Origin of the sequence: Streptomyces caniscabiei (genome assembly GCF_014930365.1) — a bacterium.
GTDB lineage: Bacteria > Actinomycetota > Actinomycetes > Streptomycetales > Streptomycetaceae > Streptomyces > Streptomyces caniscabiei.
The window spans coordinates 287,219-402,561 of the sequence record NZ_JABXWI010000002.1 but is presented as its reverse complement, the minus strand read 5'-3'; the positions used below and the strand labels follow the sequence as shown (position 1 = coordinate 402,561).

At 71.0% G+C, this 115,343-nt stretch carries 99 protein-coding genes, 2 tRNA genes and 3 pseudogenes (2 of these 104 running past the window's edge); 63 read left to right on the top strand and 41 right to left on the bottom strand.

Going from position 1 to position 115,343, the window contains the following annotated elements:
* The 3 genes and pseudogenes from HW837_RS06305 to HW837_RS06295 all read left to right on the top strand — a co-directional run.
* On the top strand, positions 1-365 hold the 3' end of the coding sequence (locus HW837_RS06305; RefSeq protein WP_093788678.1) for an intradiol ring-cleavage dioxygenase. The gene continues 568 nt to the left of window position 1, outside the view; the window shows 365 of its 933 coding nt (coding positions 569-933); its start codon lies beyond the left edge, outside the window; it ends in the stop codon at positions 363-365.
* Positions 366-1,586, top strand: coding sequence for an FAD-dependent monooxygenase (locus HW837_RS06300; protein WP_093788676.1), 1,221 nt, complete (start codon positions 366-368; stop codon positions 1,584-1,586).
* A 140-nt stretch (positions 1,587-1,726) separates the two neighbouring features.
* A pseudogene (locus HW837_RS06295) lies at positions 1,727-2,459 on the top strand (SpoIIE family protein phosphatase); the annotation flags it as partial.
* A 29-nt stretch (positions 2,460-2,488) separates the two neighbouring features.
* Here HW837_RS06295 and HW837_RS06290 read toward each other — a convergent pair.
* From HW837_RS06290 to HW837_RS06280, 3 genes are all read right to left on the bottom strand, one after another.
* The gene (locus HW837_RS06290) at positions 2,489-3,445 is read right to left on the bottom strand and encodes a PDR/VanB family oxidoreductase (protein ID WP_093788674.1); all 957 of its coding nucleotides are present in this window, start codon (positions 3,443-3,445) and stop codon (positions 2,489-2,491) included.
* Positions 3,442-4,533, bottom strand: a complete 1,092-nt coding sequence (locus HW837_RS06285; protein WP_193379960.1) for an aromatic ring-hydroxylating dioxygenase subunit alpha — start codon at positions 4,531-4,533, stop codon at positions 3,442-3,444. Before HW837_RS06285 ends, HW837_RS06290 begins: the two co-directional genes overlap by 4 nt.
* Before the next feature lie 137 nt (positions 4,534-4,670).
* Complete coding sequence (locus HW837_RS06280; protein ID WP_193379961.1) at positions 4,671-5,615, bottom strand: LysR family transcriptional regulator; 945 nt, start codon at positions 5,613-5,615, stop codon at positions 4,671-4,673.
* A gap of 188 nt (positions 5,616-5,803) precedes the next feature.
* On the opposite strand from HW837_RS06280, the gene HW837_RS06275 reads away from it, so the two are divergent.
* Positions 5,804-6,421, top strand: a complete 618-nt coding sequence (locus HW837_RS06275) for a nuclear transport factor 2 family protein (protein WP_193379962.1) — start codon at positions 5,804-5,806, stop codon at positions 6,419-6,421.
* Positions 6,422-6,438: 17 nt separating this feature from the next.
* On the opposite strand, the gene HW837_RS06270 is transcribed toward HW837_RS06275, so the two are convergent.
* Positions 6,439-7,554 carry an alcohol dehydrogenase catalytic domain-containing protein gene (locus HW837_RS06270; protein WP_193382328.1) on the bottom strand — a complete coding sequence of 372 codons (1,116 nt, stop codon included), beginning with the start codon at positions 7,552-7,554 and terminating at the stop codon, positions 6,439-6,441.
* On the bottom strand, positions 7,539-8,447 hold the full coding sequence (locus HW837_RS06265; RefSeq protein WP_193382327.1) for a fumarylacetoacetate hydrolase family protein: 909 nt from the start codon (positions 8,445-8,447) through the stop codon (positions 7,539-7,541). Before HW837_RS06265 ends, HW837_RS06270 begins: the two co-directional genes overlap by 16 nt.
* 496 nt (positions 8,448-8,943) lie before the next feature.
* Here HW837_RS06265 and HW837_RS48465 point away from each other — a divergent pair, with 496 nt between their 5' ends.
* On the top strand, positions 8,944-9,417 hold the full coding sequence (locus HW837_RS48465) for a VOC family protein (protein WP_237270024.1): 474 nt from the start codon (positions 8,944-8,946) through the stop codon (positions 9,415-9,417).
* Positions 9,411-9,863, top strand: a complete 453-nt coding sequence (locus tag HW837_RS48460; RefSeq protein ID WP_237270023.1) for a VOC family protein — start codon at positions 9,411-9,413, stop codon at positions 9,861-9,863. Before HW837_RS48465 ends, HW837_RS48460 begins: the two co-directional genes overlap by 7 nt.
* Positions 9,864-10,893: 1,030 nt before the next feature.
* On the opposite strand, the gene HW837_RS06255 is transcribed toward HW837_RS48460, so the two are convergent.
* Positions 10,894-11,166 carry a hypothetical protein gene (locus HW837_RS06255; RefSeq protein WP_193381395.1) on the bottom strand — a complete coding sequence of 91 codons (273 nt, stop codon included), beginning with the start codon at positions 11,164-11,166 and terminating at the stop codon, positions 10,894-10,896.
* Positions 11,167-11,295: 129 nt separating this feature from the next.
* Between HW837_RS06255 and HW837_RS06250 the strand changes: the two genes are divergently transcribed.
* From HW837_RS06250 to HW837_RS06240, 3 genes are all read left to right on the top strand, one after another.
* Entirely contained in the window at positions 11,296-12,174 is an 879-nt protein-coding gene (locus tag HW837_RS06250) for a helix-turn-helix transcriptional regulator (RefSeq protein WP_093788658.1), read from the top strand.
* A gap of 289 nt (positions 12,175-12,463) precedes the next feature.
* Positions 12,464-13,726: an MFS transporter gene (locus HW837_RS06245; RefSeq protein WP_313895611.1), complete on the top strand. Its 1,263-nt coding sequence runs from the start codon at positions 12,464-12,466 to the stop codon at positions 13,724-13,726.
* Positions 13,727-13,925: 199 nt separating this feature from the next.
* Entirely contained in the window at positions 13,926-14,936 is a 1,011-nt protein-coding gene (locus HW837_RS06240; protein WP_193381396.1) for an SMP-30/gluconolactonase/LRE family protein, read from the top strand.
* A gap of 315 nt (positions 14,937-15,251) precedes the next feature.
* Here HW837_RS06240 and HW837_RS06235 read toward each other — a convergent pair whose 3' ends face one another.
* The gene (locus HW837_RS06235) at positions 15,252-15,563 is read right to left on the bottom strand and encodes a hypothetical protein (RefSeq protein WP_045556932.1); all 312 of its coding nucleotides are present in this window, start codon (positions 15,561-15,563) and stop codon (positions 15,252-15,254) included.
* Positions 15,564-15,885: 322 nt separating this feature from the next.
* Here HW837_RS06235 and HW837_RS06230 point away from each other — a divergent pair, with 322 nt between their 5' ends.
* The 11 genes from HW837_RS06230 to HW837_RS06180 all read left to right on the top strand — a co-directional run bounded on the left by HW837_RS06230 (position 15,886) and on the right by HW837_RS06180 (position 29,880).
* Positions 15,886-17,751 (top strand): glycoside hydrolase family 15 protein, encoded by a 1,866-nt coding sequence (locus tag HW837_RS06230; protein WP_045556866.1) that lies wholly within the window; start codon positions 15,886-15,888, stop codon positions 17,749-17,751.
* Between the two features lie 391 nt (positions 17,752-18,142).
* Positions 18,143-19,057, top strand: coding sequence for a glutathione S-transferase C-terminal domain-containing protein (locus tag HW837_RS06225; protein WP_193381397.1), 915 nt, complete (start codon positions 18,143-18,145; stop codon positions 19,055-19,057).
* Positions 19,058-19,534: 477 nt separating this feature from the next.
* Positions 19,535-20,521, top strand: a complete 987-nt coding sequence (locus tag HW837_RS06220) for an amino acid ABC transporter permease (protein WP_193381398.1) — start codon at positions 19,535-19,537, stop codon at positions 20,519-20,521.
* Entirely contained in the window at positions 20,518-21,303 is a 786-nt protein-coding gene (locus HW837_RS06215) for an amino acid ABC transporter ATP-binding protein (RefSeq protein WP_045556869.1), read from the top strand. The genes HW837_RS06220 and HW837_RS06215 overlap by 4 nt, the downstream gene beginning before the upstream one ends.
* Positions 21,304-21,425: 122 nt before the next feature.
* The gene (locus tag HW837_RS06210; protein WP_093788650.1) at positions 21,426-22,454 is read left to right on the top strand and encodes an ABC transporter substrate-binding protein; all 1,029 of its coding nucleotides are present in this window, start codon (positions 21,426-21,428) and stop codon (positions 22,452-22,454) included.
* 58 nt (positions 22,455-22,512) lie between these two features.
* Entirely contained in the window at positions 22,513-23,256 is a 744-nt protein-coding gene (locus HW837_RS06205) for a GNAT family N-acetyltransferase (RefSeq protein ID WP_193381399.1), read from the top strand.
* 23 nt (positions 23,257-23,279) lie between these two features.
* Positions 23,280-24,527: an LLM class flavin-dependent oxidoreductase gene (locus HW837_RS06200; RefSeq protein WP_313895612.1), complete on the top strand. Its 1,248-nt coding sequence runs from the start codon at positions 23,280-23,282 to the stop codon at positions 24,525-24,527.
* 23 nt (positions 24,528-24,550) lie between these two features.
* Entirely contained in the window at positions 24,551-25,936 is a 1,386-nt protein-coding gene (locus HW837_RS06195) for an NtaA/DmoA family FMN-dependent monooxygenase (protein WP_093788644.1), read from the top strand.
* A gap of 600 nt (positions 25,937-26,536) precedes the next feature.
* Positions 26,537-27,505, top strand: coding sequence for a thiamine pyrophosphate-dependent dehydrogenase E1 component subunit alpha (locus tag HW837_RS06190; RefSeq protein WP_193381461.1), 969 nt, complete (start codon positions 26,537-26,539; stop codon positions 27,503-27,505).
* Entirely contained in the window at positions 27,493-28,473 is a 981-nt protein-coding gene (locus tag HW837_RS06185) for an alpha-ketoacid dehydrogenase subunit beta (RefSeq protein ID WP_045561654.1), read from the top strand. The genes HW837_RS06190 and HW837_RS06185 overlap by 13 nt, the downstream gene beginning before the upstream one ends.
* Positions 28,474-28,518: 45 nt before the next feature.
* Positions 28,519-29,880 (top strand): amidohydrolase family protein, encoded by a 1,362-nt coding sequence (locus tag HW837_RS06180; protein WP_093788642.1) that lies wholly within the window; start codon positions 28,519-28,521, stop codon positions 29,878-29,880.
* A gap of 147 nt (positions 29,881-30,027) precedes the next feature.
* On the opposite strand, the gene HW837_RS06175 is transcribed toward HW837_RS06180, so the two are convergent.
* From HW837_RS06175 to HW837_RS06165, 3 genes are read right to left on the bottom strand one after another with little or no spacing between them, the layout of a single operon-like run.
* Positions 30,028-30,510, bottom strand: a complete 483-nt coding sequence (locus HW837_RS06175; RefSeq protein ID WP_045561652.1) for a Dps family protein — start codon at positions 30,508-30,510, stop codon at positions 30,028-30,030.
* A gap of 14 nt (positions 30,511-30,524) precedes the next feature.
* Positions 30,525-30,800 (bottom strand): WhiB family transcriptional regulator, encoded by a 276-nt coding sequence (locus HW837_RS06170; protein WP_045561651.1) that lies wholly within the window; start codon positions 30,798-30,800, stop codon positions 30,525-30,527.
* 41 nt (positions 30,801-30,841) lie between these two features.
* Positions 30,842-31,651, bottom strand: a complete 810-nt coding sequence (locus HW837_RS06165; RefSeq protein ID WP_093788640.1) for an alpha/beta hydrolase — start codon at positions 31,649-31,651, stop codon at positions 30,842-30,844.
* Positions 31,652-31,873: 222 nt separating this feature from the next.
* Between HW837_RS06165 and HW837_RS06160 the strand changes: the two genes are divergently transcribed.
* Positions 31,874-32,647: a sulfite exporter TauE/SafE family protein gene (locus HW837_RS06160; RefSeq protein WP_045561649.1), complete on the top strand. Its 774-nt coding sequence runs from the start codon at positions 31,874-31,876 to the stop codon at positions 32,645-32,647.
* A 45-nt stretch (positions 32,648-32,692) separates the two neighbouring features.
* Here HW837_RS06160 and HW837_RS06155 read toward each other — a convergent pair whose 3' ends face one another.
* A complete protein-coding gene (locus tag HW837_RS06155) occupies positions 32,693-33,223 on the bottom strand; it encodes a DUF309 domain-containing protein (RefSeq protein ID WP_093788638.1) in 531 nt (176 codons plus the stop codon).
* Between the two features lie 99 nt (positions 33,224-33,322).
* Between HW837_RS06155 and HW837_RS06150 the strand changes: the two genes are divergently transcribed.
* Together HW837_RS06150 and HW837_RS06145 are read left to right on the top strand one after the other, a co-directional pair.
* Positions 33,323-33,396: transfer RNA gene (locus tag HW837_RS06150), tRNA-Pro, on the top strand.
* A 258-nt stretch (positions 33,397-33,654) separates the two neighbouring features.
* Complete coding sequence (locus tag HW837_RS06145) at positions 33,655-35,022, top strand: DUF5685 family protein (protein WP_193381401.1); 1,368 nt, start codon at positions 33,655-33,657, stop codon at positions 35,020-35,022.
* 53 nt (positions 35,023-35,075) lie between these two features.
* Here HW837_RS06145 and HW837_RS06140 read toward each other — a convergent pair whose 3' ends face one another.
* Both HW837_RS06140 and HW837_RS06135 read right to left on the bottom strand, forming a co-directional pair.
* Positions 35,076-35,909, bottom strand: coding sequence for a YhjD/YihY/BrkB family envelope integrity protein (locus HW837_RS06140; protein WP_052683094.1), 834 nt, complete (start codon positions 35,907-35,909; stop codon positions 35,076-35,078).
* A 7-nt stretch (positions 35,910-35,916) separates the two neighbouring features.
* Complete coding sequence (locus HW837_RS06135) at positions 35,917-36,783, bottom strand: oxygenase MpaB family protein (protein WP_045561646.1); 867 nt, start codon at positions 36,781-36,783, stop codon at positions 35,917-35,919.
* Between the two features lie 322 nt (positions 36,784-37,105).
* Here HW837_RS06135 and HW837_RS06130 point away from each other — a divergent pair, with 322 nt between their 5' ends.
* From HW837_RS06130 to HW837_RS06120, 3 genes are all read left to right on the top strand, one after another.
* Positions 37,106-37,768 carry a class I SAM-dependent methyltransferase gene (locus tag HW837_RS06130; RefSeq protein ID WP_045561645.1) on the top strand — a complete coding sequence of 221 codons (663 nt, stop codon included), beginning with the start codon at positions 37,106-37,108 and terminating at the stop codon, positions 37,766-37,768.
* 240 nt (positions 37,769-38,008) lie between these two features.
* Positions 38,009-39,025 (top strand): hypothetical protein, encoded by a 1,017-nt coding sequence (locus HW837_RS06125; RefSeq protein ID WP_237270065.1) that lies wholly within the window; start codon positions 38,009-38,011, stop codon positions 39,023-39,025.
* A gap of 2 nt (positions 39,026-39,027) precedes the next feature.
* Positions 39,028-40,137: a hypothetical protein gene (locus tag HW837_RS06120; RefSeq protein ID WP_193381403.1), complete on the top strand. Its 1,110-nt coding sequence runs from the start codon at positions 39,028-39,030 to the stop codon at positions 40,135-40,137.
* 29 nt (positions 40,138-40,166) lie between these two features.
* Here the strand turns inward: HW837_RS06120 and HW837_RS06115 are convergent, their stop codons facing one another.
* Together HW837_RS06115 and HW837_RS06110 are read right to left on the bottom strand one after the other, a co-directional pair.
* A complete protein-coding gene (locus HW837_RS06115; protein WP_045561643.1) occupies positions 40,167-41,018 on the bottom strand; it encodes a class II glutamine amidotransferase in 852 nt (283 codons plus the stop codon).
* A gap of 99 nt (positions 41,019-41,117) precedes the next feature.
* Positions 41,118-42,968, bottom strand: coding sequence for a helix-turn-helix domain-containing protein (locus HW837_RS06110; protein ID WP_193381404.1), 1,851 nt, complete (start codon positions 42,966-42,968; stop codon positions 41,118-41,120).
* Between the two features lie 153 nt (positions 42,969-43,121).
* Here HW837_RS06110 and HW837_RS06105 point away from each other — a divergent pair, with 153 nt between their 5' ends.
* The 10 genes from HW837_RS06105 (at position 43,122) to HW837_RS06060 (ending at position 60,402) form a co-directional block, all read left to right on the top strand.
* Complete coding sequence (locus HW837_RS06105) at positions 43,122-44,888, top strand: FAD-dependent oxidoreductase (protein WP_313895614.1); 1,767 nt, start codon at positions 43,122-43,124, stop codon at positions 44,886-44,888.
* A 355-nt stretch (positions 44,889-45,243) separates the two neighbouring features.
* Positions 45,244-46,140, top strand: a complete 897-nt coding sequence (locus HW837_RS06100) for an intradiol ring-cleavage dioxygenase (protein WP_045561684.1) — start codon at positions 45,244-45,246, stop codon at positions 46,138-46,140.
* 5 nt (positions 46,141-46,145) lie between these two features.
* Entirely contained in the window at positions 46,146-47,213 is a 1,068-nt protein-coding gene (locus tag HW837_RS06095) for a maleylacetate reductase (protein WP_193381462.1), read from the top strand.
* Between the two features lie 44 nt (positions 47,214-47,257).
* Positions 47,258-48,169 carry a YceI family protein gene (locus HW837_RS06090; protein WP_045561640.1) on the top strand — a complete coding sequence of 304 codons (912 nt, stop codon included), beginning with the start codon at positions 47,258-47,260 and terminating at the stop codon, positions 48,167-48,169.
* Between the two features lie 116 nt (positions 48,170-48,285).
* Positions 48,286-48,591, top strand: a complete 306-nt coding sequence (fxsA, locus tag HW837_RS49930; protein WP_319687004.1) for an FxSxx-COOH cyclophane-containing RiPP peptide — start codon at positions 48,286-48,288, stop codon at positions 48,589-48,591.
* A gap of 645 nt (positions 48,592-49,236) precedes the next feature.
* Positions 49,237-53,253, top strand: a complete 4,017-nt coding sequence (fxsT, locus tag HW837_RS06080; protein ID WP_193381406.1) for an FxSxx-COOH system tetratricopeptide repeat protein — start codon at positions 49,237-49,239, stop codon at positions 53,251-53,253.
* A 158-nt stretch (positions 53,254-53,411) separates the two neighbouring features.
* The gene (locus tag HW837_RS06075) at positions 53,412-54,620 is read left to right on the top strand and encodes a TIR-like protein FxsC (RefSeq protein WP_143671899.1); all 1,209 of its coding nucleotides are present in this window, start codon (positions 53,412-53,414) and stop codon (positions 54,618-54,620) included.
* A gap of 31 nt (positions 54,621-54,651) precedes the next feature.
* Entirely contained in the window at positions 54,652-58,617 is a 3,966-nt protein-coding gene (fxsT, locus tag HW837_RS06070; protein ID WP_093788628.1) for an FxSxx-COOH system tetratricopeptide repeat protein, read from the top strand.
* A gap of 383 nt (positions 58,618-59,000) precedes the next feature.
* Positions 59,001-60,281: an FxsB family cyclophane-forming radical SAM/SPASM peptide maturase gene (locus HW837_RS06065; RefSeq protein WP_045561637.1), complete on the top strand. Its 1,281-nt coding sequence runs from the start codon at positions 59,001-59,003 to the stop codon at positions 60,279-60,281.
* Positions 60,282-60,328: 47 nt separating this feature from the next.
* Positions 60,329-60,402, top strand: a tRNA-Pro gene (locus tag HW837_RS06060).
* A gap of 56 nt (positions 60,403-60,458) precedes the next feature.
* Here the strand turns inward: HW837_RS06060 and HW837_RS49925 are convergent.
* Positions 60,459-61,658 carry a helix-turn-helix domain-containing protein gene (locus tag HW837_RS49925; protein ID WP_045561636.1) on the bottom strand — a complete coding sequence of 400 codons (1,200 nt, stop codon included), beginning with the start codon at positions 61,656-61,658 and terminating at the stop codon, positions 60,459-60,461.
* Between the two features lie 269 nt (positions 61,659-61,927).
* Here HW837_RS49925 and HW837_RS06050 point away from each other — a divergent pair, with 269 nt between their 5' ends.
* Entirely contained in the window at positions 61,928-62,470 is a 543-nt protein-coding gene (locus tag HW837_RS06050) for a peptidoglycan-binding domain-containing protein (protein WP_045561635.1), read from the top strand.
* A gap of 110 nt (positions 62,471-62,580) precedes the next feature.
* Here HW837_RS06050 and HW837_RS06045 read toward each other — a convergent pair whose 3' ends face one another.
* A complete protein-coding gene (locus tag HW837_RS06045) occupies positions 62,581-63,567 on the bottom strand; it encodes a glycoside hydrolase family 43 protein (protein ID WP_078853820.1) in 987 nt (328 codons plus the stop codon).
* A 151-nt stretch (positions 63,568-63,718) separates the two neighbouring features.
* A complete protein-coding gene (locus HW837_RS06040) occupies positions 63,719-64,138 on the bottom strand; it encodes a MarR family winged helix-turn-helix transcriptional regulator (RefSeq protein WP_193381463.1) in 420 nt (139 codons plus the stop codon).
* Positions 64,139-64,412: 274 nt separating this feature from the next.
* Between HW837_RS06040 and HW837_RS06035 the strand changes: the two genes are divergently transcribed.
* Positions 64,413-65,381: an alpha/beta hydrolase gene (locus HW837_RS06035; protein WP_193381407.1), complete on the top strand. Its 969-nt coding sequence runs from the start codon at positions 64,413-64,415 to the stop codon at positions 65,379-65,381.
* A gap of 79 nt (positions 65,382-65,460) precedes the next feature.
* Here the strand turns inward: HW837_RS06035 and HW837_RS06030 are convergent, their stop codons facing one another.
* The 3 genes from HW837_RS06030 to HW837_RS06020 all read right to left on the bottom strand — a co-directional run bounded on the left by HW837_RS06030 (position 65,461) and on the right by HW837_RS06020 (position 70,216).
* Positions 65,461-67,680, bottom strand: coding sequence for an NADP-dependent isocitrate dehydrogenase (locus HW837_RS06030; protein ID WP_045561632.1), 2,220 nt, complete (start codon positions 67,678-67,680; stop codon positions 65,461-65,463).
* 267 nt (positions 67,681-67,947) lie between these two features.
* Positions 67,948-69,030 carry a mechanosensitive ion channel family protein gene (locus tag HW837_RS06025; RefSeq protein ID WP_045561631.1) on the bottom strand — a complete coding sequence of 361 codons (1,083 nt, stop codon included), beginning with the start codon at positions 69,028-69,030 and terminating at the stop codon, positions 67,948-67,950.
* Positions 69,031-69,298: 268 nt separating this feature from the next.
* On the bottom strand, positions 69,299-70,216 hold the full coding sequence (locus tag HW837_RS06020; RefSeq protein WP_234442746.1) for a lysylphosphatidylglycerol synthase transmembrane domain-containing protein: 918 nt from the start codon (positions 70,214-70,216) through the stop codon (positions 69,299-69,301).
* Between the two features lie 194 nt (positions 70,217-70,410).
* Between HW837_RS06020 and HW837_RS06015 the strand changes: the two genes are divergently transcribed.
* Complete coding sequence (locus HW837_RS06015) at positions 70,411-72,309, top strand: ABC transporter ATP-binding protein (protein WP_093788622.1); 1,899 nt, start codon at positions 70,411-70,413, stop codon at positions 72,307-72,309.
* Between the two features lie 24 nt (positions 72,310-72,333).
* Here the strand turns inward: HW837_RS06015 and HW837_RS06010 are convergent.
* The 6 genes and pseudogenes from HW837_RS06010 to HW837_RS49560 all read right to left on the bottom strand — a co-directional run.
* Positions 72,334-72,717: pseudogene (locus HW837_RS06010) on the bottom strand (DUF6766 family protein); the annotation flags it as partial.
* Positions 72,718-72,925: 208 nt separating this feature from the next.
* On the bottom strand, positions 72,926-73,693 hold the full coding sequence (locus tag HW837_RS06005; protein ID WP_045561626.1) for a metallophosphoesterase family protein: 768 nt from the start codon (positions 73,691-73,693) through the stop codon (positions 72,926-72,928).
* Positions 73,690-73,995, bottom strand: a complete 306-nt coding sequence (locus HW837_RS06000) for a hypothetical protein (protein WP_234442745.1) — start codon at positions 73,993-73,995, stop codon at positions 73,690-73,692. The genes HW837_RS06005 and HW837_RS06000 overlap by 4 nt, the downstream gene beginning before the upstream one ends.
* Positions 73,979-74,596 (bottom strand): nucleotidyltransferase family protein, encoded by a 618-nt coding sequence (locus HW837_RS05995; RefSeq protein ID WP_052683092.1) that lies wholly within the window; start codon positions 74,594-74,596, stop codon positions 73,979-73,981. The genes HW837_RS06000 and HW837_RS05995 overlap by 17 nt, the downstream gene beginning before the upstream one ends.
* Before the next feature lie 252 nt (positions 74,597-74,848).
* Positions 74,849-75,178, bottom strand: a complete 330-nt coding sequence (locus HW837_RS50285) for an MMPL family transporter (protein ID WP_371271395.1) — start codon at positions 75,176-75,178, stop codon at positions 74,849-74,851.
* A gap of 76 nt (positions 75,179-75,254) precedes the next feature.
* Positions 75,255-75,380, bottom strand: a complete 126-nt coding sequence (locus tag HW837_RS49560) for a hypothetical protein (protein WP_256254830.1) — start codon at positions 75,378-75,380, stop codon at positions 75,255-75,257.
* 199 nt (positions 75,381-75,579) lie between these two features.
* On the opposite strand from HW837_RS49560, the gene HW837_RS05980 reads away from it, so the two are divergent.
* From HW837_RS05980 to HW837_RS05970, 3 genes are all read left to right on the top strand, one after another.
* A complete protein-coding gene (locus HW837_RS05980) occupies positions 75,580-76,062 on the top strand; it encodes a hypothetical protein (RefSeq protein WP_193381408.1) in 483 nt (160 codons plus the stop codon).
* A 132-nt stretch (positions 76,063-76,194) separates the two neighbouring features.
* On the top strand, positions 76,195-76,614 hold the full coding sequence (gene panD, locus HW837_RS05975) for an aspartate 1-decarboxylase (protein ID WP_045561599.1): 420 nt from the start codon (positions 76,195-76,197) through the stop codon (positions 76,612-76,614).
* A gap of 48 nt (positions 76,615-76,662) precedes the next feature.
* Complete coding sequence (locus HW837_RS05970) at positions 76,663-77,007, top strand: GNAT family N-acetyltransferase (RefSeq protein WP_045561598.1); 345 nt, start codon at positions 76,663-76,665, stop codon at positions 77,005-77,007.
* A gap of 462 nt (positions 77,008-77,469) precedes the next feature.
* Here the strand turns inward: HW837_RS05970 and gndA are convergent, their stop codons facing one another.
* Complete coding sequence (gene gndA, locus HW837_RS05965) at positions 77,470-78,909, bottom strand: NADP-dependent phosphogluconate dehydrogenase (RefSeq protein ID WP_045561597.1); 1,440 nt, start codon at positions 78,907-78,909, stop codon at positions 77,470-77,472.
* A 336-nt stretch (positions 78,910-79,245) separates the two neighbouring features.
* Here gndA and HW837_RS05960 point away from each other — a divergent pair, with 336 nt between their 5' ends.
* The gene (locus HW837_RS05960) at positions 79,246-80,388 is read left to right on the top strand and encodes a transglycosylase family protein (RefSeq protein WP_045561596.1); all 1,143 of its coding nucleotides are present in this window, start codon (positions 79,246-79,248) and stop codon (positions 80,386-80,388) included.
* Positions 80,389-80,421: 33 nt separating this feature from the next.
* On the opposite strand, the gene HW837_RS05955 is transcribed toward HW837_RS05960, so the two are convergent.
* Positions 80,422-81,621: a DMT family transporter gene (locus tag HW837_RS05955; protein ID WP_193381409.1), complete on the bottom strand. Its 1,200-nt coding sequence runs from the start codon at positions 81,619-81,621 to the stop codon at positions 80,422-80,424.
* A gap of 229 nt (positions 81,622-81,850) precedes the next feature.
* Here HW837_RS05955 and HW837_RS05950 point away from each other — a divergent pair, with 229 nt between their 5' ends.
* The 5 genes from HW837_RS05950 (at position 81,851) to HW837_RS05930 (ending at position 88,375) form a co-directional block, all read left to right on the top strand.
* Positions 81,851-82,591, top strand: coding sequence for a (2Fe-2S)-binding protein (locus tag HW837_RS05950; RefSeq protein ID WP_193381464.1), 741 nt, complete (start codon positions 81,851-81,853; stop codon positions 82,589-82,591).
* A 96-nt stretch (positions 82,592-82,687) separates the two neighbouring features.
* Positions 82,688-83,839 (top strand): glycogen synthase, encoded by a 1,152-nt coding sequence (glgA, locus tag HW837_RS05945; protein ID WP_193381410.1) that lies wholly within the window; start codon positions 82,688-82,690, stop codon positions 83,837-83,839.
* Between the two features lie 57 nt (positions 83,840-83,896).
* Positions 83,897-85,117, top strand: coding sequence for a glucose-1-phosphate adenylyltransferase (gene glgC / locus HW837_RS05940; protein ID WP_045561593.1), 1,221 nt, complete (start codon positions 83,897-83,899; stop codon positions 85,115-85,117).
* 173 nt (positions 85,118-85,290) lie between these two features.
* The gene (locus tag HW837_RS05935) at positions 85,291-86,637 is read left to right on the top strand and encodes a wax ester/triacylglycerol synthase family O-acyltransferase (protein ID WP_193381411.1); all 1,347 of its coding nucleotides are present in this window, start codon (positions 85,291-85,293) and stop codon (positions 86,635-86,637) included.
* Between the two features lie 235 nt (positions 86,638-86,872).
* Complete coding sequence (locus HW837_RS05930) at positions 86,873-88,375, top strand: SDR family NAD(P)-dependent oxidoreductase (RefSeq protein WP_045561591.1); 1,503 nt, start codon at positions 86,873-86,875, stop codon at positions 88,373-88,375.
* Here HW837_RS05930 and HW837_RS05925 read toward each other — a convergent pair.
* Positions 88,354-88,852, bottom strand: a pseudogene (locus HW837_RS05925) (hypothetical protein). The gene HW837_RS05930 and the pseudogene HW837_RS05925 overlap by 22 nt on opposite strands.
* Positions 88,853-89,348: 496 nt before the next feature.
* On the opposite strand from HW837_RS05925, the gene HW837_RS05920 reads away from it, so the two are divergent.
* Complete coding sequence (locus HW837_RS05920; protein WP_177261694.1) at positions 89,349-89,522, top strand: hypothetical protein; 174 nt, start codon at positions 89,349-89,351, stop codon at positions 89,520-89,522.
* 49 nt (positions 89,523-89,571) lie between these two features.
* Positions 89,572-90,054 (top strand): GNAT family N-acetyltransferase, encoded by a 483-nt coding sequence (locus HW837_RS05915; RefSeq protein WP_045561589.1) that lies wholly within the window; start codon positions 89,572-89,574, stop codon positions 90,052-90,054.
* Between the two features lie 189 nt (positions 90,055-90,243).
* Here the strand turns inward: HW837_RS05915 and HW837_RS05910 are convergent, their stop codons facing one another.
* Together HW837_RS05910 and HW837_RS05905 are read right to left on the bottom strand one after the other, a co-directional pair.
* Complete coding sequence (locus HW837_RS05910; RefSeq protein WP_473774453.1) at positions 90,244-90,918, bottom strand: lytic polysaccharide monooxygenase auxiliary activity family 9 protein; 675 nt, start codon at positions 90,916-90,918, stop codon at positions 90,244-90,246.
* A gap of 191 nt (positions 90,919-91,109) precedes the next feature.
* Positions 91,110-92,534 (bottom strand): lipase maturation factor family protein, encoded by a 1,425-nt coding sequence (locus HW837_RS05905; RefSeq protein ID WP_093788611.1) that lies wholly within the window; start codon positions 92,532-92,534, stop codon positions 91,110-91,112.
* An 88-nt stretch (positions 92,535-92,622) separates the two neighbouring features.
* On the opposite strand from HW837_RS05905, the gene HW837_RS05900 reads away from it, so the two are divergent.
* Positions 92,623-94,704: a SpoIIE family protein phosphatase gene (locus tag HW837_RS05900; RefSeq protein ID WP_045561587.1), complete on the top strand. Its 2,082-nt coding sequence runs from the start codon at positions 92,623-92,625 to the stop codon at positions 94,702-94,704.
* Positions 94,705-94,955: 251 nt separating this feature from the next.
* Positions 94,956-95,825: an Fpg/Nei family DNA glycosylase gene (locus HW837_RS05895; protein WP_045561586.1), complete on the top strand. Its 870-nt coding sequence runs from the start codon at positions 94,956-94,958 to the stop codon at positions 95,823-95,825.
* A gap of 84 nt (positions 95,826-95,909) precedes the next feature.
* Here the strand turns inward: HW837_RS05895 and HW837_RS05890 are convergent, their stop codons facing one another.
* From HW837_RS05890 to HW837_RS05875, 4 genes are all read right to left on the bottom strand, one after another.
* Complete coding sequence (locus HW837_RS05890) at positions 95,910-96,569, bottom strand: hypothetical protein (RefSeq protein WP_045561585.1); 660 nt, start codon at positions 96,567-96,569, stop codon at positions 95,910-95,912.
* A 205-nt stretch (positions 96,570-96,774) separates the two neighbouring features.
* On the bottom strand, positions 96,775-97,290 hold the full coding sequence (locus tag HW837_RS05885; RefSeq protein ID WP_045561584.1) for a hypothetical protein: 516 nt from the start codon (positions 97,288-97,290) through the stop codon (positions 96,775-96,777).
* Positions 97,291-97,445: 155 nt separating this feature from the next.
* The gene (locus HW837_RS05880) at positions 97,446-97,991 is read right to left on the bottom strand and encodes a sigma-70 family RNA polymerase sigma factor (RefSeq protein ID WP_045561669.1); all 546 of its coding nucleotides are present in this window, start codon (positions 97,989-97,991) and stop codon (positions 97,446-97,448) included.
* Between the two features lie 150 nt (positions 97,992-98,141).
* Positions 98,142-98,603 (bottom strand): universal stress protein, encoded by a 462-nt coding sequence (locus HW837_RS05875; RefSeq protein ID WP_045561583.1) that lies wholly within the window; start codon positions 98,601-98,603, stop codon positions 98,142-98,144.
* A gap of 175 nt (positions 98,604-98,778) precedes the next feature.
* Here HW837_RS05875 and HW837_RS05870 point away from each other — a divergent pair, with 175 nt between their 5' ends.
* A complete protein-coding gene (locus tag HW837_RS05870) occupies positions 98,779-99,666 on the top strand; it encodes a polysaccharide deacetylase family protein (RefSeq protein WP_193381412.1) in 888 nt (295 codons plus the stop codon).
* Between the two features lie 34 nt (positions 99,667-99,700).
* Here the strand turns inward: HW837_RS05870 and HW837_RS05865 are convergent, their stop codons facing one another.
* Positions 99,701-100,372: a class F sortase gene (locus HW837_RS05865; protein WP_045561581.1), complete on the bottom strand. Its 672-nt coding sequence runs from the start codon at positions 100,370-100,372 to the stop codon at positions 99,701-99,703.
* A 345-nt stretch (positions 100,373-100,717) separates the two neighbouring features.
* Between HW837_RS05865 and HW837_RS05860 the strand changes: the two genes are divergently transcribed.
* Complete coding sequence (locus HW837_RS05860; RefSeq protein ID WP_045561580.1) at positions 100,718-101,209, top strand: hypothetical protein; 492 nt, start codon at positions 100,718-100,720, stop codon at positions 101,207-101,209.
* A gap of 131 nt (positions 101,210-101,340) precedes the next feature.
* Here the strand turns inward: HW837_RS05860 and HW837_RS05855 are convergent, their stop codons facing one another.
* From HW837_RS05855 to HW837_RS05845, 3 genes are all read right to left on the bottom strand, one after another.
* Positions 101,341-101,859 carry a hypothetical protein gene (locus HW837_RS05855; protein ID WP_193381413.1) on the bottom strand — a complete coding sequence of 173 codons (519 nt, stop codon included), beginning with the start codon at positions 101,857-101,859 and terminating at the stop codon, positions 101,341-101,343.
* A 226-nt stretch (positions 101,860-102,085) separates the two neighbouring features.
* A complete protein-coding gene (locus tag HW837_RS05850; protein WP_078853811.1) occupies positions 102,086-102,850 on the bottom strand; it encodes a bestrophin-like domain in 765 nt (254 codons plus the stop codon).
* A 16-nt stretch (positions 102,851-102,866) separates the two neighbouring features.
* Positions 102,867-103,490 (bottom strand): hypothetical protein, encoded by a 624-nt coding sequence (locus HW837_RS05845; protein WP_237312902.1) that lies wholly within the window; start codon positions 103,488-103,490, stop codon positions 102,867-102,869.
* Between the two features lie 285 nt (positions 103,491-103,775).
* Here HW837_RS05845 and HW837_RS05840 point away from each other — a divergent pair, with 285 nt between their 5' ends.
* The 3 genes from HW837_RS05840 to HW837_RS05830 all read left to right on the top strand — a co-directional run bounded on the left by HW837_RS05840 (position 103,776) and on the right by HW837_RS05830 (position 107,986).
* A complete protein-coding gene (locus HW837_RS05840; RefSeq protein WP_045561577.1) occupies positions 103,776-104,774 on the top strand; it encodes an SCO0930 family lipoprotein in 999 nt (332 codons plus the stop codon).
* A 258-nt stretch (positions 104,775-105,032) separates the two neighbouring features.
* Complete coding sequence (locus tag HW837_RS05835) at positions 105,033-105,845, top strand: SAM-dependent methyltransferase (protein ID WP_045561576.1); 813 nt, start codon at positions 105,033-105,035, stop codon at positions 105,843-105,845.
* Entirely contained in the window at positions 105,842-107,986 is a 2,145-nt protein-coding gene (locus HW837_RS05830; RefSeq protein ID WP_193381414.1) for a putative bifunctional diguanylate cyclase/phosphodiesterase, read from the top strand. Before HW837_RS05835 ends, HW837_RS05830 begins: the two co-directional genes overlap by 4 nt.
* A gap of 148 nt (positions 107,987-108,134) precedes the next feature.
* On the opposite strand, the gene HW837_RS05825 is transcribed toward HW837_RS05830, so the two are convergent.
* Positions 108,135-109,019 carry a LysR family transcriptional regulator gene (locus HW837_RS05825; protein WP_045561574.1) on the bottom strand — a complete coding sequence of 295 codons (885 nt, stop codon included), beginning with the start codon at positions 109,017-109,019 and terminating at the stop codon, positions 108,135-108,137.
* Between the two features lie 93 nt (positions 109,020-109,112).
* On the opposite strand from HW837_RS05825, the gene HW837_RS05820 reads away from it, so the two are divergent.
* The 6 genes from HW837_RS05820 to HW837_RS05795 all read left to right on the top strand — a co-directional run.
* Positions 109,113-109,847, top strand: a complete 735-nt coding sequence (locus tag HW837_RS05820) for a succinate dehydrogenase (RefSeq protein ID WP_078853816.1) — start codon at positions 109,113-109,115, stop codon at positions 109,845-109,847.
* A gap of 2 nt (positions 109,848-109,849) precedes the next feature.
* The gene (locus HW837_RS05815) at positions 109,850-111,817 is read left to right on the top strand and encodes a fumarate reductase/succinate dehydrogenase flavoprotein subunit (RefSeq protein WP_193381415.1); all 1,968 of its coding nucleotides are present in this window, start codon (positions 109,850-109,852) and stop codon (positions 111,815-111,817) included.
* The gene (locus tag HW837_RS05810; RefSeq protein WP_045561572.1) at positions 111,814-112,563 is read left to right on the top strand and encodes a succinate dehydrogenase/fumarate reductase iron-sulfur subunit; all 750 of its coding nucleotides are present in this window, start codon (positions 111,814-111,816) and stop codon (positions 112,561-112,563) included. The genes HW837_RS05815 and HW837_RS05810 overlap by 4 nt, the downstream gene beginning before the upstream one ends.
* Before the next feature lie 195 nt (positions 112,564-112,758).
* Positions 112,759-113,784 (top strand): hypothetical protein, encoded by a 1,026-nt coding sequence (locus tag HW837_RS05805; protein ID WP_193381416.1) that lies wholly within the window; start codon positions 112,759-112,761, stop codon positions 113,782-113,784.
* Positions 113,785-113,940: 156 nt separating this feature from the next.
* Positions 113,941-114,711: a GNAT family N-acetyltransferase gene (locus tag HW837_RS05800; RefSeq protein WP_193381417.1), complete on the top strand. Its 771-nt coding sequence runs from the start codon at positions 113,941-113,943 to the stop codon at positions 114,709-114,711.
* Between the two features lie 4 nt (positions 114,712-114,715).
* Positions 114,716-115,343: the 5' portion of a lysophospholipid acyltransferase family protein gene (locus tag HW837_RS05795; protein ID WP_045561569.1), read on the top strand. Its footprint extends 233 nt past the window's final position; 628 of the gene's 861 nt are visible here — the first part of the coding sequence; it begins with the start codon at positions 114,716-114,718; its stop codon lies beyond the right edge, outside the window.

The following is a 115,343-nucleotide window of genomic DNA, read 5'->3' as shown; positions in this document are numbered from 1 at the left end:
GGTTCTGGGCGATCACTCCGACCCCGTACCCCATTCCGCACGACGGTCCGGTCGGCGCGCTCCTCGCCGCCGTGGGCCGTTCCCCCATGCGCGCCTCGCACCTGCACTTCGACGTCCGCGCCGAGGGCAGACGCACCCTGATCACCCACATCTTCGTCCGTGGCGACGAACTCCTCGCCAGTGACGCCGTGTTCGGTGTCCAGGACTCACTCATCCACGACTTCGTGGAGCACCCCGCGGGCACACCCACTCCCGACGGCCGCGATGTCGGTGGCCGGCCCTGGTCGAGTGTCCGCTTCGACATCGTCCTGGCTCCCGCGGACACCGCTGGGCCGGGCATCCTCTCGGGCGACAGGGGCCGGTGAATGACCAGCAAGGACAACAGACGAACGCCCGGCCCGCGCGTGGCCGTGGTCGGCGGAGGAATCGGCGGTCTCGCCACCGCGGCGTTCCTGCACCGGGCCGGCATCGAGGCGACCGTGTACGAGCAGGCGCCCGCCCTCGCCGAGGTCGGTGCGGGCCTCGTCGTCTCCCCGAACGCGGTGCGGCTGCTGCGGGGCCTCGGACAGCTGGACCTCTTCCGCGAACGCGCGGTGCCGCTGCGGGTCGGGTGGGAGTTCCGGCGCTGGGAGGACGGTCGTGTGCTGTTCTCCCAGAACCTCGGCGAGGAATGCGAACGGCGTTTCGGCGAGCACAGTTATGTCGCGCACCGCGCCGACCTCCTCGCCGCGGTGCGGGCGGCGGTCCCCGAGACGGCTTTGCGGCTCGGCACCCGTCTCGCAGGCCTTCGCCGCCTGGACGAGGGCGTGGAGCTCACGTTCACCGATGGCACGAGGGAGGTCGCCGATGTGGTCGTCGGCGCCGACGGCGTCCACACCACCGTGGGGCAGTACGTGACCGAGGCGGGTTCACCCCGGTTCTCGGGCATCTGCGCCTGGCGATGCCTCGTGCCGACCGAGAGTGCGCCGGAGTTCGCGCGCCTTCCGGTCCAGACCCTGTGGCTGGGTCCCGACCGGCACCTGGTCCACTATCCGATCTCGGCCGGCGAGCAGATCAACATCGTCGCGTTCGGGCCGGCGCACGACTGGACGACGGAATCCTGGTCGGCCGAGGGGCGGATCGAGGACCTGCGGGCCGAGTTCGCCGGCTGGTCCGGCGAGCTGCAGGCCCTCCTCGCGGCGGCGGAGCGCACCGGACGGTGGGCGCTGCTCGACCGCGACCCGCTGTCACGCTGGACGAACGGTCCGGTCGCGTTGCTCGGTGACGCCGCGCACCCGATGTTCCCCTTCTTCGCCCAGGGGGCCGCACAGGCGATGGAGGACGCCGCCGTCCTGGCGGGCTGCCTCGCCGACCGACCGGAAGACCCCTCGGCCGCGCTGCGCCGGTACGAGGACATACGCCGACCGCGCGCCACCCGCGTGCAGCAGATGAGCCGAGGGAGGGCGGAGAGCAACCACCTGCCCGACGGGCCCGCCCAGCAGGCCAGGGACGCCTCGTTCTCGAGCGCGGACCCCTTCGCCCAGAGCGGATGGATCTACGGGCACGACGCCCGACTGTCCGTGCGGGAAGCACGGGCGGCCGGCTGAGCCGACGGGGGCCGTCGGCCGCAGTCGGTGGCCCCCGTTCGCACACACCGTCGCGGCGGCCCTCTCGTCGGTGACCGGTCGGCACACGATCCGAGCCCCCCTCGCCGGAGAACGGCGTGGGCTGCTGAACCCAAAGTTGCGACTTCGGCGAGGACTTCTACGCCACCTGCCTGTACGCCGTCTTCGACCCCGTCGCCCGCACCTGCACCTACTCCCTGGCCGGTCACCCTCCGCCAGTCGTCGTCCAGCCCGACGGCACCGTCTACAGCCCCCACTTCGCCCCGGACCCGCCGCTGGGCGCGGCCACGCCGCCCTTCGAGACGCACCAACTGCGTCTGCCAGAAGAGAGCCTGCTGGTCCTGTGCACCGATGGGCTCGTCGAATCCGCGCTGCCGGACCACGAACAGACGACCGACGACGCCGGCCTGCTCATTGTGCACGCCCGCTGCACCGCCGCCCAGGATGTCGCCTCCCTCGACCTCCCGGACGATCCCCGGGCGGCGGGTCAAGCCCGGGAATACATTCGGCAGCAACTCGACGCATGGGGGCTCGATGATCTCGTACTCACTACAGAACTGCTGGTGAGCGAGCTGATCGGGAACGTCGTCCGCCATGCCAAGGGCCCGATCCGCCTTCGTCTGCTGCGCAGCCGCTTTCTGACCTGCGAGGTCTACGACGGCAGCCTTACGACCCCCCCGTATCCGCCACGCGAGTCACACCGACGAAGGCGGACGGGGTCTGCAACTCGTCGCCGCGATGTCCCGGCGCTGGGGCGCCCGCCATCTCCACGACGGCAAATGCATCTGGTCCGAGCAGGAGCTGCCGCCCACTCGGGCCACGGGGGAGGCTGGGCGTGCGGGTGTGCCGACGTAGCCGCAGATGCTGCCGCACTGGTCGGCTTGTCAGCAATCGATGGTGACGCAGGCTCCCGTGACCCGGGAAACGCACGCACACATCGCCCGGCCCTGTGCGCGCTGACGTTCCGAGAGGAAGACGTCCCGGTGATCGACCTTGCCGGCCACGTCGAGTATCTGGACCCGGCACAGGCCGCACTCTCCTCGGCGACAGTCGTACATCATCTCCACCCCGGCACCCTCGAGGGCGTCCAGAAGGCTCGTGCCGACGGGTACGTCGAAGCTCAGCCCGCGCGCGGGAACCTCCACGCGGAATGGCGTCGCCGACAGGGCGCCGCTCGTGCCGAACGTCTCGAAGCGGAGCCCGGCGGGTGGCCTGGCGGCACGCTCCCAGGCCGCACGGGCAGCGGTGAGCAGCCCCATCGGGCCGCAGACGTACAGCACGCCACCATCGGGGACGGAGGCGACGACCTCGTCGGGGTCGACGAAGGTGTCGTGTATGTCCTCGAAGACCCTGACCCTGCCCGGGTGGACACGTTCGAGGTCGTCGACGAACGCCATATGGTCGCGGGACCGGCCGGCGTAGACGAGCCGGTAGTCGACGTCCTGGGTGTGCAGGGCGCGGGCGAGTCCGACGATGGGGGTGATCCCGATGCCGCCTGCGAGGAGCACGCTCGCCAGGCGGCCAGGGCTGAGCGGGAACTCGTCGATCGGGCCCGCGAAAGTGATCTCAGCGCCAGGGCGCAGCTCGTGCATCCACCGCGACCCTCCACGCCCGTCCTGCTGGAGGCGTACGGCGACGCGGAGCAGGCCGTCGTCGTGGCCCCGGTCGACCAACGAGTAGGAGCGCGGCTCCGGCCCGTCCGGCAGTGGGACGGTGATGTCGATGTGACTGCCCGGCGGGACCGACCGGACCGGCCTGGACGGGCGCATCACCAGTTCCACGATGTCGGGTACGAGTTCGGTGCGTGTCACCACGACCGCGGTGGCGGCGGTGCTGGTCATGCCGTCTCCCTCGTCGTGGCCGCGACGGCCGCCAGGCGGCTCGGGAGTGTACGGTCTCGCCCCTGTTCCCGTGCGACCTGAGCGTCGATGATGCGGCGCACCCACATCCCGCCGACGTCGATGTTGAGGTTGTAGAACTCGTGGTCCGGGTTGGCCTCGATGGCCCGCTGCTGCGCGTTGAGCATGTCCGTGTCCTGGCCGAAGACCCGCGAGACACTGTTGCGAAGCAGGGTGGTCAGGCTCTGGTCGTGAAGGTGGTAGTTACGGGTGAACGCCCAGAAGTAGTGGCAGGTGCCGGCCGTGGCGGGGGTGACCGAGTTGAGTACGTAGCCGTTGACGCCGGCGCTTCGGTCGCCTTCCGGCGCTCCGGTTCCGGCCGGGGCCACACCGACGTCGATGGTGATCGTCGACGGAGCGGTGAAGCGGATGACCTGCCACCGGTCGACGGGCCCGTCGTGGGCGGGGTCCTTTCGGCGCATCTGCATGGCCAGGAAGGGTGGCGCCTCGATCCCCAGCAACCACCGGGTGAGCGTGACCGAATGGTCGTCGTGGGCGACGTCGGGTTCGGCCTCGGAGAGTTCGTCGCTGGCGAGGCTGTCCGCGTGCAGGAACTGCTCGTGGGTGAGGTCCATGAGGTTGTCGAGGACCAGTCGGTAGTCGCAGTCGAGGGTGATGCTCTCACCGTCCCCGGCCCACTGCGGATCATCGTTCGTGTGCAGGTCCGGGATCAGAACGGGGTCGGCCGACGCGGGGTCGCCCAGCCAGACCCAGACGAACCTGTGCCGTTCCACCACCGGGTAGGACGCGACTCGGGCGGAGGGGTTGAGGGTCTCCTGCGCGGGCATTCGGGTGCAGCGGCCGTCGGGCCCGTAGGCGAGTCCGTGGTAGCCGCAGACCACGTCGTCACCGTGCAACTCGCCCATCGACAGGGGCACGAGACGGTGCCAACAGGCATTGGCCATCGCCACCGGTTCACCGGAAGTGGTCCGGTACAGCACGAGCGGTCGCTCGCACACGGTACGTGGCAACAGGGCGCGACCCACTTCGGTGTCCCATGCCACGGCGTACCAGGCATCCAGTGGATACATGACGGTTCTCCTTTTCCGGTTCGGTGCCGGCCCACAAGAGCGCGGACCACGGTGCGAGAAGAGTGCTCGCGCCGGAACGCTAGACACAGCCGGGAAACGAGTCCAACGAATGCTGGAAATGCTTTGTATTCAGCTCGCTAATGAACCGCACGCATCAGCTGCTTCCGAAACCAAATCCGTCCCGGGTCGCCGGCGGTGCGTGGATTCCACACCAGATCGATGCCGAGTGACGGCAGGGGAATCGGTGACTCCATCACCCTGAGCCCGTGCTGGGCCGTAACTCGTCGGGCCAGTCGGCGCTGCAACAGCGCGATCACCGGCGTGCCGCTCACCATCGGGGGGATCATCAGGAAGTCGAAGACGACGCACTGGACGTGGAGATCGGGAAGCAGCTGGGCCAAGGCCTGCTGAGCGCCGACCTGTCCTCCGTTCCACTCGAACACCACGTGCGGCAGCCGGGCGAGGTCGTCGAGGGTCAGCGTCTCGCCGATGCGGTCGTTGTTCGCGTCGGCGACCACGACCCAGTCCTCGTGGTAGAGCCGCTCCCTCGGCAGGGTGGTCGGCACGGTGTCGGGCAGCAGCGTCACGTCCGCCGTCGCGTCGCCGCGGGTGAGGTCCCTGGAGGAATCGGGCGGTTCCAGGTGCAGGCGGACACCCGGTGCGCAGCCGGCGAGCGTGGCGCTGAGGGCGGGAAGGACGGTCAAGGCCGTGGCGCTGGTCGCGGCAATGCGGAAGGTGCGTTCCGAGGTCGCGGGATCGAACGCGGGAGGCGTGAGCACCTGGTTGGTCGCTGTATCCAGGATCAGGCTGACCGGCCCGGCCAGCGCCGCGGCGCGCGCGGTGAGCACGTAGTGGCGGCCGACCCGGACGAGGAGTTCGTCGCCGAGGGTGCGCCGCAGCCGTTGCAGGGCGTTGCTCATGGCCGGCTGTGTCAACCCGACCACCTGGGCGGCGCGGGTGACACTGCGGTACTCCAGGAGGGCGGCGAGCAGCGGGAGCAGGTTGAGGTCGACCCGATACAGGCCGGTTGCGGTGTTCGTCGGTCGAGCGTTGCTGTTCACTCCGGTATTCACCTCGCTCATGTATCGCATGCGAAATTCTGATTCGACTGAACAGCGGCACGGTATTACCGTCTCGATAGGCCCATTTCGTGCCGCACCGCCGCCGGCCGTCGGCAGTTATATTCACGTGCACTCGCCGGCTCCGCCGAACTGGGCTATCGATCACCGCTCACTAGAGGATTTCTTTTCGGCACCCGACGGAGGCTTTGATGCCGACAATCGAGACGGACAAGCGCGAGCTGCGTCAGCTGGTCGAGGACTGGGCGCTGTGGCGCGATGCGGGTGACTGGGAGCGGTTCGCCACCGTGTGGCATCCCGACGACGGCTGGATGACAGCCACTTGGTTCCAGGGTCCGGCGACCGAGTTCATCGCCATCAGCCGGGAGGGCTTCGACAACGGCGTCAGCATCCTCCACTTCCTCGGCGGTCACACCGCCGATGTCGTCGGCGACCGCGCCACGGCCCAGACCAAAATGACCATCAATCAGAGGGCCGTGGTCGACGGAGTGGAGGTCGACGTCGTCTGCACGGGACGCTTCTACGATTTCTGCGCGCGCCACGAGGGCGCGTGGAAGATCGTGCGCCGCCAGCCGATCTACGAGAAGGACCGTCTGGACGTGGTCGATCCATCCGCGACGCTGAGCCTGGACCAGCAGCTACTGGGTCGCTTCCCCGTGGGCTATCGCCATCTCGGCTATCTGCAGACCAAGGCCGGCTTCACCGTGAAGACCGGGCTGCCGGGACTGACGGGTGGGGTCGTGGGGCGCCTCTACGACGAGGGTGCGAAATGGCTGGCCGGCTCGAGCACCCCAGGCGATCCGCACTGATCAGCCCCATTCGTCCGTTACGCGTCCCAGTCCTCCGGGCGTACGGTGAGCGCCACCCGCCCGAGGCTGTTGTCGTCCTCCATGTAACGGTGGGCGTCGGCTGCGCGAGCGATGGGGAACGTGCGGTCGACCACGGCCCGGAAGCCATTCTCCACCTGCTTCCACAGTTCCGCCACCGCCGCCGGGTTGCCCGTGCGGACCCCGATGATGCGGTGGCAGTCGGAGTACACGCGCCGCAGGTCGATTCCCACCTTGCCGCCGAGGAAGGCGCCCGAGGTGACCACCGCGCCGCCGCGGGCCAGCGAGTCGACGGTGGCGTCCCAGACGTCCGGGTCGCCGAGGTTGTCGACGGCGATGTCGACACCGCGACCGCCGGTGGCCTCGCGTACGCGCTTCACGAAGTCCGGTGCGTTGGTGTCGAGCACGAGGTCGGCTCCCGCGGCGGCCATGGCCGCGCGCTTGTCGGCGGAACGGGAGGTCGAGATGATCTTCGCGCCCAGGTGCTGGGCGTAGGCGGCCGTGGTGGAGCCGAGTGCGGAGGACGCGCCCTGGACGAGCACCCAGTGTCCGGGGCGGAGCCCTGCCTGGGTCATCTGGTTGGCGGCGACGGCTCCGAGGAGTGCGAGGGAGGCGGCCATTGCGGCCGGGATGCCGTCCGGGACCCTGTGGACGTTGACCGCGGGTACCACGCAGTACTGCGCGTAGGCGCCGGGCCGGTGTGTGCCTATCACGGTCAGGCCGTCGCAGACTTCCTCGCGGCCGTCCGCGCAGTAGGCACAGGTGCCGCAGGCGACACCGGGCAGGACGGCCACGCGGTCGCCGACCTGGACGGAGCCCACGCCCTCGCCCAGTGCGGCGATCGTTCCGGCGTGGTCCGCGCCCAGGATGTGGGGCGGCTCGATGGTGGCGTAGGGGTGGTTGCCCGCGCGGGCCGTGAGGTCGAGCAGTCGGCCGATACCGACCGAGGCGACCTGGACGAGGACCTCTCCGGGGCCGGGGCACGGTGTGTCGACCGTGGCCTGCTCCAGGACGTCGGGCGGTCCGAACCGGCGGAACAGCATGGCTCGCATGGTCGCCGGAACCGGCAGCGCCGGGGACCAGCCGAGCTCGGAAACGGTCAGCGTGTCGCGCATGACGCCACCACCTTGTTCTCCAGGCGACCGACGCGCTCGATCTCGATGACTATGTCATCCCCGGCGGCCAGGAACTCCCCGCGCGGTACGCCACAGCCGGCCGGTGTGCCGGTGAGGACGACGTCTCCGGGTTCGAGGCGGGTGATGCGGCTGGCCGCCGCTATCACTTCCGGGATCTTCACCATCATCTGTGCGGTGGAGGAGTCCTGCTTCAGGACTCCGTTGACGCTGAGCTGGATCCGCAGGTTCTGCGGGTCGGCGATCTGCCAGGCCGGCACCACCCCGGGGCCGAGCGGGCAGAAGCCGTCCTGCCCCTTGTGGCCGACCCAGTCGAACGTGAACGGCTCGGCGACCGGCTTGTCGGACCTGAGCCGGTCCCGGGCCGAGATGTCGTTCGCCGCCAGGTAGCCGGCCACATGACCCATGGCCTGCTCGGGCGCGATCTCGCGCCCGCCACGGCCTACGACGACGGCCAGCTCGGCCTCCCAGTCGACGCACGCGCCCGGATAGGCGGGCAGCGGCACCGGGTCCCCCGGGCCCGTCACGGTCGTCGTCGGTGGCTTGAGGAAGAAGAACGGGTCCCCCAGCTCGTCGGGGCGTTCACAGCCCATCTCGGCGATGTGGTCCCAGTAGTTGGCTCCGGCGCAGAGCACCTTGCCCGGATAGGTGAGCGGCGGGGCGAGCCGGGCGCCCGCGACGGCGTCGGCTGTCGCCGGGGCCCAGTCGCGGAACAGCGGGGCGAGCGACTCCCAACGGGCGAGTACGTCCATCAGCGTGAGGCCTTCGGTCCCGGGTGGACCCTGGACCACGGTTCCGTCGGTGTAGGCACCGACGGTGACTTTCTCCGAGTCTTCGACCCGGTACTGCACCAGTGACCATTCAGGCGGTTTCATGATTCCTCCGGCATCCGACTCTCTGAAGCAGCTGAACCATAGTGCATACACATTGAGAGGGGAAGGGTGGTTTCTTGCGTGCGTGGCGGTCGATGGAGGGCGCCTGCACTCGTAGGGCGGATGTCGGTGTGCGGGCGGTGGTGGTACTCGGCGGTGGCGCGCCTTTCGTGGATCAGTCGCCATGGGGGGCATGCGTCTTCCTGCTGAAAGACGGTGTCGGGGCGCATGTGTGCCGGGAGTGCTACTGCCTCTTCGTCGCGGTCGCCCCGCGGTCCCCGGCCGTGCGGCAGGCGGGGAAGTAGCCGGAACAGCGCGCCAGGTCGTCGAGGGGTCGGTCTCATGTCGTGGGATCCCGGGTGGCTGCGGTCGGGGGGCGCGATCTGCGGTCCGAAATGGAGAAAGTTCCCCCGGGATCTGGACTCCAGGCCTAAAGGTGTACACACTTGATCCGGTGCTCGTGTGGGATGCGAGTTCACCAGAAACATGAGGAGTGCACATGTTGCGTGCCAAAGGTCTCCTGCACTACGGACTCCAGGTGCCGTCGCTCGACACGGGCGCGGACTTCTACGGCGCGTTCGGACTGGAGACGGCGGAGCGCGGCAACGCGGTGGTGATCCGCTGCGACGGCCGGGAGCAGGACCAGACGGTGCTGACGGAGGGGCCGGTCAAGCGGCTGCACCACGTGGCTTTCGCCGTGGAGCCGGGTTCGCTGCGCGAGTGGCAGCGCCACCTGGAGGGCCTGGGCCTGAGGCTCCTGGACGCGCCGGCCGAGGTGCCCGGCGGGCTGTGGTTCCGCGATCATGAAGGCAACCTGGTCAATATCCGTGACGAGGGCATCGCCGCCTGGCGCGAGTTCGGTACCACCGACGCGCAGGACGCCAACGTCGGTGATCGGGTCCGTCGGATCGACCAGGCCCGTTGGCTGAACGCGAGCGAGAACACCCGCCCCAGCGACTCGGCCACATGCTGATCTTCAGCTCCGACGTGAGCGCCTCCGAAGCCTTCTACACCCGCACCCTCGGGCTGCGCCTGTCGGACCGCATCATCAACGGCGGGCCCGTCTTCATGAACTCGAGGCCCGGTGACCACCATGTCTTCGGGTTCGTCCCGGGAACGCACCCCGGCCTGTACCACTCCAGCTGGATGGTCGCCGACATCGACCAGATCGCCATGGGCGCGCGGCACATGGCCTCCGTGGGCTACGCGAAGGGCTGGGGCCTCGGCCGCCACACCCTCGGCTCGAACCTCTTCCACTACATCCAGGACCCCTGGGGCAGCTGGATCGAGTACTCCAGCGACATGGACCGCATCACCGAGACCTGGCAGCCGAACGACTGGGACTGCCCCGAAGCCATCTGGGGCCCCGGGGCGCCGCCGGCCGACTTCATCACCAACCAGGAAGCAAAGCCCGCGTGACCGTCGTCATCGTGTGACGGGCGGAAGAACCTCGGCGGACGGACGGCCTCCACGTGCCTTCCCTCTGACTCGAAGGAACAGTTCATCCCATGCAATGGAGCATGCCTACCCCGGAGAGCCAGCTCCGCCCGCCCGGGGAACCCACCCGACAGTTGACTGTGGCGGTCTTCCCCGGCGCCGGCGGCGTGCTCCGAGTACGAGCCCGCGGCCACTCGGGCGGCCCTGGGGATCGCGGGCAACGGTCAGTCCTGACGCGGGTACCCGCCCGCCGGGTCGCCGTTGCCGCTGCGCAGTGCCTCGGCGAGTTCGGAGGGGCTGCTCATCGATTGCCGCAGCCGCGCGATGTCGCAGTGCTGGAAGGTCCGGCGGGCGAGCAGCAGTAACCGGAACTGACGGAGCGCGGACCTAACAGGGTTGGCGTCGAGCCTGTTCAGGTTGGCCAGTTGGTCCGCGGTGATCTGCCGGGTGGCGGCGCGCCCGCCATCTGCAGGATGCCGACGAAAGCACGCAGCGTCTCCTCCGCAATTCTCCCGTCATGCCGAACTCGCCGCCGCACTGCTCAAGGCAGATCTCCTCCGCTCTTCCGAAGACCTCCACCGCGGCCCGTGGAACCCGCCGCCATGTCGGCTCTGTCACAGATTCGAGGGCCAGATGTCTCCGCTGCGACCGAGTGAGCGGCACGGTCAGGCGCCGTTGAGCAGCAGTTGCACGAAGGCGGGGTGACCGGTTGCGGCGGTGCCCCCCGTCGACGGGGAGCACGGCGCCGGTGAAGTGAAATCAACGCGGGCCGTGACAGTCCCCCGATGGCAGATGACCGAACTCTGTCCGAGTCGAATGGCTCAGATCCGCGTCCCTGGGCGGGTGTCCAAGGTGTTGGACACCCGCCCCTGTTGCCCTGAGCCGTTTTACCTGGGACACGACCCTGTCGATTTTCAGGCTGCCTACGCCCGCGGTCGTCTCGTCGGCACCAGCCACGTCGGGCAGACCGACCTACCGCACGTTGTCCGGCGACACGACGTTCCAGGAACGCCTACTTGTTGTTGACCTCCCAGGACGCGGTGCCCAGGGTGCTTCTTCCCGACTCGGGTACAGCCGCGGTCTGCGGACCGGAGGCCGAGCCTCGGATGGTGAAACCGAGGTCGTAGGAGTGGTCGAGGAGTTTCGCGTTGTAGGGGCCCCGGGTCGCCTTGGGGGATTGCAGGATGCTGCGGTGTCGCGAGCGGAGCCCTACGGCGTCGGCGTTGTCCGGCAGTCCGAGCACGCCCACCTCGGGACCGCCGAGCCCCGGTGTCGTCGTACGCATGCGGCTCCTTCCCGCTGCGCAAGACAGCATTCGACAGGTGACCGGCTCTGATCCGGTCGAGGGAGTCTGTGCTGTGAGGGGTAATGACAGGGACCCCCAGCGGCGCCCTGGTCTTCCTACGCTGGAGGCATGGACAATCGGGCCGAAGTCAGCGCATTCCTCAAGTCCCGCCGTGGCAAGATCACGCCTGAACAGGCGGGTCTGCCGGTGTACGGGCAGCGGCGGGTACCTGGTCTGCGCCGCAACGAGGTCGCGATGCTCGCCGGGGTGAGCGTCGAGTACTACACCCGCCTGGAGCGCGGCAATCTCGGCGGGGCCTCCGACAGCGTCCTGGACTCACTGGCTCAGGCCCTGCGGCTCAACGACGTCGAGCGCGATCACCTGTACGCGTTGGCGCGCGCGGCCAACTCCGGCCCGGCCCGCGTCCGGCGCTGCTCGAAGACAGTCGTCGTGCGTCCGAGTGTGCTGCGCATCCTCGAGGGTCTGCACGATCAGCCGGCGTACCTGCGCAACAACCGCATGGACATCCTGGCGGCCAATCCGCTCGCCCGCGCCCTGCACTGGGAGGTGTTCGAGACGGAACCCGTCAACACCTGCCGGTTCGCCTTCCTCGACCCGCGGGCCACCCGGTTCTACCCCGACTGGGAACGTGTGGCCCGCCAGGGGGTGGGTGCTTTGCGAGTCGAGGTCGCCAAGAACCCCTACGACCGTGAGCTGTCCAACCTGATCGGTGAGCTGTCCACCCGCAGTGACGCCTTCCGCACCATGTGGGGCGCGCGCGACGTGCACGTCTTCGCCGACGGAACGAAGCGGTTCTGGCATCACGCGGTGGGCGAGATGGAGCTGATCCACGAGATGCTGGACCTGCCCGGCGACGACGGACTGTCCATCACCGTCTACAGCGCCGATCCCGGCACACCGGCCGCGGACGCCCTGAAGCTCCTGGCCAGCTGGGTAGCCACCCAGCACCAGGACCCGGCCTCCGCGCAGGCCGACAGCGAGCGCTGAGCCTGGGTTCGGGTCTCACCCGCTCCCGCCCGCCGCCACACGTCCTCGTGCGGCGGCGGGCTTCTGTCTTCCCGATCGGGTCCGGCGCTCTCGGCACCTGAGTGCGTGGGGGTCCCTGCCATTACCCCTCAGGAGAGTGACTGTTTGCCGCCGGCGGCTGCTGGTTTCGTGGATCGCGGTGGAGTTCGAACAACTCCGCTCACACGTCCCCCTGGCGCGTTCCCCATCCCCGGCAGCGGATTGCCTCCCAGCAGCCGTGCCCCGCGCCGCCCGTTCGAAAGGACCTTCGGTGAATCCCACCGCCTCCCCTTCAGCCGCCGAGCCGGATGCCGCGGCAACCGGCTCGCCTGAGCGGCGCCCCGGCACGGCCCCTGCCGCCGAGAAGACCAAGCTGCCGCCGGTGGTGTGGCTGCTGGGCGCCGTGGCATTCATCATGGGCACGAGCGAGCTGATCGTCGCCGGTCTGCTGCCGGAGATCTCCGGTGCCATGAACGTGAGCGTCTCCAGCGCCGGCCTGCTGATCACCTTCTTCGCCATCGGCATGATGGTCGGTGCGCCCGCGATGTCCCTTGCGACCCTGCGCCTGCCGCGCCGCACGGCCATGATCGCCGCACTGATCGTCTTCGCCGCAGGCCATGTCATCGGTGCGCTCAGCTCCACGATGGCCCTTGCGCTCGTCGGCCGGTTCGCCGCGGCACTCGGCACCGGCACGTTCTGGGCCGTGGGTGCGGCGGTGGCGACCGCCGCGGCCGGGCCGGCCGCCGGCACCCGCGCCATGGGCGTGATGGTCGGCGGCGTGACCGTCGCCAACATCGTCGGCGTCCCGCTGGGCACGGCCGCCGGGCAACTGTCCGGCTGGCAGGGCCCTTTCTGGGTGCTCTCCGTGCTCTCCCTGGCCGCCGCCGTAGTGATCGCCCGCAAGCTCCCCGCCGACACCGGTGCCGGTGACAGCTCCCTGCGCGACGAGATCGGTGCGCTGAAGCGACCGCGCCTGTGGCTCGTCTACCTGGCCATTGCTCTGGTGCAGGGCGGTTTGCTGGCCGTCTTCAGCTACATCGCCCCGCTGCTGACCGAGCGGGCCCACCTTGCCGGGGCCGTCGTCCCGCTGGTCCTGCTCGCCTACGGCGTCGGTGCGCTGGCCGGCACCACGGTCGGTGGGCGTCTCGGTGATCGCCGCCCCTACGCCACGCTGATCCCGGCCACCGTCCTGATGGCCGTTCTGCTGGGCGCGATCACGCTGTGGGCGACCAACAGCGTCGTGGCCGTGGTCCTGGTGGTGCTGCTCGGCGGAGCCGGGTTCTCCACCAACCCGATCGTGGTGGGCCAGGTCGTCCGCGTCGGTGGAGCCGGCCGGTCCCTGCCCATGGCCTTCGCCAACTCCGCGTTCCAGGTCGGGATCGCCGCGGGCTCCTGGTTCGGCGGCATGGCCCTCACCTCCAGCCTCGATCTGAAGGGCCCGTCGCTGGCCGGCCTGGTCTTCGCCCTGGCGGCACTGCTGCCCCTCGGCCTGCTGGCCGCCTCGCAGCGCACGGCCGCGTCGGCGCAGGACTGAGCGGTGCTGACCCATACGGCGCGGCACGGTTCCTTCCGCATGCGCTGATCGGGGTATCCCGACCCATCGCGCCCCCGATCCTGACCTCCGCCCGGGCGGTTCGGTCATTCGAACCGACTGACATCGATCACAAGTGCCTGAGAGCTGTGGCCGAGCCATCCACCAGGCAGTACCCACAAACGCACCAGGAGAAATCTCCATGAGGAAGCAGTTCGCCGTCTATGCCGCAACTGTCGCTGTAGCGGCGGGAGCCCTCACCGCATCCCCCTCTGTATCCGCTGCCACCTGGCACGCACCGACACAGCAGCCGGTCGTCACCCACGTGAACACGGTGTCCGCGTTCGACTACGCCTCCGGTGACGCGCCCGAGAACATCACGGCCAACCCGGACAACACCGTGACGCTCTCCATGCTGGGACTCGTGGCGAACCAGGCGCCCACGCTCGTGAAGCTCACGCCGTCCGGCCACCGCACAACCCTAGCTACCGGTGTTGCCGGCGACCGCATCACCGGCAACACGCGCGGCAGCGACGGCACCGTCTACTACAACGTGCAGTCGGAGAACGCCTCCCGCTCCGGCGTGTGGAAGCTGCCTGTGGGCGGCAGCCCCCGGCGGCTGGCCTCGCTGCCCACCGACGGGCTCCCCAACGGCCTGGCCCTGGACGCGGCCGGACGGACCCTGTATGCCGCCGACAGCCTCAACAAGACCATCTGGGCCGTGCCCGCCTCCGGCGGCCGGGCGACCGCATGGCTGACGGACCCGGCTCTCGACTCCGACGCAGACGCCGCCCTCAAGCTGGGCGTGAACGGTGTCCGCTTCCACAAGGGCGCCGTCTGGGTCACCAACTTCAACAAGGCCACGCTGTTGAGGATCCCGGTCACCGCCGACGGCACCCCCGGCCGCATCCACACCGTGACCCGCGCGCTCGCCAACGCCGACGACTTCAGCTTCCTCAACGAGCACTCCGACGTCGTACTCGCCGCACAGAACGACCCGGCGGACAAGATCACTGTCGTCTACCCGAACGGCACCACCAAGACCGTGCTGACCGTCTCGAACGGACTCGCCTCGCCCACCTCCACAGCGGTGAGCGGAAACCGGCTGTATGTCACCAACGCCGGCCTCACCGCACCCCACGACCCGAAGCTCCAGCGTGGAACCATCAACCTCGCCCAGCTGCTCGCCCACCCGGTCCCGACGCGCCATTGAACCGTCGGCCATCGGGCGGCCCCGATTCCAGGAACCGGAGGCGGGCCCTGGCGAGATCTCCGTCAATCAGATGCCTTGTCAACTCTCATTTTCAGCGGCGTCCCTCAGGGAACGGGACAGGGAACGGGGGGATCGGGGGTGACCATCGGCTTCCTGGGCGCGGCGGCGGGTTTGGGGCACCGCCGACGGCAGAGTGGCCCCCGGTCATTCGCGCGGCCGGCAGCGAGCCGGGCCGACGTTCAGGGGCTGACGTTCAGGGATCGGGCGCCCCGCGGTCTCATGGCGGGGGAGCGTGACGCCGCACGTCCTCGGCGTTCAGAGCCCGAGCCCCTGCACCATCTCGTCGACGACCACCCGGCAGCGGGGCAACGGCCGCCGCCCCGCGCTCCGTACCGGTGCCGTGTCCTCCCCGTCAGGCCGGCCGACTCGGTCCGGTGCGCCGGACCGGTCCGCCGCGTCCGGCGGCGCGGCCACCGGGATCTCCCGCAGCCACTCGTGGACGACCCGCACCGGAACAGCGTGGCGGCGCGCGCCCTCCGTCGCCGTGATCCTTCCGGAGAGGATGTCCGCGAGGGTGCGGATCCGCTCGGTCGGGGAGATGTCCGAGGCTTTCGTGGAGGCGTTCAAGAGCCGGTCCTTTCCGTGGACGTTCACCGGTGTCGTGGTCGAGCCGTCGGAACTCGGTACGTGGTGCGCGGTACTCGGAGCGGGGTCGTCAGCAGCTTCGGACCGTGCGCGGGATCGGCCCTGGCCAGGACATGGCCCACGACCGTCCGGAGGGTGAAGAACCCAGGTCGCGCCCCCGCCGTCCGCCCCCGGGCACCTCACCCTCCCGACCGAGTACCGGGGTGGCCCCTGGTCAGTCCTCCCGCACACGGCCCCGCCCCGGCGGCAACTCGAACGCCCCGCCCCGCATGCCCCGCACCCCCGGCCCCCCGAAACTGACCCCATGCCAGGACAGCCCAGCCGCATCGAGGACTACGCCCTCATCGGCGACCTCCTCACCGCCGCCCTCGTGGGCCGGGACGGCAGCATCGACTGGCTCTGCCTCCCCCGCTTCGACTCGCCCGCCTGTTTCGCCGCCCTGCTCGGCGACGAGGACAACGGCCGCTGGCGCATCGCCCCCGCCGACGAGAACGGCCCGTACGCCCGCCGCCGCTACCGCGACGACACGGCGATCCTGGAGACGGAGTGGGAGACGACCACGGGCCAGGTCCTGGTCACCGACTTCATGCCGTGCCGCAAGACCGGCGCCCCCAGCGTCGTCCGTATCGTCGAAGGCCTCTCCGGCACCGTCGACATGCGGATGGACCTGCGGCTCCGCTTCGACTACGGCCGTGTCCTGCCCTGGATGCGGCGGCGCGGCGGCGCGCTGACGGGAACCGCCGGGCCCGAGTCGGTATGGCTGCGCACCCCCGTGCGGCCGGTCGCCCACGGCACGGCCCACACCGCCGTGTTCCCGGTCCGGGCGGGCGAACAGATCCCCTTCGTGCTGACCTGGCACCCCTCCCACCTGGCCGCACCGCGCCAGGTGGACGCCTTCGAGGCACTGCGCAGCACCGAGTCGTACTGGCGCCGCTGGCTGCGCCGACTCACCTACGACGGGCCCTACCGCGACGCCGTCGCCCGCTCCCTGATCACGCTCAAGGCGCTGACGTACCAGCCGACCGGCGGCATCGTCGCCGCCCCGACCACCTCCTTGCCGGAGGAGATCGGCGGCGTCCGGAACTGGGACTACCGGTTCTGCTGGCTGCGGGACGCCGGCATGACGCTGGAGGCCCTGCTGCGCAGCGGGTTCAAGGCCGAGGCGGACGCCTGGCGGGGCTGGCTGGAGCGGGCGGTGGCGGGGCGGCCCGAGGACGTGCAGATCATGTACGGCATCGCGGGGGAGCGGCGGCTCACCGAGTGGGAGGCCGACTGGCTGCCGGGCTACGAGGGGTCGCGTCCGGTGCGGATCGGCAACGCGGCCGCCTCGCAGCGGCAGCTCGACGTGCCCGGTGAGGTGATGGACACCATCCATCTGGCGATCGGCTGCGGACTGCGCCCCCGCAGGCATCTGGTCTCCCTCCAGGCGGTGTTCCTGGACCACCTGGAGCGTGCCTGGTCCGAGCCCGACCAGGGGCTCTGGGAGATGCGCGGCGCCCCCCGCCACTACACGCACTCCAAGGTGATGTGCTGGGTCGCCTTCGACCGGGCGGTGCGGCTGGCGGAGGCGCACTCCCGTCCCGGCCCGGTTCAGCGCTGGCGCGAGATCCGTGACCGTATCCACCGCGAGATCTGCGAGCGGGCCTACGACCCGGAACGCAACACCTTCACCCAGTCGTACGGCTCCCGGGAGCTGGACGCCGCGCTGTTGCAGATCCCGCAGACCGGTTTCCTGCCGCCGGACGACCCACGGGTGATCGGCACCGTCGAGGCCGTGCAGCGCGAACTCCTCTCCGACGGACTGGTGGCCCGCTACTCGGCGGGCGCCGCCGACTCTCCGGACGGCCTCACCGGCGGCGAGGGGGCCTTCCTCGCCTGCTCCTTCTGGCTCGCGGACGCCCTGCTGGTGATCGGCCGCGAGGACGAGGCCCGCGCGCTGTACGAACGGCTGCTGGAACTGCGCAACGACGTCGGCCTGCTCGCCGAGGAGTACGACCCCCGCGCCCGTCGCCAACTGGGCAACTTTCCGCAGGCGTTCACCCATGTGCCGCTGATCCGGGTCGCCTACGAGCTCGACCTGCACGCCCCGCACGCCCGCCGTGAGGACCCGAGGAAGCCCCAGGACGTCCACCCCTCGGACGACGTGTCCGATTCCTGGACGGCCTCTTGACGCGGGACGTGGGCGGCTCGACACTCCAGGTGGGGTATTTCCTAGTGAACAGGTAGGGAATGATGGGGTGTACGGAGCCGGTGGTCACTCGTGTGCCGCGCACGCGCCGACAGTCCCTTCTGCTGACCTCCCGCCGCCACATCGATCTGCTGCGCGTCTGCAGCGCCGGAAGCCCCGCCGGCTGACCGGCTCCGAGCCGAGCCGGGCCGAGTCGAGCCGGGCCGAGCCGGCCCGAGCCGATCCCCGGCCGGGCCGAGCCGTCGGCGTGGCGCGCCGCGGCGCCCGCGCGCCCGTGTACCCGCGTCACCACCGTTCCCGCGCACCCGCGCACCGTCGCATCTCGCGCCACCACGCCACCGCGTCACCGCGCGTCAGAACCCCGGGGAGACACATGTCCGCCATGCCCGTCCACGCCCTGAACGCCGTTCCGTCGCCACGGCCGCTGCCCTCCTTCCGTGGCCGGATCGGCTGCGACGCGCGCAGCGGCCACTACGCCGTGCCCCGCCGCTACCGGCTCCATCTGTCGCTCTCCTGTCCGGGCGCCCTGCGCATCGCCGTCGTCCACAGCCTCCTCGGGCTGTCGGACGTCTGTCCCGTGACGCTCCTGCCCGCCGTGCCCGACGGCCCGAACGGCGAACACTCCGCGCTGCGCCCGCTGTACGAGGCGAGCGCCCACCGCTACCCCGGGGCGGCCGTGGCGCCGGTGCTCAGCGACGACTGGTCCGGCCGCATCGTCAGCACCCACGCCCCCGACATCATGCGCGACCTCGCCCGCCGCTTCGGCGCCGATCGGCACACGCTGTACCCGGAGGGCGCCGAGGTCGAGATCGAGGGGGTCGCGCGCCTCTGCGAACAGGGCATGGACGGCGCGGCCCAGCGCGCCGGACGGGCCGACGCCGACGACCGGGAACGCCGCGACGCACTCGCCTCCCTGCTGCGCACCCTGCGCTCCCTGGACGCCCGGCTCGCCGGGCAGGAGTACGTCCTCGGCGATCGACTCACCGTCGCGGACGTCGAGTTGTGGGTCTCCCTGGTGCGGCTCGACACCGTGCACCGCTGGCACCTGGACGCCTCCGCCGTGCACCGTGTCGCCGATCACCCGCACCTGTGGGCGTACGCCCGCCGCCTGACCGCCCATCCCGCCTTCGGCCTCCACCTCGACCTCGACGGCATCGCCCGCCGTCACCACGCCCACTGCCGGGGCCTGGAGGCCGCCGGTGCGGCCGTGCAGATCCTGGACTGGGCCTCCCACGTCCCGGACCAGGGCGTATCGACAGACGGACAGGCGTCCCATGTGCTGGACTGACGTTGACAGGGGCCTGCCGAGCCTGAGTTACTTACGCCCACCCGATGAGCACGAGGCCCGCAGGGCCGGAAGACGATGGTGACGGACATGGACGCGACCCCGAGGCACGCCGCATGGCGCCGCCACGGCCGCGTGCCGCTCTGCGCCGACCGCGCCGTCGATCTGCTCCGGGTCAACAGCGCACTGTGTAGCGCACGTTAGCGCGCGGCCGGGCCCTCGCCCGGTGCCGCGCTCCCGTCGAGGCTGACGGTTCTCCGAACCCCTGAGGCACCGCACCAGCGGTCCGCCTCTTCCCGCCAGCCCCGGTGCCGTGCGCATCCGTGTGTCTTCGGTGCCCGCGGGCGACGAGATGTCGCCGCCGGCCCCCGTCCGACGAGTGTCGCCCGCCGTGCTCCCCACGGCGAGCGTCGCCCCGCTCGCCGTACGGCCGAAGTCGCCTGCGTCGCCTGGGGTCTCGACACTCCTCCGGAGCCCTTGATGAGTGAACCCCCAGGCGCCGCCGTGTCCCTGACCGAGGCACCGCCGCCCGCCGACGACACCCCGTCGCAGCGGCTCACCGCCCAGCGGGTGCTGCCGCTGCGCCGCCCCGGCCGCTGGATCGCCACCGCGATCGTGCTGGTCCTCGCGGCCCAGTTCGTCCACGGACTGATCTCCAACCCCTTCTACCAGTGGGACCGCTTCGCCTACTGGTTCCTGCGGCCGACCATCCTCGACGGACTGCTCATCACCCTCGAAGTCACCGCCTACAGCGCGGTGTTGGGCCTCATCGGCGGCATCCTCCTCGCCCTGGCCCGGCTCTCGGACAGCCCCGTCCTGCGCTCGGTGAGCTGGGTGTACATCTGGGCCCTGCGCTCGATCCCGCTGATCGTGGTCCTGCTGTTCCTCTACAACTTCAGCGCCCTCTACCAGACGCTCAGCCTGGGCGTCCCCTTCGGCCCGGCGTTCTTCACCTTCGACGAGTCGCGCATCGCCACCGACATGGCCGTCGCCGTGATCGGTCTCAGCCTCAACGAGGCCGCCTACGCCGCCGAGGTCGTCCGCGGCGGCATCCTCTCCGTCGACCAGGGCCAGCACGAGGCGGCCTCCGCGCTCGGGCTGCCCAAGCGCTACCAGTTCCGCAGGATCGTCTTCCCGCAGGCGCTGCGCTCGATCACCCCGAACTACGTCAACCAGCTGATCGGCCTGATCAAGAGCACCTCGCTGGTCTTCTACGTCTCCCTGCTCGACCTCTTCGGCACCGCCCAGGCCATGGGCTCCACCTACCCCGGCGACATCGTGCCGCTGCTGCTGGTCTCCACCGTCTGGTACCTGATCCTCACCAGCGTCGTCTCCGTCGTCCAGTTCTACGTCGAGCGGTACTACGCCCGGGGCGCCACCCGCACCCTGCCGCCGACGCCGCTCCAGCGACTGCGGGGCGGGATCGCCGACCTGCTGACCCGCATCCGCAAGGAGGCCGCCGTATGACCACCGTGACGCCAGCTCAGGAGGCCGCCACCGTCGAGGTGCACGACGTGCACAAGTGGTACGGCACGCACCGCGTGCTGAACGGTGTCGACCTGACCGTACGGCCCGGCGAGGTCACCGTGATCCTCGGCCCGTCCGGCTCCGGCAAGTCCACACTGCTCAGGGTCATCAACCATCTGGAGAAGCCCGAGATCGGCCATGTCAGCGTCAACGGCGAGCTGATCGGCGTTCGCAGGCACGGCGACCGGCTGAAGGAACTGAACGAGCGGACGATCCTCACCCAGCGCTCCCGGATCGGCTTCGTCTTCCAGAACTTCAACCTCTTCCCGCATCTGACCGTGCTGGAGAACGTGGCGGCGGCGCCGGTGGCCACCGGGAAACTCGGCAGGACCGGGGCCGACGCGCTCGCCCGTGAACTCCTGGACCGGGTAGGCCTGGCCGACAAGGCGGACGCCTATCCACGGCAGTTGTCGGGCGGACAGCAGCAGCGCGTGGCCATCGCCCGCGCCCTCGCCCTGCGCCCCGGCGTCATCCTCTTCGACGAGCCGACCTCCGCCCTCGACCCCGAACTCGTCGGCGAGGTCCTGGAAGTCATCAAGGACCTGGCGAGGAGCGGCACCACGCTGGTGATCGTCACCCACGAGATCGGCTTCGCCCGGGAGATCGCCGACCGGGTCGTCTTCATCGACGGCGGCCGGATCGTCGAACAGGGCCCGCCGGCCGAGATCCTGGACAGGCCGCGGCACGAGCGGACCAAGGACTTCCTCAGCAGGGTCCTCTGACGCGGGGTCCTCCGACCCCGCGCGACCCTCACCCCACCGTGCCTCCCTCCTCCGCGCCTCCCCCTCCGCACTTCCCCCCACACCGCCCGCACCATCCACTCGAACGACAAGGACAGACAGCCATGCCCACGCACACCCGGTTCTCCCGGCGCAGCCTGCTGCGCGGCATCACCGCGGCGACCGCCGCCGCCACCCTCGCCACCGGGCTCACCGCCTGCGGGGGCGACACCGAGGCCGCCACGAGGACCGACGCCGCCGGCACGGTCACCGTGGGACAACTGGCCAACGGCGCTGCCAAGGAGACCCAGATCAAGGTCTCCGAGGTGAAATCCATCAGCGCCGAGCTGCCCGCCGCGATCAAGAAGAGAGGCACGCTGGTGATCGGCTCGGGCACGCTGCCCTCGGGCAGTCCGCCGCTCGGCTTCATCGGCAGTGACCAGAAGACCGTGACCGGCTCCGAGCCCGACCTCGCCCGGCTCGTGGCCGCCGTGCTCGGTCTCGAACCAGAGATACGCCAGTCGACCTGGGAGAACCTCTTCATCGGGATCGACAGCGGCAAGGTCGACGTCGGCTTCTCCAACATCACCGACACCGAGGAGCGCAAGCAGAAGTACGAGTTCGCCTCCTACCGCAAGGACGACCTGGCCTTCGAGACGAAGAAGGACAACGCCTGGAACTTCGACGGGAACCACGAGAACCTCGCCGGCAAGACGGTCTCCGTCGGCAACGGCACCAACCAGGAGAAGATCCTCCTGGAGTGGAAGGCGAAGCTGGCGAAGGAGGGCAAGAAGCCCCTCACCGTCAAGTACTTCCAGGAGAGCAACAGCATCTACCTGGCGCTGAGCAGCGGCAAGATCGACGCCTACTTCGGCCCCAGCCCCAACCTCGCCTACCACGCGGCCAAGACCGCCGGCACTCCCCAGGCGACCCGCATCGCGGGCCAGTTCTCCGGGGCCGGTGAGACCCTCCAGGGCCTGATCGCCGCGACCGCGAAGAAGGACAGCGGTCTCGCCGAGCCGATCGCCGAGGCCATCAACCACCTGATCGACAACGGCCAGTACGCCGAGTGGCTGAAGGCCTGGAACCTCTCCAACGAGTCCGTGGAGAAGTCCGAGGTCAACCCGCCCGGCCTGCCGCTCACCAACTCCTGACCGTCCGTCACCCCGCTTACAGGACGAGCCCGTTGACCGAGGAGAGGACTCCGCCCCCGTGGCCCATCAGACCGACCTCCACGGGGGCGGAGCCCCGCTCGCAGGGGACACATCGGTCCTCGACAACGCCGTCTGGACCTCCCTCGATGGCCCGCACGCCTCCTTCGCCGAACGGGTCGGCGCCGCCGCCCGCTACCCGGCCGACGTCTACGCCTTCGCCGCCCTCGCCGATCCGGAGGACCCCGCGGCCTGGGCCGACCTGCACACACTCGTCGGCCCGGGGGCCGTCGTCCGGGTAAAACCGGTCGGCGCGGTCCCGGACGGCTGGGAGGTGCTCGGCGGTGGACAGGGTGTCCAGCTGGTGGACACCGCCCTGCGGGCCGAACCCGCGCCCGAGGCCGTACGGCTCGGACTCGACGACGTCCCCGAGATCCTGGACCTGGTCGCCCGCACCGGACCCGGCCCCTTCCTGAAACGGACCGTCGACATGGGCACCTATCTCGGTGTCCGGGACGGCGGCCGGCTGGTCGCCATGGCCGGTGAAAGGCTCCACCCGCCCGGCTGGACCGAGATCAGCGCCGTCTGCACCGACCCGGAGTACCGCGGCCGGGGCCTCGCCACGCGGCTGGTCCGCGCCGTCGCCGCCGGCATCCGCGCACGCGGCGACACCCCTTTCCTGCACGCCTCCGCGGACAACCTCCCGGCGATCCGGCTCTACGAGTCCATCGGCTTCACCCTGCGCCGCAGCTCCACCATCCGCACGGTCCGGAGCCCCGGAACACCTCCCGCGAGGACCGTATGAACTTCCTAGGAAGGCACCCACCCGTGTCCCCAGCAACCCCCACCCCCTCCTCCCCGTCCTTCTCCTCCACCGCGCCCTCCTCCGAACTGCACCTCGCGGTCGCCCTCGACGGCACCGGATGGCACCCCGCCTCCTGGCGCGAGCCGACGGCCCGGCCCCGTGCGGTGTTCACCGCCGGGTACTGGGCCGACCTCGTCGCCGAGGCCGAGCGCGGACTGCTCGACTTCGTGACCCTGGAGGACGGTCTCGGCCCCCAGTCCTCGCACTTCCTCGACCCCGACGAACGCACCGACCAGGTCCGCGGCCGCCTGGACGCCGTCCTGATCGCGGCCCGGATCGCCCCGCTCACCCGGCACATAGGCATCGTGCCGACCGTCGTGGCCACCCACACCGAGCCCTTCCACATCTCCAAGGCGATCGCCACCCTCGACCACGTCAGCTCCGGCCGCGCCGGTCTCCGGGTGCAGATCACCGCCCGGCCGAACGAGGCGGCCCACTTCGGCCGCCGGACCCTTCCGCGCATCGAGGCCTACGACAGCCCGGACGCCCGGGAGACGGTGAACGAACTGTTCGACGAGGCCGCCGACCACGTCGAGGTCGTGCGCCGCCTCTGGGACAGCTGGGAGGACGACGCCGAGATCCGGGACGTGGCCACCGGCCGGTTCATCGACACCGACAAGCTGCACTACATCGACTTCGAGGGCCGCCACTTCAGCGTCAAGGGCCCCTCCATCACCCCCCGCCCGCCGCAGGGCCAGCCCGTCGTGACCGCGCTCGCCCACGACACCGTCCCCTACCGACTGGTGGCCCGCCAGGCCGACGTCGGCTACGTCACCGCGCACGACACCGGCCAGGCCCGCACGATCGTCGCCGAGATCCGCGCGGAACAGAGCTCCGCCGGGCGCGCCGAGGAGCGACTGCACATCTTCGGCGACCTGGTGGTCTTCCTCGACGACGACCCGGCCGAGGCGGCGGCCCGCCGGGAGCGCCTCGACGCCCTCGCCGGCGAGAAGTACCGCAGCGACGCACCGATCTTCACCGGCACACCGATCCAACTGGCCGACCGTCTGCAGGAGTTGGCGAGCGCCGGGCTGTCCGGCTTCCGGCTGCGCCCCGCCGTCCTCGGCCACGACCTCCCCGCGATCACCCGAGGTCTGGTCCCCGAACTCCAGCGCCGGGCCGCCTTCCGACGCGGCTACGAGGCCGACACCCTGCGGGGCCTGCTGGGCCTGGCCCGCCCCGCCAATCGCTACGCCGCCACGACGGCCTGAGCCGGACGGGAGACACCCACCCCATGAGCAAGCCCCTGAAGTCCACGGACTCCACGAAGCCGCTGAAGCAGATCCACCTGGCCGCCCACTTCCCCGGCGTCAACAACACCACCGTGTGGAGCGACCCCGAGGCCGGCAGCCACATCGATTTCAGCTCCTTCGCGCACTTCGCCCGCACCGCCGAACGCGCCAAGTTCGACTTCCTGTTCCTCGCGGAGGGCCTGCGGCTGCGCGAACAGGGCGGAAAGATCTATGACCTGGACGTCGTCGGCCGCCCCGACACCTTCACCGTCCTCGCCGCGCTCGCCGCCGTCACCGAACACCTCGGGCTGACCGGCACCATCAACTCCACCTTCAACGAGCCGTACGAGGTGGCCCGCCAGTTCGCGAGCCTCGACCACCTCTCCGACGGGCGCGCCGCGTGGAACGTCGTCACCTCCTGGGACGCCTTCACCGGTGAGAACTTCCGCCGGGGCGGATTCCTGCCGCAGGAGGAGCGGTACTCCCGGGCCAAGGAGTTCCTGGCCACGGCGACCGAACTCTTCGACTCCTGGGACGGGGACGAGATCGTCGCCGACCAGGAGTCGGGCGTCTTCCTGCGGGACGCGAAGGCCGGCGCGTTCGTCCACTCCGGCCGGCACTTCGACATCGAGGGCCGGTTCAACGTCCCGCGCTCACCGCAGGGCAGGCCCGTGATCTTCCAGGCGGGAGACTCCGAGGAGGGCCGCGAGTTCGCCGCGTCGAGCGCCGACGCCATCTTCAGCCGGTACGCGAGCCTGGACGCCGGGCGGGCCTTCTACACCGACGTCAAGAACCGCCTCGCCCGCCACGGCCGCCGCCCCGACCAACTGCTGATCCTGCCCGCGGCCACCTTCGTGCTGGGCGACACCGACGCCGAGGCCGCCGAACTCGCCAGGGAGGTACGGCGTCTCCAGGTCAGCGGCGCCACCGCCATCAAGCATCTGGAGTTCGTCTGGAACCGGGACCTGTCCTCCTACGACCCCGACGGCCCGCTCCCCGACATCGATCCGGACACCGGCGACACGCACATCTCCAAGGGCCGCGCCCAGGTGCGCATGTACCGGGACCCGTTGGCGACCGCCCGGGAGTGGCGGGAGCTGGCCGCCGCCAACGGCTGGTCCATCCGTGACCTCGTCATCGAGACCGGCAACCGCCAGAGCTTCGTCGGTTCGCCGGAGACCGTCGCGCGGACCATCAACGACTACGTCCAGTCCGACGCCGCCGACGGCTTCATCCTCGTCCCCCACATCACCCCGACCGGCCTCGACCCCTTCGCCGACAAGGTCGTCCCCCTCCTCCAGGAGCAGGGCGTCTTCCGCACGGACTACGAGGGCACCACCCTCCGCGACCACCTGGGCCTGGACCGGCAACCGCACCCACTGCCCTAGGGCGTGTTGCGAAAGTCCCGCCTGCCTCGCGACGCCATGCACGCACTCTCGCCGCGCCGGGCGAAAGCCCAAGTACATCCAGTACGAGGGCTTCCGCCCGGCACGCCGAGAGCACGCACCTGACGCCGCGAGGCCCGCCCTTCGGGCGAACGACGGGACTTTCGCAACACGCCCTAGGGCCCACCGCTGCCCGACGCCCGCCCGCCCCTGCATCCCCTCCCTCTCGTCGGCTCCGGGCAGCCGTACGGCAGGGGCGGCGCGGGTGGGCGCGGGCGGCGCACCGTCACCGGGACGACGGCCGCGAGCCGGCCGCCGGTGTCCGGTTCGCGTCCAGGGGCGCTTGACACCCGCCCCGCGCGGTCGTTCACTCCGCAGTGATGGGAGTGGTCGCCGTGGCGATCCGCACCTCTTCGCCCGACGCGAGGCCCAGGCGCACCTCGACACCCGTCCGGACGGGAGCACATGATGGCCGACGGTCTGGAGAACCTCGACGACCCGGATGATCCGGACGACGCGGAGGACCCCGACGATCTGGATGATCCCGACGACCCGAGGATCACGACGGGCACCCCGGCGCACCTCGACGGCGACCTCGACGAGGTGGACGCCGGCCGACTCCTCGCGCTGTACGAGCGGATGGCCCTCATCCGCCGCACCGAGCAGGCCGCCCACGCCCTGTCCCTCGCCGGGCCGGTCAAGGGCGCCACCCACCTCGCCGCCGGGCACGAGGCCGTGGCCGTCGGCGCGAGCGCCGCCCTGCGCCCCGACGACTACGTCTTCGCCACCTACCGGGGCCACCACCACGCCCTCGCCCGGGGCGCGACCCCCGAGGAGTGCCTCGCCGAACTCATGGGCAGGGCCACCGGGTTGTGCCGGGGCAAGGGCGGATCGACGCACCTCACCAAGGCCTCGGTCGGCATGCTCGGCTCGTACGCCGTCGTCGGCGCCCACCTCCCCATGGCCGTCGGCGCCGCCTGGTCCGCCCGGCTGCGCGGCACCGACCGGATCGCGGTGGCCTTCTTCGGCGACGGCGCCACCAACGTCGGTGCCTTCCACGAGGCGCTCAACCTGGCGGCCGTGTGGAGACTGCCGGTGCTGTTCGTCTGCGAGAACAACCTGTACATGGAGTACACGCCCACCGCCGACGTCACCGCTGTGCCCCGGCCCGCCGCCGACCGGGCACCGGCGTACGGCCTCGACGGCGAGGTCGTCGACGGCAACGACGTGGTGCTGGTGCGGCGGGCGGTGGCCAGACTCGCGGACCGGGCCCGGGCGGGGGAGGGGCCCGGACTGCTGGAGGCGCGGACGTACCGGCACTACGGGCACAGCAGGGCCGACCCCGGCACGTACCGCCCGGCCGACGAGGTCGCCCACTGGCTGAGGCACGACCCGCTCGACCTGGCCCGGGCCCGGCTCGCCGCCCTCGGCGAGTCCACCCTCGACGTCGACGCGCGCGTCGAGCGGACGGTCGCCCGGGCCGTCGAGGCGGCCGAGCGGGCACCCGGGCCCGACCCCGCCGAGGCGCTCACCGACGTATGGGCCGACGGAGGTGCCGCATGGCGGACATGATCACCTATCGCGAGGCGGTCGCGGAGGGGCTGGCCCGGGAGATGCGGCGCGATCCGACCGTGGTCTGCCTCGGTCGGGACATCGCCGAGGCCCAGGGAGTGTTCAGGACGACCGCCGGACTGCTCAAGGAGTTCGGGCCGCAACGGGTGTGGGACACGCCGATCTCCGAACAGGCCGTCCTGGGCGCGGCGATGGGTGCCGCGATGACCGGGACCCGCCCGGTCGTCGAGATCATGTTCTCCGACTTCCTGGCCTGTTGCTGGGACTACCTCGCCAACGAGATCCCCAAGGCACGCTATGTGACGGGCGGTCAGGTCACCGTGCCGCTCGTGGTGCGCACCGCCAACGGCGGCGGCCTCGGCCTCGGCGCCCAGCACTCCCAAGCCACCGAGAACTGGGCGCTGACCGTCCCCGGCCTGAAGATCGCCGCACCGTCGACACCCGCCGACGTCGTCGGCATGCTGGCGGCCGCCGTCCGCAGCGACGACCCGGTGGTCTTCTTCGAGCACAAGGCCCTCCACGCCACGCAAGGCCCGCCGGCGCCGCCGGACCATCTCGTCGAACTGGGGCGCGCCCGCGTCGTCCGGCCGGGCCGGGACATCACCGTCGTCGCGCTCGCCGCCATGGTCCCCGTCGCGCTCGAAGCCGCCCGGCTGCTGGCGGAGGAGGGCGTCGACGCCGAGGTCGTCGACCTGCGCACCCTGGTCCCCCTCGACGCGGCCACCGTCCTCGGCTCGCTGGCGCGCACCTCGCGCCTGGTGACCGTCGAGGAGAACCCGTACCAGGGCGGCTGGGGCGGCACACTCGTCTCGATCGTCGCCGACGAGGGCTTCGGCCTGCTCGACGCGCCCGTACGGCGGGTGGCGGGGGAGTGCGTGCCGCTGCCGTGCGCCGACACCCTGGAGCAGCGGGTCGTCCCCACCGTCGGCCGGGTCATGGGGACGGTCCGTGACCTCACCGCATACTGACACTCCGTCAGCTTTCAAACGGAACCACCTCTGGGAGGAACGGCGATGACCACACGGATGCTCCTGCGCTCGGGCCATCTCGTCACCATGGATCCGGCCCTCGGTGACCTGCCCCGGGGCGACATCCTCATCGAGGACGGCACGATCACGGCGGTCGAGCCGGAGATCGACGCGGACGTGGACGCCGAGGTGCTCGACATGACCGGCCGTATCCTCATCCCCGGCTTCGTCGACACCCACCGCCACACCTGGGAGGCGCCGATCCGCGGCTGCGCCCCCGACGCCACCCTCGACGACTACTTCGTCGACGTCCTCGACACCTTCGCTCCCGTCTACACGCCCGAGGACGTGTACGCGGGCAACCTGGCCGGCACCCTGGAGTGCCTCAACGCGGGCATCACCACCCTCGTCGACTGGTCCCACATCAACAACACGCCCGAGCACCCGGACGCCGCGCTCCAGGCACTGCGGGAGACCGGCATCCGGGCCCAGTACGCCTACGGCAGCGCCAACACCTCCCTCGCCGACTACTGGTTCGACAGCAAGATCGCGGTGCCCGGCGACGACGTACGCCGGATCCGTGCCGAGCACTTCGCCTCCGACGGCGGCCTCCTCACCATGGCCCTGGCCACCCGGGGCCCCGGCTTCTGCACCGACGACGTGGTCAGGCAGGAGTGGGGACTCGCCCGCGAGCTGGACGTCCCGATCACCGTCCACGTCGCCATGGGACGTCTGGCCGGACGCTTCGGCATGGTCAGGCGCCTGCACCAGATGGACCTGCTCGGCCCCGACACGACCTACGTCCACTGCTGCTACCTCGGCGAGGACGAGTGGCGGATGGTCGCCGACAGCGGCGGCACGGTCTCCATCGCCGCCCAGGTCGAGACCCAGATGGGCCACGGCTGGCCGCCGGTGATGCAGGCGATCGAACACGGACTGCGGCCGTCCCTGAGCATCGATGTCGTCACCACCGTCCCCGGTGACATGTTCACCCAGATCCGCGCCGCCTTCGGCGCCGAGCGCGCCCGGGTCAACGCCGATTGCTGGCAGGCCAACCTGCCGGTCCCCGCCACCATGTTGACGGCGCGTCAGATGCTGGAGATCGCCACTCTCAACGGCGCCCACGTGGCGGGCCTGGAGGACCGTACCGGCTCGCTCACCCCCGGCAAGCGCGCCGATGTCGTCGCCCTCGACGCCACCGCCCTCAACATGGCGCCCGTGCACGACGCGACCGCCGCCGTGACGCTCGGCGCGGACGTCTCCAACGTGGACACGGTCATCGTCGACGGCGTGGTCCACAAGCGCGACGGCAGGCTCCTCGCCGACGTCGACCGGGCCCGCCGCCTGGTCGAGGAGTCCCGCGACCGGCTGCTGTCGGCCGTGGCGGCCGGGAAGCGCGACACCTGACGCACCACCGCGCGACACGCCGGAGAGCCGGGCCCCCGACCGCCGTACGCGGTCGGGGGCCCGGCTCTCCACGGTCATCGGCGAGGCTGACGGGGGTGGCCGGTGTGGCCGGCCCCGGCGCCGTCGGCGTCGCGGGCCGTGCCGCCGTCAGTCCTCGCGCGGCCAGTTCTCGGCCTCGAACATCCAGCGCTGCTTCTCCAACTCGTAGGTCAGCGAGATCAGCAGGTCCTGGGTGACCTTGTCGGCCTCCTCGGTCGCCTCGATCCGCTCCCGCAGCCGCCCGATCGCGGCCTCCAGCGTCTCCACCAGCAGCCGCACCACCTCGGTGTCCCGCTGCCAGCCCTCCTTCGGCCCCTGGAGGTCGAACCGGGCCGCCACGGTCTCCGGCCGGCCGTCCGGGGGAACCCCGATCGCGGCCGCGCGCTCGGCGACCTGGTCGGCGTAGGACCGCGCCGTGGACACCACCTCGTCGAGCTGGAGGTGGATCGAACGGAACCTCGGTCCCACGATGTTCCAGTGGGCCTGCTTCCCGATCAGCGAGAGCCCCAGCAGATCCACCAGGCTCTCCTGCAGCGCGTCGCCCGCGATCCGGCGGGCGGGTTCGGGAAGCGTGCTCCTCACCATCGTCATCTACGCGTCACTCCTCATCGCTTCGTACCGGCGAGCGCCTCGTGCCGAGCGGCGTCGGCGCTGCCGGTTCTGCGGAGCAGGTCGGTGCGTTCCTCCTCGCCCATACCGCCCCACACGCCGGCCGTCTGCCCGTTGCCGAGCGCCCACATGAGGCACTCGCGGCGCACCGGGCAGCGGCCGCAGACACGTTTGGCGGCGGCGACGTCGTTCAGCGCCGGTCCTGTGGTGCCCACGGGGAAGAACAGTTCGGGGTCCTCTCCCACGCAGGCCGCTCTCCGCAACCACTCCATGCGAGGCCGGGTGCCCAGCGCGGACGACGGAAAACGCGGGCTCAGCGACCCAGTACGCAGTCCACGAACTCCTTGACGTCCGCGAGCACTTCGCTCCGGTTCGTCTCGTTGAACACCTCGTGCCGGGCGCCCGGGTAGACGCGCTCGGTCCACTCGGTGCCCCGGAGATCCTCGATCCCCGTACGGCTGCCGGACAGCGGCACGATCCGGTCGTCGTCGCCGTGCAGCCACAGCAGCGGGAGCGGGCCGATGGACCCGCCCTTCGAGATCGCCTCCAGAGCGCGGTCGATGGCCTCCAGCGTCGGCCGCTTGAACGGGCCGTGCCACACCAGCGGATCGTTCGCGTACAGGGCGCCGACCGCCATGTCCCGCGAGAGCAGCTTCGGGTCGAGCGGCACCTCGGGCACCTCCGGCGGCGCGAGCAGCGCCCGCAGCGGTTCCCAGATCCCGATCAGCGGCCCCGACAGCACGACCGCCGCGAGCCCGGCACCGTACCGCTGGGCGTACCGCGCGCCGATCAGACCGCCCAGGGAGTGACCGATCAGCACCACCGGCAGCCCCGGGTACGCGGCCCGCGCCAGCACCTCCACGGAGTGCACGTCGGTGACCACTGCCTCGAAGTCCTCGATCAGCACCCGCTCGCCCGCCGACCTGCCGTGCCCCATGTGATCGGGCCCGAACACCGCCGCGCCGTGCCGCACCAGGGCGTCGGCCACATGCTCGTACCGGCCGATGTGCTCCCCGTAACCGTGCACCAGGAGCACGACGTACCGCGCTCCCTCGCACGGCCATTCCCGCGCGGTGACACCGCCCCGCGTACCGGCGAAGCTGTGCTCGCGCGAGTCGGCCATGACTCCTCCAACTACGTCGGTGAAGGTACCCGGGGGATCTTGCCAGCCCGTCGGACGATGGTCCATGGGCCGTCCGGGGCCAAAGCGCCGACCGGCCGGCGGCGCGTGTCCGGGCACCGAACGCCCGGGCCCGGAACGCCTGGGAACGGCGCGCGCCGGCGGGATCAACTGGCGAGACGCTCCTGTCGTGGGCCGATAGGTGCGCATAGCATCGGACCCCGCATGAACACGATGACTCTCTGGCACCTGTCCACGGCCGAGTTCGCGGCCCTCGCCTTCGCGGCCCTGCTCGTCGGCTTCTCCAAGACCGCCGTGAGCGGTGCCAACACGGTCAGCCTCGCGATCTTCGCCGCCGTCCTGCCCGCCCGCGCCTCGACCGGCGTCCTCCTGCCGATCCTCATCGTCGGCGACGTCCTCGCGGTGCTCACCTACCGCAGGCACGCCCACTGGCCCACCCTGTGGAAGCTCTTCCCGGCGGTCGGCGCGGGAGTCGTCCTCGGCACGCTGTTCCTGGTCTGGGCCGACGACAGGATCGTCCGCACCTCCATCGGCGCGATCCTGCTGCTGATGACGGCCGTCACGATCTGGCGGCGCCGCACGGTCGACAAGGACGACGAACCCGACGCCATCACCACCCGCGCCGGCCGCGCGAAGGCCCGCTCGTACGGCGTCCTCGGCGGCTTCACCACCATGGTCGCCAACGCCGGCGGCCCCGTGATGTCCATGTACCTGCTCTCGGCGGGCTTCCGGAAGCTCGGCTTCCTCGGCACGTCGGCGTTCTTCTTCCTCATCGTCAACGTCTCCAAGGTCCCGTTCAGCGTGGGCCTCGGCCTCATCGACGCGCACTCGCTGCTGCTGGACGCGGCGCTCGCCCTGTTCGTCGTACCGGGCGCGTTCCTCGGCAAGTGGGCGGTGAACCGCATCAACCAGAAACTCTTCGAGCGGCTGGTGATCGCGGCGACGATCGTGGGCGGTCTGCAACTCCTGCTCCGCTGAGCCCCCGCCCCGCAGGTCTTTCCAGGCCCGCAGGGGCCTGATCTCTCAGGGGCGCGGGGAGTCGCCGCGCAACCGTGGCGCCCACGCCCCCGCGTCGACCGCCTGCCCTCCCTGCTCCACCACGTCGGCCAAGCGCCGGGCCCACGCTCCCACTCCGGTCAGATCGACGCCGTAGGGTCGCGGTCGGCCGCTCCCGGCGCCCCACTCCTCGACGGCCCCGGCGCCCCGGCGCAACAACCTGGCCCCGCCCGTGACGTTGCCGCGCGCCGCGTGCGTGAGCCCCACCGCGAGCTGGGCGAGGCCGCGCCACAGCGCGCGCTCCTCGTCGGGCCCGGACTTCCAGGCATCCTCGAAGACCTCGTGCGCATGGAACGGCTTCCCCGAGTCCAGCAGCGCCTGCGCCTCGACGACCGTCTCCTCGGGGTCGCGCACCACCCCCTCGGGCTGCCGCTCCACCCCCGGCGCCCCGTACGGCAACGGGCGTCCCAGCCCGTCCCGGGGCCGCGCGCTCCGCGCCCGCCCCTCCTCGTCCCGGTCCCGCTCCGGCGCCGTCCCGTCCTCCGCTGTCCCGCTCATGCCTCGATTGTCCCTCCAGCTCACCGGCTGCCGGGCAGCGGCCGACGTACGGTAAAGTTCTCAGTGCGCGATCACGCGGTTTCCCCGCGGACAGCGCATCGGGACGTGGCGCAGCTTGGTAGCGCACTTGACTGGGGGTCAAGGGGTCGCAGGTTCAAATCCTGTCGTCCCGACTTGAAAGAGTCGCAGCTCAAGGGGCTGTTTCGGACAAACTCCGGAACGGCCCCTTCAGCATTCTCGGGTTCGCCCCGCGGCAACCGTCTCCACCCGGCCGTCCGTCACACGACGATCTTGAAAATCCCGCTCTCGTCTCCACGGACACCCTTGCGAATCGACCCTCTAGGATGTCGGCCGCACGTCACGTCACACGCGGATGACGTCCGGTCCGTCCGGCGGTGCCCGGGTAGCGGTGTCCACGGGGGAGATTTTCGATGTTCGGAATCATCAGACCATGCCGTCATCGCCTGGGCGAAAGCATGCGCACCGAGTGGATGGCGCACCTGTGTGGGCTGTGCCTGGCGCTGCGCGGAGAGTACGGACAGTTCGCGCGGGTCGCCACCAACTACGACGGCCTCATCGTCTCGGTGCTGACCGAGGCGCAGTCGGAGCGCACCGGTGACTGGCGGCGCGGCGCCGGTCCCTGCCCACTGCGCGGGATGCGGTCGGCGGACGTGGCGCAGGGCGAGGGCGCGCGGCTGGCGGCGACGGTGTCGTTGGTGCTGGCGGCCGCGAAGATACGTGACCATGTGGCCGACGGCGACGGCGTGTTGGGGCGCCGCCCGGTGACGTCGGCGGCCCGCCGCATCGCCCTCGGCTGGGACCGTGCGGGCGCCGCGGGCGGCGAACGGCTCGGCTTCGACACCGCCGTACTGCTCGGCGCGGTCGAGCGCCAGCCGGAGATCGAGCGGTCGACCGGCCCCGGCGGTTCGCTGCTGACCGTCACGGAGCCCACGGAGACGGCGACCGCCGCGGCCTTCGCGCACACCGCGGTGCTCGCCGACCGCCCGGGCAACGCCGAACCGCTGGCGGAGGCCGGCCGTCTGTTCGGTCGCCTGGCACACCTGCTGGACGCGGTGGAGGACCTCGACGCCGACGAGGCGTCCGGTGCGTGGAACCCGATCGCGGTGACCGGCGCGGACCGCGCCGAGGTGCGCCGACTCTGCGACGACGCCGTCCACGGGATCCGACTCGCCTTGGCCGACGCCGAGTTCGTCGACGGCCGGTTGGCCCAGGCGCTACTGGGCGGGGAGTTGGAGCGAGCCGTCGACCGTGTCTTCGACCCCCGGCACCGCCACCACCGGCACCGCCACCAGGCACGTGGCCCGCGCACGCTGCCCTGGCTGGGGCGCCGTACGACGACGGAGCCGGCCTCGGAAACCGCCACAGGCACGACCTGCGGCGTCGGGATGCTCACAGGCGCGGACCCGGAGAGCGCAGCGATGGCGTCGGGCCGGCCGCGGGAGGGGGAGTGCCGGCGCTGTGGCCGCCGAGCCCGGCTGTGCGGCCGGTGCGGGCTGTGCTCCAACTGCTGCACCTGCGACGAGGACGCCGGCCCGGATGACGGGGAGCCCTGGCAGTTCGGCGAGGGAAACCGCGGTGGCGACTCGGGCCGGAGCGGCTCCGGGAGTGACGGCTGGTTCGGCGGTTCGGGCAGCGGCAACTCTGGCGGATCCTCCGGTGGGTCCGGTGGGTCCGGTGGGTCCGGTGGGTCCGGTGGGTCCGGCGGTGGTTCGGGTGACGGCTGCGGTGGTGGTGGCTGCTGCAATCCGTGCAAGTGCTGCTGCGACTGCTGCGACTGAACTCACGACCCGGTACTCCCTCGCATCCCGCCCTCCTGCGAGAGACGGTCGTGTCAGCCGTGCCGATGGCGCATCTCGTGCAGATGGCGGCCCAGCAGCGGGCCGCCGAACACCACGAAGCCGACGCCGATGAGCCAGGACTGGATGATCAGAACGGTGCCGACCGCCCCGTAGGTGATCGCGTTGCTCACGATCAGTGGTGAGAACACCTGGTCCGAGAACCAGCGCAGGCCACCCAGGCCCGCCATCGTGGCCACCGCGCCCGGGAGCAGGGCGCCCCACGGCACCCGCTCGCCCAGCAGGAAGCGCTGGCCCCACCAGAAGAACAGCACTCCGAACAGCGAGACGAGCATGATCCGCACGGCCGACTGGGCCGGCCCGTCCCGCAGTACCGTCCCGCTCCGTGTCTCGGCCAACAGGTATCCCGTGAGCGCGGCGAGCCACACGACGCGGCGCCACACATGGTGCCAGGGACCGGCGGGCACCTCCCAGATCCTCTCGTAGCCGTTCTGCACGCTCGCGGCGAAGCTGACGCCGAACAGCGCGACGAGCAGCCCACTGAGGACGCTGGTCGCGCTCAGCACCCTGCGGGGTGTGGCGAACAGCTCGAGCACCGCGTCGGCCGGACGCCCGGACAAGCTCATCGCGTCGATCACCCACAGGGCGAAGCCCCGTTCCTGGAAGGGGAGCGCCGCCGCCACGACGATCAAGAGGGGGACCAGCGTCACGAGGCCGAACGCGGAGAACCCCATGGCCCGGTGCAGCAGTTCCAGCTCGTTGCCGTGCTGCCAGAGCCGTCCGAGGGCCGAGTCGTGCCACCGGGCCCGCAGTCGGCGATGGCGCGGCCGCCGCTCCCGCGCGGCGCCGGAACCGGAGGGGTCCGTCACGTGTGCCTCACTTCCCGGCGCTCCCGGAGGGACGGGACGGGGCCATGGCCCAGCGGATGGTCCGCGTCACGGCCTGGCCGGTGGGGCGTACGGCGAGGTTCTCGACGACCGGCACGCGGGGGAGCCACAGCATGCCGCGGGCCCAGGCGGGCAGCAGTGCGACGGCGTTCACGGCCAGGGCGCCGTAGAAGGGCCGTACCGCGAGGGGCAGAGGGGGCTGGAACAGCAGGAAGCGTGCGGCGGCCCTGGCCTCGGGCGTGGCCCGCAGCTCGGGCCGGTAGGCGACCAGGCGCTCGGACAGCTCGCGGCGGTCACGCGGCGGGTCGGTCACCCCCAGTGCCTCCGCGACGCGTCCGGTGTCGGCGACATAGGCGTCGTAGCCGTCGGCGTCCAGTGGGCGGGCTCCGTAGTGTTCGTGGGCGCGCAGGAAGCTGTCCGTCTCGGCCGCGTGCACCCAGCCGAGCAGATGCGGATCGGCCGCGTGGTACGACACCCCCTCGCCCGTCGTCCCCCGGATCCGCTCGTGGATGCCGCGGACGCGATCGACCGCGCGCTGGGCGTCCGTGGCGGTGCCGTAGGTGGTCATGGCCAGGAAAGTGCTGGTGCGCTGCAGGCGGCCCCACGGATCGCCCCGGTAGCCGGAGTGCCCGGCCACCGCCGCCATGGCGAGCGGGTGGAGGGACTGCAGCAGGAGCGCGCTCAACCCGCCGATGAACATCGAGGCGTCACCGTGCACCGTGCGGATCGGGCGGTCGGGCCCGAACCAGCGCGGTCCGGGGGTGTCGTGTATGCGGGCCCGTACCGCCGGCCCGTCGGGCCCGGCGACACGGCGGAACAGGGCCTGGCTCAGTTGGTCACGGACTACGGTCAGCACGCTCGGCCTCCCCTCTCCTTCTGTCCAGTGTCCGGCATAACCTCCCTAAAATGGGCATAGCTCCGTTTTCTGTCGATCTGCGGGCATGGGTCCGGTGGGGAGGCGGCTGCGGCGGTGGAAAAGGGGACGCGTGCCGGCGTCGGCGACGCGCCGTGCTGTTCGCGGGCGTCCGCAGCGCGGCACAGCATGGCCCACGGCCGGCGCAGGTGGCCGGACTCTCCCCACCGTCGTGCTGCGCGACTCCGGCCGTCGTCGCACCGGAGGTGGAGGTGAACGCAGAGAACGGTCGGACACGTCAGGAGCACGGGCTACTGTCGCGCGCATGGTCGAACACGATGATCTCCGTGCCACCCGCGAGGCCTACGAGGCCGCTGCCACCACCTACGCCCAGCTCTTCCACGACTCGCTGCGTGAACGGCCGCTGGACCGCGCGATGTTGAGCGCCTTCGCCGAGGTGGTCCGGGCGGCCGGGGGCGGCCGGGTCGCGGACCTCGGGTGCGGGCCCGGCCATGTCACCGCACATCTGCGGGAGTTGGGGCTGGAGGCGTTCGGAATCGACGTCTCTCCCGCGATGATCGAGCTGGCTCGGCGGGCCCATCCGGGGCTGCGTTTCGACGTGGGCTCGATGGCCGCGTCGGACCTCCCCGACGGCGAGCTGGACGGCGTCCTCGCGCGCTGGTCCGTCATCCACACCCCGCCCCGCGAACTCCCCGTCGTCCTGGCCGAGTTCCATCGGGTGCTCGCCCCCGGCGGCCATCTGCTGATCGGCTTCTCGGCCACCGACGGCCCCGGCCACCCGACGCAGGTCTTCGACCACGCCGTCGCGCCGGCCTACCGGTGGTCGCCCGATCACCTCGCCGCGATGCTCCGCGCGGTCGGGCTGGCCGAGACGGCCCGGCTGGTGCGCGAGCCGGAGCCCTCCGACCGGCGGCAGTTCCAGGAGGTCCACCTGCTCGCCCGCAAAGCCCCGACAGCGTCCGTCTGACGGGACGGCGGGCCTTCACAGGGGCCCGTGTTCGGCCGGATGCGGTCTGTGCGTGGCGGGGCGAACCGCAGTAGTTTGTGCGACCGTCGCGTCCTGGGGGGTCTCGTGAACGGTCGCCGTGCGGTCCTCGTCTCTCTTGTGATCACATGTGCCGCGGTGACACCACCGGCCGCCGCCGTGTCACCCGCCGTCGTGTCACCTGCCGTCGTGTCACCTGCCGTCGTGTCACCTGCCGTGGCCATGACGTCGGCCGCGACCGGGGGCACCACCGCGCCCGCGGCCAGGCCGAGTTGGTCGGCGCTGGCGGTCCCGGCGGCGGCCCCGCCGGTGACCGTGGCGGATCTCGCCGCCCGGGGGCCGCGCGAGGCATGGGCCACCGGTTCCGAGCACACCGCCGACGGGCCGCGGCCCACGTTGTACCGGTGGGACGGCACGGCATGGAGCCGTGACACCACCTTCCCCGGCGCCGACGCGCCGGGCCGGCTCGGCAAGGTGCGGTTCGTCGACGACGAGGTGTGGATCTTCCACGAACGCGACGGGGCGGGCGAGATCCTGCGCAGGTCGGCGGGCACGTGGAGCGCCGTACCGCTGCCGCAGGCACTCCGCGTCCACCAGGACTTCACCGCCGTACCGGGCGCGGCATGGGTGGTCGGTGAGGACGACACCGGACCGAAGGTGCTGCGCCACGACGGCTCCGGCTGGACCGCACAGCCCACCCCGGACGGCGTGCTGTACCTGATGGGCATCACCGCGCGGACCGCCGACGACGCCTGGGCCTGGGCGGACACCACCACCGGCACCGCCGTCCTGCACTGGGACGGCACGGCGTGGCGGGACGCACACGTGCCCCTGCCGCCGGACAGCAACGTGCACACCGTCCTGCTCGAACCCTCGGGGCGGGTCACCATCGGCGGCAGCCGGTACACCGACGGCGCCGCCGCCACCTACCTGATGACCTTCGACGGGCACACCTGGCGCACCACCCAGCCACCGCTGGGCGACACCTACACCGAGGGCATGGTCCGCGGCCCGGACGGCGCGCTGTGGCTGCCGGTGCGCAGCGACCGCGCGTTCCAGTCGAAGTACGCGCGGGTGCAGGGCCGGCGCACCACCTTCTCCTACGGCCCCGAGCGCACGAACGCGATCGACGTCAGACCACGCGCCCTGGCGAAGGCCGGACCCTCGCTGCTGGCGTTCGGGACCGTCGAGATCTACGGATACAAACCGAACCTCATGAGCGAGCGGCTGGGAGGCTGACCATGGCACGCCGACTACTCGTCACCGCGCTCGCCGCCACCCTGACCTTCCTGGCCCTCATGACCGCTGCCACGGCGGACACCCTGTCCTGGCGCCACGTGCCGGTCCCCGCCCAGGTACGCCCCCAGGCCGGGCTGAACGAGGCCGTGGCGCTCGGGCCGGACCGGGCGTGGGCGGTGGGCACCGACGCCGTCGGCCGCGAGGCGCCGGGCTTCCCGCTGGTCCTGCGCTGGGACGGAACCGCCTGGCAGCGCCACCCGCTGACCGGGATCGGCTGGCAGGGAGAGCTGCTGTCCGTCGCGGCGGCCTCACCGACCGAGGTCTGGGCGGTCGGCCGCGACGCGGCGGGCGGCGCCCGGCTGCTCCGCCACGACGGCACCGGCTGGCGTGAGAGCCGCCCACCGAGCGGTGTCGTGCTGACCAAGACAGTCGCCGGTGGCGGGGAGACCTGGCTGATCGGTTCCCGGGACGGCGCACAGGTCCTGCTGCGGTGGGACGGGCACGGCTGGCGCGACGTCCCGGTGCCGCCGGGGGAGGTGTACGGCCTGCACATCCTGGCGGCCGACGACGTCTGGGCCGCGGGCGCCACCGCCTCGGGCGCGGCCGTGGCGCACTGGGACGGACAGACCTGGCGGCAGACGATCGTGGACGGGTTCCCGCGCTCGGCCGTCGGCAGCGTGCTGGCGGTCTCGCCGACAGAGGTGTGGGCGGGCGGCACGGCCGGCTTCGTCGGCGGCCCGGTGGGCCGGCCGATCCCGCCGCTGCTGGTCCGCTTCGACGGGCAGACATGGAACCGGGTGACGGTCCCCACCGACTTCGGCGGGATCACGTCCCTGACCCCGACCGCGTCCGGCGCCCTGGGCTGGGTCGCGGTGTCCCGGTCCCAGAAGTGGGGCCCGCCGGGCAGCAACCCGCCGTTCGTCTCCGGGCCGGGCTTCCTCGCCTGGAACGGCCAGACCTTCACCGCGTACGACGAGCCGACGGTGGCCGGGGAGGGCGCCTCCTCGCTGCTGCGGCTGGCGCCGGTGCCGGGCACCGGGACGGTGTGGTCGGTCGGCCGCGCCGCCGGCCCCGAGGGCACGTTCGCACCGCGCGTCCTGCGCTTCGGCTGACGGCGCGGAGCACCGAGGAGGCGGTCCGGTCACACCCGGGCTCTGCCCGCCACGGGCTGCGGGGCGAAGGGACGCAGCAGGTCGGCACCCGGCCGCACCATGCCGTAGCTGCCCTCGGGAACCTCGTTCCAGGCACCGGGCAGATCGCCGAGCGGCTCGGAGACGATGAGGCGGGTCTCGTCGGAGACCTCCCGCAGGAAGGACAGATCCGGGTGGAGCGAGCGCAGCGTCTCGACCCGGGTGCTGTAGAACAGCGAGCGCGACTTCTTCTGGCTGGAGTAGCGGAAGGCCCACAGCGACTGTCCGTCCGTGACGGCCACGGTCATCTGCAGCGGGTACTCCACCCCGTGCTCGTGCCCGACCTGCTCCACCAGACCCGCCATCCGTGCGACGGCACCCGGAGGGTCCTGCTCCAGACCGAAGGTCAGCGCCAGGTGGAACATCAGCTCGGAGTCCGTGGACCCCTCGATGACGGCGAAGAGCTCCGGGTCGACGGCCAGCGAGAGATCCCGCCGGACCAGATGGAAGTCGGCGATCGCCCCGTTGTGCATCCACATCCAGCGGCCGTGCCGGAACGGATGGCTGTTGGTCTGCTGCACCGCCGTACCGGTCGAGGCCCGGATGTGGGCGAAGAACAGCGGGGAGCGGACGTGGTCGGCGATCTCCCGCAGGTTGCGGTTGCTCCAGGCCGGACCGATGTCGCGGAAGACTGCGGGGGTCTGCAGATCCGGCGAGTACCAGCCGACGCCGAACCCGTCACCGTTGGTCGTCTCCACGCCCAGCCGTGAGTGCAGACTCTGGTCGATGAGGGAGTGCGCCGGCCTGTAGAGAATCGTGTCGAGCAGGACGGGCGTTCCCGAGTAGGCGAGCCACCGGCACATCGACCCATCACCTCCTGCCGAGGGGCAACCAGCATTCCCATGGTCGTGCGGCCGCCCGTTGATCGCCACACGACCGCGGGGAAGCCACCGCGACGACGCTCAGCTCCGGTAGCCCCGCAGCTTCCGGTACAGCGTGGCACGGGCGATGCCCAGCGACGCCGCCGTACGGGCCTTGTTGCCGCCGTTACGGCGCAGGGCCTCCAGGATGGCGGAGCGTTCGGCGTGCTCCATGGGGCTGAGCGGCCTGGCCGCCGGGCCCTCACGGACGTGGTCCGGCAGCTCGGCCCGGCGGACGGGGCCCGTCGCACGCCGCTGCTCCGCCAACGCCCGTACGACATGGACGAGTTCGGTGACATTGCCGGGCCAGGGGTGCCGTTCCAGAGCGCGCAGGGCGTCCAGGGTCCAGGTGAGCGGGGGGTGCCCGGGCGCCGGCTTGGGAGCCAGGGCCGCCAGCAACTCCCTGATGTCCTCCGGGCGTTCACGCAGCGCGGGCAGGCTGACCGAGCGGGCGGCCAGGGTGTCCAGGAGGCGCTGGAGGCAGGGTCCCGGGGGTGCTCCGGGGGTGTAGGTGGCGAGCAGGGGTGTGCCCGGATGCGTTTCCAGCAGCGAGTTGAGGGTCGCGGTGTCGGGCTGCGCGAGGCGCTCCGCATGGCGGATGAGCAGCGCGTGGCCCTCCTTCAACACCTCGACCACCGAACCGAGTTCGCGCTCCGCCGCGTCGACCACCTGGAGTTCGTGGGCGAGTTCGTGGGCGAGCGCGGTCTTCCCGGTGCCGCGTTCGCCCACCAGCAGCAGCGGCTCCGGTGACCGGGCCAGCTCGGTGGCGCGACCGACCGCGTGCCGCCACGGCACGGAACGCCCGGCCAGCGCCACGACACCCCGCCCGAGCGGGTGCGCGGCGGCGTCGCCGCGGCGCGCCTCCAGTACGGCCACCGCGCCGATGACAGCCCCGCGGTCCGACACCGGCACGACGGTCGCGGCACACCGGACGCCCTCCGGAAGCCGCACCCGGTAACCGTCACCGACCGCACCGCTCCCGCCCAGGCCTTCACCCCGCGCCGGCTCCCCCTCCGGGACCTGGGCCGCCCCGCCCTCCAGGTCCCGCAGCAGCGCGACCACGCCCCGCTCCAGCGCCTCCAGCCCCTCCGGCGACAGCAGCCGCCCCGCGGCCTCGCTCACCAGCCGGTTGCGGCCGTCGAGGGCGACCACCGCCCGCCCCCGCTCCCGCGCGGCCCGCAGATACGCGTCCAGCAGCACCCGCTCGGCCGGCCGCGACCGCGCCAGCAGCTCCGCCTCCACGGCAGCGGCGGCCGCCTCGGCGAGGGAGGCCCACGGATGCGGCGCGCACTCGGCGCACAACGCGGAGGTGACCGTCACCGTGCCGACCGTCCGTCCGGTCTCCGGCCCGAGCACGGGCACGCTGACGGCGGACATGTCCTGCCACAGATCGAGGAAGTGCTCCGGGCCGTGCACCTCCGCGCGACGGCGGGTACGCAGCGCCAGCGCCGCGCTGTTGTGGCCCACCACCTGCTCGGAGAGGTCCTCGCGGCACGGATCGCCCGGCGCGCACCCGGTCGCCCACAACACCCGCAACCGCTCGTCGGTCAGCAGGAGCGCCGTTCTCCCCGCACCCACGGCGGGGGCGAGTCGTTCGAGTACCGGCCGCGCCGCCGCCAACAGGTCCGACGCGTCCGCCCGTTCACCGTCGCGGCACCGGTCACCGGCGCGTCCGCGGCCGGGGTGCTCCTCCTCGGGCCGCACGCCGTCGTGCCGTACGCCGTCGTGTCGTACGCCGTCGTGTCGTACGCCGAAGAACCGGGCGCGCCGCCAGGCGGCGACGATCTCCTCCGGCACCCCGTCCGGCAGCCGGCGTCCTTCGAGGAACGACTCACGAGCCCTGCGCAGCGACGCCAGGGCAGGGGCGACGGGGAGATGCTCTGCGGTGGTCACGACACCACTCACCGTACCCGGCGAAGTTGAAGAGGCAACGACCACCCCGAGCGCACCGCGCGAACTGTCTCTTATTGAGACACCCACGCTGCCGCCCCGCGCTCCATGATCTTGCACGGTCGGTGCCTGTCCTCATTCCCTGGAGCGTCTCCCGTGCACACCGTCGAGCCCGATGTCGTGACCGACGTACTGATCGTCGGCAGTGGCCCCGCGGGCGCCTCCGCCGCGCTCGCCCTGAGTACCTACGGTGTCCCCAACATCGTGGTCACCCGCTACGCGAGCCTCGCCGACACCCCTCGGGCGCACATCACCAACCAGCGCACCATGGAGGTGCTGCGCGACCTCGGTGTCGAGGAGGAGGTCGTCGCGAAGGCCACCCCGCAGCGGCTGATGGGCGACACCACCTTCTGCACCAGCCTCGCGGGGGAGGAGCTCGGCCGGATCCGCTCCTGGGGCAACGACCCGCTCGTCCAGGCCGCGCACGAACTGGCGAGCCCCACCCGGATGTGCGACATGCCGCAGCACCTGATGGAACCGGTGCTCGTCGACGCGGCCGTGGCACGCGGCACCCGGCTGCGCTTCAGCACGGTCTACAAGTCCTTCGTCCAGGACGCCGACGGCGTCACGGTCACCGTCGAGGACCGGCTGCGCGGTGACGAGTACACCATCCGCGCCAAGTACCTCATCGGCGCCGACGGCGGCCGCTCCCAGGTCGCCGAGGACGCCGGGCTGCCGATGGGCGGTCAGATGGGCGTGGCCGGCAGCATCAACATCGTCTTCGACATGGACCTGTCAAAGTACACCGCGCACCGCCCGTCCACCCTCTACTGGGTGCTGGCCCCCGGCGCCACCGTCGGCGGCATCGGCGCGGGCCTCGTGCGGTGCGTGCGCCCCTGGAACGAGTGGCTGATCGTCTGGGGCTACGACGTCACCGCGGGCGCCCCCGACCTGACCACCGAGTACGCCGAGTCGATCGTCCGCAGGCTGGTCGGCGACGACGAGATACCGGTGACCGTCAAGTCCTCCTCCGCCTGGACCGTCAACGAGATGTACGCCGAGACGTACTCGAACGGGCGGGTCTTCTGCGCCGGCGACGCCACCCACCGCCATCCGCCGTCCAACGGCCTCGGCTCCAACACCTCCGTCCAGGACGCCTACAACCTGGCCTGGAAGCTCAAGCTCGTCCTCGACGGCACGGCCTCCCCGAAGCTCCTCGACACCTACACCGCCGAACGCGCGCCGATCGGCCGGCAGATCGTCACCCGCGCCAACAAGTCCATCGGCGAGACCGCCCCCGTCTTCGCGGCACTCGACGGGCTCGCCCCGCAGACCCCCGAACAGCTGTGGGCCAACATCGCCGCCCGCAAGGACGACACCGAGGCGGCCGAGCAGCAGCGGGCGAGGCTCCGGGAGGCGATCGCGTTCAAGGCGTACGAGTTCAACGCGCACGGCGTCGACCTCAATCAGCGCTACTCCGCGACGAGTTCGGCAGCGGTCGTCCCCGACGGCACGCCGGACCCCGGCTTCGATCGCGACCCCGAGCTGCACCACCAGCCGACCTCCCGCCCCGGCGCCAAACTCCCGCACGCCTGGATCACCTCCGGCACCCGCACGCTCTCCACCCTCGACACCGTCGGCCGGGGCCGCTTCACCCTGCTCACCGGCATCGGCGGCGCCCACTGGCTCCGGGCCGCCGGGGCCCAGGACCTGGAGATCGCCACCGCCGTCATCGGCCCCGGCCAGGAGTACGAGGACCCGTACGGCGACTGGGCACGGCTCAGGGAGGTCGCCGACGGGGGAGTGCTCCTCGTCCGGCCGGACGGCTACGTCGCGTTCCGCCACGCGACGGCGGCCGCGTCCCCCGAGGACGCCGAACGATTGCTGACCGGCGCGCTGCGACGGATCCTCGGACACGACTGACCGGAGGAACCGACACATGACCAGCACCGACGCGAACCGCGACGCCGGAACGGGCGCGAGCACGGACGCAAGCAGCGGCGCGAGCCGTGACATGGGCACCGGCGTGAACCGTGATGCCGGCATCGGCGTGAGCGCGGACGCAAGTACCGGCGCGAGCCGTGACACGGGCACCGACGCGAACCGCGACGCCGGCATCGGCGTGAGCGCGGACGCAAGTACCGGCGCGAGCCGTGAAGCAGGCACCGACGCGAGCCGTGATGCCGCCAGCGGCGTGAGCGCGGACGCAAGTAGCGGCGTGAGCCATGACGCGGCCGCCGACGCGAGCGGGGCCGCCGGCAGTGGTATGACCACGGACATGACCACCGAATTCACCACCCGCATCACCGAGGCGGTCGTCGCCAGCCTCGACGGCACGGCCGATCCGCGCCTGCGCGAGCTGCTGAGCGCCCTCACCCGTCACCTCCACGCCTTCGTCCGCGAGACCGAGCCCACGACGGCGGAGTGGGAGCGGGCGATCGCCTTCCTCACGGCGACCGGGCAGGCCTGCACGGACACCCGGCAGGAGTTCGTCCTCCTGTCGGACGTCCTCGGTGTCTCGATGCTCGTCGAGACGATCAACAGCGACGACCGCGCGGGCGCGACGGAGTCGACGGTCCTCGGCCCGTTCCACATGACCGAGTCCCCGGCCCGCGCACTCGGCGCCGACATCGACCTGGTCGGCGGCGGCGAACCGTGCGTGATCAGCGGACGGGTGCTCTCCGGCGACGGCACCCCGCTGCCCGGCGCGATCCTCGACGTCTGGCAGGCGAACGCCGAGGGCTACTACGACGTCCAGCAGCCCGACGTCCAGCCGCCCGGCAACGGCCGCGGACTGTTCACGGCGGACGCCGACGGCCGATTCTGGTTCCGCACCTGCGTACCGAGCCCGTACCCCATCCCCACGGACGGCCCGGTGGGCGACCTCCTGCGGGCCACCGCCCGGCACCCCTACCGCCCGGCGCACATCCACTTCATCGCCTCGGCCGAGGGGCACACCCCGGTCACCACGCACATCTTCGTGGCCGGCAGCGAACACCTCGACTCGGACGCGGTCTTCGCGGTGAAGGAGAGCCTCGTCCAGGACTTCACGGAGACCGACGACCCGTCGCTGGCACGGCGGTTCGGCATCCCGAACCCGTTCCGCCACGCCCGCTTCGACCTCGTCCTCCCCACCTCGGACGCGCCCGGCGCGGGCGCCCCGGAAGGGTCGTGACGGCGATGGAGTTCGTGTACGAGGCGCAGCCCGTGCGCGTCGTGATGCGCCCCGGCGCGTCGGTGACGGCGGTACCGGGGGAGGCCGAACGCCTGGGGCTGCGGCGCGTGTTGGTGGTCTGCGGGCCGAGGGGCGCGGAGACCGCGCGGGCGGTCGCGGGCGCGCTCGGCGGCGCGTGCGCCGGAGTGTTCGCGCAGGCTCGTCAGCATGTGCCCGTGGAGGTGGCCGACGAGGCGGTCCGGGCGGCACGGGCCGCCGGCGCGGACGGCTGCGTGGCGGTCGGTGGCGGCTCGGCCGTCGGACTGGGCAAGGCGATCGCGCTGCGCACCGAACTTCCGCTGATCGCCGTGCCGTCGACGTACTCCGGCTCCGAGATGACCCCCGTGTGGGGCCTGACCGAGCACGGCGCCAAACGCACCGGCCGCGCCCCGTCGGTCCTGCCGCGCAGCGTCGTCTACGACCCCGAACTCACCCTCACTCTCCCGGTGCCCCTCTCCGTGACCAGCGGCATCAACGCCGTCGCCCACGCCGCCGAGGCGCTGTACGCGCCGGACGCCTCGCCGCTGGTGTCGCTCACGGCGCAGGAGGGCGCCCGGGCGATGGCCGGCGCGCTCCCCGATGTGGCGGCGGACCCCGGGGACCTGGAGGCGCGCGGCCGCGCCCTCTACGGCGCCTGGCTCTGCGGCACCGCGCTCGGCGCGACCACGATGGGCCTGCACCACAAGCTGTGCCACGTCCTGGGCGGCACCTTCGGCCTCCCGCACGCCGAGACCCACACGGTCGTCCTCCCCTACGCCCTCGCCTGCAACGCCCCGGCCGCGCCCGAGGCCCTGGCGGCGCTCGCCCGAGCACTCAACACCGACGACGCCCCCCGGGCCCTGTGGGACCTCTCGGGCCGCCTCGGAGCCCCCCGCTCCCTGGCGGAACTCGGCCTGAAGGAAGCCGACTTGGCGACGGCGTCGGCCCAGGTGACAGCACAGGCATACGCCAACCCGCGCCCGATCACCAGGGCGGACGCCCTGGAGATCCTCAGGGCGGCACACACCGGCGCCCGACCCCCGACGTGGACCTGACGCCCCCCGCAACCCGGCACGACAAGAACCGAAAGGTGAACAGCATGCCCCTCGGACTGCTCCGGCGGCGACTCAGGAATGCCCCCGGAGGCGCCGCGGGCGCCGTGTTCCCGGTACCGGACGGCGCGGGTGTCGTCCTGCGCGAGGTGCTGGACCCCGTTAACCAGCCCATGGCCGCGGCCGATGTGACAGTGACGGAACTGCGCAGCCACCGCGTCGCGGCACGCGGTGCCACCGACCCGTACGGCTTCTTCACGGCCGCTCTGCCGCCGGGCACCTACAGCGTGCTGATCATGGCCGAGGGACTGGAACCGCACCGGGAGACGGTCGAGGTCACCGAGGACACGGGTGTCGCGCGGGAGCGGGTGTGGCTCCGGTCGGCCCGGGCGCTGGAACTCCCGCCGCCCGGGACCTGGCTCTTCGATCCCCCGCACACCGCGATCCGCTTCATCGCCAAGCACGTCGGCATGGCCCATGTGCACGGCCGCTTCGAACGCTTCGAGGGCGGCCTCGCGATCACGCAGGACATGACGCGGTCAAGCGTCCACGTGCGCATCGACGCGTCCAGCATCAACACCGGCAACAACACCCGCGACACGCACCTGCGTTCCGGGGACTTCCTCGACGTCGAACGCTTCCCGTACATCGACTTCACCAGCACCCGCTTCGCCTACCGCGGCGGCAGCAAGTGGACCCTCCAGGGCAGCCTCACCATGCACGGCGTCAGCCGCTCCGTAGCCCTCGACACCACCTACCTCGGCACCGTCAACGGCGGCTACGGCGAGGAACTCCGCTGCGCCGCCCTCGCCAAGTCCGAACTCCACCGCGAGGACTACACCCTCAACTGGCGCTCCATGCTCGCACGGGGCATCGCGGTCGTCGGCCCCACGATCCAACTCGAACTGGACGTCCAGGCGATGTACCGCACCCACGACACACCTACGCCGCCGGAGTAGACACACACCGGGTGCGCGCGACACCTGTTGGGAACCGGGCTCTTGCGGAATGGTGGCCTTCTGTTTGCGGAATCGGCGCGCCACTTTTCGGAATCCGCTGCCGAAATATTGCCCCCATGCGTAAGTATGGGACGAACCGTCTCGTGGACGTGCGAAGAGCACTGGCAGGAGATGGACAGCGTCTGCATTGGGGCGGAGGGACTTGTCCGCACCCATCGGTGTCAGGGGAGCAGCAAGGCATGGATGCGCCTCGGAACAGCCAGAACCGCCCGCCGCAGATCGACATCTCCGGAGTGTCGCCCGGTAGGCTGGAATCGGTGGCTGGCAAGGACACGGTGTTGGGGCATGCCGTGCGACGCCACCTTCAGGAGCGAGATAGTCGGTCGGGGACGACTGAGGTCGTGTTCGAGAGTGCGCTGTGACGATGGCGGAAGCCGGGCCCGAAAGCTTGTCCACCGCCCCTTCCAGAAGTGCCTGCTGAAAATACTCAGTTCGTGCAATCTCTCCTGCCGCTATTGCAACGCGCCGAACACTCCCGTGAACATGGGCTCACCTGGTGCGGATCATCCTCCATGGCTGTGAACCGTTGCTCCTCGGCAGAGCAGACATCGGCGAGCAGCGCCCAGCCGGTTGGGTAAGCCGGTTTGTGCCTGCCGGTCAGCCTTGGCTCAGAGACCGATGCGTAGGCATCCTGTAGTGCGTCCTGGGCGTTGCCATCGATTCGGCGGAGACCGTACGCGGTGCTGCTGGAGTGGCCTGGACGGACACCGGGACCGGAGTCCGCCGGTCTCGGCCCATCCGACTTCGGACGGGCGGAGCCGGGTGCCATTGCGACAACTCGATCGACTGAAATCCCCAGCGGCGATTCCTCGGGGGCCAGGCACCCGCTGCCCTTCGATCAGCCGGGTATCGGTGCGGTCAGTTCAATGGGACGCCTCACGCGGTGGTTGCCAAGGCTCAGAATTCCTGGTCTCTTCCTGGAATCCTGCAAGAGCCGTGCCGGACTCGCGCCACCGATCGCCACCCGCCCCTCCGTCTTCTGATCCCCTTTGAGAAGGAGCAAGACGATGACCCATGACGACCACGGCCGCGGCACCATCATCACCTTCTACTCCTTCAAAGGCGGTACGGGCCGCACCATGGCGCTCGTCAACACGGCTTGGATCCTGGCCAGCAACGGCCTGCGTGTCCTCGTGGTGGACTGGGACCTGGAATCCCCGGGACTGCACACCTATCTCCAGCCCCTTCTCGCCGATCCCGAACTCGCCGAGAGTCCCGGTGTCATCGAGATGGCCAGCGACTTCGTACGTCATGCGGTGGCACCTCACGTGGGCTCCGGCGCGGCCGAACCACCCCCGCAGAGAGAAGCGGGTCCACCTCGGCCGGAAGGAGCGGATCACCGAGAACCAGCACGGGTCGACCGGTACGCCATCAGCACCGTACTGAGGCTGCCACCAGGCGGGAAACTGGACCTCCTGCCTGCTGGAGTGCAGGACCCCGACACCTACGCGGTGAAGGTCAGCACCTTCGACTGGGGCACCTTCTACCGCATGGGCGGGGCCGACTTCCTCACCGCGCTGCGTGAAGACATGGCCGCCCGCTACGACTACGTCCTGATCGACAGCCGGACCGGCCTCAGCGACACCGCCGGCATCTGCACGGTCGTGATGCCGGACATCGTGGTGGACTGCTTCACGTTCAGCCGACAGGGCGTCAACGGCGCTGTCCGCGTGGCGCGTTCGATCCGTCGTAACGCCCCCACACAGCGCGACATCCGCATCGTCCCGGTGCCCATGCGCGTCGAGGATGCCGGCCGTGACCGTCTGGAGGCCGGCCGCTACCAGGCGCGCAATCTGTTCGCTCCCTTCCTGGACTGGCTGCCGCCCGAGGAACTGGACCAGTACTGGAGCAGCGTCGAGATCCCGTACAAACCCAGCTACGCGTACGAGGAGATGCCCGCCACCGTCGGTGAGCGGCGACGGGACGGCACGCTGCTGTCTGCATTCGAACGGCTGACCGCCCGCCTGACCGGCAACCGTGTGACCCAGTTGGAGAACATGCGGGAGCCCTACCGCCGGACACTGCGCGCGGAGTACGAGCGAACCTCCCCGATCATGCGTGGGGAGTTCTACGTCAGCTACGCCGCCACCGAACGGCTGTGGGCCGACTGGACGGCCAAGGTGCTGAGGGCGGCCGGTCACGAGACGACACTCGCCCCGATCGAGGCGGACCACGGCGAGGCCACCGCAGCGGCGGGCCTCGATGCCACGCTGAACGGCGAGGCTCGTATGGTTGTGCTGCTCTCGCCGCAGTACACGGCCGTGCCCGGGGCGCGTGAGATCGGGCAGCGGATCAGCCGCAGGGACCCCTCGGGCCAGATCGGAATGGCCCTCCCTCTGCGGGTCGACGATTCACCGCTCCCGGTGGACTTCGCGCCTCTTCCGGCGGTCAGCCTTGCTGGTGTCGGTGCGGAGCAAGCCGTGATCCGCTTGTTGACCACCGTTGACCGCACCGAGTCGGTCCAGCAGAGTTCCCGCTTAATTGCCCATGAACTGGCCACGACGGTGCGGTTCCCAGGGACTCCGCCGCTCGTCATCGGGGGACGACCGCAGCGCAATGCCGTCTTCACAGGCCGCCGCACACTCATGGAGAAGCTGCGTGACAATCTGCTGGCCGGTACCACCGCGGTGCTGCCGCAGGCTCTCCACGGGCTGGGCGGCGTGGGCAAGACGCAACTCGCGCTCGAGTACGCCTACCGCTTCGAGTCGGACTACGATCTCGTCTGGTGGATCAACGCGGCGGAACCGACGCAGATCCGCCATGACCTGATCACCCTGGCCGGGCACCTTGGTGTGCCCATTGGCGAGGACTTGACGGCCGTATGCAACGAGGTCTTGGACATGCTGCGTCGCGGCATCCCCCACGCGCGTTGGCTGCTTGTGTACGACAACGCCGAGAAGCCGTACGACCTGGACGGTCTGGTTCCGGCCAGTGGGCCCGGTCGCCACATCCTCATCACCTCGCGGAATCCCGCTTGGGCGGAACGTGCCGCACGCATCGAGGTTGACCTCTTCACCCGAGAGGAGAGCGTCGCCCTGCTGCGCCGCTACAACCCGGACCTGGAGGCCGCGGAGGCGGCCCGGGTCGCCGAGGAGCTCGGTGACTTCCCGCTGGCCGTGAGCCTCGCCGCCGCCTCCCTGCAGGAATCGGCGATGCCCGTGGACACCTATGTGGAGATGCTCCGAACCCAGATGACCGACATCCTGCGCAGCCAGTCTGCCCCCGACTACCCGACCTCGGCAGTGGCCACCTGGTCGCTCGATCGATTGCAGTCCCGTACGCCCGCCGCAGCCGCCCTGCTGCAACTGTGCGCGTTCTTCGGGCCTGACCCGATCCCCCGGGACATGCTCAGCAGTCGGCCGGCCCTCGAACTGCTCGAAGGCCACGACCCCGGCCTCTCCGACCCCCTGCTGATGAGCAGGCTGTACGGGGAGATCGTCCGCAACGGCCTCGCCCAGGTCGACCAGCGGACCGACACGCTGACCTTTCACCGTCTCATCCAGCGTGTGCTCCGGGACCAGTTCACCTCCGACGAGCAGACCGCCCTGCGGGAACGGGCTCAGGCTGTGCTCGGCCAGGCCAACCCCAAGGACCCTGACGAGTCCGACACCTGGCGGCGGTATGCCACGCTGCTGCCGCATCTGCGGCCCACCCGGGCAGAGGAAAGCGGCAACCTTGAGGTGCGGCAGTGGATCTGTGACACCGCGCGCTACCTGTGGCGCAGCGGCGACGCCGAGACCGCCATCAGCACGGCCCGCCAGGTCCTCGACAGCTGGTTGCCCCGCTTCGGCGAGGACGACGCGCTCGTCCTGCGGCTGCGCACCGAACTCGGCAACGCGCTGCGTGAGCAAGGCCGCCTGCACGAGGCGTACGAGGTGACCAGCGACGTCCACGAGCGGGCCAGCCGGATGCTCGGAGAAGATCACCCCTACACCTTGGGCGCAGCCATGAGTCTCGGCTCGGACCTGCGCAGCATCGGCCGGTACGCCGACGCCATGGAGAGCGACAGGGAGACCCTGCGACGAACCAAGCGGGTCCTGGGCGATGGTCATGGACGTACCCTTGCGGCGGCCGGCAACCTAGCCGTCTCCGAGTTCTTGTCGGGCAACCGGCAGGCGGCCCGCGACATCAACCGGGAGATCTTGGGACAGCGGCGGGAGATCTTCGGCCCCGACCAACGTGCCACGCTCAACTCTGCCACGAACTACGCCCGCGACCTGCGCGTCGCGGGGGCGCTTCATGAAGCGCTGAAGCTGTCGCAGGACACGTTGAAGCGCAGTCGACGCGCGCTGGGAGCCGACCATCTGATCACCCTCCGCGCTTCCCTCGGTGTCGCGGTCCTGTACCGGAGGCTCGGTCGGTACGAGGATGCGTACACGCTGACCAGCGAAACCTACGAGCAGGCGAAGAAACAACTGGGCCCCGACCATCACGACACCCTTGCCGTCGCGACGAACCTCAGCGCGGATCTTCACGACCGCGGGGAGGCGGTCAACGCATGTGACCTGGCGAGCGAGACCCTCGGCCACTACGAGCGCCGATTCGGACCGGATCACTTGTTCACCCTCACCTGCGCCAACAACCTTGCCGTGCTGCTCCGGCTCACCGGACAGCCGCAGTCCGCACTGGAACTGTCGACCCGCACCGCCGACCGCTTCCGCCGGCTGCTCGGGGCCCGGCACCCGTACACGCTCACGTGCATGCTGAACCACGCGACGGATCTGTCGACGAACGCCGATCACCTCAGGGCCGTGGCGGTGGCCCGTGAGGCATACGAAGGCCTCACAGCGGTGCTCGGGGCCGACCACTACCTCTCCATTTCCGCTGCCTCGAACCTGGCGGTCCAACTGCGCCAGGGCGCATCGGACGAGTCCGGGAGGTCAGACGAGGAAGCCGACCGGCTCCACGCCGAGGCGAAACGGCGCGCCCAGGAGAGCATGGAACTCGGTGGTGATCACCCGTTGACCGTGGCTGTCATCAACTGGCGGCCCATCGACGCGGACATCGAGCCGCCGGTCATCTGAAGCCTGGGCTGAGGACGCCCAGCCGCGCCGGAGGGAGCACGGGGCCGAACCCCCCCGTCGTCGGCTGTTCACTCGGCAGCCGCTCAGATGTCTGAGAGCGGCAGCGGCTGGGTAGTACCTCGGTGCCGTCGGTGCGGCGCGGCACGCTGGGGGGCGCCTTGGATCAGCCGTATTTCTTTCTCAGCTATGCCCGGTGGGACGACCGTGCTGCCTACGTGGGGCGGTTCTACAGCGACCTGCTGCAGGTACTTGACCTGCCCATGACAGTAGCGGCTCGGCAACCCACCTTCCGTGACGTCGAGAACATTCTCCTCGGCGACGACTGGTTGCTGGAACTGAGCCGGGCGGTCGGCTCGTGCAGGGCCATGGTCGCGCTCTACTCGGGGGCGTATTTCCGCAGCGAGTACTGCGGCAAGGAGTGGACCCACTTCTCGGCACGGGTGAAGCGCTACCAGGACAAGACCTCGGTCCAGCCAAGAGCGTTGATCCCTGTGCTCTGGGAGCCCGTGCCACAGCGCCGGATGCCGGCCGAGGTCAAAGCCCTCCAGTACACCGAGCCCGGCCTCGGGGAGACGTATCTCAAGCACGGGCTGCTGCAATTGATGCAGTCGGACCCAGGTGGCGCGGCGTACTGGAACGTGGTCGAGTATGTGGCCCGCAGGGTGCGCGATGCGGCGGACCCGTTCAACCTTCCCGTCGACGAACCGCCGGACTTCGACCTCTCGACCGTCCAGGGTTGCTTTCCGGTCGAGGAGGCGGCCGAACTCGCAGGCCACGTCCTGATCTTCGTCGCTGCCTGCACCAAGTCGTGTCCCCCGATGGGGCGTTCCAGCACCGCTTACTACGGGGAGGCGCCGTGGCTGTGGGCGCCGTACAGTCCACCGAGCCTCCCGACCGTGGTGGAGCGCGCGAAACGTGTCATCACCGGGGATGGACACACCGCGAGCGTAAAGGCGGTGAGCACTCAGCTGATCCGCCATCTCAACAGGGCACTCCACCTCAATCAGGCGTGTGTCCTGCTGGTGGACGCCTGGTCGGCGCGCGAGGCGCCGTATCGGGGGGTGCTCGTCAGATACGACCAGATGCACCACCCGACGACCGCGGTCCTGGTGCCCTGTCACGAGCACGATACGGAGTCGCGTACGGACAACGCGGAACTGTGGGACGGCGTCAGGACTGTTTTCGAGCGGAACTGGATGCGCCGGAACGACCCCCACGACCCGGTGTTCTGGGCGCCGGTGGACCAGCACGAGTTCGACGACATGCTCGCACGCGCGGTGACCGTTACCCAGAACCGGATCGCCGCCAGGGGAAATGCCCGGCGTCTGCCACCGGGCCCGTCGCCCCAGCCGATGCCCCGACTCTGAGTCGCCCGACCACGACTGCCCAGGAGACCCGATGAGCCCCTCCAGCGCACGGGACGGCCAAGGCCAGATCATCACGTTCTACTCGTTCAAGGGGGGCGTCGGACGGACGCTGGCTCTGGCGAACGTCGCGTGGATCCTGGCCAGCCGGGGCAAGCGTGTCCTGGTCGTCGACTGGGACCTGGAGGCCCCAGGGCTGCACAGCTATTTCCACCCGCTGCTCACCGACCCCGAACTGCGTGACACCGACGGCCTGATCGATCTGCTGCGTGCGTACCAGGACGCGGTGCTCCTACCCGGCCATCCGGAGGTCCCGCAGGACGACGGCTGGTTCCGCCGGACCCTGGACCTCACGCCGTACGTCGTCGGACTCGACCTCAGGTTCGCGAGCGGCGGACGGCTGGACTTTCTGCCCGCCGGACGACAGAACGCCGCCTACTCGGACGCAGTGACCTCCTTCGACTGGCGTGCCTTCTACAAGGATCTCGGCGGCGACAAGTTCCTGGCCGCGCTGCGCACGGAGATGGCTGTCCGCTATGACTACGTCCTCATCGACAGCCGTACCGGAGTCACCGACACCTCGGGTATCTGCACTGTGCTGTTCCCCGACCTCCTGGTGCTGGGGTTCGTCTACAACCTGCAGAACATTCGCGGATCCGCGCACGTGGCGCGGGCCGTGACCCGGGGCGCCAAACGGACGATACGCCTACTGCCCGTGCCCATGCGGGTTGAGGACGCCGAGCGGGAACGGCTGGAGGTCAGCCGCGACCGCGCCAGGGATGTCTTCGGCGCTCATCTGTCCTGGGTGGGGGAGGACAGCGTCGAACGGTACTGGGGTGATGTGGAGATCCCCTACAAGACGTTCTACGCGTACGAGGAGATCCTCGCGACGGTGGGGGACCGGCCGTTACAGGAAGGCACCGTACTGAAATCATGTGAACGGCTGACGGACTGGCTCACCGAGGGCGAGGTCCAGCGTGCTGTTCCCCTGAAGGACGACGAGCGGCAACGGTTGCTGACCGCGTACATGAACAAGAGCAAGACCAGCAACGCCAGCCTCCTGGTCAGCTACGCGCCTGAGGACCGGATCTGGGCGGAGTGGGCAGCGTGGCATCTGGAGTCCACCGGGTTTCGCGTCACTCTGCGGGACATCACCGAAACAGGACGGGGCGAGACCGCTCCTGAGATGGTGCGGACCCTGGCCGAGGAGGGCAGGGTCCTCGTTCTGCTGTCCGAGAAGTACGCGGCGCTGCCGCAGTCCGGAGCGCTCTGGAGGGCGGTGAAGGCCAGGGAACGGGCGCTGGCCCCTGAAGTCGTGGCGGTTCGCATCCACGATGCCGCGCGCATGCTCGAGCCGCCCTTCGACCGCGCGGACGCTCCCAGCATCGCCCACCTCACGGCCGTGAACGCCGTACGCCGACTGAGGCAGAGTGTCGGCCCTCCTCCCTCTGCCCCGGCGCGCGGGGTACCCGCACTGCCCACTCCGGAACCCCCGCGCTATCCGGGCACGAAGACACCTGTCGTGTCGCTGCCGCAGAAGAACATGGGCTTCACCGGACGGAACCCCCTTCTTCATGAACTGCGCGACCGGCTGACGTCCACCGAGGGATCCTCGAAGCCCCAAGTCCTCGTCGGCCTCGGAGGGGTTGGCAAGACGCAGACGGCCCTCGAGTACACCTATCGCTATCTCGGCGCCTATGACGTGGTGTGGTGGGTTCTGGCCGCCGAACCCGCGGCCATCGCCTCCGGACTGGCGCGGCTCGCACCCGAACTCGGCATCGAACAGGGGGACGACACCCCTGCCACCGCCCAGCGCGTGCTCAGGGCTCTGGCCGGCGGAACGCCGTACGGCAACTGGTTGATCGTCTTTGACAGCGCGGGTGCCCCGGACGGGATGGCAGAGTGGCTCCCCTCCGAGATGCCTCCAGGTGGGCATGTGCTCGTCACCTCCCGCGACCGCACGTGGGGAGAAGTCGGAAACGTACTCCCGGTCGAGGTGTTCAGCAGGGCCGAGAGCGTCGCTCTCCTCGGTCGGCACAACCCGAGCCTCGCTCAGGACAGTGCGGGGCAGATCGCACACGAACTCGGTGACCTTCCGCTCGCGATCCACCAGGCCGCTGTGTGGCTGGACGTCACAGCCATGCCCGTCGACCACTATCTGCACCTGCTGCGTACACAGACGACGGAATTACTCAAACGAACCGAGAAGCCCTCGCTCGAAATGGCGGGCTGGCTGGTGTCGTTGGAGGAGATCCGGGCCAACAATCCGGCTGCGGCGGACCTGTTGGAGATCTGTTGTTTCTTCGGCGCCGACCCCATTCCGATGGACCTGCTGTACACCCCATCCCTGATGGACGCCTTGACGCTTGAGGAGGGCGTCCCTCGGGACGAGGTGACCATCGCGGTGACCATCGGCAAGATCTTCCAGGAGATCAACCGGTTCGGGCTGGCCCAAGCAAACAGGAGTGAGGGCACGCTCGTCGTCCACCGGCTCGTACAGGCCGAGGTTCGGCACTCGCTCTCCGCCGAGCGGAGCCTGCGCCTGCGTTCCGTGGTTCACGCGGCGCTGGCCGCCGGCAACCCCAGGGCCCCGGTCAACCCGGACAAGTGGCCCCGCTACGCGCAGTTGCTGCCGCACCTGTGGCCCAGCCGGGCGGCAGACAGCGATGATCGGGAAGTACAACAGTGGATCATCGACACCGTGCGCTGCCTTTGGCGCCGTAACCTGCTGGCATCAGCCAGGGACACCGCCCGGCGGGTCCTTGAGGACTGGACCGAGCGCTTGGGTCCGGACAACATCCAGGTTCTGGCTCTGCGCATCCAACTCGGCAACGTGCTGCGTTCCCAGGGCGACTCGCGCGAGGCATGGAAGAACGACAGCGAGGTCCACCGCAGGTTGGCGGCGCTCGAGAATCCTGATCGTCGGCGGACTCTGTTCGCGGCCACGAACGTGGCGGCCGATCTGAACGCGCTGGGCCGCTACACCGAGGCTCGGGAGTGGGACCGCGCGACCTATGAGGCCAGCAAGGAGCTTTGGGGCCCCAACGAACTCAGGTTGTCCATGCACGCCAGCAATCTCGGTGTGGCCGAGTATCTGTGCGGGAACCGGCGAGCGGCGTTGGAGATCCACCGGAAGGTGTACCTCGACCGGCTCGAACTCAATGGCCCCACGAACATCTACACCCTCAGCGCGGCCTCCAACTACGCCCGTGACCTGCGTGAGACAGGTGATCTCTGGACCGCACTCGTCCTTCTGGAAGAGACGTGTCAGAAGCTTTGGGAGAAACTTGGCCCCAGGCATCCCCAGACTCTGTCCGCTCAACGCAACCACGCGGTGGCACTGCGCCGGGCAGGCCGCTACGAGCAGGCTCACGACCTTGTCTCGTCCGTCCATCTGGTCTACGCCGAGGACAGGGGAAGGGATCACCCCGACACCCTCGCGGCCCGCGCCGACCTGGCCAACGTCCTCGCGGCCCTCGGTGAGGTCGACAGCGCCCACGACCATGCCGAACACATTCTGGCCCGCCAGAGGAAGACGCTGGGAGCGTCACACCCCTACACGCTGGGGTGTCAGAACAACCTGGCTATCTATCTTCGGCTGCGCAGCCAGACAGCAACCGCCCGTGCCACGTCCGATAGTGCCCTGCGGGCATTGACCGACAGTCTGGGAGCGGACCATCCCTACACGTTGGACGCAATGATCAACTACGCCAACTGTCTTGCCGAAGGCGGCGAGCCGGAGGCTGCCATCGACCTCGAACGCCGCGCGCTGGCGGGGGCGGTGCGGATTCTAGGTGACGACCACTACGACATCGTCACCTTGCGTTCCAACCTCGCGGTCGACCTCGCCGGGTGCGGTGCGGTGGAGGAGTCGCAGGAGCATTACAATGGCGCTCTGCAACTCGCGGTCCGCACCCTGGGCGAAGACCACCCGACCCACGAGGCGGTGGCGAGCGGAGTGCGTCTGGACGCGGACATTGAATCACCCTTCACCTTCTGATTCCGCGTCTGATCCAGCTGAGGCTCAATCAGCGCGCCGAGGCTCTGTGTGGACCCCCTGTGCGGGGTCCCGCCGTCCGATTTTGGCCGCTGCTATCCTCCGCACACGAATAAGGGTGTATCCCGCCTAGCGGGCGCCCCTGATCAGCTTTGACTCCTGAGGAGAGCGGTGCCATTTCAATCGTCCTCGACAGTCGCGCCCACTACGGCCCCTGTCATTCCCAGTGTGGGCCTGGAGCGGTCTGTCGAGGACCGTACTCGCACCGTCACCGCAAACAACGCTCTCGGCCACATGCTGCGTCGCCTCGAACAGGAGGCCGCGAATCCGGATGCCGCGTACTTCGCCGAGTTCGAGTCGACAATCTACGCTGAATCACCGATGCGGTGAACTCTTCGTCGGTCCGGTTAACTCATCAGTCCCTGCGCCAGTTCATCCTCAAGGTGCACAGCCGCTGCAACCTGGACTGCGACTACTGCTACGTCTACCACTCCGCCGACACCAGCTGGCAGGCCAAACCCCGGGTGATGGAGCTGGCCGTCGCCCAGCAGGTGGTGCGGCGCATCGCCGAGCACGCCGTGGCTCATCGGCTGCCCGATGTGCGGGTCGTGCTGCACGGTGGGGAACCGCTGTTGCTCGGGGCCGGACGGCTCGGGGAACTGCTCGGGGTCTTCGAGCGGGGACTGGCGGAGGCCGAGGTGCCCGTCCGCTTCTCCCTGCAGACCAACGGCGTGCTGCTCACCCCCGACATCCTGGACGTGCTGCGGCGGCACCAGGTCGGTGTCAGCGTCAGCCTCGACGGCACGCGCGCCGGCCACGACCGGCATCGGCGGTTCCCCGGCGGCCGGGGGAGCCATGGGCGGGTGAGGGAGGGCCGGGGAAGTCACGGGCGGGTGATGGAGGGGCTCGCTCGACTGGCCGCGCCCGAGTACCGGCATCTGTACGCAGGTCTGCTGTGCACGATCGACCTGGCCAACGACCCGGTCGAGACCTACGAGGCCCTCCTCGCCTCGCGCCCTGCGCGCATCGACCTCCTTCTGCCGCACGGCACTTGGGAGACACCGCCCCCCGGCCTCGCCGATCGTCGACGGCGCATACCCGCCGCCCCGCCGTCGGCCGACCGGGACGCGACGGCCCCCACGGGCGGGACTCCCTACGCCGACTGGTTGCGGCGCGTGTTCGACCGCTGGTACGACGCGCCCGTACGGGAGACCGGCATCCGGCTCTTCGAAGAACTGATGGCCGGCGTCCTCGGCGGTTCGATGCGCACCGAGTCCGTCGGCCTGGCCCCGGCGACGCTGGCCGTGATCGAGACCGACGGATCCATCGAGCAGTCCGACTCCCTCAAGGTCGCGTACGAAGGGGCTCCGGAGACCGGGCTCGATGTGTTCCGCCACAGCTTCGACGACGTCCTGGGCGACCCGCTGATCCGTCAGCGGCAGTCGGGCGCCGACGGGCTGGGGCCCACCTGCGGACGCTGCCCCCTGGTCGCCGTGTGCGGAGGCGGCCTCTTCGCCCACCGGTACGCCCCCGGCAGCGGCTTCCGCAACCCCTCCGTGTACTGCGCCGACCTGGCCGCCCTGATCCTGCACATCAGGGCCCGCGTCCGGGCCGACCTCGCCGGGACATCGCCGGGCCTGCCCGAACTCGACGTCAGGGGCACGTAGGGTAAGGTTTACCTGCGCGTTCACACGACAATCCGTGACGAGCGCGACGGGACGTGGCGCAGCTTGGTAGCGCACTTGACTGGGGGTCAAGGGGTCGCAGGTTCAAATCCTGTCGTCCCGACTTGCTGAACAGCAGGTCGAAGCCGTACCGGTGTGAACCGGTACGGCTTTCTCCGTTCAGGACGACTTCGACTTCTTGTACGCGCGCTCGCAGTACGGCCAGTCGTCGAAGTTCCCCGCACGCTTCCACAGGCGGTGGGCCGCCTGGATGTTCCACTCCGGTTCCAGGGCCTTGCGCGGGGTGCCGCCGAGTTCGCGCAGCCGGGTGTCGGAGATCTGGAAGACGCCCCAGTTCCTGGTGCCGTTGGTGTTCGGCAGGATGTGGAGAGGGTCGAGGAAGGACTGGCAGTCGGCTATCGCGACCGCGTGGTCGGGATCCTCCGCGAACACCTGGCGGACGCGCTGTCGCACCTTGCTCGGCGACCAGCTCCGTATCCGTTCCTTCGGCTCGTAGAGCGCCCGCTTCGTCTCGTTGCCGACCACGCCGTCCGGGTCGAGACCGTGCAGCACCTGGAAGGCGGTGACGCGGCGCAGGGTCTGCGGCCCGAAGGAACTGTCCACGGAGATGTCCGCGCCGGCCTTGGCGAGCAGTCGCTGCACCTCCTTCACGCAGGTGTCGTGCTGCCCCATCCCGACCGGCTCCGCGCACGCGGCGGAGAACAGCAGCCGCCCGTCGTCCGCGCCCTCGGCCGCGGCCTGCTGACGGGTCGCCAGCGTCACCCAGGTCCCGCCGGCCACCAGAAGCAGAAAACACAAGCCGAGGAGGGGCAGCGCCCGCCGACGCCAGGGGTTGCCCGCCGGCACGGTCACGGCCGCGGTCCCGGCCGCTGACGGCACGGTTTCCGTGGACGTGGACGTGGACGTGGACGTGGACGTGGCCGTCGACGCCGATACCGATGCCGTCTCCGCCTCCGTCACCTGTGCCGGTGCGGATCCGGTCGCGCCTGCCGGTGCGGGTTCCGTTGCCGCAGCTGTCACCGCCACCGCCATAGGCACCGGGTCCGTCCCGTCCGGACTCGCGGTGGGCTCAACGGCGGCTTTCCCTCCGCCCGCGCCCTCGTCGGCCATCCGGCTCATGTCGGCCACGGCCCAGAGCCGGTGCAGCTCGCGCAGTTCGGTCGGGGAGGCGCCGCAGATCAGCGCGAAGCGGTGGACGGGGCCGTAGTCCGGGGGCACGTACGACCCCGAGCAGTAGCGGTGAAGGGACGATCTGCTGCTGCCGGTGCGCTGGGCGAGTGCCTCGTAACTCAGGCCGGACCGCTCCTTCAACGACCGCAGGAACGCCGCGAATCGCTCCGGATCGACGGTGGCTGTCACAAGTTACCCCTAGTAATCGGTCGGTCGGATTCGGGACCCTAGACCATTTCCACCTCGTGCGCATCTTGTGTTCGTCGTGTGCGTGTTCGGTGCACGGCCCATCGAATGTCCCACCGGCGTCCCAGCGTTCAGGGAAAAGCCCAGGCAGTGCGGGGGACGGCATCCCACTCTCCCGTGACCTGCGGATTCCTTGCCGGGGCGAGTGTCCCGTCGCCAGAGTCTGCGGTGCTCACCGGGCACCGGTCCGGTGGCTCGAAGAGAGGACTCCCATGAGCTTGCGCACGCGATTCAAGCTGGCCGCCTGCACCGTCGGCGCCGTGGCCGCGGCCACCCTCGCGCTCGGGACCACGCCGGCCGCAGCGAGCGGGACGTACAGCGGGCTCGCCTACGTCTACGGGGCCGACACCTACATCGACGACTGGGGCAACGAGGGCATCCTGTCGACCGGCACCAACACCAACTCCAACGCCACCTGCCTCTGGCAGAAGATCCTCTGGGCGGACGGCTTCCTGGACTCCGCCTCGGACATCGACGGCAAGTTCGGCTCGGACACGAAGGCCGCGACCGAGGCCCTCCAGCGGTACTTCACCCTCGGCGTCGACGGATCGGTCGGCCAGGAGACCTTCGGGCACATGGACAAGTGGCTGTACTTCGTCTCCGGCAGCACCGCCGACGGCCAGACCGCGAACCTGCGCTACGACGGGATCGTGCGCGACTTCAACCTCAGCCGCAACGCGGACGGCAACTACAGCTTCCCCGACGGCGACGGCAACACGCGGCTCGCCGGTTACAACTACCTGTCCTGCACCTGATCCCAACCGCCCCACCTCACCCGCTCCACCTCACCCGACCCGGCCCGCGCCGAGTCACGCGTGCCCCTCGCCGGGGGAAGGGGCACGCGTGGGGCTCGGCGCGGGCCGGGTCAGCCGCCGCCGTCGAGATCGGCGCGCCTGCGCAGCACCTCCAACTCGCCGCCGGCCAGCCGCATCTCGTAGAGCTTGCCCCGGGCGTTCTCGAACGGGCGGTGGACGATCATCATCAACTGCCCCTCGAACGTGCGGAACAGCATCCCGTGGCCGCTGTCCTCCCGCACCAGCGGCCGTCGTTGGTCCCACGGCCCCGTGAGGTCGCCCGAACGGGAGACCGCGTAGGTCTGGACGTAGCCGCCGCTGATGGTGCCGTCGTCGCCGGCCACGTTCTTCTCGTACGTCGACCACAGCATCAGCAGCGAGTCGTCGGGCGTCCGGTACAGCTGAGGGCCGTCGGTGATGTACGGCGCGAGCTGGTGCGGCATTCCGGCCGGGATCTGCTCGGTGAGCCAGGACGCGTCGGAGGCCCTGAAGAGGAGGACCGGCTCCCCGACGGTCCGGGTCAGGTCCGGCGCCAGCCGGATCGCCTCCATGGTGCCGTCGACGGTCTGGAGCCACTCGTGCGCGTAGACCATCCAGGGCTCGCCGGACGGGTCGACGTAGAGCGTGCCGTCGAGGGTCATCAGGTTCTCGGGCGGGGTGGGGCGCGTGGGGTCCACGACGGCGAAGGGGCCCGTCAGGGAGTCGGAGACGGCCGTGACGGTGCCGCGCATGTGGTTCGGCAGAGCGAAGGGCGTGCCCCAGCGGTTGGCCGGCGGCACCTTCAGCGGCTTCTTCTCGTCGTGCAGCGTGGTGAACAGGTAGTACCGGCCGTCCCAGGCGTGCACCTCCGGCGCCCACGCGCCCTCGGTCGCCCAGATCCCCACCTGGTCGGCAGTCCTGAAGACCACCACGGGGTGGCTCCAGTGCAGCAGGTCGGTGCTGCGGTAGACCATCGTGCCCGTCCCGTCCACGCCCGAGACGGTCGGGTCGTTGGACGTGTAGAGGTGGTACGTGCGGGTCCCCTCGTCGGCGACCACGAACGGATCGTGCAGCGGCATGTCGGGCAGCCGCAGCTCGGGGCGGCCCGTCGGTTCGGTCGAGGTCACGGTCGAGGTCACGGTCGAACAATAGTGGCGCCGTCGAAGGGCGTTGAGGCCGAGGCGGCTCCGGCTCGGCGCCGCGGGCCGAGGCGTGGGAACCCGCGGCCGGTCAGGTACGGCTGACGTTGGCCGTGAGCAGCCGCAGCAACTGCTTGGCCAGGGTGTGCTGTTCGGGCGACAGCCCCATGGCCTCCCCGATGTCCACGGGGACGGTGCGAGCCCGCTCCTCCAGCCGGGCGCCGGAGTCGGTGAGCCGGATGGCGACGGAACGCTCGTCGTCCGTACGGCGCTCGCGGCGCAGCAGGCCGCCCGTCTCCAGACGCTTCAGCAGCGGGGAGAGGGTGCTGGACTCCAACTGCAGTGCCGCGCCCAGGTCGCGCACGGAGATCGAGTCCTGTTCCCAGAGTGCCAGCATGACGAGGTACTGGGGGTAGGTCAGTCCCAGTTCGTCGAGCAGCGGCCGGTAGCGGGCGGTGACCGCGCGCGAGGCGGCGTACAGGGCGAAGCAGAGCTGGTCGTCCAGGAGCAGGGTGTGCCCCGGTGCCGGTTCCGCCCCGGCGGGGGTCGCGATCTCGCCGGCTGTGCTCACGGTGTCGCTCCTCGGTCCCGTGCCCTGCATGACGATCTCCCACCCTACCTGCGGCCCCCTCCATTATGGCGGGCACTAAATGATCGAGCAGGTAGTAATCGTGCACAGATTAGTTGTGCACGATTTAATCGCACGCTACTGTCTTCGTGTGCCGCCGATCCGGCGAACGCGTCGGCCGAACCCTGCCCGCGGCACCCGTTTCGAGGAGTCCGTCATGACCGAGAGCACCCACCGCCGTCCCGTCCTCGAACCCGCCGCCGCGGCCTTCGCGGAGGCGACCGCGAACCCGCCGTACCTCTTCGACCTCGGTCCCGTCGAGGGCCGCAAGGTCGTCGACGAGGTGCAGTCGGGCGAGATCGCGAAGCCGGCTGTCGACGAGGAGTGGGTGACCGTGCCGGGAGGGCCCACCGGCGAGGTCAGGGCGCGTGTCGTCCGCCCGGCGGGAGCCGGGGGCGTGCTGCCGGTGATCCTCTACATCCACGGCGCCGGCTGGGTGTTCGGCAACGCCCACACCCACGACCGGCTGGTGCGCGAGCTGGCGGTGGGCGCGCGGGCCGCCGTGGTCTTCCCCGAGTACGACCTCTCGCCCGAGGCCCGTTACCCGGTGGCCGTCGAGCAGAACTACGCGGTGGCCCGCTGGATCGTCGCCGAGGGCGCCGACCGCGGCCTGGACGCCGGCCGGATCGCCGTGGCCGGTGACTCCGTCGGCGGCAACATGACCGCCGCGCTGACCCTGATGGCCAAGGAGCGGGGCGATGTCCCGCTGGTCCAGCAGGTGCTGTTCTACCCGGTGACCGACGCCGCGTTCGACACGGGCTCCTACCGCCAGTTCGCCGAGGGCTACTTCCTGCGGCGCGACGCCATGCGGTGGTTCTGGGACCAGTACACGACCAGCGAGAAGGACCGCGCCGAGATCACCGCCTCACCGCTGCGCGCCACCCCCGAGCAGCTCCAGGGGCTCCCGCCGGCCCTCGTGATCACCGCCGAGGCCGACGTCCTGCGCGACGAGGGCGAGGCGTACGCGGACAAGCTGCGCGAGGCCGGGGTCCCGGTGACCGCCGTGCGCCACCAGGGCATCATCCACGACTTCGTGATGCTCGACGCCCTGCGCGGGACGCAGGCCGCCGAGGCCGCCATCGGGCAGGCGATCGCCACCCTGCGCACGGCGCTCGGCACCGACTGAGCGTGGAGCCGGGCGGGAAGCGGCCGACCCCGGCCGGGAGTGGTCCCGGCCGGGGTCGGCGTCATCCGGATGCGAGGGCTCAGGCGAAGTTCGCCAGCGTCTCGTTCCAGGTGGCCGACGGGCGCATGACCGCGGCGGCCTTGGCCGGGTCGGGCTGGTAGTAGCCGCCGATGTCGGCCGGCTTGCCCTGGACGGCGATCAGCTCGTCCACGATCTTCTGCTCGTTCGCCGTGAGGGTCTCGGCGAGCGGCGCGAAGGCCTTGGCGAGGTCGGCGTCCTCGGTCTGGGCGGCCAGCTCCTGGGCCCAGTACAGGGACAGGTAGAAGTGGCTGCCGCGGTTGTCGATGCCGCCGACGCGACGCGAGGGGGACTTGTCCTCGTTGAGGAAGGTCGCCGTGGCGCGGTCCAGGGTGTCGGCGAGGACCTTGGCCTTGGTGTTGCCGGTGGCCGTCGCGTACTGCTCCAGGGACGGCACCAGGGCGAAGAACTCACCGAGGGAGTCCCAGCGAAGGTAGTCCTCCTTGACCAGCTGCTGGACGTGCTTCGGGGCGGAGCCGCCGGCGCCCGTCTCGAAGAGGCCGCCGCCCGCCATCAGCGGGACGACCGACAGCATCTTGGCGCTGGTGCCCAGCTCCAGGATCGGGAAGAGGTCGGTGAGGTAGTCACGCAGCACGTTGCCGGTCACCGAGATGGTGTTCTCACCGCGGCGGATGCGCTCCACCGACAGCTTGGTGGCCTCGACGGGGGCGAGGATGCGGATGTCCAGGCCCTCGGTGTCGTGCTCCGGCAGGTAGGCGTTGACCTTGGCGATCAGGTTGGCGTCGTGGGCGCGGGTCTCGTCCAGCCAGAACACGGCCGGGTCGCCGGTGGCGCGGGCGCGGGTGACGGCCAGCTTGACCCAGTCGCGGATCGGGTCGTCCTTGGTCTGGCAGGCGCGGAAGATGTCGCCGGCGGAGACCGTCTGCTCGATCACCACGTTGCCGGCCTGGTCGACGAGGCGGACCGTGCCGGTGACCGGGATCTCGAAGGTCTTGTCGTGGGAGCCGTACTCCTCGGCCTTCTGCGCCATGAGGCCGACGTTCGGCACGGAGCCCATGGTCGACGGGTCGTAGGCGCCGTTGGCGCGGCAGTCGTCGATCGCGACCTGGTAGACGCCCGCGTACGAGGAGTCCGGGAGCACCGCGAGGGTGTCGGCCTCCTGGCCGTCCGGGCCCCACATGTGACCGGAGGTGCGGATCATGGCCGGCATCGAGGCGTCGACGATGACGTCGGACGGCACGTGCAGGTTGGTGATGCCCTTGTCGGAGTCGACCATCGCCAGCGCCGGGCCCTCGGCCAGCTCGGCGTCGAAGGAGGCCTTGATCTCGGCGCCCTCCGGCAGGGCCTCCAGGCCCTTGTAGATGCCGCCCAGACCGTCGTTCGGGGAGAGACCGGCCGCGGCCAGCGTCTCGCCGTACTTCGCGAACGTCTTCGGGAAGAAGGCGCGCACCACGTGACCGAAGACGATCGGGTCGGAGACCTTCATCATCGTGGCCTTGAGGTGCACGGAGAACAGCACGCCCTCGGCCTTGGCGCGGGCGACCTGCGCGGTGAGGAACTCGCGCAGCGCGGCGACGCGCATCACGGAGGCGTCGACGACCTCGCCGGCCAGGACCGGTACGGACTCGCGCAGCACGGTGGTGGAGCCGTCGTCGCCGACCAGCTCGATCTTCAGGGAGCCGGCCTCGGAGATCACCGCGGACTTCTCGGTGGAGCGGAAGTCGTTCTCGCCCATGGTCGCGACGTTCGTCTTGGAGTCCGACGACCAGGCGCCCATGCGGTGCGGGTGGGTCTTGGCGTAGTTCTTCACCGAGGCGGGGGCGCGGCGGTCGGAGTTGCCCTCACGCAGGACCGGGTTCACGGCGGAACCCTTGATCTTGTCGTAGCGGGCGCGGATCTCGCGCTCCTCGTCCGTCTTCGGGTCGTCCGGGTAGTCCGGCAGCGCGTAGCCCTGGCTCTGCAGCTCCGCGACGGCGGCCTTCAGCTGGGGGATCGACGCCGAGATGTTCGGCAGCTTGATGATGTTCGCCGCGGGCGTCTTGGCCAGCTCGCCCAGCTCGGAGAGGGCGTCGGGGATGCGCTGGCCCTCCTCCAGGTACTCCGGGAAGACCGCGATGATGCGTCCGGCCAGCGAGATGTCGCGGGTCTCGACGGAGACGCCGGCCTGCGAGGCGTACGCCTTGATCACGGGCAGGAACGAGTGGGTCGCCAGGGCGGGCGCCTCGTCAGTGTGCGTGTAGATGATGGTCGAGTCAGTCACCGGGTGCTCCGCTCCACGTCTGCAACATTGCTCGACATCAAGATATCTCGTGTGGGGGAGGGACTCGACAGGGGTCGGTGTGTGCGGCGGCTCACGGCCCATCTTTCTCGCCCCCGCCGCCCCTACCCGTCCCGTCCCCAGGGGCTGCGCCCCTTCGACCCCCATGCGCGGGTCGGTGGGGCTTCTCGCGCAGTTCCCCGCGCCCCTTTCAGGGGCGCGCAGCCCCTGGGGACGGGACGGGTAGGGGCGGCGGGGGCGAGGAAGCCTCTAGGGGGCCACCTCGACCGACGACTCCCGTTGGTGGGGGATCTCCACGCTGCCGCCCCCCGTCTGGAGAGTGATCGCCCGACGCGGCACCGGCACACTGATCCCCTCCGCCCGGTACCGCTTGTGCAGGCGCTTGATGAACTCGTGCTTGATCCGGTACTGGTCGCTGAACTCCCCGACCCCGAGGATCACGGTCATCCCGATGCGCGAGTCGCCGAAGGTGTGGAAGCGGACGGCCGGCTCGTGGTCGGGGACCGCGCCCTCGACCTCCTTCATCGTCTCGGCGATGACCTCGTTGGTGACCCGCTCCACGTGCTCCAGGTCGCTGTCGTAGCCCACGCCCACCTGCACCAGCAGCGTCATGTCCTGCTCGGGCTGGTTGAAGTTGGTCATGTTCGTACCGGCGAGCTGACCGTTGGGGATGATCACCAGGTTGTTGGAGAGCGACTTGATCGTCGTCTGACGCCAGTTGATGTCGACGACATAACCCTCCTCACCGCTGCTCAGCTTGATGTAGTCGCCGGGCTGGACGGTCTTGGACGCGAGGATGTGGATGCCCGCGAAGAGGTTGGCGAGGGTGTCCTGGAGCGCCAGGGCCACCGCGAGACCGCCGACGCCGAGGGCGGTTACCAGCGGGGCGATCGGGATGCCGAGGGTCTGGAGGATCACCAGACAGCCGATCGCGAGGACCGTGACCCGGGTGATGTTCACGAAGATCGTCACCGAGCCCGCGACCCCGGCCCGGGACTGGGCGAGCGTGCGCACCAGACCGGCGATCACCCGGGCCGACGTGACCGTGGCGACCAGGATGAACAGCACCGTCAGGGACTGGTTCACGTTGTGCTGCACGGTCTTCGTCAGCGGCAGCACCGCCGCCGCGGCCGCCGCGCCGCCGACGAACGCGCCCCAGGGCACCAGCGAGCGCAGCGTGTCGACGATGACGTCGTCACCGCCCCAGCGGGTCTTCGTCGCGTGACCGCCGAGCCAGCGCAGCAGCAGCCGCAGCAGGAAGGCGGCCAACAGCCCCGCGACCAGGATGATTCCGGCCACGAGACAGTCGTCGAGGGTGAGGGTCCGGGTCATCGCTCGCCTCCCGAGGGACGCGGGGAGCGGCCGGGGAACCGTATGTCGTGTCCCGAGGGCCGTATGTGATGTGTCGTCACCTTGCCACCTGCTCGAATCCGGAGTGCGTGTACTCACCTGCCCGGACGCGTGTACGACGTCGGGCGCGACCGCTCATCCTGCCGTATCCGCACGCCTGATCGGCACCGCAGCTGCGCGGATCGGCCGACGACAGGCTCCACGCCCGGGGGAATGTCCGGATGTGCTCGGCGGTACGCCGGCCTCCTCCTCAGATCACCTTCAGCCGGACCAGCGCACCCAGCGTCAACGCCCCCGGCAGCAACGGCAGCCAGACCGTGATCACGCGGAACGCCAGCACCACCGCGGTCGCCACGGCCGCCGGGCCACCGGCCGCCACCAGGGCCACCACCAGCGCGGCCTCCACCGAACCGAGGCCGCCCGGCGTCGGGACGAGGGCGACCGCGACCGTGGCGGCGAGATAGGCGAGCGCCATGTGCGTCACGGGGATGTCGAGCCCCAACGCCAGCCCCACCGTGACCAGTACGCCCGCCTGGAGCGCCGGGAAGGCCAGCGAGCCACCCCACAGCGCCAGCACCCGTGCCGGTCGCGCGTGCACCGCGCGGGCCTCGCGCAGGGCCGTGCCCACGAATCCCGACACGGCCGAACGCAGCCGTCGTACCAGGAACACCGCCGCCACCGCGCCGCACACCACGACAACCGCCGTCACCAGCAGGGGAGTCGACGCGCCCGCGGGCAGCAGCGGGCCGAGGCGCAGGGCCCGGGGGAACGCCACCAGCAGGGCCAGCAGCAGGCCGACCCGGGCGACGGACTCCGCCAGCAGATACAGCGCGAGCGCCGCCGACGAACGGGTCGCCGAGACCCCGCACACCATCATGAACCGCAGGTTCACCGCGCTCGCGCCCAGTCCCGTCGGCAGCAGATGGTTCGCCGTGCCCGCCGCGAACTGGGTGGCCAGCAACCGCCGCACGGGCAGCCGCTCGACCAGCGCCCCCTGCCGTGTCACGGCCGCCGCGACCCAGGTCAGACAGGTCACGCCGACCGCGGCGACCAGCCATGGCCACCGCGCCGCCGCGAGACGGTCGAACCCCTCGGCGAGAACGGAACGGTGCCGTACGGCGACGACCAGGACCAGCACGAGCGGGAGCAGACAGAGGATCCGCCGCACCGGAACGCGCCGGGGGAGTGGTCGGGAAAGCCGGGTCGCTGTCACACCGGGAGAGGCTCTCCGCGCCCGGCCAACAGGGGGTTGCGGGCGTGCGGACGGCGACTGACCGGCGGCGGACGTCACCGCGCTCCGGCGTACGCCGAAAAGCATTTGACCTCAAGCTTGGTCGAGGTTCTAGCGTCGTCCCCATGAGTATGGAGACCACCGCCTGGACCCAGCTGCAGGGTCTGATGACCGCCCAGCGGCACAGCCGCCCCCTCGCCCGGGCCACGCTACGGCGTATCGGCGCCTTCGCCCGTCCACATCGTCGCCGTATCGCGTGGTTCGTCGGCCTCAGCGTCGTGACCGCGCTGCTCGCCGTGGCGACGCCGGTGCTCGCGGGGCACGTCGTGGACGTGATCGTCTCGGACGGGGACGAGAACCTCGTCGTCCGCCTTGCCGTGCTCATCGCCGTCATCGCCGTCGCCGAGGCCGCGCTCGGCCTCGTGGCGCGACGCCTCTCGGCGACGCTCGGCGAGGGCCTCATCCTCGATCTGCGAACCGCCGTCTTCGATCATGTGCAGCGCATGCCGGTCGCGTTCTTCACACGTACTCGTACGGGAGCGCTCGTCAGTCGTCTCAACAACGACGTCATCGGCGCCCAACGCGCCTTCAGCAACACCCTGTCCGGAGTGGTCGGCAACGTGGTCACGCTGCTGCTGACCCTCGCCGTGATGCTCACCCTCTCCTGGCAGATCACCCTGCTCTCCCTCGTCCTGCTGCCCGTCTTCGTGGTCCCCGCCCGGCGCATGGGCCGGCGCATGGCCCGGCTTCAGCGGGAGGCGGCCGACCTCAACGCGGCCATGGGGACCCGGATGACCGAGCGTTTCTCCGCGCCCGGCGCCACCCTCGTCAAGCTCTTCGGCCGGCCCGACGACGAGTCCGCCGAGTTCGCGATGCGGGCCCGCCGCGTACGGGACATCGGCATCCGTACGGCGATGGCGCAGTCGGCGTTCATCACCGCCCTCACCCTCGTCTCCGCCCTCGCGCTCGCCCTGGTGTACGGCCTCGGCGGCTGGTTCGCGCTGCGCGGCACCCTGGAGGCCGGCGCGATCGTGTCCCTGGCCCTGCTGCTGACCCGGCTGTACGCGCCGCTGACGGCGCTGGCCGGGGCGCGCGTCGAGGTCATGAGCGCCCTGGTGAGCTTCGAGCGCGTCTTCGAGGTACTGGACCTCAAGCCGCTCATCGAGGAGAAGCCCGACGCCCGCGAGGTCCCCGAGGGCCCGGTGGCCGTCGAGTTCGACGACGTCCGCTTCGGCTACCCGTCCGCCGACAAGGTCTCCCTCGCCTCACTGGAGGAGGTGGCCGCCCTCGACACACGGGGCGGCACCGAGGTCCTGCACGGTGTCTCCTTCCGCGCCGAACCCGGCCAGACCGTCGCCCTCGTCGGCTCCTCGGGCGCCGGCAAGTCCACCGTCGCCCAACTGCTGCCCCGGCTCTACGACGCGGACGCGGGCACGGTCCGGATCGGCGGCGTCGACGTACGCGACCTCAGCGCGGCCTCGCTGCGCGGCACCCTCGGCATGGTCACCCAGGACGGCCACCTCTTCCACGACACCGTCCGCGCCAACCTGCTCCTCGCCCGCCCCGAGGCGACGGAGGAGGACCTGTGGGAGGTGCTGCGCCGGGCCCGCCTCGACGACCTCGTACGCGCCCTGCCCGACGCCCTCGACACCGTCGTCGGCGAGCGCGGCTACCGACTCTCCGGCGGAGAACGCCAGCGCATGACGATCGCCCGGCTGCTCCTGGCCCGCCAGCGCGTCGTCATCCTCGACGAGGCCACCGCCCACCTCGACAACACCTCGGAGGCCGCCGTCCAGGAGGCGCTCGCGGAGGCGCTGGAGGGCAGGACCGCCGTGGTCATCGCCCACCGCCTGTCGACCGTACGGACCGCCGACCAGATCCTCGTCGTCGAGGCGGGCCGGATCGTGGAGCGCGGACGGCACGAGGAACTGCTCGCGGCGGACGGACGGTACGCGGAGCTGTACCGGACCCAGTTCGAGAGGTCCACGGCCCACGAAACCGGGGCGGAGGCACCGGTGGCGGCGGTCTAGGAACCGTACGGTTCCCCCGGGGGTTCAGCCCTCGACGCCGGTGGTCGCGTGGGCGGCGCCGACCGGCTTGGACTCCGGGGAACCGCGCTGGCGCAGATAGATCGAGAGGATCGCCATCGAGGCGATGGCGAGGAACTCGGACTGCCAGTTCTGCAGCGTACGGTTCCAGAAGTCGGCCGAGACGACGTACGTGGACCAGCTGTCGGGAGCCTGGAGGTGCCGCAGCTGTTCCTCGTTGTACGCCGCCACGCCCGTGATCGACTGGGCCAGCCACGACAGCACGAACACAACCCCCATGACACACCCCAGCGAACTCGCGTACACCTTGAGCCGCAGGCCGCCGGCCGCCGCCCAGCGGGGGGAGTCCGGGCGGGCGTGCGGGCCCACCCGCTGTTCCTCGTCCGATTCCACCTATCGCCTGGCCGACCAGGGCGAGGACGAACAGCGTCAGCAGGACGGCACCCGCCGCGACCGCGCCTCGCCACCGCCAGGGCATCCGGGACCTCCCGTCCGGTCGTCCGCGCACACGTCGACGGACGGTAACCCCGCCTCCGGACCACGCCCGGGTGCCGCGCGACAGGCCCGGTCCGCCGTCCCCCGGCCGGGGCAACCCGCGCTACGACCCTTCCGCGCCCGCACCCGTGCCCGCGCCTTGGTCCCCGTCCACCGGCAGCCGATACACGGCGAAGGCACGCCGGATCACCGGCTGGGCGACATTGCGCACCCGCACCCCACCGCTGGTGATGCCGTGCTCGGTGCCCAGGTGGGCGTGGCCGTGGACGGCGAGATCGGCGCCGGACTCGTCCATCGCCTCGGCCAGCAGATAACTGCCCAGGAAGGGATAGATCTCCAGCGGCTCACCGACGAGCGTGTCCGGTACGGGGGAGAAGTGGGTGAGCGCGATACGCACCGCGCAGCCGTCCTCGGCCAACTCGTCCAGCGCCCGGCGCAGTCCGTCCGCGAGCCCCCTTGTGTGACGGACGAAGGCCTTCATCTCGGGTTCGCCGAACTCGCTGCCGCTGCGCCCGGCGAAGCCGCCGCCGAACCCCTTCGTGCCGGCCACCCCGACCCGTACCCCGTCGACCCGGACGACGGTCCCCTCGCCCTCCAGCACGGTCACCCCCGCGTCCCGCAGCACGGCCGTCACGTCCTCGGGCCGCTCGGCGTGGTGGTCGTGGTTGCCGAGGACGGCGATCACCGGCACCGGCAGCCCCGCCACCTCGTCAGCGACGACCCGCGCCTCCTCCGGTGTGCCGTGCCGGGTCAGATCACCGGCGAGCAGCAGCAGGTCGGCGTGGTCGGGCAGGGTGTCGAACGCCGGGCGGAGCAGACCTCGGCCGTCCGGCCCCAGATGGATGTCCCCGACGGCCGCGACCCGGATCACGACAGCTCCTCGGGACGGTCCGGCGCGGTGACGTCGGCCAGCGTGATGTCCGCCCGTACGGGCACACCCGGCAGCTCCTCCGCCGCCAGGCGCAGGATCGCCTCACGATCGGCCGGCGTGGACGCCGTGCCGGTGATGTGCACGGCGTCGCCGCGCGCCTCGATCCGCATCCCGAGCTCGGCCAGCTCGCTCCGGGCGAGCCGCTCCTCCAGATGGGCTATGCGGTACTCGGTGTGCGCCGGCGGGTGTGCGGCGCGGTGTCCCGGGCCGTCCGCCGGCGGGTGCTCATGTCCTGTCGCCATCGCCGGTCTCCTCCGGCTCGATCACGTGGAGGCGCTCCAGCAGGAAGAGGAACGCGGCCGGCATCGGCTCGGCACCGCACTCCTGCCGCACCCGGTCCCAGTCGATCTTCTCGCGCAGGGTGCGGGCGATCGGCAGCACGGCACCGAAGTCGCAGTAGTGCTCGGAGAACGCCAGGAGACGTCCGACGAGCAGATCAGTCGCCGCCAGCACGGGCATCCACACGGACTGGACCGACAGCACCTCCGCCCGGTCCAGCAGTTCGCGGCTGACCGGGGCCCGGGACGGCCGGAAGATCAGGTCGACCTCCTGGCCCTGGCTCCGGGTCTTCAGCAGCCAGTCCTCGGGCGGCTCGACCACGGACAGCCCTGCGGCCTGGAGGGTGGCGGTGACCGCCTCGATGTCCTCCGGCAGCACACAGAAGTCGACGTCGTGCTGAAGCGTCCCCGGCCCGCCGTGGGCGTACACGGCGACGCCGCCCGCCAGCGCGAAGGGATGCCCACCGGCCTTGAGCAGCGAAGCGACCTCCTTGGCCGCTTCGAGGATGGCCTGGGTCCGATCGGGAGGGAGCCCGTCGTCGTCCGGGCCGGCGAGATCGCCCATGCCATCCACGATAGTGCGACCCCGGCCGATGGCCAGCCGTGCGGGTGCGCGGCCTCACCCTGAGTCATCGCGGCAGGCCGGGGGACGGCGCTCCGGCACGGTGCGGTGCCAGGCCGGTGCCGACGGAGGGAGGCCTCGGCGGTGGAGCCCTCCGCTCAGCCGGTGGGGACCTTGGCGTCATGGCCCTGCGAACCCGGGCAGCGGCGTGCGGGTCCCCGGCCGACGGGCCGTCGATCCGCAGATGACGCGGCATCAGACCGGCCGGCACCGCGGCGCCGAACAGCACACAGCACGCCGGCCGCGGTGCAGGAGGCGAGCCGCTGCCCTTGATGAACGCCTGGCTCGCGGTGAGCAGAAGCCCCGCGATGCCGTCCGGCAGCTGTCCGGCGGCACGGCGGCACCGAGGCTGCCGAACACCTTGGGCGATCTCCGCTCCAGCCATGCGGGGAGCCACCGGGCGCGGCGGCCGAGCATCTGCAGGGCCGCGGGGACGATGAGGCTGCGGATGATCACGGCGTCGAGGAGGATGGCGACGGCCAGGCCCAGCCCGAACTGCTGGAGCATGCGGTCGTCGCTCAGGATGAAGGCGCCGAAGATGAATGTGCGCGATCGCCGGGCTGAGGAGATCAGGAGGCGGCTTCGCGGGGGCCGCCCGAGATCAGTCGGTGGCCGGGACGGCGGTGTACTCCTCGTCGGTGACGGGGTTCAGCCAGTGGACGGCACCGTGCCAGCGCTCCTCGTCCGCTTCGAACAGGACGCGGTCACCGGGCCCCGCCCACGCCATACCCGAGACCAGTCGCTCGCCTCCTGGGCTGCCATGCCCCGGACGCACTCGCACCCTTGTCAGGAGCCAGGGGTCGTAACCCTCGCGGGCTGACCCCGATTTCGCGTGCCGGCTGCCGTAGCGACAACTCGCGCTCACTTCATGCTGCTTCTCTCGCGGGGGCAATTGCCTGTTCACGGACGAGCACGCGGGGGATCCCATGAACGATCACGGCCTCTCGGCACAGGGCTTCGACATCTTCGCCGTAGACGCCGGTTGGCCGGCATCACGGCAGGTCATGGGGCACGGCTACGACGAAGTCACCGGCGACGTCCACGTGTCCCTGTGGTTCGGCTCTCCGTACTTCGACCCCCAGGCCGAGCACGTCACGGTCGTCAGCGCCTCCTCCGGAAACGCGGAGGCCGGCATAGCTCTGGAACGCGCTCTCGGCATCTACTACGGCCTTGGCGGGGAACCCCTGGACGGCTTGCCGGTCTCGGAGTCCGTCACCCTCACCACGGACGGGAATCCCACGACGTTCGAGCTCTGGCGCAACAGCGTCAACCGCTGCTGGGTCGCTCGGGGACGCGTCGAGAGCACGGAAGTGGTCCTGTCCGGCTCCGAGATCGAACCCGGCGAACTCAGCCTGGTCCGTGTGAGCGACCTGACCTCGTTCACGAACCCGTTCGAGTCCCTCAGATAGACGGCGGACGAATGGCCACCCCGGAGTCGAGCGACGTTACTCACAAGCATCGGGTGCAGTCTCTCCGTGTAAGGTGAAGAACGCCCTTGACCTGCACAAAGCAGGCAGGGAGCCGTCTTTCGGGAGTCCAACATGCTGCGCACCATGTTCAAGTCCAAGATCCACCGCGCGACCGTCACCCAGGCCGACCTGCACTACGTCGGGTCCGTGACCATCGACGCCGATCTGCTCGACGCCGCCGACCTGCTGCCGGGTGAGCTCGTGCACATCGTCGACATCACCAACGGCGCCCGGCTGGAGACGTACGTCATCGAGGGCGAGCGAGGCTCCGGCGTGATCGGGATCAACGGCGCCGCGGCCCATCTCGTGCATCCCGGCGATCTTGTGATCATCATCAGTTACGCTCAGGTCTCCGACGCCGAGGCCCGCGCACTGCGGCCCAGGGTCGTGCACGTGGACCAGGACAACCGGATCGTCGCGCTCGGTTCGGACGCCTCCGAGCCGGTGCCCGGATCGGACCAGCGGCGCAGCCCGCAGGCCGTCACCGTCTGAGGCCCCCGGCGACCGCCCGGCGTCCCCGATCCGCACGCGAGGAGTGCCATGAGCGACGTACAGATCCGCGACGACCGGGCGGGTGGCCGCCTCGAGGCCTTCGCCGGTGACGAACTGGCCGGTCACATCCAGTACTTCGTGCTCGCCTCCCCGCAGAGCGCGCTCGTCCCGGTCCACACCATCGTCGAGTCCGCGTACGAGGGGCAGGGCGTCGCCGGCTCGCTGGCCAGGGAGCTGTACGGCATCGCGGCCCGCGAGGGCGTCGTCGTCGCCCCCCTGTGCCCGTACGTCGTGAAGTGGGCCGAACGCCACCCCGAGGAGGCCCCCGCCGCCGGTCCCGAGCTGCTGCGGGCCGCGAAGGACTGGCTGATCGCCCACCCCGAGGGCTTCTGAGGAACCCGTCGGCGAAGGCGGTCGCGGCGGCTCGGCCGACCGGGTGCGTGACCGCGCGGGCGACGGGTACCCGATGGATAGGCCCATGGCCGACGTATCCATGGCTGGAGGACGCGATGACACACCCCGACCCGGACCCCGTGAAGCCGGGCCCCACCCCGGGCCCGGGCCCCGACCACCCGGAACCTTTCCCTCCGCCCCCGTTCCCCGACCCGGTCCCCACCCCCGACCCGGACCCCGTGCCCAATCCCCCGGGCCCGGACCCGGTCCCGGGCGAACCGAGGCCGGGACCGCTGTCCTAGCGGAGCGGACGGAGAAGTGTGGCCCGGCGTGAACTCCTCACGCCGGGCCACATCAACCAGGTTCAGGGGCGCGGGGAACTGCGCGACCAGCCACCGACGACCCGCAGCCGCCGACCGATCAGCACACCCACTCCCTCAGGCAGGCTCGCTCCGGCGGTCCTCAGGCCTCGACCTCGCCGCGGCCCTGCCCCCACAGCGTGTGGAACGAACCCTCGCGGTCGACGCGACGGTACGTGTGCGCACCGAAGAAGTCCCGCTGGCCCTGCGTGAGCGCCGCGGGCAGCCGTTCGGCGCGCAGCGCGTCGTAGTACGCCAGCGCCGCCGAGAAACCGGGCGTGGGCACGCCCTGGCGCGTCGCGGCGACCAGCACCTCGCGCCAGTCGTCCTGCGCCGCCGCGATCTCCTGGGCGAACGTCTCGTCGGAGAGCAGGCTCGGCAGGTCGGGCCGGGCGTCGTACGCCGCGCGGATCCTGTCCAGGAAGGCCGCGCGGATGATGCAGCCGCCGCGCCAGATCGAGGCGACCTTGCCCAGGTCGATGTTCCAGTCGTACTCGGCGCGCGCGGCGTCGATCTCGTGGAAGCCCTGGGTGTAGGACACGATCTTGGAGGCGTACAGCGCCTGCTCGACGCGGTCGGCGAAGGCGCCCGCCTCGGCCGCGCTGAGCGGGGTGGCCTTCGGGCCGGCCAGCGAGCGGGACGCGTCGCGCAGCGCGGCGTGGCCCGACAGCGAGCGCGCGAAGACGGCCTCGGCGATACCGGACACCGGAACGCCCAGGTCCAGCGCGATCTGGACGGTCCAGCGGCCGGTGCCCTTCTGCTCGGCCTGGTCGACCACCACATCCACGAACGGCTTGCCCGTGGCCGCGTCCACGTGCGCGAGCACCTCGGCCGTGATCTCGATCAGGTACGAGTCGAGGCGCCCGGTGTTCCAGGTGCGGAAGATCTCGGCGATCTGTGCGGGGGTGTAGCCGGCCACGTCGCGCAGCAGCTGGTACGCCTCACCGATCAGCTGCATGTCGGCGTACTCGATGCCGTTGTGGACCATCTTCACGAAGTGTCCGGCGCCGTCCGGGCCCACGTGCGTGACGCACGGCGCGCCGTCGGCGGCCTTCGCGGAGATCTTCTCCAGCATCGGGCCGAGGGAGTCGTACGACTCGACCGGGCCGCCGGGCATGATGCTCGGTCCGTTGAGCGCGCCCTCCTCGCCGCCGGAGATGCCCGCGCCGACGAAGTGGATGCCCTGCTCGCGCAGCGCGGCCTCCCGGCGGCGGGTGTCGGCGAAGTGCGCGTTGCCACCGTCGATGATCATGTCGCCGGGCTCCAGGAGCGGTGCGAACTCCTCGATCACCGCGTCCGTGGGCCCGCCCGCCTTCACCATGACGACCAGGCGCCGGGGGCGCTCCAGCGCCTGGACGAAGTCCTTGGCGGTCTCGGCCGCGATGAAGTCGCCCTCGTGCCCGTGCTCCTTGATCAGCGCGTGGGTCTTCGCCGCGGAGCGGTTGTGCACCGCGACCGTGTAGCCGTTGCGGGCGAAGTTGCGGGCGAGGTTGCTCCCCATGACCGCGAGGCCGGTGACGCCGATCTGGGCTGAAGTGCTCATACGGTTGGCTCCTATGGATCCTGATATCGGTGGTGCCGTTCCTGCCCGCCAGTATTGTCCTTCGGGCCATCCTGACGTGCACCGGCCCCGTCCGCACTGCGCGGCCTGCCGGGCTTGAGTACGCGGGAAGGGCCCTACCTGCCTCAATGGGGCGCGCAACCAGATGCCTTGTGCGCCGTCCCTGGTCACTCGCGCGCCGGACGGGGGAACTTACGCGCCGGAGCAGGTCGCTTACCCGCCACTCGCGGGACGGGAGCGGCTGAATTTTCGTCTTGTCCTGGCCGGTTCGCGGCGCTTACTTTTGCGGCTCATGGCATAGGCGAGGGGGGCTGCTCCATGGCCGTACGCGGTCGGCACCGGCGGTACCAACCGAACAGGATCAACCGCGCCTCACTCACCGTCACGGCGGGCGGCGCGGGCATGGCGCTCCCGCTGATCGGCACCGGGGTCGCGGACGCGGCCGATGTCGAGACCTGGGACAAGGTGGCGGCCTGTGAGTCCACCAACGACTGGAACATCAACTCCGGCAACGGCTACTACGGCGGCCTGCAGTTCAGCCAGTCCACCTGGGAGGCCTTCGGTGGCACGGCGTACGCCGCCCGCGCCGACCTGGCCACCAAGGAACAGCAGATCGCGATCGCCGAGAAGGTCCTCGACGGACAAGGGCCCGACGCCTGGCCCGTCTGCTCGGAGCGCGCGGGCCTCACCCGTGGCGGCGGCGGGCCGACCCGCCAGATCGAGGACGTGAAACCCCAGACCACACCGCAGTCCCAGGCCGGCAAGGTCGAGATGTACACGGTGGTCCGGGGTGACACCCTCTCCGAGATCGCCGACTCCCAGGACGTCAGGGGCGGCTGGCGCAAGCTCTACGCGGCCAACCGGGCGACCATAGGCTCCGACCCGAACGTGATAATCCCGGGCCAGCGCCTGAGCCTGCACACGGCCGGCCAGAAGCAGGACCAGAAGAAGGAACACAAGCAGGAACACAAGCAGGAGCGGAAGCAGGAAAAGAAGAAGGTCCAGAAGGAGCAGAAGCAACAGAAGCAGCAGGCCTCCGAGAGGCGGCAGGAGTCGGCGTCGCTCGTCGCTCCCGTCAGCGCCTCCCTCGGCACGCCCTACCGCGCCTCCGGCTCCTCCTGGTCGAAGGGCTACCACACGGGCGTCGACTTCCCCGTGTCGACCGGCAGCACGGTGAAGTCCGTGGCGGCCGGGGAGGTGGTCACCTCGGGCTGGGGCGGCTCCTTCGGCTACCAGGTGGTGATCCGGCACGCCGACGGCCGGTACTCGCAGTACGCCCACCTCTCGGCGATCTCCGTGAAGGCCGGGCAGAGCGTGAGCGCCGGACAGCGCATAGGCCGCTCCGGTTCCACGGGCAACAGCTCGGGCCCGCATCTGCACTTCGAGGTGCGGACGGGGCCCGGCTTCGGCAGCGACATCGATCCGATCGCCTATCTGCGGGCGGGAGGGGTTCGGATCTGACGTGGTGCGGGAGGCCCGGTCCGGGCCTCCCGCTCACGATTTCACACGGTCGCGATGCCGGTCGAGGAGTGCCCTCGGCACGTACGGCCCGCCGTGGAAGGGCAGCGGCAGCAGGTTGCCGGGCAGGACGTCCTCCCCGTACTCCTGACTCCGCCGCAGGAACGGGGCCGGTACGACCACCGGCCTGTCCAGGTCGATCGCGCCCTCGTCCGCCCCCGGCGCCCCGACGGTCTGCCGCGGCAGATCCGCGAGCAGCTGCTCCACGGTGAGCGACTCCACGTCGACGGTCCCGGACGCCGCGCCCCTGGACACCAGAGCCCCGGACACCACACCCCCGGACGCCGTCGCCGGCTGTCCGGTGGCCGGAACCGGAAGGCCCTCGTCGGCCCGGTCCGCCCGCGCCTCGTCGCCGAGCCGCTCGGTGGTCAGCAGGATCAGGCCGCCCGCCGCGACGACCCCGCAGCCCAGCGCGAGCAGGGTGCCGGTCGTGCCGTAGCGGAACGTCTCGCCGAACATCGTGATGCCGACCGCGGCCGCCACCACCGGGTTCACCACGGTGAGCGTGGCCAGCGGGGCCGCCAGGCCGGCGCCCCGGTACGCGGCCTGCGACAGCAGCAGACCGGCCGTCGCGAAGACACCGATGACCGCGAGGGACGGCACGTCGGAGAGGGCCACGCCGTGGGTCCAGTCGACGGCGACCGTCTTGGTGAAGACCGAGGACATGCCGAACGCGACACCGGAGGCGACCGCGAGGAGGATGCTGCGGACCGCCGGGTGCCGGTGCGCCGCGCGTCCCGCCACGGTCAGCGCGGCCACCGCGCCGCCGCTGACCACGGCCACCAGCACCCGCTCGGCGGTGTCCAGTGACTGGGCGTCGGCCGAGCCGACCAGGGAGAGCAGTCCCGCGAGGCCCACCGTGGCCATGATCGCGCCCCGCCAGGCCGTCGCGCCCGCCCGGCGGCCCACGAAGAGCGCCGCCATGGGCAGGGCGAAGACGATGGTCAGCGCGCCCAGCGGCTGCACCAGGCTCAGCGGGCCGTAGGCCAGTGCCACCACGTGCAGCAGTCCGCCCAGGCCGTTCAGCCCGACGGCCGCCCACCAGACGGGCCGGCGCAGCGGCGCGTAGGACCGGCCGGGGGAGGACACCGCGACTCGCTCCTGCACGATCGCCCCGCCCGCGTAGGCCACGGCGGAGACGAACGACAGCAGCACGGACAACGCGAGGGCGCTCATGTGCGGCTCCTCAACGCGGCGCGGGGGCTCCCGGCCCGGCGCGGTGAACGCTCGGCTTTCATGGTGTCCACGATGCCTCGGATACGCGTTCGCGTCGTCGTACCTGAGCACTCAATGAGTCCTACTGCCGTTGGAGTACGGGCGACTCGGGGTCATACCTCAGACGGGCGACACAGGGTGCATGCCGCCTGGTGAACGGCGCGTCGGGGCCCTGGTACTACTCGTCCTCGTGGATGACGACCCCGGCCTCACCGCCCTCTCGACACTCGGCGACTTCTTCGTACTACGCACGGGGCTGCCACCGCACGGCCGACCGCCGACGCTCGCTCAGGCCTATGCGGCACGGGGTGCCGAGGTGAAAGAGGAGGTTTACGCGAATCCCGTAATTTTCCGTGCCCGAAAAGTCGCGCGGAGTCTCCGGGCGCCCGAGCCGCGCGTGGCCGCGTCCATCGCCCACCTCGGCTTCGCCGCCCGGCTGTGGTCGGTGGCCCTGGGCTCGGCCGCCCTGTACGGGCGCGTCCCCGATCTCGACCCCCGCCTCCTGCGCTGGGACCCCGACGCGAGCGCCCCCGACGAACTGTGGCTGACCGAGGTGCGCGGCCTGCCCGCCGAGCGGATCGGCGAGGTCGTACGGGAGGGCCACCTCGTCCCGCTGGCGGCGTCCCTGCGCGCTCAACTGCGGCTCTCCGAGCGTCTGCTGTGGGGGAACGCGGCCTCCGCGCTGATCGGCGCCGTACGTCAGATCGACCGCTGGGCGGTCGTCAACGGCCGTACGGAGGAGGCGAGTCGGGCCCGCGCCCTCGCCACCGACCTGTTCGCGCACCCCACCCTGGTCGGCACGCTCGACCCGGTCACCCTCCGCCGCCGCAGCTGCTGCCTCTACTACCGGCTGCCCGGCGGCGGGCTGTGCGGCGACTGCTGCTTCGACCGGCCGCCCGGCACCCGCCCAGGCAGCGGCTCCCGCTCCTGACCCCGGGCGTGCGCCCGCGCGAACATCGTGGTCTTCCCCAACCGACCCTTCTGGGTGACCATGTGGGAACCAGCCGCTGAGATCAGGGGGTTCCGGGTGCGAGTCGGCCTGCTGACCCGGGAGTATCCGCCCGACGTCTACGGTGGCGCGGGCGTCCATGTCGAGTTCCTCGCCCACGAGTTGAGGTCCCTGGTCGACCTGGACGTGCACTGCTGGGGCGAGGGCGCCGCCGGCGGTGTCGTACGCCACCGGCCCTGGTCCGCGCTCGACGACGCCAACGACGCGCTGCGCACGTTCTCCGTCGACCTCTCCATCGCCGCCGGCCTCGAAGGCCGCGAACTGGTCCACTCGCACACCTGGTACGCCAACCTGGCCGGCCACCTCGGCAAGCTGCTGCACGGCGTCCCGCACGTGATGACCGCGCACTCGCTGGAACCGCTGCGCCCCTGGAAGGCCGAACAACTCGGCGGCGGCTACGCCCTGTCCAGCTGGGCCGAGCGCACCGCGATCGAGTCGGCCGACGCCGTGATCGCCGTCTCCGGCGCCATGCGCGACGACATCCTCGGCTGCTACCCCGCCCTGGACCCGGCGCGGCTGCACGTCGTGCACAACGGCATCGACACCTCGCTCTACCGGCCGGACCACGGCACGGACGTCCTGGACCGCCTCGGCGTCGACCCCACTCGCCCGTACGTCCTGTTCGTCGGCCGCATCACCCGCCAGAAGGGCGTGCCCCATCTGCTGCGGGCCGTCCGGGACATCGACCCGGCCGCGCAGGTCGTGCTCTGCGCGGGCGCGCCGGACACGCCGGAGATCGACCGGGAGTTCCGGGACCTCTTCGCGGAGCTGAGCCGCGTCCGCGAGGGCCTGTTCTGGATCCCGCAGATGCTGCCGCGCCCGGACGTGATCCAGCTCCTCACCCATGCGGCCGTGTTCGCCTGCCCCTCGGTGTACGAACCACTGGGTATCGTCAACCTGGAGGCCATGGCCTGCGGGACCGCGGTGGTGGCCTCCCGGGTCGGCGGTATACCGGAGGTAGTGGAGGACGGTGTCACGGGTCTGCTCGTGCCGACCGAGGACGACTTCGAGAGCGGTCTGGCCCGCGCCCTGGACTCGGTGCTCGCCGACCCCGCGGCGGCGGCCCGGATGGGCGAGGCCGGCCGGGAGCGCGCGGTGCGGGAGTTCGGCTGGGACACGGTCGCCCGGCGGACGGTCCGGCTTTACGAGGAAGTCCTCAAACAGGGGTAGTCACAGGCAGTCAGGATCAGCGTTCGGCACGACCGGGCGTAGTAGAGGGGCGGCGGCATGCGGCGCGGTGGACCTTCGGTGCTGGGAATCGTACTGGCGGGCGGTGAGGGCAAGAGGCTGATGCCCCTCACGGCCGACCGTGCGAAACCGGCGGTGACTTTCGGCGGCACGTACCGCCTGGTGGATTTCGTTCTCTCCAATCTCGTCAACGCGGACATCCTGCGGATCTGTGTGCTCACGCAGTACAAGTCCCACTCGCTGGACCGGCACATCACGACGACCTGGCGGATGTCGAGCCTGCTGGGGAACTACGTCACCCCGGTCCCGGCCCAGCAGCGGCTCGGCCCGCGCTGGTACCTGGGCAGCGCCGACGCGCTCCTGCAGTCCCTGAACCTGGTCCACGACGAACAGCCCGAGTACGTGGCCGTGTTCGGCGCGGACCACGTCTACCGCATGGACCCCCGCCAGATGCTGACCCAGCACATCGAGGGCGGCGCGGGGGTGACGGTGGCCGGTATCCGGGTGCCGCGCACGGAGTCGTCGTCGTTCGGTGTGATCACGCCCGGCTCCGACGGCCGGAGCGTGGAGCGCTTCCTGGAGAAGCCGTCCGACCCGCCGGGCCTGAGTGACGATCCCGAATGCGTGTTCGCCTCGATGGGCAACTACATCTTCACCACCAAGGCCCTGGTGGAGGCGCTCCAGCGGGACGCGGAGGACGAGGACTCCGTGCACGACATGGGCGGCTCGATCCTGCCCCAGCTCACCGACCGGGGCGAGGCCCAGCTCTACGACTTCAGCGCCAACCACGTACCCGGCGAGACCACCCGCGACCAGGGCTACTGGCGGGACGTCGGCACCCTCGACGCCTACTACGACGCCCATATGGACCTCATCGCCGAGCGCCCCGCCTTCAATCTCTTCAACCGCAGCTGGCCCATCTACACCAGCTCCGGCCAGCTCTCCCCGGCCCGCTTCAACGCGGGCGGCATCGCCAGCGAGTCGATCATCAGCGCGGGCTGCCTGATCCGCGGCCAGGTCACCAGATCCGTTCTCTCCCCGGGGGTCGTCGTGGACCCGGGCGCGGTCGTCCAGGGCTCGGTGCTGCACGACAACGTCCACATCGGCCGCGGCGCGGTCGTCCGGGGCGCCGTGCTCGACAAGAACGTCCAGGTGCCTCCGGGTGCCACCATCGGGGTCAACCCCGAGCGGGACGCCGAGCTGTACACCGTCTCCCGGGGCGGGGTGATCGCGTTGGGCAAGGGGCAGCAGGTTTCCTAGCCCTTCAGGGTGACCGGGTGACCGGGGTGCACACAGATGTCGTATGAGTCCCGCCTTTTATCGGAGGCGGGACTTAATCTGTTGTTAACTGTGCGTAGCTTGATCGTACTTGACCGTAATCGGCCAACAGCGATTGACTACCGACTCACCCGTCGTCGACGCGAGGCAAGCCCTTGACTTCTGACCTGCTCGCCCCCCTCGACCTTGCGTTCTGGAACATCGAGTCCGCCGAACACCCCATGCACCTGGCCGCCCTCGGCGTCTTCACGGCGAACTCGCCCACCGCGGGTGCCCACGCCGCCGAGCTGCTCGCCACCCGGGCGGCCGCCGTGCCCGCGCTGCGGATGCGGATCCGGGACGTGTGGTTCCCGGACGTCCGGCTGCCCCTGGCCTTCGGCGGCGCGACCCGGGAGCCCGTCGCCGACTTCGAGCCCTTCGACCACGTACGGCTGCACCCGCCGACCGCCGACTTCCACACGGTGGCCGGACGGCTGATGGAGCGCCCGCTGGAGCGCGGGCGGCCGCCCTGGGAGGCGCACGTGCTGCCGGGGGCGGACGGCACCTCCTTCGCGGTGCTGTTCAAGTTCCACCACGCCCTCGCCGACGGACTGCGGGCCCTCACGCTCGCCGCGGCCGTCATGGACCCCATCGACATGCCCGCGCCCCGACCGCGCCCCGCCGAGCCGCCCCGCGACCTCCTCCGTGACGTGCGCAAACTCCCCGACCTGGTCAGAGGCACCCTCTCCGATCTCGGGCGCGCCCTCGACATCGGCGCCTCCGTCGCCCGCACCACACTCGACGCGACCCTCGGCGCCTCGTCCCCGGCCGCGCTGACCTCCGAGGCCAGCGGCACCCGTCGCACCGCCGGGGTGCTCCTCGACCTCGACGAGGTGCACCGGATCCGCAAGACCGTCGGCGGCACCGTCAACGACGTCCTCATCGCCGTGGTGGCCGGCGCGCTGCGCCGGTGGCTGGACGAGCGCGGGGACGGCAGCGAAGGGGTCGCGCCCAGGGCGCTCATCCCCGTCTCCAAGCGCCGGCCGCGCACGGCGCACCCGCAGGGCAACCGGCTCTCCGGGTACCTGATGAAACTGCCGGTGGACGATCCGGATCCGCTGCGGCGGCTGCGTACGGTGCGTGCGGCGATGGACCGCAACAAGGAGGCCGGGCCGAACCGGGGCGCCGGCGCGGTCGCCCTGCTCGCCGATCATGTGCTGCCGCTGGGGCACCGGATCGGGGGGCCGCTGGTCAGTCAGGCGGCGCGGCTGTGGTTCGACATCCTCGTGACCAGTGTTCCGCTGCCGAGCCTCGGGCTGCGGCTCGGGGGCTGCCCGCTCGCCGAGATCTATCCGCTGGCGCCGCTCGCTCATGGGCAGTCGCTGGCGGTGGCCGTCTCCACGTATCGGGGGAGTGTGCACTACGGGCTGGTCGCCGACGCGGAGGCCGTCCCGGACCTGGACCGGCTGTCCGGGGCGGTCGTCCGGGAGGTGGCGGACCTGCTGGCGGCGTGTGAACCCTGACACCCGTCTCTCGCCCCCGCTCAAAGACTCGGGGCTCCGTCCCGGACCCCGTTCGCGCAGTTCCCCGCGCCCCTGTGGAATGGCCGCAGCCTTTCAGGGGCGCGGGGAACTGCGCGACCAGCCCCCACCGGACCCGCACCCGAAGTTTGGTCACCACACCCCCCGCTCCGTACAATTTCGCGTTCGGTGGCGGACGCGGTGGGCGGGCCGCGGTGATCAGGGAAACGGCAGCGCGATGACGGTGACAGAGGACGGCCCCGCGACCACGGACGAGGTCGTGTACGGCCCCGGCATCGACCCGGACCGGCTCGCCGTGTGCCTCAGCGTGCTGGAGGAGCTCGACACGCTGGAGGTCGACCACCCGGACGCGATCGCGGTGCGCCGGGCGACCGCCGGCGTCTACCGCACGGTCAAGCAGCGCCGCCGCCAGGAACGCCGCGCCGCCAAGACCGCACACGACAAGGCCGTCACCGAGTCCACGGCCACCGGCTCCGCCCAGCGCATCGACGACGAGACCGAGGGCATCCTGCCGTCGTCCGTCACCGAGGCGGGCCGGATCGCCGGGATACTCCAGCGCCCGCGCTCCTGCTACACCTGCAAGACCCGGTACGTCGAGGTCGACTACTTCTACCACCAGCTCTGTCCAGACTGCGCCGGTGTGAACCGCGCCAAGCGCGACGTCCGCGCCGACCTCACCGGCAAGCGCGCCCTCCTCACCGGCGGCCGCGCCAAGATCGGCATGTACATCGCCCTGCGGCTGCTGCGCGACGGCGCGCACACCACGATCACCACGCGCTTCCCCAAGGACGCCATCCGCCGCTTCAAGGCCATGGACGACTCGGCGGACTGGATGCACCGCCTGGAGGTCGTCGGGATCGACCTGCGCGACCCGGCGCAGGCCGTCGCGCTCGCCGACCAGGTCGCCGAGGCCGGTCCCCTCGACATCCTCATCAACAACGCGACCCAGACGGTCCGCCGCCTGCCCTCCGCCTATGCCGCCCTGGTGGACGGCGAGAGCGCCCCGTTGCCCGCCGGTGAGCTCCCCGCGCACCATGTGATCGGCGCCTTCAACTCCGGCGCCGTCGGTGATCTCGGCGGGCCCGCCGCGCTGCCCCTCGGCACCAGCGGCCTCGACGCGCAGCAGGTCGCCGACCTCGCCCTGGTCGCGGGGAACGCCAGTGTCGCCCGGCACCTCGACGGCACCGCCATCGACGCGGGCGGCCTCGTGCCCGACGTGGTCGACAGCAACACCTGGGTCCAGACCATCGAGCAGATCTCCCCGGTGGAACTGCTGGAGACCCAGCTGTGCAACTACACGGCGCCCTTCATCCTGATCAGCAAGCTCCGCCCGGCCATGGCCGACGCCGCCCGGAAGGCGAGCAGCTCACGCGCGTACGTCGTCAACGTCTCGGCGATGGAAGGTGTCTTCGGCCGTGGTTACAAGGGCGCCGGGCACCCGAACACCAACGCCGCCAAGGCCGCGATGAACATGGTCACGCGGACCAGCGCGCAGGAGATGTTCCAGACCGACGGCATCCTGATGACCTCCGTCGACACCGGCTGGATCACCGACGAGCGCCCCCACTTCGACAAGCTGCGCCTCGCCGACGAGGGCTTCCACGCCCCGCTGGACCTCGTCGACGGCGCGGCCCGCGTCTACGACCCCGTCGTCCGCGGTGAGCAGGGCGAGGACCTGTACGGCGTCTTCCTGAAGGACTACGCGCCCGGCAAGTGGTGAGTGGCCCTCGCCCGGTCCGACACCAACTCCAGTACCGTCCGCCAGTCCTCCAGGACCCCGGCGTCCATGCCGGGGGTCCAGCCCGCCTCGTCGGCGTGCCGCAGGGCCAGCACGTCCTCGACGAGCGTGGCGTCCGCCCATCCGCCCGCGTGCAGCCGTACGAGGTCGTCCGTACCGAGGGCGTGCAGCCGTACGAGCCGGGCGACCCGCTCGCCGAGCAGGGGGGCGCACCGTGTCGGCGGCCAGGTCGGCGTGGCCGGTGTCGTCACCCGGACGGAGCAGCCGCCCGACCGCGTGCACCAGGCCCGCCACCTGCAGCTCCTTGTCGGCGGGCCGGCTCCGGCGCAGCAGCGCGGCGGTCCGCAGGGCGTGTTCGTGCGGATCGACCGCGGGGCCCCGGCGGTGGTCCGGTGCCGTGCCGCCGCCCCGGCGGGCGTGCAGCAGATCCATCAGCTCCTCGACACTGCGCAGTTCCATCCGCCGGTCCCTCCCGAGTCCGCCCGCGAGAAATGCCGTTGCGACACATGAGCAGATCATGGTCGGCTTGCGTTTCGGCCAACAGGACCTGAACTACGTACCGAGCGCGGCGATCCGATGGGTCGTCGGATCGGTGCGGGGTGCGAGTACTGAGCCGAACGGGTGATGAGAAACCGAACAAATGGGTCAAATTGCCCTAGGGTAGGGCTTGATGGGCGCTGAATGACTCAAGACAGTTACCTCTTCTTTTCAGCCCCATCGAGCGGCCGCCCGCTCATTTGGTTACTCTGTACCGGACGGACAGCCTTATATGGGTCCCACCCACACCCACGGTCCGTCCCGGGACAAGCCGGTCACCACGGCCTGCTCTCACATCCAGGAAATCCGGCGCCACCGCGTCCGAACTGACATCGACTCAGACCCGAGCGGACGTCGGACGCACAGCGGCAGGCTGGGCCGACGTCCCGAGGGTGACCCGACACATAAGGAGTGCGCGGTGACACCAGAGAAGACGAATCGCGAGCCACGTCCCGAGGAACACACCGAGGGCGGCGGCCGGTCGAAGAAGGAACTGGGCAGCCTGGACGTGTGGGCCAGGTCCGCCCCGATCCGGCTGGCGGGCTACGAGGACGACCTCGCCGAGCCCCACATCCTGCCCAGCGTGGACTGAGCGGGAGCATCGCGATCGCCGTCTGCATGGGCGTGCCAGACTCACGCCCATGCAGATCAGAGAAGCCACCGCCGACGACTGGCCCGGCATCTGGCCGTTCTGGCACCGCGTCGTCGCCACGGGCGAGACCTACACCTGGGACCCGGACACCTCCGAGGAAGCCGCCCGCGCCCTGTGGATGGCCCCCGCCAAACGCGTGTACGTCGTCGAGGACGAGACCGCGACGGTGGTCGGCTCCGCCTATCTCACCCCCAACTACGGTGGTCCCGCCGCCCGCGTCGCCAACGCGGGCTTCATGGTCGACCCCGACCACGGCGGCCGTGGCATCGGCCGCGCCCTCGCCGAGCACGTCCTCGCCGAAGCGGGCGCCCAGGGCTTCCGGGGCATGGTGTTCAACGCCGTCGTCGAGACCAACCCCGCCGTACGGCTGTGGACCTCGCTCGGCTTCACCGTGATCGGCACGGTCCCCGACGCCTTCGAGCATCCGAAGGACGGGCTGGTCGGGCTGCACATCATGTACAAGGCGCTGTGACGCGACCGGTCCCGTACGTCGGAGGACTCCGGGACGCGGCCGGGCCCACCGCGGGTGCGGACAGGCCCGGCCCATCTCGCCGAGCCGGTGGATCACGTCGCTGACGGTGTGTCAACGAGCAGGCCCGGCAGTGGCCTTACGGTCACGGCGCCGGGGTCGAGGCCGGCGCCGCGTGCGGCGCTCCCCGGCTCAGCCGAAGTTCACGTCGCTGCACCACATGTAGGCCTGGTCGAGGTGCGAGGCCTGCCAGATCACGAACACGATGTGGTGTCCGGTGTAGCCGGAGGTCTGGACGGGGAACGTGATGTTCTGTGCCGGGGCGAAGCGGCCGGTCTGCGTGATGAAGTCGAGGTTGCCCCAGCCCAGGGTCTGGGTCTTGGGGTTGAAGCCCTGCTTGCTCACGTAGACCCTGAGGTAGTCGGCACCGTGGGACGCCTGGTCGTACAGGTGGACCGAGAAGTTGTTGCCGACGGTGGTGGTCCTCCACTGCCCGGGCTTGTCCAGGCTGGCGTTCCTGGAGAGGTTGTTGCTGCAGAGCGTCCCGTCGGGGGTCCGCGCCTGGAACTGGCCGCCGAGGCCGTCGCGGAGCGCGCTCATCCAGTTCCACATGGTGTCGGGGTTGGCCTGGAAGGCCTGCCAGCACATGGGGTCCTGGGTCTGCATGGCCGGGTCCATGTGGTTGTTGCCCCATGTCTTCCAGCACTGGTACGCGCGGGAAGCGGGGCCGACGATGGTGCCGTGAGCCTGGGCGGGAGCCGACCAGGTCAGTGCGCCGACAACCACGGCGAACAGCATGACGAGCGCCTGGAGGGGCCGGTGGAGGGGGGATCGCGAACGCCCGGTCGACGGAGTCTGTTTGCGCATGTGGGGGAGCTCCTTCCGGTTGCGAGGCTGTCATGGGAGCGCTCCCAACGGTAGATATCCTGAGTCGGATGTCAATGCGACGGACAGGGTTGATTACAGGGGCGGGCGGCGAGCAGGAGCTCCGTCGTGAGCGGGGAGCCGGAACGGGACTTTGACCGGGAAGTGAGGATGTGGCCTGAATCGCCGCCCGGTCAGGACTTCCGCGCGGGGGACGCGGCCAGCCGTGTCGGCGGCAGGAACTCTCGTACGTACGTCCGCTCCCAGCACGCCCCGGTCTCCCGCAGCTCGCGCCACGTCGTGTAGCGGTAGCGGAAGAGGCGGGCGCGGACGAAGCGGGGCGGGGCGTCGGCGGGGAAGGGGGAGCGGCGCAGCAGCCGGAGCGTGTCGCGGTCGTTCTCCAGGAGGCGCTCCACCAGGGCGCCGAACCAGGACCCGGCGTACGCGGGGGAGAGCGCGGCGAACCACATCAGCCAGTCGAGCCGCAGATGGTAGGGGGCGAACTGGCGCGGCCAGTGCCTCGGGTCCCCCGGCTTGCCCCGGAACTCGTACTCCCGCCACTCGGAGTCCTCCCGCGGCACGTCGTCCGCCGTGCCCTCGACGACCACCTCGTACCGCACCCGGCTGACGCTGCCGAAGGCCCCGTACGTGTTGACCAGGTGCAGCGGGTCGAAGGAGCGGTTCATGACCTGGCGGCGGGAGATCATGTTGCGGACGGGGTGGTAGCTGAGCCAGAGGACCAGCGCGGCGACGACGAGCACGACGACCGCGTACCAGAGGGGTGTGCCGGGGGTGTCCGGCGCGGTCGCGCCGAAGTCGACGGCGGACAGGGCCAGCACGATGGTGATCCAGTTCAGCCAGGAGAAGTTGCCGGAGAGCACCAGCCACAACTGCGTCGCGATCATCAGCGCGGCGGCGGCCGTCGCGACCGGCTGCGGGGCGAAGAGCAGGAACGGCACCACGAGCTGGGTGACGTGGTTGGCGGCCACCTCCGCGCGGTGGAACGGCTTCGGGAGGTGGTGGAAGAACCAGCTGAGCGGGCCGGGCATCGGCTGGGTCTCGTGGTGGTGGTCGAGACAGGTGAGCTTCCGCCAGCACTCGTCGCCGCGCAGCTTGATCAGACCGGCCCCGAACTCGACCCGGAAGAGCACCCAGCGCAGCAGGAACAGCACGACGATCGGCGGAGCCACCTCGTCGTTGCCGAGGAAGACGGCCAGGAAACCGACCTCCAGGAGCAGTGACTCCCAGCCGAAGGAGTACCAGGTCTGGCCGACGTTCACGATCGACAGGTACATCGCCCACGGCACGAGCCACAGCAGCATGGCGGCCCAGAGGGGAAGCAGGGAGTCCAGCCCGGCGACCAGCGACAGCGACACCGCGCAGCCCGTCCACGCCCATGCCGCGAAGAAACGGTCCGAGTAGTGGCGGTGGAACACGCTGGGGGCGTGCCGGAACGGCACCCGTGCGACGAAACGGGGCACCGGCAGCATGCCCCGCTCGCCGATCAGCGCGCGGAACTGCAGGGCCGCCCCCAGGAAGGCGACCGCGTAGATCACGGCCAGGGACCGCTGGAAAAGCAGCCGGCTCAGCCAGAGGTCGGGTGCGGTGAACCAGTCCACGGTATCGACGATAGTGAGCGGAACGCCGTCCGGTCCGATGCCGATCCCTCCACTCGAATAATCGGGCAAATGCTGTCAAAGTTGCCCCATGGTTGATCGGGGAGCGAGCGACTCGGACGTCCCGGACGACTGGCTCTCCCACCCGGACCCCGTCCTGGCCCTCAATCTCATGGGCACCTTCGACTGGGACCTCGACGCCGGTGCGTTCCACATGGACGCCAAGGCCCACGAGATCTTCGACGTGCGCCCGGAGGAGTACGACGGCAGACCGGAGAGCCTGTCCGGGCGGGTGCCCCCGATGGAGGGTTACCGACTCGACGCCCTGGTCTCGCAGGCCCTCAAGGACGGCAGCGAGAACTACGGTGCCTACTTTCGCCTCCGGCTGCGCGACGGCACCCTGCGCTGGACCCACACCCAGGGCTACATCCGCCGCGACGCCACGGGCCGCCCGTACCGGGTCATCGGCATCGTCCGTGACGCCACCCGCGAACTGGACGAGATCCGCTCCCGTACCGAGCAGGCCGCGCTCGACGAGGTCCGCCGCAAGCAGGCCAACGTCGTCCAGGTGATCACGGCCGCCCTGGCCCACGCCCGGACCGTGCAGGACGTGATCGACGTCCTGGAGGACACCGACGGACTCACCCACCTCGGCGCGACCAGCCTGGTCATGGGCCTGGTGGAGGCCGGACGGGTCCGGATGGTCGCCGCCGGCCCCGAGGACAGCTATGTGCCCGGCACCCGGATCACCCGCCTCGACGTGAAGTACCCGATGAACGAGGTGGTACGGCACCTCGCCCCGCACTTCATCGAGTCGCCGGAGGAGTTCGCCGAGTCCTATCCGCTGCTCTGGCCGCACATCACCGACCTCAAGATCACCTCGGCCGCGTATCTGCCGCTGATCGTGCAGGCCCGCCCCATCGGGGCGATGGGCCTGCTCTACAACGACCGGCGCGGTTTCAGCTCCGAGGAGCGCGACGTCCTCATCGCGCTCGGCAGCAGCATCGCCCAGAGCCTCCAGCGGGCCATGTTCTACGAGGGGGAGAAGGACCTCGCCGAAGGGCTCCAGCAGGCCATGCTGCCTCGGTCCATCCCCAGCGTCCCGGGCGCCGACGTCGCCGTCCGCTACCGCGCCGCGTCCTTCGGCGGCTCGCTCGGCCGGGACATCGGCGGCGACTGGTACGACCTCATCCCGCTGCCGGGCGGGCGCGTCGGCGCGGTCATCGGCGACGTCCAGGGCCACGACACGCACGCGGCGGCCGTCATGGGCCAGCTCCGCATCGTCCTGAAGGCCTACGCCACCGAGGGCCACACCCCGGCCACCGTCATGGCCCGAGCCTCCGCCTTCCTCCACGAACTCGACACCGACCGCTTCGCGACCTGCCTGTACGCGGAGGCCGACCTGTCCACCGGAGTGGTCCAGGTCGTCCGGGCCGGGCACATCGACCCGCTGGTGCGGCACACCGACGGCTCCTGCCACCGGGTCGGCGTGGAAGGGGGCTTGCCGCTCGGGCTGTCCGCCGAGTTCGGCGGCCTGGAGTACCCCGTCACCACCGTCGAGATGTTCCCCGGGCAGACGCTGCTGCTCTGCACCGACGGCCTCATCGAACAGCCCGGCGCCGACCTCGACGACGGCCTGCGGACGCTGAAGGCGCTGATCGCCACCGGCCCCGACGACGTCGACGATCTCGCCGACCGGCTCATCGACGTGGCGGAGGAGAGGGGCGGCGACGACGACGTCGCCCTCCTGCTGCTGCGACGCCGCAGCCGCAGCGCGGAGCCCGGCGGGCGGCTCCAGCAGCATGTGGCGCCCGGCGATCCGGAGGCGCTCACCGAGGCGCGGCACATGATCGGCGCGGCGGTCCGCTCCTGGGGGGCGCGGGATCGGGCCGACGAGATCGAGCTGGTCGCGGACGAGCTGATCACCAATGCGCTGATGCATACGGAGGGGGCGGCGATCGTGACGTTGCGGGCGCTCGCGGGGTCCGACCGGCGGTTGCGGGTGGAGGTGGAGGACTCCTCCAGTGCGTTGCCGCGGCGGCGGGAGGCGGGGGAGGCGGGGGTGTCGGGGAGGGGGTTGCTGCTGGTGGACCGGTTGACGGATGTGTGGGGGGTGGAGGCGCGGGGTGGGGGCAAGTGTGTCTGGTGCGAGTTCGTGCTGCCGGGCGCGTGAGGGTTTGGGCCGCCTGATAGCTCGGGGGTGCGGGTTCTTTGGCGGGTGCGGGTGCGTGGGGCTTCTCGCGCAGTTCCCCGCGCCCCTAAAAGCATCAGGCCCCTGCGGGCCTGAAGACCACGGCCTCGCGGGCCTGGAAAGCACGGGGCGCAGCCCCTGCTTTTCAGGGGCGCGGGGAACTGCGCGAGAAGCCCCACCGGGCCGGCAGCCGACAACGCACCCCCCGGCGGAGCCCATGGCACTCTGGATGTATGCCCGAATTGCCCGAAGTCGAGGCGCTCCGGGACTTCCTGGTCGACAGGCTCGTCGGTCATGAAGTCGTCCGCGTGCTCCCCGTGGCCGTCAGTGTGCTGAAGACGTACGACCCGCCCCTGAGCGCCTTCGAGGGCCGGGAGATCACCGGCGTGCTGCGGCACGGCAAGTTCCTCGACCTCGCGGCGGACGGCGGCGCGCTGCACCTCGTGACGCATCTGGCGCGAGCCGGATGGCTCCAGTGGAAGGACCGGCTGCCGGACGGTCCGCCGAAACCCGGCGGCAGGAGCCCGCTCGCGCTGCGGGTCGCCCTGGAGACCGGCGAGGGCTTCGACCTCACCGAGGCCGGGACGCAGAAGCGGCTCGCGGTCCACCTCGTCCGGGACCCGGCGGAGGTGCCCGGCATCGCCCGGCTCGGCCCGGACCCCCTCGCCGACGACTTCGACGTGACCCGCTTCGCCGGGCTGCTCGCCGGGGAGCGGCGGCAGATCAAGGGGGCGCTGCGGGACCAGAGCCTGATCGCGGGGATCGGGAACGCGTACAGCGACGAGATCCTGCACGCCGCGCGGATGTCGCCGTTCAAGCTGGCCTCGTCGCTGAGACCGGAGGAGGTCCGCCACCTCCACGAGGCGCTGCGCACCACGCTCACCGAGGCCGTCGAGCGCTCCCGGGGGCTGGCGGCCGGGAGGCTGAAGGCGGAGAAGAAGAGCGGGCTCCGGGTCCACGGCCGTACCGGCGAGCCCTGCCCGGTGTGCGGCGACACCGTCCGGGAGGTCTCCTTCAGCGACTCCTCGCTGCAGTACTGCCCGACCTGTCAGACGGGCGGCAGACCCCTCGCCGACCGACGGCTGTCACGGTTGCTCAAATAGCCTTGGTCGGGTGATCGAACAGCCCGGATCCGGCGACCGGTCATGATCCGCAACCATTGAAGGTACGGACCAATCCCCGCCGGTTCAGCGCCAGGCCGGGGCCTCGATGGTCACCAGGAGCTCGCCGTCCTGGCTGCGCACCTCGAAGTGGCTGATGTCCTCGCGCTGCATGGCGGTGCCCCCCACCATCTCGGAGGCCTTGTCGGCGCCCTCGGGCGACTTCCAGTTCGCGGCCGTCTCCTCGGAGCCGTCCTTGCCGATCACCACCAGCCGGCAGGCGTGGACGCCCTCGGCCTCCTTGACCTTCAGCTCGATGTCGCTGCCCCAGAGCCGTTCCTCGGCCTTGACCTCGGCCCACACGCCCGTCTTGGCGTCGGTGGCGGCGACGGTGTTCGGAGCCTCGCCCGGACCTGCGAGAACGGCAACGGCGGGCCCGCCGACGGCGATGACCACGGACGCCGCGAGGGCGAACAGCCAGCGCCTGCGCTTCGCCCGGTGGCGGGCGGCCACCTCGTCGAGCAGCCGTCCCAGCATCCGCGGGCCGGGCGCCGCGAACGGGTGCACCGCGCGCGGCGTCGCATTGCGGTAGAGCATCAGCTGGCGGGCAGCCGGACGGAACTCGGTGACCTGTAGCGCGCACTGCGGGCAGCCGCGGACATGGTCCTCGAAGTGGAACGAATCCACCTCGTCCAGCACGCCCAGCGCGTACGCGCCGACGTCGTGATGACGATCCTGGGACCACATGGCGATTCCTCGGGCCGGTGTGCGGTGGGGGTTGCTTCCTGCCCCCACCGGTACGGACCAGACCGGCGAATCACTCAAGCCTCACGACAATGCCAACCAAAAGATTCGGAGCCCTCCGCCGGGCGGATTGGTCCGGGATCGAAAAAGTTGGTTCACCAAGGCCGGGACAGGTGGACGGCCACCACCCGGAGACGGGGTGTCCCGGCTAGAAGAGGTGGATCGCCAAGTGCCCCAGCGGCAGACCGAGCCGCCATGCCGCTGTCCAGACCTTTGGCCCGTCGTCCTCGCCCAGCACCGCGCCGCCGCCCGGCACCGCGTCCAGGTCCGGCGCGAGCAGCTCCGTCTCCTCCAGCCAGCGCCACGCGGCGGCCGCCAGTTCCAGATCCGGGGACGGGCCGCCCGACTCCAGCGCCTCGGCGGTGAAGTCCGCCATGCGCTCGCACACCCAGTCCTGCCACGGCTGGTCGTACGCCGTCAGCGAGAGCCAGGTCTCCAGCTGGGTGACGACCCGGATGCCGGAGAGCTCACCGCCCGCGTCCGAGAGGAAGATGGTCAGCGCCAGGGCGTCCCGCCCCGCACGGAACTCGAAGGACGTCGGCGGCATCAGGTCGCCCGTCCGCAGCAGCTCCTCCGCGATGTACTCGGCATAGAACCACGCCATCGGGACGGCCAGTTCGCCGCCGCCGGCGCCGTCCGTGCTCTCTTGACCTCTGTGCAGCATCCCTTCCTGCCTTCCTCCGGTGCGTGCGCGTCGCCCGACCCCGGGCCTGGAGACCAGGCCCCGGCCCCCATCCGGAACACGGATAGAAGACAGCTGATTGCTCAACAGGGGTCCTCAGCAAGGCGCTTTACGGAGGTTTGACTCGGCCATGGGTTTCACCGCAGGTCGGCCGCGTATCCCGGAAGCACCCGGCGTAGGGCGCGCAGTGCGTAGTACGCGCGGGACTTCACCGTACCGGGCGGGATCCCGAGGGCTTCGGCGGCTTCCGCCACACTCGCCCCCTGGAAGTACACCTGCACCAGTACTTCACGGTGCTCGGGAGTGAGTGTCTTCACAGCTTCCCGTACATCGAGGGTCGCCACCGACCGTTCGGCGTGATCGGACATCACTCGGGCGTTCTCCAGCACCGCGTCCCCCACCTCCGCCGGACGGGCCTGACGGGCCCGCCGCGCGTCGATGGCGAGTCGCCGTCCGACGGTGAGCAACCAGGGGCGTACGGAGTCGAAGTCGTCGGCGCGCAGCGCCTCGGGATGCTGCCAGGCGCGCACGAAGGTCTCCTGCACCAGGTCCTCGGCACGATGGCGGTCCCCGTCCGAGAGCCGCAGCAGCAGGGCGAAGAGGGGGCGGCCGTGTTCGCGCTGGAGCTCGGCCAGCTCGTGTTCGGCGGTCGTCCCTCTGGTGATCGTGGTTCCGGCCGTCATGGCCGTATGGGAACGCGGGGCGCCGCGCGGGGACAGAGGGCGGTCACGGATGTGCGGCGGGCGGTCGAACCTGTCGACGAACGGTGCGACGAACGGTCGGCGCACCCCGCGGGCGGTCCGCCCGCGCGGTCCCGGCCGCCCTCCGCGGGCCTACGGCACCACCGTCACCGGCCAGCGGCCCGCCTTCACCAGGCGCAGGGCGACCGAGCCGACGATGCGGTGGCCGGCCTGCTGGGAGGCGCCGACCACGACCGCGTCCGCCTTGAGCCGGTCCGCCGCCGTCACCAGACCGCTGTACGGGTCGCCGCGGAAGGTGTGGAACTCCCAGCGCACCTCGAAGACCCCCTTCACCTGCTCGGCGGCCTCCCGGATCTCCGCCACCAGCTGCTCGGCGATCTCCTCGGTCGTCCCCGCCACCGGCACCCCGAGCGCCGCGCTCGTCGCGAGCGGCGGCTGCACGTACACGATGGCGAGCAGCGCGTGCTGGCGGCGGGCGAGACCGGCGGCGTAGGCCACGGCACGCAGCGAGGTCTCGGAACCGTCCAGTCCGACGAGGATCACCTTGGGCCCGTCGGTGCCGCGTTCGAACCGGTGTGCTTGCTGATCGGTCACGGTCGCGAGGCTATCCGAGCATCCGGCCTCCGGCGTGCGCCGGGGCGGGCATCAGTCAGGGGCGCGCCGGGGGCGGTCATCAGGGGCGCGGGAAACTCGTCCCATCGTGTGATTTCATGCCGCCGCACCGGTGTCGCGGTGGTGCGCCGTCCCCGCCTTGGTCGACTGATGAGTCATGACGAAGGATCAGATGCTCACGGGACGAAGCCTGTTCACGCGCCGCCATCTGCTGACCGGTACGGCCGCCCTGCTCGGCGCCGCCGGCACGGCGGGCACCGCCGCCCTGCTCGTCGGCGACGGGGGAGCCGGACCGGCACCGGCCGGCGCCCCCGTCCCGGCCGCCGGACCGGTGGGCCGCCCCGCGATCAAGCCCTCCGCGTACCGTCTGGAACCCATCGCCGGGTACGGCCCGCGCGCCCGCCGCCGCACCCTCGTCCGGGCCGGCGTCCGGCACGAGCCCTTCCTGCGGGTCGACGGACGCGGCCGGAGCATGGTGCTGACCTTCGACGACGGCCCGGATCCCCGCTACACCCCGGACATCCTGCGGATCCTGCGCGACCACGACGTCCGGGCGATGTTCTTCGTCTGCGGGGAGATGGCCGTCCAGCACCAGGACCTGCTGCGCGAGATGGCCGACGACGGCCATGTCGTCGGCAACCACACCTGGACCCATCCGCTGCTCACCACCCTCTCCCGCTCCCGGGTCCACTCGGAGATGGCCCGCACCAGCGAGATCATCGAGAAGGCGGCCGGGGAACCGCCGCTGTGGTTCCGCGCCCCCTACGGCGCCTGGAACCGGGCCGCGTTCCGCTTCGGTGCCGAGCTGGGCATGGAGCCGCTCGGCTGGACCGTGGACACCCTGGACTGGCGCAGACCGGGCGCGCACACCATCGCCGAGCGCGTGGAGGACGGCGCGGGCCCCGGCGTCGTCGTGCTCTCCCACGACGCGGGCGGCGACCGTTCCCAGAGCGTGGCGGCCCTGCGTGACTATCTGCCCGGACTGCTGGAGGACGGCTACCGCATCACCGTGCCGCAGCGGCAGTACGTAGAGGCCCCGCGATGAGATGCGGGGGCGTTCGCCCGCCGGCCGGGAGCGCTCAGCGCACCTCGACCAGGCGGGCGAACACGACGACGTTCCCGTCGTAGCCGTTCTGCTTGGAGAAACCGCCCCCGCAGGTGATGACCCGCAGCTCGGGAACTCCGCTGTTGCCGTAGACGCGATCGCCGGGGAAGTTGTCCTTGGCGAAGACCTCGACGCCGTAGATCTCGAACACGGCGGTCCTGCGGTCCGCGCGCCGGATCTCGACCTTGGCGCCCTTCTTCAGCGCGCCGAGCCCGTAGAAGACGGCCGGGCCCTGATCGTTGTCGACATGGCCGACGACGACGGCCGTGCCCTTCTCCCCGGGGGAGACCGCGCCGGTGAACCAGCCCGCGAGGTTGGGGTCCCGGGCGGGGGGAGCGTCCACCCAGCCCTGCGGGTCCAGTCCGACGGCCACGGCCGGCGCGTCGACCCGGATCGACGGGATCCGCACCCGGTCGACCATGGCGTACGGCAGCGGGTCCGGGGTGCGCGCGAAGGTGCCCCGCGGTGTGCTGAGGCTGTCGGCGGCGGCCGCCGACGCGGGTTGCGGCGGGCCCACGTCGAACTCCCCCGAGCCGTTGCGAATGAGCGCGAGACCGGTCAGCAGAACCAGCGCTATCACGCCCCACGGAGCGCGCTTCTTCCGCCGCTCCTCCCATTCGGCCTCGGCCGGTGCGGACGAAGACATTCGCCATCCCCTCTCGACACGGCCGTCGCCGTGTGCGTCGCGCGTACGGAAACGCTAAGCGCGCCGCAGCGAGACGGCGACGGGGGCGGGTACGAACGGGTGGCGGCGCGAGAGAGGTCTGCGCCATCCGAGTTCGCCGCCCGAAGGAACTTTCTGACGGTCCGTGACCTGCGGTGATATCCGATCATCCGGAGATATCCCCGGCGTGTCCCGTTCCCGGGGCTCACCAGGACGGACCAGCCCCGAAATGCGGCCTCGCGCACGGCGTCCGAGGGTCGTTCCGGGAGGCGCTTTCTCGCCGATCGACCGGGGACGGGACCCGGGGCGTCTTCCGCGGAGGATCACATGCGTACTACTCGTGTCCTGGCGGCCGCGGCCGCCGCGGCCGCCCTGGTCGGTGTCGCCGCGCCGGCGGCCGCCGCCTGGGACCAACCCAGTTCGGTCACGGCCGCCCCCAACGTCATCGCCCGCGGCGGGCAGCTCGTCCTCACCGTCAAGGGCGGTGACGCGTGCGCGACCGCCGGCAGCACGATCAGCTCGAACGCCTTCCCGACCACCAACCTCGCCTCGATGGGTGGCACGACCGCCACGGCCAGGGCGCGGGTCAACTCCGACGCCAGTCCCGGTTCGTACAGCGTCACCACCCACTGCGAGGGCGAGCGCAAGACGTTCACGGGCGTCTTCACCGTCATCGGCGGGGTGCGCGGCGGGCTCGGCGGCAGCAGCTCCACCGGGGCCACGACCACCGACATCGCGATCGGCGGCGGACTGGTGACGGCGGCGGTCGTCGGCGGGGGCGTCTTCTGGATGCGGCGCCGCTCCGAGAACAAGATCTGACTCCGAGAACAGGATCTGACCCACACGGGAACGACGACGACCGGTCCCGTTCCGCACAGCCCCGCGCCCCGGAACCCGCGACGGTCCGGGGTGAAGGGCTGTCGGGGGTGCGGTGCCGTTGCCGGCGGCGGTCAGGAGTGGCTGCCGTCCTCGGGGCGGCGCCGCGACCGGTGCCAGGCCACGCCCAGCGACCCCGCGACGAGTGCCGCGCCGAGGCCGATCTGCGAGAGGTCGAAGCCCGCGACGGTGCCGCCGGCCCCGGCGTGTGAGCCCCGGGTGGGGTGGTGGGTGGGGTGATGGGTCGGGCGGTCGCCGACGATGGTGAGATCCGTCCGGCCGATCTCGTCGCCGCACTGGAACGTCACCTCGTACACCGTGCCGGGCCGGGCGTCCCGGTCGACGGTCGCGGTGGCCGAGGACTGGCCCCTGGGGATGAGGACGGCGTCGAAGACGCCCGAGGAGACGGTCGTACGGCGGTGGCAGCCGTCCACGCTCAGGATCACCTGCCCGCCGGGGGCGACGGCGGAGGGCGTCACCCCGAAGCCGAACGACGTGCGGTCGCTGACCCGTGCCGCGTGCGCGACGGGTGCGGAGAGGGAGAGGGCGGTCACGGCCGGCAGAACGGCCGCGACGACGCGTATCGCGCGCATGGTGGAGCCTCCGGGTCCCCGAGGAGCCTGCTGCGGACCGTTTCCGCCTGCGCCTGAAATGCACCTCGATGACCGAAAAGTTAAGAAGGCGCGCCCGGCGGCGCGACCGCAGTCGCGCGAATGGGGCAAGCGTGTGCTCCGCACAGGGGACCGGACACGCGTACGGCCGGGGGACGGGCGCCGCGCGGCGCCCGTCCCCCGGCCGTGGACCGGGTGCGGAGGACCGTCAGTCGCCCGCGTTCGGGAACAGGGCGAGGAACGGATCCGCCGTGGCCGAAAGCCCCCGGCTGTAGGGGGCGTCGAAGTCCCAGACCAGGAACAGCAGGAACGCGATCAGGGCGGAGAACAGCCCGGCCAGGATCAGTTCGCGCGCCGTGCGCCGGATCTGCAGGGCGAACACCATGCCGACCGTCACCACCGCGCCGATGATCAGGCCGAACCAGACCACGCCGGGCATCGTCTCGCCGGTCGAGTCCGCGCGGCTGCCGCGCGCGGCGTCGGCCGCGGCGATCTGGTCCAGCAGTGGCTGGTAGGCCTGCGCCTCGAAGTCGCTCCGCGGCTCGTAGTCGGTGACCTCGTGGCGCACGGTGTCGAACAGTTCGGTGCCCCGCTCGGTCACCTCGCCCTTCTCGGCCATGACCTTCCACTCGGTGGTCACCACGTGGCCGACATAGGCGTCGATGTCCGCGCGGATCCGGTCGCGCACGTCCGCCGGGTACACCCGCACCCGCTCACTGACCTCGTGCAGGGCCTGCGCCTCCGCCTGCACCTGGTCCTGCGCGGCGCTGCGGGCCTCCCAGACCCCGGCGATCGCCAGACCCAGCACGATGGCGTACACCACGCCGATCATCATGGTGATGTACTCGATGACGTCCGGGGTCTCGGACGGGTCCTCGTCCGCGGGTGCGGCGTGATGCCGTACTACGGCCACGATGAGGACGACCAGACACGCCGCCCCCATCGCGAGGGTGAGAACAAGCCATTCCGACAAGAGGTTCCTCCAGGAATCAGCGCGGACGCAGGGCGGCGGCGGCGAAGACCGCGGGCACGGTGACGAGCAGGGCGAGCGAGACGAGGGACGGGCCGGAGCGCTTCGTCCGTGCGTGCGACGGGGCCCGGTACGGCGGGTAGCTCACCGGGGTCGGCGACACCTTCGGGCGGGGGCTCGGCGTGGGTTTCGGCTTCGGCTTCGGCTCCGGCGGGGGAGTCGGGGCGGCGACGGGCCGGGGCGCCTCCTTCACGGGCGGTGGCGGCACGGGCGGCGGCGGGGCGGGCCTCGGCGGTGGCGGAGGCGTCGGCCTCGGGGCGGGCGGCGGGTCCGGAGTGGGGTCCGGGGCGGGTGTGGGCGCCGGTGGTTCCGGCCGCGGTGGCGGCGTCGGGGTGGGCGTCGGCTCCGGCGGACACGACGGGGTCGGTGGGGGCGTGGGCGTGGGCGACGGGGTCGGCTCGCAGGAGTCGGTGCTCCCGATCGCCACGGCGACCCTGCCTCCGCCGTCCGGGCCGACATCGGCGTACGCGCAGGCGTCGGCGACCGCCGTACCGCTCGGGGTTCCGGTGAGGAGCCAGGTCAGTGCGAGCAGGGCCGACAGCCGTAGGGCGAGTGCGGATCGGGTCCGCTGGGGTCCTTGCACGTCGGAGATCATCCGTGCTCGCGCCCGCGCGTACGCGGGTGCACGGAGGGATTGCTCCAAAAGAGCGAAGAACGGGCCCCGAAGGTTTGACTGCTGACGCCCGGCGCTGACCCCTTTTTCGATACCGGCGCAGGCCGCGGCGCTCACCGCGTCGCGCGCCGCGACACAGACTTCGGAAAGAAATTCGCGCGGCGTTGAACACAGCGGGCACTCCCACGCGTACCTAGGACCAGCAAGCGGCGCAGTAGGGCGCTGCAACACCCACCGGATACACGGGGAGTTGGAATGAAGACCTCCTGGCGGAGCGCCTCACTCGTAGCGACAGCTGCGGCTGTACTGGTGCTGACGACGGCGTGCGGTCAGGAACAGGGGTCCACGTCCGCACAGAACGTGGGCGCCGCTTCCACCCCGACGCTCGGCACCGGCACCATCGCCGGCACCGGAGCGGGTGCGGGCACGGCCGGCGCGGCGGGCTCCGGTACGTCGGACCAGGCCCAGTCCACCACGGCGGCCTCCGCGGGCCAGCTGACGGTGTGGAACAGCGACGAGTACGGCAAGGTCCTCACGGACAGCGCCGGTCGCACCCTGTACCGCTTTGACAAGGACTCCTTCGAGCCGCCGAAGACGACCTGCGAGGGCGAGTGCGCCGTCACCTGGCCGCCGGTGCCGGCCGCGGGCGCCACCGCCGCCCAGGGTGTCGACAAGGCCCTGCTCGGCGAGGTCAGCCGTCCCGACGGCACCAAGCAGCTGACGGTGGGCGGCTGGCCCCTGTACTACTTCGCCAAGGACACCAAGGCCGGTGACATCAAGGGCCAGGGTCTGAAGGGCACGTGGTTCGCCTCGGCGCCCAACGGCAAGAAGGCCTCCATCAAGGGCGGCGGCGGCGCCGACGCGGGCGGCAACGGGGCCGGGGCGGTCGAGCAGGCCGGTCTGACCACCCGCAATGACGCCAAGCTCGGCGAGATCGTCGTCGACAAGAACGGCATGACCGTCTACCGGTTCCTCAAGGACACCCAGTGGCCGATGTCGACCAAGTGCGTCGGTGACTGCCTCGACAAGTGGCCCGTCGTCGCCCCGGTCGACAAGAACGACACCAAGGGCATCCTGCTGAAGGGCTACACGGTCTTCGACCGCCCCGACGGCTTCAAGCAGCAGACCATCAACTGCATCCCGCTCTACACCTTCGCCAACGACAAGGCCCCCGGCGACACCAACGGCCAGGGCGTCGGCGGCACCTGGTTCGCCATCAACGGTGACGGCGAGCCGATCGGCGCCGACAAGTAGGCCGCGACTTCCCCACGCACCGCACCAGCGCGGCCGATCCAGGTCCGCCCCCTCCGCACCGCACCGGAGGGGGCGGACCGTTTGGCATGTCCGGCTTCGAACAGGCATGGCGGGGGCGGTGGTTGGGCATGTGCCATCGGCAGCGGCTTTGAACGGACGGTCAATTTCCGTTTTCGCTCGCTCCTTCGGCGGACGATCAGTAGCCTCAGCTCGAACACCGGATCGCCTACGCCACCCCCGACGCGTTGGAGAACACTGATGGAGCGTCCCGCCTGGGCGCCGCGGAGCATCGACATCTCGATGCCGTCCGTGGCCCGTATGTACGACTATTACCTGGGCGGTTCGCACAACTTCGAGGTCGACCGCGAGGCGGCCCGCCGGGCCATGGAGTTCGTGCCCGGCCTGCCCAAGATCATGCAGGCGAACCGAGCCTTCATGCGGCGGGCGGTGCGGTACGCCGTCGACGCGGGCGTCACCCAGTTCCTGGACATCGGATCCGGGATCCCCACCTTCGGAAACGTGCACGAGGTCGCCCAGGAGGCCAGCCCCGGCGCCCGGGTCGTGTACGTCGACCACGACCCCGTCGCCGTAGCACACAGCCAGGCGGTTCTCGAGGGGAACGACGGCACGGATGTGGTCGCGGCCGACCTCCGCAAGCCCCGCGACATCCTCGAGAGCCCCCGAGTCCGGCGACTGATCGACCTGAACCGGCCGGTCGCCCTGCTTCTGGTTGCCATACTGCACTTCGTGGAGGACAAGGACGACCCGTACGAAGCGGTGGCCGAGCTGCGTGACGCGCTCGCGCCGGGCAGCCTGCTCGTCGTCTCGCACGCCTGCCGCGAGGGGATTCCGCTGCCCGAGGAGCGGGCGGCCGGCGTGGTGGACGTGTACCGGAACATTCGCAATCCGCTGACCATGCGCTCGTCCGACGAGGTCGCGCGGTTCTTCGAGGGGTACGACATGGTGGAACCCGGAGTGGTGCCGATGGCGAAGTGGCGGCCCGACACGGCTTCCGAGGACGACGATCCGTACGCCTACGCACAGTTCGCCGGCGTGGGGACCAAAGCGTGAGGGCGGAGCCGGACGGGCCGGAGGACAGACTCCGCAGGTTCGCGACGATCTGGAGCCGCGCGGTCTTCCCCGCCACCTCCACCTCGCTGACCAGGCCCGAGTTCGAGGAACAACTCCTGCCGCTGGCCCGCAGGCTCAGCGAGGCGCTGCGGGCCAGGATGTACGACGCCGAGGAGGGCAGGGCCGTCGGCGCCGATCTCGTGGCGGCGCACTGCACCGAACCCGAGGCGCTCAGCCGGACCCTGGACTGCGTCGAGTCCTATCTGGTGCTCTACTGCGGCGGCGACGGACCCCAGGAGGACCTGCGGGCCCGCGCCGCGCGACTGCAGTCCGCGATGGCCGCCGGATACGCCGAGGCGCTGCGGCAGCGCACCCTCGCCGAGCAGGAGGCGATCGCCCGCGCGGCGCTGGAGGCCCAGGGCGCCGTCGCCCGGGCGCTGCACGCGACCGAGGCCCGCTTCCGCGCCGTCTTCGAGGGCGCCGCCATAGGCATCGGCATCGCCGACCTCGACGGCAACGTCCTCCAGGTCAACGGCGCGTTGCTGCGGATGTTCGGCGTCACCGAGCAGGCCATGCGCGGGCGGCCCGTCCCCGACTGGCGACACCCCGACGACGCGCCCCAGGTCTGGCGTCTCTACGACGAGCTGGTCCGCGGCGAGCGCGAGCACTACCACACCGAAAAGGCGTTCTCCCGACCCGACGGAACGGTCCTGTGGACCAACCTCACGGTCTCCCTGCTGCGGGACGCGGACGGCCGGCCCCAGTACCAGCTGGCCCTCATGGAGGACACCACCGAGCGCCGGCTGCTCAACCTGCGCCTGCGCTACGAGGCCACCCACGACGCGCTCACCGGACTGCCCAACCGCACCCTGTTCTTCGAGCGCCTGGAGAAGGCCCTCGCGGCGGGCGACGGCCAGCGCTTCGGCCTCTGCTACCTCGACCTCGACGGCTTCAAGACCATCAACGACAGCCTCGGGCACGCCGCCGGCGACCGTCTGCTCGTCGAGGTCGCCGACCGGCTGCAGTCCTGTGCGACCGCGCCCGGCGAGATGGTCGCCCGGCTCGGCGGCGACGAGTTCGTGGCGCTGACCACCGGCACCGACACCGAGCGCGAGGTCGACGAACTCGCCGACCGCATCATGAACGCGCTGGTCACCCCCGTCCGCATCGACGGCCGGGAGCTGCTGGTGCGCGGCAGCATCGGCATCGTCGAGGGCCCGGCGGGGGAGCGCGGCCCGGCGGAGGTGCTGCGCAGCGCCGACATCACGATGTACCGGGCCAAGTCGGCGGGCGGCAACCGTTACGAGATGGCCGACGCGGAGGCCGACGCCCGCGCCATCACCCGGCACGGGCTCACGACGGCGCTGCCCGCCGCCCTGGACCGGGGCGAGTTCTTCATCGAGTACCAGCCGCTGGTCCACCTCGGCGACGGTACGGTGCGCGGCGCCGAGGCCCTGGTCCGCTGGCTCCACCCGCAGCACGGCGTCCTCGGCCCCGACCGGTTCATCCCGCTCGCCGAGCGCACCGGACTGATCGTGCCGCTCGGCCGCTGGGTCCTGGAGCAGTCGGTGCGCCAGGCACGGGAGTGGCAGGAACGGCAGGGAGGCGCGGGCGCCACCGGGCCGCTGCGCGTCAACGTCAACCTGTCGCCGTGCCAGTTGACCCACCCCGGACTGGTCCAGGACACCGTCGACATCCTGGAGCGGGCGGGCCTGGAACCCGACGCCCTCTGCCTGGAGGTCACCGAGTCCGCCCTCATCGGCGCCGACGACGACCTGCTCAAACCCCTGCGCAGGCTCTCGGAGATGGGCGTCGACATCGCCCTCGACGACTTCGGCACCGGCTACTCCAACCTCGCCAACCTGCGCCGACTGCCGGTCCGGGTCCTGAAGTTGGACCGGTCCTTCACCCAGAGCATGCAGCAGTTCCCGGCCGACCCCGTCGATCTGAAGATCGTCGAGGGGATCGTGTCCCTCGCCCACAGCCTCGACCTCGCGGTCACCGTGGAGGGCGTGGAGACCGGCGCCCAGGCCGAACAACTGCGCATACTCGGCTGCGACACGGCCCAGGGCTGGTACTACGCCCGCCCGGGCCCCCCGGACCGCCTGCACCAACTGGCATTGGTGGACGCGACGGGATAGGGGGCGTTTCAGCCGCCGGGTTCTTCCAAGGGGCGCGCAGCGCGCCCCTCCAGGGGCGCGGGGAACTGCGCGACCAGCCACGACGAACCCGCAGACCCCGACGCCGGCTCACCACTCACGGCGAGACCGGGCCCCCGCCGGAGCCACCTCACCGCTCCACCAACATCCGCTGCAACTCCCGCGCGGCCCGAGGCGGAGCCACATCGCTGCGGTGGGCCAGCGCGATCGTCCGATGCAGCCCGGGCCGGGCCAGCGGGGTCACCCGCAGGCCCCGCCCGGAGCGGGTGGCGACCATCCGCGGGACGACGGCCACGCCCAGTCCCGCCCGGACGAACCCCAGCACCGCGTCCATCTCTCCGCCCTCCACCGCGAAGTCCGGCTCGAACCCCGCGGAGCGACACGCGGCGACGGTGAGTTCCCGCAGGTCGTAGCCGTGGCGGAACATCACGAGCCGCTCGCCCTCCAGATCGGGGACCCGGACCGTCCGGCGGCCGTCGCCGGGCTTCGGTGCGTCGGGGGAGGAGACCACCACCAGATCCTCGCGCAGCAGCTCCACCGTGGTGAGCGCGGGGGAGGGCGTGGGCAGCGGGAGAACCACCAGGGCCAGGTCCAGCGCGCCGCGCGCGAGCTGGCGTACGAGGTCGTGCGAGCCGCCCTCCTCGATCAGCAGGCGGATGCCCGGATAGCGGTCGTGGAAGGCGCGCAGCACGTCCGGGAGCAGACCGGTGCACAGGCTCGGTGTCGCGCCCAGCCGGACCCGGCCCCGCCGCAGCTGCGCCAGCTCCTGCACCTCGTGCCGGGCGGTGTCGGTGTCGGCGAGGATGCGCCGGGCCAGCGGCAGCAGCGCCTCGCCGGCGTCGGTCAGGGTGATGTTGCCGCGCGCCCGCTGGAAGAGGTCCGCCCCCAACTCCCGCTCCAGCGCCTTGATCTGCTGCGACAGCGACGGCTGCGCCACATGGACCAGCTCGGCGGCCCGGGTGAAATGTCTGGTCTCGGCCACCGCCACGAAGTACTGGAGCTGCTGGAACTGCATCCCTCCACGATACGGGACGATAGTTTCCCGCTATCGAAACGAGCTGTTTCATGTCTTGGACCGATGAGGTGACGCGGCTCTAGCGTCATGGGCATGGCTCTGGCAACGCGGACGGAACGGGCGGAGCGGGCGGAACGGTCGGCACGAAAACCGTCCCGGGCGCGCTCGGTGTGGGACAGCTCCCTCGGCAAGAAGACGGTGATGGCCGTCAGCGGACTGATCATGCTGGCGTACCTGGTCGTCCACATGCTCGGCAACCTCAAGATCTTCTTCGGGTCCGACGAGTTCAACGGCTACGCGCACTGGCTGCGCACCCTCGGCGAGCCCTTCCTGCACCATGAGTGGGCCCTGTGGATCGTCCGCGTGGTGCTCGTCGCCGCGGTCGTCGCCCACGCCACGGCCGCATACCAGCTCAGCCGCCGTGACATCAAGGCCCGGCCCACCCCGTACGCGCACCGGAAGCGCCGGGCGAGCTACGCGACCCGCACCATGCGCTGGGGCGGCGTCATCCTCGGCCTGTTCATCGTCTGGCACATCCTCGACCTGACGACCGGCACGGTCCACCCGGGCGGCTTCCAGGCCGGCCACCCGTACCAGAACGTGATCGACACCTTCTCCACCTGGTACGGCAACGTCGTCTACATCGTCGCGGTTCTCGCTCTCGGCCTGCACATCCGGCACGGCTTCTGGAGCGCCGCGCAGACCCTCGGCGCCGGCAGCCGCACCCGCGACCGCGCGCTGCGGGCCACCGCGAACGTCCTGGCCCTGCTGCTGACCGTGGGCTTCGTCTCCGTACCCGTCGCCGTCATGACCGGAGTGGTGAGCTGACCATGACTACGTCCTCCGACTACTCCGCGTACGCGGACTACGTGACCGGTGACCCGGTCGTCGACGGCAAGGCCCCCGAGGGACCGATCGCCGAGCGCTGGGACAGGCGCCGCTTCGAGGCCAAGCTGGTCAACCCCGCCAACCGCCGCAAGCACACGGTGATCGTCGTCGGTACCGGCCTGGCCGGCGGCTCGGCCGGCGCCACCCTCGCCGAACAGGGCTACCACGTCGTCCAGTTCTGCTACCAGGACTCCCCGCGCCGCGCCCACTCGATCGCCGCGCAGGGCGGCATCAACGCCGCCAAGAACTACCGCAACGACGGCGACTCGGCCCACCGGCTGTTCTACGACACCGTCAAGGGCGGCGACTTCAGGGCGCGGGAATCGAACGTCCACCGCCTCGCGCAGATCTCCGTCGAGATCATCGACCAGTGCGTGGCACAGGGCGTGCCGTTCGCACGCGAGTACGGCGGCCTGCTCGACACCCGCTCCTTCGGCGGCGTCCAGGTGTCCCGGACCTTCTACGCCCGGGGGCAGACGGGCCAGCAACTGCTGCTCGGCGCCTACCAGGCCCTCAGCAGGCAGATCGCCGCCGGCAACGTGGAGATGCACCCGCGCACCGAGATGCTCGACCTGATCGTCGTCGACGGGCGGGCGCGCGGGATCGTCGCCCGGAACCTGATCACGGGGAGGATCGACACCTACTTCGCGGACGCCGTGGTGCTGGCGAGCGGCGGGTACGGCAACGTCTTCTACCTGTCGACCAACGCCATGAACTCCAACGCCACCGCCGTCTGGCGGGCGCACCGGCGGGGCGCGCTGTTCGCCAACCCGTGCTTCACCCAGATCCATCCGACGTGCATCCCGCGCACCGGCGACCACCAGTCCAAGCTGACGCTGATGAGCGAGTCGCTGCGCAACGACGGCCGGATCTGGGTGCCGAAGGCGCGGGGTGACCAGCGGCCGGCGAACCGGATCCCCGAGGACGAGCGCGACTACTACCTGGAGCGGATCTACCCCTCCTTCGGCAACCTCGTCCCCCGTGACATCGCCTCCCGCGCCGCGAAGAACGTCTGCGACGAGGGACGGGGCGTCGGGCCCGGCGGACAGGGCGTCTACCTCGACTTCGCCGACGCCATCGCGCGGATGGGCCGCAAGGCCGTCGAGGCCAAGTACGGCAACCTCTTCGACATGTACCAGCGGATCACCGACGAGGATCCGTACGAGGTCCCCATGCGGATCTACCCGGCCGTGCACTACACGATGGGCGGGCTGTGGGTCGACTACGACCTCCAGACCACCGTCCCCGGACTGTTCGCGATCGGCGAGGCCAACTTCTCCGACCACGGGGCCAACCGGCTCGGCGCCTCCGCCCTGATGCAGGGCCTCGCCGACGGGTACTTCGTGCTCCCGGCCACCATCAACGACTATCTCGCCCGGCATCCGCGGCAGGACGGGATCGGCCCCGAGCACCCGGCCGTCCAGGAGGCGCTGGCCGAGACGGAGGACCGGCTGAACCTGCTGCTCGCCGTCGACGGCGACCGTACGCCCGACTCCTTCCACCGCGAACTCGGCGAACTGATGTGGGAGTTCTGCGGTATGGCCCGCACCGACAGCGGACTGCGCAAGGCCCTGGAGCGGATCCCGCAGATCCGCGAGGAGTTCTGGCGGCGGATCAAGGTGCCGGGGACGGGCGAGGAGTTCAACCAGTCCCTGGAGAAGGCCAACCGGATCGTCGACTACCTCGAACTCGCCGAGCTCATGTGCCTCGACGCGCTGCACCGCGCCGAGTCCTGCGGCGGTCACTTCCGCGAGGAGTCCCAGACGGCCGACGGCGAGGCGGAGCGCCGTGACGAGAAGTTCTCGTACGCCGCCGCCTGGGAGTTCACGGGGACCGGCACGGCCCCCGTCCTGCACAAGGAAGACCTCGTCTTCGAGTACGTCCACCCCACCCAGCGGAGCTACGCATGAAGCTCACCCTGCGCGTCTGGCGGCAGCGGGCCGCCGACGCCGACGGCGCCATGTCCACGTACGAGGTGGACGACATCTCGCCCGACATGTCCTTCCTGGAGATGCTCGACACGCTCAACGAGGACCTCATCCTGCGCGGTGAGGACCCGGTGGCCTTCGACCACGACTGCCGCGAGGGCATCTGCGGGGCCTGCTCGCTCGTCATCAACGGGGACGCGCACGGGCCGGAGCGGACCACCACCTGTCAGCTGCACATGCGCTCCTTCTCCGACGGCGACACGATCGACGTCGAGCCGTGGCGGGCGTCGGCGTTCCCGGTGGTCAAGGACCTGGTCGTCGACCGGTCTGCGTTCGACCGCATCATCCAGGCCGGGGGGTACATCACCGCGCCGACCGGGGCCGCGCCGGAGGCGCACGCCACGGCCGTCCCCAAGCCGGACGCGGACTTCGCGTTCGAACACGCGGAGTGCATCGGGTGCGGGGCGTGTGTGGCCGCGTGTCCCAACGGGGCGGCGATGCTGTTCACCTCCGCCAAGATCAACCATCTGAACGTGCTGCCGCAGGGGGCGCCCGAGCGGGAGACGCGGGTGCTGGACATGGTGGAGCGGATGGACGCGGAGGGGTTCGGGGGGTGCACGCTCGCGGGGGAGTGCGCCACGGCTTGCCCCAAGGGGATTCCGCTGGTTTCCATCACGAGTATGAACAAGGAGTGGCTGCGGGCTACCCGTAAGGGCGGGATTCGGTAGCGCCGTCGGGGGCCTGACGTCTTCGGGCTGCGGGTTCGTCGTGGCTGGTCGCGCAGTTCCCCGCGCCCCTGAGGGGCGCGCCGCAGCGGGCCGTGGTCACCAACAAACGTTCGCCGAATCGTGCGGACGGGCGGGGTCGGGAGTGGTGCTCAGTCCCGGCCCCGTCTGGATTTTCTGTGTAGGTAGGCTGCGCGCATGATGTTCGGGCGGAGGGGGAGGCAGCGGTTCCTCGAAGCCGTCGCCGGGTTCGACGCCGCCGTGCGGGAGCGGGACGAGGACCGGACCCGGCGCGCCTACCGGGAGATGCACCGGCGGTTCGAGGGAGCCGGGCGGCACGAGATCGTCCAGGCGACGCCCCGGCTGGCCGCGCTGCTGCCGGAGCTGCCCGCCGGGCCCGACACCATGGTCGCCATCGTGATCGGTGCCTGTGTCGAGCGGGGCGCGGACCCGGCGGGCTGCGCGCCCGCGATCTTCCACGGGCTCGACTGGGCGCTCGACGCCACCGGGGAGTTCTGCGCGCGCTGGTCCGCGACCGGCGGCGGGGACTTCCCCGAGCCGGACCACGGGGACCCCGCCCCGGCGGTCGTCGAACGCGTCGGTATGGAGGCCGCCCTCGGCTGGTGGCTGCTCCCGCGCTGGGAGACGGCGGCCGTCGCCCTGCTCAATCACGCCGCCGTACGCACCGGCCTCGACGCCGCGTGGCGCGCACGGGTGCTCCGGGCGCTGCGGACCGTGGAGGAGGCGTCCGGGCACGCCTTCACGTGCCTCGTGTACGCCCTGCTCGTGCTCGACGACGAGCCGCTGGTCGTGCTGCACCGGCCCAGCGGCACCGGGTACGCGATGCGGATGAGCGGCATCGGGGACAACTTCCAGTTGCACACGCTGCTGGCCGATGTGCTCGTCGGGGGCGGTCATGTCCCCGGCCGGGCGCCGTCCGCGCCGGAGGCCGCCGTGTGCCGGGACGCGCCGGGGCAGGTGCCCACGACCGGGGCGTTCAATCTGGTGGCACCCGGCGGGGAGTGGGTGTGGAACGAGGGGACCCCCGGCGACATACCCGTCGTCGACGGCGTACGGCTGCTGGTGCTCGACCCACCGCCGTACGAGCGGAGCTGGCCCGCCGGACGGTTCCTCCCCGGCATGGCGGGCGACCTCCTCCTGGAGCGGGTCCTCGACGCCGATGAAACCCGCGCGTGGCTCGGGAGTTGCGCGCCGGCCAGGTGACGGCCACCGGGACCGTGCCGTTCAACAAGCGCACATCCGGGCTCTCGCAACCGGTCACGCACGTGTCAGTCGGCGTCGGGAGAACTAGGGCGGCGGACCGCACGTCCCCAGGTCCGCCCCTGACGCCGCCGAGTCGGCCCGTGACCAGGAGATGCCATGACCGCCTCCACCCTCGACAGCCCGCCCCAGTCGGCCGCCCCCACCCGCTACATCGTCACCCTGGCCCGCGGCGAGGAGGACGTCCGCGCCGCACAGCGGCTGCGGCACGAGGTCTTCGCCGGGGAGATGGGCGCCCTGCTGGCCTCGCCGCAGCCGGGGCTGGACGTCGACCCCTTCGACGCCTACTGCGACCACCTGCTCGTCCGGGACATCCTCACCGGACAGGTCGTCGGCACCTACCGGCTGCTGCCGCCCGAGCGGGCCGCGGTCGCCGGACGGCTGTACTCGGAGGGCGAGTTCGACCTCGGCACGCTCGACGCCATCCGGCCCTCGCTGGTGGAGGTCGGCCGCTCCTGTGTCCACCCCGACCACCGCGACGGCGCCGTGATCAGCCTGATCTGGGCCGGGATCGCCCGCTACATGGTCCAGGGCGGCCACGAGTGGCTGGCCGGTTGCTGCTCCGTCCCGCTCGCCGACGGCGGAGTGCTCGCGGCGGGCACCTGGGACCGGGTGCGGGCCAGGAACCTGGCACCGCAGGAGTACCGGGTACGGCCGCTGCTGCCCTGGGTCCCCAAGGGCGAGGCCCCGCAGGGCCGTACCGAGCTGCCGCCGCTGCTGCGCGGTTATCTGCGGCTCGGCGCCTGGGTCTGCGGCGAGCCCGCGCACGACCCGGACTTCGGGGTCGCCGACCTGTACGTCCTGCTGTCGATGCGCCGGGTCGACGCCCGCTATCTGCGCCACTTCCTCTCCCTCGTCCCGACGGCGTGACCCGATGAGCGTGTGGCTGCCCAGCGCGCCCTGCAGCCCGCAGGCGTGTGTGGAGGTGAGCAGGCAGGTCGCCGCCGTGCCGCGGGCCGGCGCGCGATTCGTGGCGGTCGTGGCGCTGGTCCTCGTCGGGGTGCTGGTGAGTGTCGTCGGTCTGCGGGCTCCGGCCGGGGTCGTACGGCTGTGGTGCCGGGCGGTCGTACGGGCGTCCGGTGTCCGGGTTCGGATCTCCGGCGCCGCCCCCGACGGCGGGCTGCTGCTCGTCGCCAACCATGTCTCCTGGCTGGACATACCGCTGCTCGGCGCGGTGCGGCCGGCGCGGATGCTCGCCAAGGCCGACATCCGGGAGTGGCCCGTGGCGGGCGCCCTCGTGGCGCGGAGCGGAGTGCTGTTCATCGAGCGGGACCGGATCCGCGCGCTGCCGGACACGGTCACCCGTATCGCGGGCGCCCTGCGCGGCGGGGCGGCCGTCGTCGCCTTCCCCGAGGGGAGCACCTGGTGCGGCCGTGCCCAGGGCCGCTTCCGGCGGGCCGTCTTCCAGGCCGCCCTCGACGCCGACGTGCCCGTGCAGCCGGTCCGCGTCCGCTACCGGTGCGCCGAGGGCGGCGCGAGCACCGCACCCGCCTATGTCGGGG

Coding starts and splice junctions, on each gene's coding strand:
- HW837_RS06300 (WP_093788676.1), top strand. CDS start 366: ATGACCAGCAAGGACAACAGACGAACGCCCGGCCCGCGCGTGGCCGTG.
- HW837_RS06290 (WP_093788674.1), bottom strand. CDS start 3,445: ATGACCAGCACCGCCGCCACCGCGGTCGTGGTGACACGCACCGAACTC.
- HW837_RS06285 (WP_193379960.1), bottom strand. CDS start 4,533: ATGTATCCACTGGATGCCTGGTACGCCGTGGCATGGGACACCGAAGTG.
- HW837_RS06280 (WP_193379961.1), bottom strand. CDS start 5,615: ATGAGCGAGGTGAATACCGGAGTGAACAGCAACGCTCGACCGACGAAC.
- HW837_RS06275 (WP_193379962.1), top strand. CDS start 5,804: ATGCCGACAATCGAGACGGACAAGCGCGAGCTGCGTCAGCTGGTCGAG.
- HW837_RS06270 (WP_193382328.1), bottom strand. CDS start 7,554: ATGCGCGACACGCTGACCGTTTCCGAGCTCGGCTGGTCCCCGGCGCTG.
- HW837_RS06265 (WP_193382327.1), bottom strand. CDS start 8,447: ATGAAACCGCCTGAATGGTCACTGGTGCAGTACCGGGTCGAAGACTCG.
- HW837_RS48465 (WP_237270024.1), top strand. CDS start 8,944: ATGTTGCGTGCCAAAGGTCTCCTGCACTACGGACTCCAGGTGCCGTCG.
- HW837_RS48460 (WP_237270023.1), top strand. CDS start 9,411: ATGCTGATCTTCAGCTCCGACGTGAGCGCCTCCGAAGCCTTCTACACC.
- HW837_RS06255 (WP_193381395.1), bottom strand. CDS start 11,166: ATGCGTACGACGACACCGGGGCTCGGCGGTCCCGAGGTGGGCGTGCTC.
- HW837_RS06250 (WP_093788658.1), top strand. CDS start 11,296: ATGGACAATCGGGCCGAAGTCAGCGCATTCCTCAAGTCCCGCCGTGGC.
- HW837_RS06240 (WP_193381396.1), top strand. CDS start 13,926: ATGAGGAAGCAGTTCGCCGTCTATGCCGCAACTGTCGCTGTAGCGGCG.
- HW837_RS06230 (WP_045556866.1), top strand. CDS start 15,886: ATGCCAGGACAGCCCAGCCGCATCGAGGACTACGCCCTCATCGGCGAC.
- HW837_RS06225 (WP_193381397.1), top strand. CDS start 18,143: ATGTCCGCCATGCCCGTCCACGCCCTGAACGCCGTTCCGTCGCCACGG.
- HW837_RS06220 (WP_193381398.1), top strand. CDS start 19,535: ATGAGTGAACCCCCAGGCGCCGCCGTGTCCCTGACCGAGGCACCGCCG.
- HW837_RS06215 (WP_045556869.1), top strand. CDS start 20,518: ATGACCACCGTGACGCCAGCTCAGGAGGCCGCCACCGTCGAGGTGCAC.
- HW837_RS06210 (WP_093788650.1), top strand. CDS start 21,426: ATGCCCACGCACACCCGGTTCTCCCGGCGCAGCCTGCTGCGCGGCATC.
- HW837_RS06195 (WP_093788644.1), top strand. CDS start 24,551: ATGAGCAAGCCCCTGAAGTCCACGGACTCCACGAAGCCGCTGAAGCAG.
- HW837_RS06185 (WP_045561654.1), top strand. CDS start 27,493: ATGGCGGACATGATCACCTATCGCGAGGCGGTCGCGGAGGGGCTGGCC.
- HW837_RS06180 (WP_093788642.1), top strand. CDS start 28,519: ATGACCACACGGATGCTCCTGCGCTCGGGCCATCTCGTCACCATGGAT.
- HW837_RS06175 (WP_045561652.1), bottom strand. CDS start 30,510: ATGACGATGGTGAGGAGCACGCTTCCCGAACCCGCCCGCCGGATCGCG.
- HW837_RS06170 (WP_045561651.1), bottom strand. CDS start 30,800: ATGGAGTGGTTGCGGAGAGCGGCCTGCGTGGGAGAGGACCCCGAACTG.
- HW837_RS06165 (WP_093788640.1), bottom strand. CDS start 31,651: ATGGCCGACTCGCGCGAGCACAGCTTCGCCGGTACGCGGGGCGGTGTC.
- HW837_RS06160 (WP_045561649.1), top strand. CDS start 31,874: ATGAACACGATGACTCTCTGGCACCTGTCCACGGCCGAGTTCGCGGCC.
- HW837_RS06155 (WP_093788638.1), bottom strand. CDS start 33,223: ATGAGCGGGACAGCGGAGGACGGGACGGCGCCGGAGCGGGACCGGGAC.
- HW837_RS06145 (WP_193381401.1), top strand. CDS start 33,655: ATGTTCGGAATCATCAGACCATGCCGTCATCGCCTGGGCGAAAGCATG.
- HW837_RS06130 (WP_045561645.1), top strand. CDS start 37,106: ATGGTCGAACACGATGATCTCCGTGCCACCCGCGAGGCCTACGAGGCC.
- HW837_RS06125 (WP_237270065.1), top strand. CDS start 38,009: ATGACGTCGGCCGCGACCGGGGGCACCACCGCGCCCGCGGCCAGGCCG.
- HW837_RS06120 (WP_193381403.1), top strand. CDS start 39,028: ATGGCACGCCGACTACTCGTCACCGCGCTCGCCGCCACCCTGACCTTC.
- HW837_RS06115 (WP_045561643.1), bottom strand. CDS start 41,018: ATGTGCCGGTGGCTCGCCTACTCGGGAACGCCCGTCCTGCTCGACACG.
- HW837_RS06100 (WP_045561684.1), top strand. CDS start 45,244: ATGACCACCGAATTCACCACCCGCATCACCGAGGCGGTCGTCGCCAGC.
- HW837_RS06095 (WP_193381462.1), top strand. CDS start 46,146: ATGGAGTTCGTGTACGAGGCGCAGCCCGTGCGCGTCGTGATGCGCCCC.
- HW837_RS06090 (WP_045561640.1), top strand. CDS start 47,258: ATGCCCCTCGGACTGCTCCGGCGGCGACTCAGGAATGCCCCCGGAGGC.
- fxsA (WP_319687004.1), top strand. CDS start 48,286: ATGCGTAAGTATGGGACGAACCGTCTCGTGGACGTGCGAAGAGCACTG.
- fxsT (WP_193381406.1), top strand. CDS start 49,237: ATGACCCATGACGACCACGGCCGCGGCACCATCATCACCTTCTACTCC.
- fxsT (WP_093788628.1), top strand. CDS start 54,652: ATGAGCCCCTCCAGCGCACGGGACGGCCAAGGCCAGATCATCACGTTC.
- HW837_RS06050 (WP_045561635.1), top strand. CDS start 61,928: ATGAGCTTGCGCACGCGATTCAAGCTGGCCGCCTGCACCGTCGGCGCC.
- HW837_RS06045 (WP_078853820.1), bottom strand. CDS start 63,567: ATGCCGCTGCACGATCCGTTCGTGGTCGCCGACGAGGGGACCCGCACG.
- HW837_RS06035 (WP_193381407.1), top strand. CDS start 64,413: ATGACCGAGAGCACCCACCGCCGTCCCGTCCTCGAACCCGCCGCCGCG.
- HW837_RS06025 (WP_045561631.1), bottom strand. CDS start 69,030: ATGACCCGGACCCTCACCCTCGACGACTGTCTCGTGGCCGGAATCATC.
- HW837_RS06015 (WP_093788622.1), top strand. CDS start 70,411: ATGGAGACCACCGCCTGGACCCAGCTGCAGGGTCTGATGACCGCCCAG.
- HW837_RS06000 (WP_234442745.1), bottom strand. CDS start 73,995: ATGGCGACAGGACATGAGCACCCGCCGGCGGACGGCCCGGGACACCGC.
- HW837_RS05995 (WP_052683092.1), bottom strand. CDS start 74,596: ATGGGCGATCTCGCCGGCCCGGACGACGACGGGCTCCCTCCCGATCGG.
- HW837_RS49560 (WP_256254830.1), bottom strand. CDS start 75,380: ATGGCGTGGGCGGGGCCCGGTGACCGCGTCCTGTTCGAAGCGGACGAG.
- HW837_RS05980 (WP_193381408.1), top strand. CDS start 75,580: ATGAACGATCACGGCCTCTCGGCACAGGGCTTCGACATCTTCGCCGTA.
- panD (WP_045561599.1), top strand. CDS start 76,195: ATGCTGCGCACCATGTTCAAGTCCAAGATCCACCGCGCGACCGTCACC.
- HW837_RS05970 (WP_045561598.1), top strand. CDS start 76,663: ATGAGCGACGTACAGATCCGCGACGACCGGGCGGGTGGCCGCCTCGAG.
- gndA (WP_045561597.1), bottom strand. CDS start 78,909: ATGAGCACTTCAGCCCAGATCGGCGTCACCGGCCTCGCGGTCATGGGG.
- HW837_RS05960 (WP_045561596.1), top strand. CDS start 79,246: ATGGCCGTACGCGGTCGGCACCGGCGGTACCAACCGAACAGGATCAAC.
- HW837_RS05955 (WP_193381409.1), bottom strand. CDS start 81,621: ATGAGCGCCCTCGCGTTGTCCGTGCTGCTGTCGTTCGTCTCCGCCGTG.
- glgC (WP_045561593.1), top strand. CDS start 83,897: ATGCGGCGCGGTGGACCTTCGGTGCTGGGAATCGTACTGGCGGGCGGT.
- HW837_RS05930 (WP_045561591.1), top strand. CDS start 86,873: ATGACGGTGACAGAGGACGGCCCCGCGACCACGGACGAGGTCGTGTAC.
- HW837_RS05915 (WP_045561589.1), top strand. CDS start 89,572: ATGCAGATCAGAGAAGCCACCGCCGACGACTGGCCCGGCATCTGGCCG.
- HW837_RS05910 (WP_473774453.1), bottom strand. CDS start 90,918: ATGCGCAAACAGACTCCGTCGACCGGGCGTTCGCGATCCCCCCTCCAC.
- HW837_RS05900 (WP_045561587.1), top strand. CDS start 92,623: ATGGTTGATCGGGGAGCGAGCGACTCGGACGTCCCGGACGACTGGCTC.
- HW837_RS05895 (WP_045561586.1), top strand. CDS start 94,956: ATGCCCGAATTGCCCGAAGTCGAGGCGCTCCGGGACTTCCTGGTCGAC.
- HW837_RS05890 (WP_045561585.1), bottom strand. CDS start 96,569: ATGTGGTCCCAGGATCGTCATCACGACGTCGGCGCGTACGCGCTGGGC.
- HW837_RS05885 (WP_045561584.1), bottom strand. CDS start 97,290: ATGCTGCACAGAGGTCAAGAGAGCACGGACGGCGCCGGCGGCGGCGAA.
- HW837_RS05880 (WP_045561669.1), bottom strand. CDS start 97,991: ATGACGGCCGGAACCACGATCACCAGAGGGACGACCGCCGAACACGAG.
- HW837_RS05870 (WP_193381412.1), top strand. CDS start 98,779: ATGACGAAGGATCAGATGCTCACGGGACGAAGCCTGTTCACGCGCCGC.
- HW837_RS05865 (WP_045561581.1), bottom strand. CDS start 100,372: ATGTCTTCGTCCGCACCGGCCGAGGCCGAATGGGAGGAGCGGCGGAAG.
- HW837_RS05860 (WP_045561580.1), top strand. CDS start 100,718: ATGCGTACTACTCGTGTCCTGGCGGCCGCGGCCGCCGCGGCCGCCCTG.
- HW837_RS05855 (WP_193381413.1), bottom strand. CDS start 101,859: ATGCGCGCGATACGCGTCGTCGCGGCCGTTCTGCCGGCCGTGACCGCC.
- HW837_RS05840 (WP_045561577.1), top strand. CDS start 103,776: ATGAAGACCTCCTGGCGGAGCGCCTCACTCGTAGCGACAGCTGCGGCT.
- HW837_RS05835 (WP_045561576.1), top strand. CDS start 105,033: ATGGAGCGTCCCGCCTGGGCGCCGCGGAGCATCGACATCTCGATGCCG.
- HW837_RS05825 (WP_045561574.1), bottom strand. CDS start 109,019: ATGCAGTTCCAGCAGCTCCAGTACTTCGTGGCGGTGGCCGAGACCAGA.
- HW837_RS05820 (WP_078853816.1), top strand. CDS start 109,113: ATGGCTCTGGCAACGCGGACGGAACGGGCGGAGCGGGCGGAACGGTCG.
- HW837_RS05815 (WP_193381415.1), top strand. CDS start 109,850: ATGACTACGTCCTCCGACTACTCCGCGTACGCGGACTACGTGACCGGT.
- HW837_RS05810 (WP_045561572.1), top strand. CDS start 111,814: ATGAAGCTCACCCTGCGCGTCTGGCGGCAGCGGGCCGCCGACGCCGAC.
- HW837_RS05805 (WP_193381416.1), top strand. CDS start 112,759: ATGATGTTCGGGCGGAGGGGGAGGCAGCGGTTCCTCGAAGCCGTCGCC.
- HW837_RS05800 (WP_193381417.1), top strand. CDS start 113,941: ATGACCGCCTCCACCCTCGACAGCCCGCCCCAGTCGGCCGCCCCCACC.